At 63.4% G+C, this 112,218-nt stretch carries 102 protein-coding genes, 1 tRNA gene and 1 riboswitch (2 of these 104 only partly in view); of the genes, 47 read left to right on the forward strand and 56 right to left on the reverse strand.

Annotation, left to right across the window (positions count from 1 at the left end; genetic code table 11):
* The 11 genes from ACWGXF_RS05190 to ACWGXF_RS05240 all read right to left on the reverse strand — a co-directional run.
* Window positions 1–275 carry the 5' portion of a 4Fe-4S dicluster domain-containing protein gene (locus ACWGXF_RS05190; RefSeq protein WP_256629491.1) on the reverse strand. The gene continues 55 nt to the left of window position 1, outside the view, so the window shows 275 of its 330 coding nt (coding positions 1–275); the start codon lies at window positions 273–275; its stop codon lies beyond the left edge, outside the window.
* Window positions 272–1,903: an FAD-dependent oxidoreductase gene (locus ACWGXF_RS05195; protein WP_452101739.1), complete on the reverse strand. Its 1,632-nt coding sequence runs from the start codon at window positions 1,901–1,903 to the stop codon at window positions 272–274. The genes ACWGXF_RS05190 and ACWGXF_RS05195 overlap by 4 nt, the downstream gene beginning before the upstream one ends.
* Window positions 1,904–2,042: 139 nt before the next feature.
* Window positions 2,043–3,248: a DegT/DnrJ/EryC1/StrS family aminotransferase gene (locus tag ACWGXF_RS05200; protein WP_256629487.1), complete on the reverse strand. Its 1,206-nt coding sequence runs from the start codon at window positions 3,246–3,248 to the stop codon at window positions 2,043–2,045.
* Between the two features lies 1 nt (window position 3,249).
* Window positions 3,250–3,636 carry a DMT family transporter gene (locus ACWGXF_RS05205; protein ID WP_003069549.1) on the reverse strand — a complete coding sequence of 129 codons (387 nt, stop codon included), beginning with the start codon at window positions 3,634–3,636 and terminating at the stop codon, window positions 3,250–3,252.
* A 12-nt stretch (window positions 3,637–3,648) separates the two neighbouring features.
* Window positions 3,649–4,017 (reverse strand): DMT family transporter, encoded by a 369-nt coding sequence (locus ACWGXF_RS05210; protein ID WP_003069552.1) that lies wholly within the window; start codon window positions 4,015–4,017, stop codon window positions 3,649–3,651.
* Complete coding sequence (locus ACWGXF_RS05215) at window positions 4,010–4,918, reverse strand: alpha/beta hydrolase (protein ID WP_003069554.1); 909 nt, start codon at window positions 4,916–4,918, stop codon at window positions 4,010–4,012. The genes ACWGXF_RS05210 and ACWGXF_RS05215 overlap by 8 nt, the downstream gene beginning before the upstream one ends.
* Window positions 4,915–5,628 carry an MtnX-like HAD-IB family phosphatase gene (locus tag ACWGXF_RS05220; RefSeq protein ID WP_041743859.1) on the reverse strand — a complete coding sequence of 238 codons (714 nt, stop codon included), beginning with the start codon at window positions 5,626–5,628 and terminating at the stop codon, window positions 4,915–4,917. The genes ACWGXF_RS05215 and ACWGXF_RS05220 overlap by 4 nt, the downstream gene beginning before the upstream one ends.
* On the reverse strand, window positions 5,621–6,556 hold the full coding sequence (locus ACWGXF_RS05225; protein WP_003069556.1) for an HlyD family secretion protein: 936 nt from the start codon (window positions 6,554–6,556) through the stop codon (window positions 5,621–5,623). Before ACWGXF_RS05225 ends, ACWGXF_RS05220 begins: the two co-directional genes overlap by 8 nt.
* A gap of 2 nt (window positions 6,557–6,558) precedes the next feature.
* On the reverse strand, window positions 6,559–7,314 hold the full coding sequence (locus tag ACWGXF_RS05230; protein WP_012836637.1) for an ABC transporter ATP-binding protein: 756 nt from the start codon (window positions 7,312–7,314) through the stop codon (window positions 6,559–6,561).
* Between the two features lie 10 nt (window positions 7,315–7,324).
* Window positions 7,325–8,473, reverse strand: coding sequence for an ABC transporter permease (locus tag ACWGXF_RS05235; RefSeq protein ID WP_003069558.1), 1,149 nt, complete (start codon window positions 8,471–8,473; stop codon window positions 7,325–7,327).
* Window positions 8,470–9,858, reverse strand: a complete 1,389-nt coding sequence (locus ACWGXF_RS05240) for an efflux transporter outer membrane subunit (RefSeq protein WP_256629478.1) — start codon at window positions 9,856–9,858, stop codon at window positions 8,470–8,472. Before ACWGXF_RS05240 ends, ACWGXF_RS05235 begins: the two co-directional genes overlap by 4 nt.
* 235 nt (window positions 9,859–10,093) lie before the next feature.
* On the opposite strand from ACWGXF_RS05240, the gene ACWGXF_RS05245 reads away from it, so the two are divergent.
* Both ACWGXF_RS05245 and ACWGXF_RS05250 read left to right on the forward strand, forming a co-directional pair.
* The gene (locus ACWGXF_RS05245; RefSeq protein WP_003069560.1) at window positions 10,094–10,843 is read left to right on the forward strand and encodes a response regulator; all 750 of its coding nucleotides are present in this window, start codon (window positions 10,094–10,096) and stop codon (window positions 10,841–10,843) included.
* Complete coding sequence (locus ACWGXF_RS05250) at window positions 10,828–12,000, forward strand: sensor histidine kinase (protein WP_256629475.1); 1,173 nt, start codon at window positions 10,828–10,830, stop codon at window positions 11,998–12,000. The genes ACWGXF_RS05245 and ACWGXF_RS05250 overlap by 16 nt, the downstream gene beginning before the upstream one ends.
* Here ACWGXF_RS05250 and ACWGXF_RS05255 read toward each other — a convergent pair.
* Window positions 11,975–13,534 (reverse strand): DUF3482 domain-containing protein, encoded by a 1,560-nt coding sequence (locus ACWGXF_RS05255; protein ID WP_440588469.1) that lies wholly within the window; start codon window positions 13,532–13,534, stop codon window positions 11,975–11,977. The genes ACWGXF_RS05250 and ACWGXF_RS05255 overlap by 26 nt on opposite strands.
* On the reverse strand, window positions 13,531–14,982 hold the full coding sequence (locus ACWGXF_RS05260) for a DUF2868 domain-containing protein (RefSeq protein WP_256629472.1): 1,452 nt from the start codon (window positions 14,980–14,982) through the stop codon (window positions 13,531–13,533). Before ACWGXF_RS05260 ends, ACWGXF_RS05255 begins: the two co-directional genes overlap by 4 nt.
* A 187-nt stretch (window positions 14,983–15,169) precedes the next feature.
* On the opposite strand from ACWGXF_RS05260, the gene trpB reads away from it, so the two are divergent.
* Window positions 15,170–16,372 carry a tryptophan synthase subunit beta gene (gene trpB / locus ACWGXF_RS05265; RefSeq protein WP_452101740.1) on the forward strand — a complete coding sequence of 401 codons (1,203 nt, stop codon included), beginning with the start codon at window positions 15,170–15,172 and terminating at the stop codon, window positions 16,370–16,372.
* A 120-nt stretch (window positions 16,373–16,492) separates the two neighbouring features.
* A complete protein-coding gene (locus tag ACWGXF_RS05270; RefSeq protein ID WP_452101741.1) occupies window positions 16,493–17,869 on the forward strand; it encodes a glycerophosphodiester phosphodiesterase family protein in 1,377 nt (458 codons plus the stop codon).
* A 66-nt stretch (window positions 17,870–17,935) separates the two neighbouring features.
* On the opposite strand, the gene ACWGXF_RS05275 is transcribed toward ACWGXF_RS05270, so the two are convergent.
* Complete coding sequence (locus ACWGXF_RS05275; protein WP_057094265.1) at window positions 17,936–18,256, reverse strand: hypothetical protein; 321 nt, start codon at window positions 18,254–18,256, stop codon at window positions 17,936–17,938.
* Between the two features lie 26 nt (window positions 18,257–18,282).
* The gene (locus tag ACWGXF_RS05280; RefSeq protein WP_087864040.1) at window positions 18,283–19,515 is read right to left on the reverse strand and encodes an ammonium transporter; all 1,233 of its coding nucleotides are present in this window, start codon (window positions 19,513–19,515) and stop codon (window positions 18,283–18,285) included.
* A gap of 209 nt (window positions 19,516–19,724) precedes the next feature.
* On the opposite strand from ACWGXF_RS05280, the gene cls reads away from it, so the two are divergent.
* From cls to ACWGXF_RS05295, 3 genes are all read left to right on the forward strand, one after another.
* Window positions 19,725–21,179, forward strand: a complete 1,455-nt coding sequence (gene cls, locus ACWGXF_RS05285; protein ID WP_452101742.1) for a cardiolipin synthase — start codon at window positions 19,725–19,727, stop codon at window positions 21,177–21,179.
* 246 nt (window positions 21,180–21,425) lie between these two features.
* Window positions 21,426–22,766, forward strand: coding sequence for a C4-dicarboxylate transporter DctA (locus tag ACWGXF_RS05290; protein WP_003069580.1), 1,341 nt, complete (start codon window positions 21,426–21,428; stop codon window positions 22,764–22,766).
* A gap of 8 nt (window positions 22,767–22,774) precedes the next feature.
* Window positions 22,775–23,467 carry a GntR family transcriptional regulator gene (locus ACWGXF_RS05295; RefSeq protein ID WP_012836626.1) on the forward strand — a complete coding sequence of 231 codons (693 nt, stop codon included), beginning with the start codon at window positions 22,775–22,777 and terminating at the stop codon, window positions 23,465–23,467.
* A gap of 75 nt (window positions 23,468–23,542) precedes the next feature.
* On the opposite strand, the gene metH is transcribed toward ACWGXF_RS05295, so the two are convergent.
* Entirely contained in the window at window positions 23,543–26,302 is a 2,760-nt protein-coding gene (gene metH, locus ACWGXF_RS05300; protein ID WP_080692899.1) for a methionine synthase, read from the reverse strand.
* A gap of 36 nt (window positions 26,303–26,338) precedes the next feature.
* A riboswitch (S-adenosyl-L-homocysteine riboswitch) is annotated at window positions 26,339–26,448 on the reverse strand.
* A 417-nt stretch (window positions 26,449–26,865) separates the two neighbouring features.
* Between metH and gltS the strand changes: the two genes are divergently transcribed.
* Complete coding sequence (gltS, locus tag ACWGXF_RS05305; RefSeq protein WP_452101743.1) at window positions 26,866–28,104, forward strand: sodium/glutamate symporter; 1,239 nt, start codon at window positions 26,866–26,868, stop codon at window positions 28,102–28,104.
* Between the two features lie 112 nt (window positions 28,105–28,216).
* Here the strand turns inward: gltS and ACWGXF_RS05310 are convergent, their stop codons facing one another.
* Window positions 28,217–28,720: a PACE efflux transporter gene (locus ACWGXF_RS05310; RefSeq protein WP_003069587.1), complete on the reverse strand. Its 504-nt coding sequence runs from the start codon at window positions 28,718–28,720 to the stop codon at window positions 28,217–28,219.
* 93 nt (window positions 28,721–28,813) lie between these two features.
* Here ACWGXF_RS05310 and ACWGXF_RS05315 point away from each other — a divergent pair, with 93 nt between their 5' ends.
* Both ACWGXF_RS05315 and ACWGXF_RS05320 read left to right on the forward strand, forming a co-directional pair.
* Entirely contained in the window at window positions 28,814–29,725 is a 912-nt protein-coding gene (locus ACWGXF_RS05315; RefSeq protein WP_034351314.1) for a LysR family transcriptional regulator, read from the forward strand.
* 126 nt (window positions 29,726–29,851) lie between these two features.
* A complete protein-coding gene (locus ACWGXF_RS05320) occupies window positions 29,852–30,961 on the forward strand; it encodes a PPK2 family polyphosphate kinase (protein WP_256629461.1) in 1,110 nt (369 codons plus the stop codon).
* A 154-nt stretch (window positions 30,962–31,115) separates the two neighbouring features.
* Here ACWGXF_RS05320 and ACWGXF_RS05325 read toward each other — a convergent pair whose 3' ends face one another.
* Window positions 31,116–32,039, reverse strand: coding sequence for a fumarylacetoacetate hydrolase family protein (locus tag ACWGXF_RS05325; protein WP_256629459.1), 924 nt, complete (start codon window positions 32,037–32,039; stop codon window positions 31,116–31,118).
* Window positions 32,040–32,248: 209 nt separating this feature from the next.
* On the opposite strand from ACWGXF_RS05325, the gene ACWGXF_RS05330 reads away from it, so the two are divergent.
* A complete protein-coding gene (locus ACWGXF_RS05330; protein ID WP_256629457.1) occupies window positions 32,249–33,556 on the forward strand; it encodes a Glu/Leu/Phe/Val family dehydrogenase in 1,308 nt (435 codons plus the stop codon).
* Window positions 33,557–33,719: 163 nt separating this feature from the next.
* Here ACWGXF_RS05330 and ACWGXF_RS05335 read toward each other — a convergent pair.
* A tRNA-Met gene (locus ACWGXF_RS05335) sits at window positions 33,720–33,796 on the reverse strand.
* Window positions 33,797–33,978: 182 nt separating this feature from the next.
* Between ACWGXF_RS05335 and radA the strand changes: the two genes are divergently transcribed.
* From radA to ACWGXF_RS05360, 5 genes are all read left to right on the forward strand, one after another.
* Window positions 33,979–35,364 (forward strand): DNA repair protein RadA, encoded by a 1,386-nt coding sequence (gene radA, locus ACWGXF_RS05340; RefSeq protein WP_256629456.1) that lies wholly within the window; start codon window positions 33,979–33,981, stop codon window positions 35,362–35,364.
* Between the two features lie 180 nt (window positions 35,365–35,544).
* Window positions 35,545–35,997: a glycerate kinase gene (locus tag ACWGXF_RS05345; RefSeq protein WP_452101744.1), complete on the forward strand. Its 453-nt coding sequence runs from the start codon at window positions 35,545–35,547 to the stop codon at window positions 35,995–35,997.
* 81 nt (window positions 35,998–36,078) lie between these two features.
* Window positions 36,079–37,017, forward strand: coding sequence for a branched-chain amino acid transaminase (locus tag ACWGXF_RS05350; RefSeq protein ID WP_256629452.1), 939 nt, complete (start codon window positions 36,079–36,081; stop codon window positions 37,015–37,017).
* Between the two features lie 144 nt (window positions 37,018–37,161).
* The gene (locus ACWGXF_RS05355) at window positions 37,162–37,371 is read left to right on the forward strand and encodes a zinc-finger domain-containing protein (RefSeq protein ID WP_003059801.1); all 210 of its coding nucleotides are present in this window, start codon (window positions 37,162–37,164) and stop codon (window positions 37,369–37,371) included.
* Window positions 37,372–37,451: 80 nt separating this feature from the next.
* On the forward strand, window positions 37,452–38,531 hold the full coding sequence (locus ACWGXF_RS05360) for a glycosyltransferase (RefSeq protein ID WP_256629449.1): 1,080 nt from the start codon (window positions 37,452–37,454) through the stop codon (window positions 38,529–38,531).
* Here ACWGXF_RS05360 and ACWGXF_RS05365 read toward each other — a convergent pair.
* Window positions 38,521–39,285: a glycosyltransferase family 25 protein gene (locus tag ACWGXF_RS05365; protein WP_256629447.1), complete on the reverse strand. Its 765-nt coding sequence runs from the start codon at window positions 39,283–39,285 to the stop codon at window positions 38,521–38,523. The genes ACWGXF_RS05360 and ACWGXF_RS05365 overlap by 11 nt on opposite strands.
* Window positions 39,286–39,508: 223 nt before the next feature.
* On the opposite strand from ACWGXF_RS05365, the gene ACWGXF_RS05370 reads away from it, so the two are divergent.
* Window positions 39,509–40,660, forward strand: coding sequence for an O-antigen ligase family protein (locus ACWGXF_RS05370; protein WP_452101745.1), 1,152 nt, complete (start codon window positions 39,509–39,511; stop codon window positions 40,658–40,660).
* On the opposite strand, the gene ACWGXF_RS05375 is transcribed toward ACWGXF_RS05370, so the two are convergent.
* Together ACWGXF_RS05375 and ACWGXF_RS05380 are read right to left on the reverse strand one after the other, a co-directional pair.
* Window positions 40,651–41,550, reverse strand: a complete 900-nt coding sequence (locus tag ACWGXF_RS05375) for a lysylphosphatidylglycerol synthase transmembrane domain-containing protein (RefSeq protein ID WP_171832560.1) — start codon at window positions 41,548–41,550, stop codon at window positions 40,651–40,653. The genes ACWGXF_RS05370 and ACWGXF_RS05375 overlap by 10 nt on opposite strands.
* 32 nt (window positions 41,551–41,582) lie before the next feature.
* Window positions 41,583–42,599 carry a glycosyltransferase family 2 protein gene (locus ACWGXF_RS05380; RefSeq protein ID WP_039049354.1) on the reverse strand — a complete coding sequence of 339 codons (1,017 nt, stop codon included), beginning with the start codon at window positions 42,597–42,599 and terminating at the stop codon, window positions 41,583–41,585.
* Between the two features lie 265 nt (window positions 42,600–42,864).
* Here ACWGXF_RS05380 and ACWGXF_RS05385 point away from each other — a divergent pair, with 265 nt between their 5' ends.
* The 3 genes from ACWGXF_RS05385 to ACWGXF_RS05395 are packed head-to-tail and all read left to right on the forward strand — an operon-like array spanning window position 42,865 to window position 46,585.
* Window positions 42,865–44,244 carry an ArnT family glycosyltransferase gene (locus ACWGXF_RS05385; RefSeq protein WP_052263520.1) on the forward strand — a complete coding sequence of 460 codons (1,380 nt, stop codon included), beginning with the start codon at window positions 42,865–42,867 and terminating at the stop codon, window positions 44,242–44,244.
* The gene (locus tag ACWGXF_RS05390) at window positions 44,241–45,251 is read left to right on the forward strand and encodes an NAD-dependent epimerase (RefSeq protein WP_003069624.1); all 1,011 of its coding nucleotides are present in this window, start codon (window positions 44,241–44,243) and stop codon (window positions 45,249–45,251) included. The genes ACWGXF_RS05385 and ACWGXF_RS05390 overlap by 4 nt, the downstream gene beginning before the upstream one ends.
* Complete coding sequence (locus tag ACWGXF_RS05395) at window positions 45,248–46,585, forward strand: UDP-glucose dehydrogenase family protein (RefSeq protein WP_256629443.1); 1,338 nt, start codon at window positions 45,248–45,250, stop codon at window positions 46,583–46,585. Before ACWGXF_RS05390 ends, ACWGXF_RS05395 begins: the two co-directional genes overlap by 4 nt.
* A 52-nt stretch (window positions 46,586–46,637) precedes the next feature.
* On the opposite strand, the gene ACWGXF_RS05400 is transcribed toward ACWGXF_RS05395, so the two are convergent.
* From ACWGXF_RS05400 to ACWGXF_RS05410, 3 genes are all read right to left on the reverse strand, one after another.
* Window positions 46,638–47,858 (reverse strand): HAMP domain-containing sensor histidine kinase, encoded by a 1,221-nt coding sequence (locus ACWGXF_RS05400; RefSeq protein ID WP_012836609.1) that lies wholly within the window; start codon window positions 47,856–47,858, stop codon window positions 46,638–46,640.
* Window positions 47,858–48,607, reverse strand: coding sequence for a response regulator (locus ACWGXF_RS05405; RefSeq protein WP_034363143.1), 750 nt, complete (start codon window positions 48,605–48,607; stop codon window positions 47,858–47,860). Before ACWGXF_RS05405 ends, ACWGXF_RS05400 begins: the two co-directional genes overlap by 1 nt.
* A 124-nt stretch (window positions 48,608–48,731) precedes the next feature.
* Complete coding sequence (locus ACWGXF_RS05410; protein WP_034351291.1) at window positions 48,732–50,090, reverse strand: AmpG family muropeptide MFS transporter; 1,359 nt, start codon at window positions 50,088–50,090, stop codon at window positions 48,732–48,734.
* A gap of 103 nt (window positions 50,091–50,193) precedes the next feature.
* Here ACWGXF_RS05410 and ACWGXF_RS05415 point away from each other — a divergent pair, with 103 nt between their 5' ends.
* The 4 genes from ACWGXF_RS05415 (at window position 50,194) to ACWGXF_RS05430 (ending at window position 54,518) form a co-directional block, all read left to right on the forward strand.
* Window positions 50,194–50,889, forward strand: coding sequence for a helix-turn-helix domain-containing protein (locus tag ACWGXF_RS05415; protein WP_256629440.1), 696 nt, complete (start codon window positions 50,194–50,196; stop codon window positions 50,887–50,889).
* A gap of 113 nt (window positions 50,890–51,002) precedes the next feature.
* Complete coding sequence (locus ACWGXF_RS05420; RefSeq protein ID WP_256631294.1) at window positions 51,003–51,875, forward strand: DMT family transporter; 873 nt, start codon at window positions 51,003–51,005, stop codon at window positions 51,873–51,875.
* 37 nt (window positions 51,876–51,912) lie between these two features.
* On the forward strand, window positions 51,913–52,746 hold the full coding sequence (locus tag ACWGXF_RS05425) for a M48 family metallopeptidase (RefSeq protein ID WP_034351285.1): 834 nt from the start codon (window positions 51,913–51,915) through the stop codon (window positions 52,744–52,746).
* 95 nt (window positions 52,747–52,841) lie between these two features.
* Window positions 52,842–54,518 carry an acyl-CoA dehydrogenase family protein gene (locus tag ACWGXF_RS05430; RefSeq protein WP_256629437.1) on the forward strand — a complete coding sequence of 559 codons (1,677 nt, stop codon included), beginning with the start codon at window positions 52,842–52,844 and terminating at the stop codon, window positions 54,516–54,518.
* A 6-nt stretch (window positions 54,519–54,524) separates the two neighbouring features.
* On the opposite strand, the gene ACWGXF_RS05435 is transcribed toward ACWGXF_RS05430, so the two are convergent.
* Window positions 54,525–55,427, reverse strand: coding sequence for a helix-turn-helix transcriptional regulator (locus tag ACWGXF_RS05435; protein ID WP_012836603.1), 903 nt, complete (start codon window positions 55,425–55,427; stop codon window positions 54,525–54,527).
* A gap of 167 nt (window positions 55,428–55,594) precedes the next feature.
* Here ACWGXF_RS05435 and ACWGXF_RS05440 point away from each other — a divergent pair, with 167 nt between their 5' ends.
* The 7 genes from ACWGXF_RS05440 to ACWGXF_RS05470 all read left to right on the forward strand — a co-directional run bounded on the left by ACWGXF_RS05440 (window position 55,595) and on the right by ACWGXF_RS05470 (window position 63,962).
* Window positions 55,595–57,157, forward strand: a complete 1,563-nt coding sequence (locus ACWGXF_RS05440) for a 3,4-dehydroadipyl-CoA semialdehyde dehydrogenase (RefSeq protein ID WP_256629435.1) — start codon at window positions 55,595–55,597, stop codon at window positions 57,155–57,157.
* A 3-nt stretch (window positions 57,158–57,160) separates the two neighbouring features.
* Window positions 57,161–58,723: a benzoate-CoA ligase family protein gene (locus tag ACWGXF_RS05445; RefSeq protein ID WP_256629433.1), complete on the forward strand. Its 1,563-nt coding sequence runs from the start codon at window positions 57,161–57,163 to the stop codon at window positions 58,721–58,723.
* Window positions 58,724–58,913: 190 nt separating this feature from the next.
* Complete coding sequence (locus tag ACWGXF_RS05450; protein ID WP_003069648.1) at window positions 58,914–60,077, forward strand: ABC transporter substrate-binding protein; 1,164 nt, start codon at window positions 58,914–58,916, stop codon at window positions 60,075–60,077.
* Window positions 60,078–60,231: 154 nt separating this feature from the next.
* A complete protein-coding gene (locus ACWGXF_RS05455; protein WP_003069650.1) occupies window positions 60,232–61,101 on the forward strand; it encodes a branched-chain amino acid ABC transporter permease in 870 nt (289 codons plus the stop codon).
* Between the two features lie 159 nt (window positions 61,102–61,260).
* Window positions 61,261–62,355, forward strand: a complete 1,095-nt coding sequence (locus ACWGXF_RS05460; RefSeq protein ID WP_256629430.1) for a branched-chain amino acid ABC transporter permease — start codon at window positions 61,261–61,263, stop codon at window positions 62,353–62,355.
* Window positions 62,348–63,118 (forward strand): ABC transporter ATP-binding protein, encoded by a 771-nt coding sequence (locus ACWGXF_RS05465; protein ID WP_256629428.1) that lies wholly within the window; start codon window positions 62,348–62,350, stop codon window positions 63,116–63,118. Before ACWGXF_RS05460 ends, ACWGXF_RS05465 begins: the two co-directional genes overlap by 8 nt.
* 142 nt (window positions 63,119–63,260) lie before the next feature.
* The gene (locus ACWGXF_RS05470) at window positions 63,261–63,962 is read left to right on the forward strand and encodes an ABC transporter ATP-binding protein (protein WP_256629426.1); all 702 of its coding nucleotides are present in this window, start codon (window positions 63,261–63,263) and stop codon (window positions 63,960–63,962) included.
* Between the two features lie 163 nt (window positions 63,963–64,125).
* On the opposite strand, the gene ACWGXF_RS05475 is transcribed toward ACWGXF_RS05470, so the two are convergent.
* From ACWGXF_RS05475 to ACWGXF_RS05490, 4 genes are all read right to left on the reverse strand, one after another.
* Window positions 64,126–64,596: a PaaI family thioesterase gene (locus ACWGXF_RS05475; protein ID WP_034389898.1), complete on the reverse strand. Its 471-nt coding sequence runs from the start codon at window positions 64,594–64,596 to the stop codon at window positions 64,126–64,128.
* 215 nt (window positions 64,597–64,811) lie between these two features.
* Window positions 64,812–66,326, reverse strand: a complete 1,515-nt coding sequence (locus ACWGXF_RS05480; protein ID WP_039049343.1) for an acetyl-CoA hydrolase/transferase family protein — start codon at window positions 66,324–66,326, stop codon at window positions 64,812–64,814.
* Between the two features lie 237 nt (window positions 66,327–66,563).
* A complete protein-coding gene (locus tag ACWGXF_RS05485) occupies window positions 66,564–67,886 on the reverse strand; it encodes a solute carrier family 23 protein (protein WP_003069662.1) in 1,323 nt (440 codons plus the stop codon).
* A gap of 232 nt (window positions 67,887–68,118) precedes the next feature.
* Window positions 68,119–70,029, reverse strand: a complete 1,911-nt coding sequence (locus ACWGXF_RS05490; RefSeq protein ID WP_256629423.1) for a B12-binding domain-containing radical SAM protein — start codon at window positions 70,027–70,029, stop codon at window positions 68,119–68,121.
* Between the two features lie 173 nt (window positions 70,030–70,202).
* Here ACWGXF_RS05490 and ACWGXF_RS05495 point away from each other — a divergent pair, with 173 nt between their 5' ends.
* Window positions 70,203–72,290 carry an acetoacetate--CoA ligase gene (locus ACWGXF_RS05495; protein ID WP_256629421.1) on the forward strand — a complete coding sequence of 696 codons (2,088 nt, stop codon included), beginning with the start codon at window positions 70,203–70,205 and terminating at the stop codon, window positions 72,288–72,290.
* A gap of 72 nt (window positions 72,291–72,362) precedes the next feature.
* Here ACWGXF_RS05495 and ACWGXF_RS05500 read toward each other — a convergent pair whose 3' ends face one another.
* Window positions 72,363–73,112, reverse strand: a complete 750-nt coding sequence (locus ACWGXF_RS05500; protein ID WP_256629419.1) for an enoyl-CoA hydratase/isomerase family protein — start codon at window positions 73,110–73,112, stop codon at window positions 72,363–72,365.
* A gap of 149 nt (window positions 73,113–73,261) precedes the next feature.
* Between ACWGXF_RS05500 and minC the strand changes: the two genes are divergently transcribed.
* The 3 genes from minC to minE are packed head-to-tail and all read left to right on the forward strand — an operon-like array spanning window position 73,262 to window position 75,139.
* Window positions 73,262–73,996 (forward strand): septum site-determining protein MinC, encoded by a 735-nt coding sequence (minC, locus tag ACWGXF_RS05505; protein ID WP_034351247.1) that lies wholly within the window; start codon window positions 73,262–73,264, stop codon window positions 73,994–73,996.
* A 58-nt stretch (window positions 73,997–74,054) separates the two neighbouring features.
* Window positions 74,055–74,867, forward strand: coding sequence for a septum site-determining protein MinD (minD, locus tag ACWGXF_RS05510; protein WP_003069672.1), 813 nt, complete (start codon window positions 74,055–74,057; stop codon window positions 74,865–74,867).
* A 5-nt stretch (window positions 74,868–74,872) separates the two neighbouring features.
* Window positions 74,873–75,139 carry a cell division topological specificity factor MinE gene (minE, locus tag ACWGXF_RS05515; RefSeq protein WP_003071985.1) on the forward strand — a complete coding sequence of 89 codons (267 nt, stop codon included), beginning with the start codon at window positions 74,873–74,875 and terminating at the stop codon, window positions 75,137–75,139.
* A gap of 124 nt (window positions 75,140–75,263) precedes the next feature.
* Here the strand turns inward: minE and gorA are convergent, their stop codons facing one another.
* From gorA to ACWGXF_RS05545, 6 genes are all read right to left on the reverse strand, one after another.
* Entirely contained in the window at window positions 75,264–76,628 is a 1,365-nt protein-coding gene (gene gorA, locus ACWGXF_RS05520) for a glutathione-disulfide reductase (protein ID WP_256629415.1), read from the reverse strand.
* 129 nt (window positions 76,629–76,757) lie between these two features.
* The gene (locus ACWGXF_RS05525) at window positions 76,758–77,669 is read right to left on the reverse strand and encodes a TauD/TfdA dioxygenase family protein (RefSeq protein ID WP_256629414.1); all 912 of its coding nucleotides are present in this window, start codon (window positions 77,667–77,669) and stop codon (window positions 76,758–76,760) included.
* Between the two features lie 131 nt (window positions 77,670–77,800).
* Window positions 77,801–78,325 (reverse strand): flavin reductase family protein, encoded by a 525-nt coding sequence (locus tag ACWGXF_RS05530; RefSeq protein WP_452101746.1) that lies wholly within the window; start codon window positions 78,323–78,325, stop codon window positions 77,801–77,803.
* Window positions 78,326–78,522: 197 nt separating this feature from the next.
* Window positions 78,523–79,164 carry a 3'-5' exonuclease gene (locus ACWGXF_RS05535; RefSeq protein WP_256629412.1) on the reverse strand — a complete coding sequence of 214 codons (642 nt, stop codon included), beginning with the start codon at window positions 79,162–79,164 and terminating at the stop codon, window positions 78,523–78,525.
* Between the two features lie 26 nt (window positions 79,165–79,190).
* Window positions 79,191–79,682 carry a homoprotocatechuate degradation operon regulator HpaR gene (hpaR, locus tag ACWGXF_RS05540; protein ID WP_087866127.1) on the reverse strand — a complete coding sequence of 164 codons (492 nt, stop codon included), beginning with the start codon at window positions 79,680–79,682 and terminating at the stop codon, window positions 79,191–79,193.
* 113 nt (window positions 79,683–79,795) lie between these two features.
* Window positions 79,796–81,172 (reverse strand): D-amino acid dehydrogenase, encoded by a 1,377-nt coding sequence (locus ACWGXF_RS05545; protein ID WP_256629410.1) that lies wholly within the window; start codon window positions 81,170–81,172, stop codon window positions 79,796–79,798.
* 42 nt (window positions 81,173–81,214) lie between these two features.
* On the opposite strand from ACWGXF_RS05545, the gene ACWGXF_RS05550 reads away from it, so the two are divergent.
* Window positions 81,215–82,129, forward strand: a complete 915-nt coding sequence (locus ACWGXF_RS05550; RefSeq protein ID WP_202787999.1) for a LysR family transcriptional regulator ArgP — start codon at window positions 81,215–81,217, stop codon at window positions 82,127–82,129.
* A 161-nt stretch (window positions 82,130–82,290) separates the two neighbouring features.
* Here ACWGXF_RS05550 and ACWGXF_RS05555 read toward each other — a convergent pair whose 3' ends face one another.
* From ACWGXF_RS05555 to ACWGXF_RS05565, 3 genes are read right to left on the reverse strand one after another with little or no spacing between them, the layout of a single operon-like run.
* Window positions 82,291–82,713, reverse strand: coding sequence for a universal stress protein (locus ACWGXF_RS05555; RefSeq protein ID WP_003065214.1), 423 nt, complete (start codon window positions 82,711–82,713; stop codon window positions 82,291–82,293).
* 29 nt (window positions 82,714–82,742) lie between these two features.
* The gene (locus ACWGXF_RS05560; RefSeq protein WP_012836586.1) at window positions 82,743–83,621 is read right to left on the reverse strand and encodes a metallophosphoesterase; all 879 of its coding nucleotides are present in this window, start codon (window positions 83,619–83,621) and stop codon (window positions 82,743–82,745) included.
* A 13-nt stretch (window positions 83,622–83,634) separates the two neighbouring features.
* Window positions 83,635–84,615, reverse strand: a complete 981-nt coding sequence (locus tag ACWGXF_RS05565) for a LysR family transcriptional regulator (protein ID WP_034351561.1) — start codon at window positions 84,613–84,615, stop codon at window positions 83,635–83,637.
* Window positions 84,616–84,750: 135 nt separating this feature from the next.
* On the opposite strand from ACWGXF_RS05565, the gene ACWGXF_RS05570 reads away from it, so the two are divergent.
* Window positions 84,751–85,179, forward strand: coding sequence for a hypothetical protein (locus ACWGXF_RS05570; protein ID WP_003065220.1), 429 nt, complete (start codon window positions 84,751–84,753; stop codon window positions 85,177–85,179).
* Window positions 85,180–85,368: 189 nt separating this feature from the next.
* On the opposite strand, the gene ACWGXF_RS05575 is transcribed toward ACWGXF_RS05570, so the two are convergent.
* Window positions 85,369–87,225 (reverse strand): phosphoenolpyruvate carboxykinase (GTP), encoded by a 1,857-nt coding sequence (locus ACWGXF_RS05575; RefSeq protein ID WP_003065223.1) that lies wholly within the window; start codon window positions 87,223–87,225, stop codon window positions 85,369–85,371.
* 321 nt (window positions 87,226–87,546) lie between these two features.
* On the reverse strand, window positions 87,547–87,684 hold the full coding sequence (locus ACWGXF_RS05580; RefSeq protein ID WP_003059912.1) for a hypothetical protein: 138 nt from the start codon (window positions 87,682–87,684) through the stop codon (window positions 87,547–87,549).
* Between the two features lie 303 nt (window positions 87,685–87,987).
* On the opposite strand from ACWGXF_RS05580, the gene ACWGXF_RS05585 reads away from it, so the two are divergent.
* Window positions 87,988–88,758 carry a slipin family protein gene (locus ACWGXF_RS05585; RefSeq protein WP_452101747.1) on the forward strand — a complete coding sequence of 257 codons (771 nt, stop codon included), beginning with the start codon at window positions 87,988–87,990 and terminating at the stop codon, window positions 88,756–88,758.
* Between the two features lie 22 nt (window positions 88,759–88,780).
* Here the strand turns inward: ACWGXF_RS05585 and ACWGXF_RS05590 are convergent, their stop codons facing one another.
* On the reverse strand, window positions 88,781–89,980 hold the full coding sequence (locus ACWGXF_RS05590) for a threonine ammonia-lyase (protein WP_057094223.1): 1,200 nt from the start codon (window positions 89,978–89,980) through the stop codon (window positions 88,781–88,783).
* Between the two features lie 304 nt (window positions 89,981–90,284).
* On the opposite strand from ACWGXF_RS05590, the gene boxC reads away from it, so the two are divergent.
* The 4 genes from boxC to ACWGXF_RS05610 all read left to right on the forward strand — a co-directional run bounded on the left by boxC (window position 90,285) and on the right by ACWGXF_RS05610 (window position 95,561).
* A complete protein-coding gene (boxC, locus tag ACWGXF_RS05595; protein WP_452101748.1) occupies window positions 90,285–91,943 on the forward strand; it encodes a 2,3-epoxybenzoyl-CoA dihydrolase in 1,659 nt (552 codons plus the stop codon).
* A 42-nt stretch (window positions 91,944–91,985) separates the two neighbouring features.
* On the forward strand, window positions 91,986–93,410 hold the full coding sequence (gene boxB / locus ACWGXF_RS05600; RefSeq protein ID WP_046461743.1) for a benzoyl-CoA 2,3-epoxidase subunit BoxB: 1,425 nt from the start codon (window positions 91,986–91,988) through the stop codon (window positions 93,408–93,410).
* Window positions 93,411–93,518: 108 nt separating this feature from the next.
* Entirely contained in the window at window positions 93,519–94,820 is a 1,302-nt protein-coding gene (gene boxA, locus ACWGXF_RS05605) for a benzoyl-CoA 2,3-epoxidase subunit BoxA (protein ID WP_087865243.1), read from the forward strand.
* A gap of 138 nt (window positions 94,821–94,958) precedes the next feature.
* Window positions 94,959–95,561: an HD domain-containing protein gene (locus ACWGXF_RS05610; protein WP_039049332.1), complete on the forward strand. Its 603-nt coding sequence runs from the start codon at window positions 94,959–94,961 to the stop codon at window positions 95,559–95,561.
* A gap of 140 nt (window positions 95,562–95,701) precedes the next feature.
* Here ACWGXF_RS05610 and ACWGXF_RS05615 read toward each other — a convergent pair whose 3' ends face one another.
* Both ACWGXF_RS05615 and ACWGXF_RS05620 read right to left on the reverse strand, forming a co-directional pair.
* Window positions 95,702–96,430, reverse strand: coding sequence for an aspartate/glutamate racemase family protein (locus ACWGXF_RS05615; RefSeq protein WP_012836579.1), 729 nt, complete (start codon window positions 96,428–96,430; stop codon window positions 95,702–95,704).
* 1 nt (window position 96,431) lies between these two features.
* Window positions 96,432–97,313: an amino acid ABC transporter substrate-binding protein gene (locus ACWGXF_RS05620; protein WP_046461746.1), complete on the reverse strand. Its 882-nt coding sequence runs from the start codon at window positions 97,311–97,313 to the stop codon at window positions 96,432–96,434.
* 280 nt (window positions 97,314–97,593) lie between these two features.
* Between ACWGXF_RS05620 and ACWGXF_RS05625 the strand changes: the two genes are divergently transcribed.
* Window positions 97,594–98,817: a D-amino acid dehydrogenase gene (locus ACWGXF_RS05625; RefSeq protein ID WP_452101757.1), complete on the forward strand. Its 1,224-nt coding sequence runs from the start codon at window positions 97,594–97,596 to the stop codon at window positions 98,815–98,817.
* 12 nt (window positions 98,818–98,829) lie between these two features.
* On the opposite strand, the gene ACWGXF_RS05630 is transcribed toward ACWGXF_RS05625, so the two are convergent.
* A complete protein-coding gene (locus ACWGXF_RS05630; RefSeq protein WP_054073414.1) occupies window positions 98,830–99,738 on the reverse strand; it encodes a LysR substrate-binding domain-containing protein in 909 nt (302 codons plus the stop codon).
* A gap of 21 nt (window positions 99,739–99,759) precedes the next feature.
* Window positions 99,760–100,326, reverse strand: coding sequence for a cob(I)yrinic acid a,c-diamide adenosyltransferase (locus ACWGXF_RS05635; protein ID WP_012836574.1), 567 nt, complete (start codon window positions 100,324–100,326; stop codon window positions 99,760–99,762).
* A 184-nt stretch (window positions 100,327–100,510) separates the two neighbouring features.
* On the opposite strand from ACWGXF_RS05635, the gene ACWGXF_RS05640 reads away from it, so the two are divergent.
* Window positions 100,511–100,879 (forward strand): EF-hand domain-containing protein, encoded by a 369-nt coding sequence (locus tag ACWGXF_RS05640; protein WP_034382667.1) that lies wholly within the window; start codon window positions 100,511–100,513, stop codon window positions 100,877–100,879.
* Window positions 100,880–100,903: 24 nt separating this feature from the next.
* Here the strand turns inward: ACWGXF_RS05640 and ACWGXF_RS05645 are convergent, their stop codons facing one another.
* Window positions 100,904–101,875, reverse strand: a complete 972-nt coding sequence (locus ACWGXF_RS05645; RefSeq protein WP_452101749.1) for a BMP family lipoprotein — start codon at window positions 101,873–101,875, stop codon at window positions 100,904–100,906.
* A 15-nt stretch (window positions 101,876–101,890) separates the two neighbouring features.
* A complete protein-coding gene (locus ACWGXF_RS05650; RefSeq protein ID WP_012836571.1) occupies window positions 101,891–102,889 on the reverse strand; it encodes a Bug family tripartite tricarboxylate transporter substrate binding protein in 999 nt (332 codons plus the stop codon).
* A gap of 299 nt (window positions 102,890–103,188) precedes the next feature.
* Between ACWGXF_RS05650 and ACWGXF_RS05655 the strand changes: the two genes are divergently transcribed.
* Window positions 103,189–104,616 carry an FAD-binding oxidoreductase gene (locus ACWGXF_RS05655; RefSeq protein ID WP_034382664.1) on the forward strand — a complete coding sequence of 476 codons (1,428 nt, stop codon included), beginning with the start codon at window positions 103,189–103,191 and terminating at the stop codon, window positions 104,614–104,616.
* An 82-nt stretch (window positions 104,617–104,698) separates the two neighbouring features.
* Here ACWGXF_RS05655 and ACWGXF_RS05660 read toward each other — a convergent pair whose 3' ends face one another.
* A complete protein-coding gene (locus ACWGXF_RS05660; protein WP_003065256.1) occupies window positions 104,699–105,526 on the reverse strand; it encodes a hypothetical protein in 828 nt (275 codons plus the stop codon).
* A gap of 47 nt (window positions 105,527–105,573) precedes the next feature.
* Entirely contained in the window at window positions 105,574–106,176 is a 603-nt protein-coding gene (locus tag ACWGXF_RS05665) for a tetratricopeptide repeat protein (RefSeq protein ID WP_003065258.1), read from the reverse strand.
* Window positions 106,177–106,373: 197 nt separating this feature from the next.
* Here ACWGXF_RS05665 and ACWGXF_RS05670 point away from each other — a divergent pair, with 197 nt between their 5' ends.
* Complete coding sequence (locus ACWGXF_RS05670) at window positions 106,374–107,126, forward strand: class I SAM-dependent methyltransferase (RefSeq protein ID WP_452101750.1); 753 nt, start codon at window positions 106,374–106,376, stop codon at window positions 107,124–107,126.
* 6 nt (window positions 107,127–107,132) lie between these two features.
* Here the strand turns inward: ACWGXF_RS05670 and sorU are convergent, their stop codons facing one another.
* The 5 genes from sorU to ACWGXF_RS05695 all read right to left on the reverse strand — a co-directional run bounded on the left by sorU (window position 107,133) and on the right by ACWGXF_RS05695 (window position 110,962).
* Window positions 107,133–107,468 carry a SorU family sulfite dehydrogenase c-type cytochrome subunit gene (gene sorU / locus ACWGXF_RS05675; protein ID WP_034382662.1) on the reverse strand — a complete coding sequence of 112 codons (336 nt, stop codon included), beginning with the start codon at window positions 107,466–107,468 and terminating at the stop codon, window positions 107,133–107,135.
* 89 nt (window positions 107,469–107,557) lie between these two features.
* A complete protein-coding gene (gene sorT / locus ACWGXF_RS05680; protein ID WP_012836567.1) occupies window positions 107,558–108,769 on the reverse strand; it encodes a SorT family sulfite dehydrogenase catalytic subunit in 1,212 nt (403 codons plus the stop codon).
* A 48-nt stretch (window positions 108,770–108,817) separates the two neighbouring features.
* A complete protein-coding gene (locus ACWGXF_RS05685) occupies window positions 108,818–109,405 on the reverse strand; it encodes a hypothetical protein (RefSeq protein ID WP_012836566.1) in 588 nt (195 codons plus the stop codon).
* Entirely contained in the window at window positions 109,402–109,962 is a 561-nt protein-coding gene (locus tag ACWGXF_RS05690; protein WP_034382657.1) for an RNA polymerase sigma factor, read from the reverse strand. Before ACWGXF_RS05690 ends, ACWGXF_RS05685 begins: the two co-directional genes overlap by 4 nt.
* 118 nt (window positions 109,963–110,080) lie before the next feature.
* Window positions 110,081–110,962: an AraC family transcriptional regulator gene (locus ACWGXF_RS05695; RefSeq protein WP_034382656.1), complete on the reverse strand. Its 882-nt coding sequence runs from the start codon at window positions 110,960–110,962 to the stop codon at window positions 110,081–110,083.
* Window positions 110,963–111,039: 77 nt separating this feature from the next.
* Between ACWGXF_RS05695 and ACWGXF_RS05700 the strand changes: the two genes are divergently transcribed.
* Window positions 111,040–112,218, forward strand: the 5' portion of a protein-coding gene (locus tag ACWGXF_RS05700) for an MFS transporter (protein WP_054073418.1). The gene runs 99 nt beyond the window's last position; 1,179 of the gene's 1,278 nt are visible here — the first part of the coding sequence; its start codon is at window positions 111,040–111,042; its stop codon lies off the right edge, out of view.

Consider the following 112,218-nt stretch of genomic DNA (forward strand, 5'->3'; position numbering starts at 1 on the left):
CGACCTTTGCCCCAACCAACGGAGGCGCGATAGCTGCCCAGCAAAGCTTGCGTGGCAGGCGAAAGCTCGTCCACATGGGCAGCAGCATCTGCCACCGGGGCAACATACAAGGCGTCCTCAGGGCAATACAGCTCGCACATAAAGCAAGTCTGGCAATCGCTTTGCCGGACAATGCGCGGAGCCTGCCCTTTGACCATGTCGAACACATTGGTAGGACAGGCATGGACGCAGATATTGCAGCCGGTGCAACGCTCTGAGCTGATGATTTCGATCATGCGAGCACTCCTTCGGAAGACGGCAATTCTTTGACCCGCTGACGACGCACCCAGACTTCATCAAGGCCGCCAGAAATCAATCGATGTCTCTGGCCTGGGTCCAGTTCTTGATGATCGCGACGGCGATGCATGCCCCGGGTTTCGGTACGCTGCAAGGCACTCCGGTACATCCATCGCGAGGTAGCCAGCATGGCTGTTGCCTCCCTCAGGCGCAGGCGCTCTTCGATGGACTGGAACTGCACACCAGTACGCAGGCGCAGCCACAAGGCATCAAGGTTCTGCAGAGACTGCTGCAACTCATCGGATTGGCGATTCCAGTTGCGCTCGTACGGGAAGACTTCGGCCTGTACCGCTTGAATCAGCTGACTGCTGTCCAGCCGAGCTTGACCCTGCTCCTCAAGACCTGGACTGCCTGCGCGGTAAAGCTGCCGTTTTTTCATCGGGTTATGCAAGGCAAAGCGCGCAGCGCCGGCACCAGCCCAGAATCCCGAAGAGAGCGCCCAGGCTGCGTTATGACTGCCGCCCCCGGTAAAGCCACCACAGATCAGCTCGCGCGTTGCTGCATCGCCTGCAGCGTACAGCCCGGCCACGGAGGTTGCACAGTCGGCATCCACCACATTCAGACCGCCAGTGCCACGCACCGTTCCTTCCAGCCGCAAGCTGACCGGGAACATTTCATGAAAAGGGTTGATGCCTTTGCGGTCAAACGAGACAAAGAAGTTGGGCTGTGCCGTGCGCATCCATGCCTGAATGCTCGCATCGGCTTTATCCAAGCGCGCAAAAACAGGCTGTGTTTGCAACGTCTGCGCAATGATGCTGCGCCCGCGCGAAGACCCTGCACCATCGATCAGCGAGCCGTCTGCATAGTAAAAACTGGCCCAGTTGTAGAACAGTGACTTGGTGACCGAAGAGAACGCCGGCCCCAGCCCATAGGCATTGGAGAATTCCATGCCCGAGAGCTGTGCCCCCACCTCGGCGGCCATCAGGTATCCATCACCGGTCAGCACATTGCAGCCCAGCGCGCGGCTAAGGAAAGCGCAGCCACCGGTGGCAATGATGGTTGCACTTGCACGCACAACCCAGGTATCTTCGGCTTGCCTGCGCACACCTGTTGCGCCGCATACCGTGCCAGCGTCATCCACGAGCAATTCCAGCGCCGGGCTATGGTCAAGAATACGTACGCCGGCAGCCTTGACCTGCTTGCGCATCAAACGCATATATTCAGGGCCTTGCAGGGAGTTGCGCCGCAGCTTGCCCTCCACATCGACAGGAAACGGGTAGCCCCATTCAGTCAACAGCTCGATGTTGTTCCAGGTCTGCTCCAGCACCCGATCCATCCATGCCTGCTCGGCCAGCATGCCGCCCATGGTGTAACGACTGGCTTTGGCTTTCTCACGCAAATCCCCGGTATTGTCGACATGCCAAACGCCGCAGCCCGAAGGTGCAGTTGCGCCCGATGTTCCGCAATATCCCTTGTCGACCAGCAGCACGTTCGCCCCCTGGCTGGCTGCGCTGATGGCAGCCCATGCCCCTGCTGGCCCAGCGCCGATAACCAGAACATCCACATCGTGCTGGCAGGCCCCCGCCGCGCTTGACAGCGCTTGCCTTGAGCGTTTTCCTACTCCCATTTTCACCACTCCTTGTGCCTTGATCTGCGGGGCAACAGGCCATGCAGTCCGTTCAAGTTCAGTGTAGAAACGAGCCGGCGAAAACAGAACGAATGGATTTCTATATCGTTATTGCAGACAGATTGCAGGCGTAGGCGTATCAGCGTGCTGCCAGCGTGTCCAGCAAATCCGCAAAGCGCTCGTCATCCAGCCATGGGCTATTGCTGATGGCCAGCAAGCGCTGCGCCCAGTCGCGCGCCTGGCTGACCGCATCGTCACGTGCAGCACCCAGTACATGGTCGTAGCGGCCATAGTCGGGCAGCACATGGACAAAGGGCAGAGACAGACCACAGCCACCGCCCCAATGCGCGCGCAGCACGGCATCCCTGGCCTGCTGGCTCGGCATGCGCAGCAGGATCACCGGCCACACGCCCTGCGCCCGGGGCACGGCATCCTGCACCACGTCCAGCCCGCAAGCCTGCAACTGAGCGATGCGCAGGCGAGCCTGTCCGGATGCTTGCTGCTGAAACGCCTCCAGCCGCCGCAATGCCCTGGCCCCCACGCTCTGGCGCCAGCGCCCCAGACTGTGCTGGGGAATGAGATCGTCGAAGTCATCGCCTGCGGCCTCTACCCAGTCACCCCGCGACAATGATTTCTCCAGCGGCCTGCCATAGGCCATGCGCAGACCCGAGGGCCGGTAGAGCATGGCGTAGCCCAGCAGCTCGATGCTGCGGCGCAGCTCCCACCACAGGCTGAACCGGGTGGCGGCGCCGGCTGCGCTCAGCGCAGCACGCATGGAAGGCTCGCGCGCCATCAGCACGCCACCTTCAAAGGTGCTCAACCCCTTGCCGACGGCCAGGCTGAAAAAGCCGATATCGCCTTTGAGGCCCACCGAAGCTCCGCCGCTGCGCGCTCCCAGCGCCTGGGCGGCATCCTCGATCACATAGGCGCCCACGGCGCGCGCGCATTGCAGGGCGGCGTCCACATCGGCCACACGCCCGCACAGATGCGTGGGCAGCACGGCCAGCGTCCGGTCGCTGCACAGGCGCTGCAGGCAGACCGGGTCCATGTCCAGCGTATCGGCGCGCAAATCGCACAGGCGCAGTTGCAGCCCGCACTGCGCAATCGCCAGCGCCACCAGCGGACAGGTATAGGCCGGTGCAACGATCTCGCTGCGCCCAGGACTGAGGGCCTGCAGGCTGCGCAGCGCCACCATCAGGGCCGAGGTCCCCGAGCATTCGAGTTGCACGGCCTCCACGCCCAGCCAGGCAGCCAGCTGTCCTGCCAGGCTGCCCGCACCCGAAGGCCAGAGGTCGCCGAGCTGCAGTGGCAGGCCGGCCGTTGGCGGCACCGTGGGCTGGCGCATGTCAGGCGGCCTGCTCGGCCTCTGGCTTCTCGCTCACCGCCAGGCACATGATGCCGGCCACGATGAACAGACAGCCAATGATCTGCGGCCAGCCAATGGGCTCGTTGAACAGCCAGTACGAGATCGCCAGCACCGAGATGATCTCCAGATGCGAGGCCGCGAATGCCGGGCCGATGGGAGCGTGCTTGAGCAGGCTCATCCAGGTGAAAAAGGCACCGATGTAGCCAACGAATGCACCGTAGATCCAGGGCTGGCTGAACACGCGCAGCAGCCAGCCGGTGGAGAACTCCAGCGGCAGTGCGGAATCACCGGCCTGCTTGAAGCTGAGCTGCGCCAGCGTGTCAAAGGCCATGAGTACCAGAAAGCCGACAATGTAAAAACGCTTCATAGCCGACGGCCCTCAGTGCAATCCAACGATGGCCACGCCTACGGACACCAGCACGATGCCGGCTACGCGCATGGGCGCGAGCTTTTCGCGAAACAGCACCCGGCCCAGAATCATGATGGCGACGATGTTGATCGAGCCCAGCAGCACCCCGTCCGACAGCGGCACCAGCGACAGAAATGCCAGCCAGACCAGAAACTCCGCCACATAGCAGGCAATGCCCACCCACAGCCAGGGCCTGGCCAGCATGAAGCGCCAGCGCTCCGTGCCATTGCGATGCCCCGGCTCGCTGGCCGCGGCCTTGAAAGCCAGCTGTCCCCCGCTGTCCACCAGCACATTGAGTATCCACAGCGTCACCACCAGGGGCGAGAGATCACTACCCATTCGCACCCCTGGCAGGCGCTGCCGAGCTGGCGATGCGCGCGATGAACTCGTTGAGCTTGGCAATCACGGTGCGGCGCTCGCGGTCGATGGTGATCATGTGATAGCAATTGTCCAGCAGCACCAGGTCGACATGGGCGTTGACCGCGCCGCGCTGGATATCGTGGGCATTGCTGACCGAGGAAATATCGTCTTCCCGGGCGTGAATGACCAGACAGGGCGAGCGCAGCTGCGCCAGTCCGGCCTGCACATTCGCGGACAGGGCGCGCAGCTCGATGACGCTCCACCAGGGATTGCCGGGCAGGCCTGCGGCAGAGCTGTCGCCGCTGTTCATCTGCTCGACCACGCGCGCGCGCAAGGCCTCGTCCTTGATGCCGTAGGGTGGCGCCTCCATGAAGACGCTGTTGCGGCCAATGCCCAGCAGGCGGAATAGCGGCAGCAGGAACGCCAGCTTGGTATAGGCAGGGATGCTCCAGCCGTCATAACGGAAGGTGGTGGACAGCGCGCAGACGCCCGCAACCTTGTCGGGATGGCGCTCGGCCACGGCCAGCGACAGCAGCGCCCCCATGGAAAGACCGCCGACCACCACATGGTCCACATGCAGCGAAAAGCGCTGCAGGCCCGACTCCACACTTGCCAGCCAGTCCGTCCAGCGGGCAGCCACCAAGTCTTCCATGCTGCCGCAATGTCCTGCCAGCTGCACCCCGTAGACCGTGAAGCCCTGCTTGTTCAGACCTTTAGCGAGCAGGCGCATCTCGGCGGGCGTGCCGGTCAGGCCATGGATCAACAGCACGCCCGTGCGGGCATTGCGGCCTTCGCCGGGCATGACGAACTCATGCGGCGTCACGCACAGCTGCTGCAAATCCGGCTGCTGCAGCAGCCCCAATCCATCGGCCGCATTCATGCAATCTGCTCCATGCCGAGCAGGACCTGCTCCAGCAGTTGGGTGGCCTGCGCAAAATGCTCGAAGCGCGCGTGGGCAATCCCCTGGCTCTCGCAATAGTCGATGAGCTTGTACTTGGCCAGCACGAAATCCGCCTTGCCGGAAACGCAGAAGTCCGACGTACTGTCGCCGATATAGAGCACCCGCCCATGAACGGCCTGCTGCTCGGCCAGGCGCTCGCACTTGCAGTTGCCGCTGGCCCGTGTGCAGCGATTGCTGGCCCAGGGCGAATCCAGTCGCCAGCTACGCTCGCCCGTCTGCACCAGATGGTTGGCGATCACTTCCAGATCCCCGAGGCCATGGCGTGCGAGCACATGGCGAATCGCATAGTCAATGCCGTCGCTGACGACCTGCACCTTGATGCCATGCAGCCTGGCCTCGGCCACGAAGCCGGCAAAGTGCTCGTCGATCTCGATGCTGTCCAGATGGTTCTGCAGCTCGACCTCGCTCATGTCCAGCAGGGCCACCTGCCCCTTCATGCATTCGCGCGAGCCGATATCGCCGCGCTCCCAGGCGTCTTCCAGTTCCTCCCAGCCCGGCTTGCCAAAGCGATTGAGCAGGGTATCGGTCACGTCCAGCAGGCTGATGGTGCCGTCGAAATCGCTTTGCACCATCCAGCCGGCCGTAGCGGTACCTGCAGGCGACGGGAAAATCTGAATGCGCTTATTCATGGAAACTGACCCTCACGTTCTGACCGACCTTGACATTGGCGGGCGGCTGGTCAAATGCCAGCACGCATTCCACAACCCTTACCGGGCCGCGCTGCGCGTCGTCCTGCAGCTTGGCCGCTCCATAGACGGGACTGATGCGCAACACGGTCGCAGCAGGAAACTCCTGGCGGGCAGCGCTGCCGTCTGCGTCCACCGTCACCAGGGCCTTCATGCCCTCGCGAATCGCCGTCACAAAGCTTTCGTTGACTTCGGCACGCACGATAAAGGGGCGCTTGGGCAGCAGCACCGCCACCGGACTGCCGCTTTGCAGCATGCTGCCGCCCTGAGCCTGCAGACGCACCACGACTGCGGCCTCGGGCGCACGCAGCTCGTGGCGCTGCAGCAGGGCCCGCAACTGCTCGGCCTTGCGCTTGGCGACCGTGACTTCTGCAGCCGCAATATCCACTTCGGACTGCGCATCACGCAGGGCCTGCACGGCTTCGTCCACGCTCTGCAGGTCCGCTGCCCCCTGTTTGGCAGCGGACTGCCAGCGCGTCAGCGTGGCCTTGAGCGCGGGCAGGCGATTCTGGCGCGTCTTGAGTTTGGTCTGTGCCAGCTGCAGCTCGGACTCCGCCACCGCCAGATCGGCGCGCGCCGCATCGTCGGCTAGACGCAGCACTGGCTGGCCTTTCTGCACGCTCTGGCCTTCCTTGACCAGCAATTGCTGCACCACGCCCGATGCGGCAGACGAGAGATCGAGCAGACCGCCTTCTACATCGATCTTGCCCCGCGCAACGGCTACCTGGCTTTGAGGCTTGATCTGGGCTGCGGCCGGCGTGATCACGGAGGCTGCGTCCTGAGACGGAGAGCACCCGCCCAGCATCAGCACGGCAGCCGCCAGCAGCGGCGCGCCCGACACAATGCTGAGACGAAATGGGCTTGGGTTCATGTTTATTCCTTGATGGGGCTGTTCTGGCGCCAGTCGCTGCGAATGGCGCCGTCTTCCATGCCCAGCACACGATCGGCGTGGCGCACCAGGCGCGGATCATGGCTGACGCAGAGCACCGTGGTGCCGTGCGTGCGCGCTGCACGGTGCAGCAAATCAATGACACGCTGGCCGCTCTCGGCGTCCAGCGCACTGGTGGGCTCGTCGGCGAACAGCAGGCGAGGCTGCTTGGCCATGGCACGTGCGATGGCCACACGCTGCTTCTCGCCGCCCGACAGCTGGGCCGGGCGCATATGACTGCGGTGCGAGAGCCCCACTTCATCGAGAGCCTCCTTGGCACGGCGCAATGTCTCGGCGTTCTTGAGGCCCATATAGCCAAGCGGCAGCTGCACCTGCTCCAGTGCCGTCAAGGCCGGAAACAGATTGAAGCCCTGGAAGACAAAACCCGTATGACGCAGACGAAATTTCTCCAGCGCCGCCGTGCCGAGCTTGGCCAGGTCCTCGCCCAATGCGATCGCGTGACCGGCATCGGGCTTTTGCAGTCCCGACATCAGCGACAGCAGCGTGCTTTTTCCGCAGCCCGAAGGGCCAGAGATCAGGCTCAACTCCCCCGCATACAGGCTGACGGACAGTCCTTGCAGCACATGCACCTGGACGATGCCCGACACAAAGGATTTGTCGAGACGCACAGCCTCGAGGCTGGGCGCTGCATCCTTGACTGCAGCAGAATTTTTGATGCGTTCCATGGTCTCGGCTTGCATGTTTCAGGCCTTAACGCAACAGGGTTGCCGGGTCGGCACGCAGCAAGCTGCGCATGGCGCCCAAACCCGACAGCAGCGACAGCACGGCCACCAGAAAGCCGCACGCAAGTACCGCTGACAGATTGAGGGCAACAGGGACGCGGTAGCTGGATGCAATGCTGAGCAGCACCGCACTGGCCAGTGCCGCCAGCACAAAGCCCAGGCCGCCAATCCAGCAGGCCTGCTCGACCACCACACGGCCCAGTGCCGCTCGGCTCACGCCCAGAGCATTGAGCACCGCATACTCGCGGGCGGACCCTGCCACCACCGCCTTGAGCGACTGGCTGGTCACGATGGCGCCCACCAGGCAGACGATGACAGCCATGAAGAGCACGCCGGCACCGGCTCCGGTATCGAGCATCCAGTAACGCTGAGAGCGGCGCGCAAAGGCATCCGCCGTCCAGACCTCGTACGGGCCGAAGCTGCTGCTGGACTGGCTCAATCTCGCCTGTGCCTCGCCGGCCTTGGCTCCTTGCTTGAGGCGCGCCACGAAATAGGTGCTGCCATGCTCGGCACTGGTTTCTGCAATTTCGCGGGCCGTGCTGAGCGAGGCGATCACGTTGACACCGCCCAGGCCGCGCAAGCCGTCTACGGCAGCCACGATCTTGACCGCATGGTTGTTGATCCAGGCCGTGCTGCCTTCCTGCGCGCCCAGAGTCCCCAGGTCCGCCCTGTCCACAATCACGGCACCGGGCTCGCGCAGCAGCTGTCGCTGCCAGGAGGTGAGCACCTTGGTGAACATCATGGAGTTGTCCGCAGTGCTGACGCCCGAAAGATAGACCGAGACTCCGCCTCCGGTCGCGCCCTGGGCACCGGCGCGCGCGCGCCAGTCGCCATCGACCCAGACATAGGATTCCACGGCCGCCACATCGGGGTCCATGCGCAGACGCATCTCCACATCGCTACCGATATTGCGCCCGAAGTTCACGCTTTGCGTGCCCGGATAGCCCACCCAGAGATCGGCCGAAGAAGCCGTCACGTAGATCGCGGCAGAGCCGAAGATGCCCAGCACCAAGGCGGCCTGCATGGCCAGCAGAACGCCCGAAAAGCCCACGGCGAACACCGAAGGGACAAAGCGTCTCCACTCATGGATCAGCGTCTTGCGCGCCAGGGCAATCATGGCTGAGCCTCTGTGGTCCGGGTAACAAGCGCGGCATCGACAGGGGCAGCACCCACTGCCTTGTAGAGAGCCACATAGGCCAGCGCCTCGGCAGCCCTGGCGGTTGCCAGCTCGCTCTGGTTTTGCAGGCTGGCGCGGGCGCTATCGATGCCCGCAAGCTCGCTGGACAGGCCCAGTTGCTGGCGCACTGCCTGAGCCTTCTCGCGCCCGGCATGAATCTGCTGCTGGGACTGCAGCTGCTGCTGCCTTTGCTGCTGGGCGGCAACCGCTGCCAGGGCAGTTTCGGCCTCGGCAATGCCATTGAGCACGGCCTGGCGGTATGCCTTGATGCTGGCCTGCAGCGCCAGCTCCTTGCCGTCTGCCACGGCACGGCGGCGACCCCAGTCAAAGAGCGGAATGTCGATCTGCGGACCGACCATGGGAATGGAGTCCGAGGTCGTGCGGTGATTGCGCGTCAGGTTGTATGCATACAGCAAGGACCCCGTCAGGGTCAACCGCGGATAGAGCGCCGCGCGCGACACGCCGACCTCGGCCGCAGCCTGCTCCACCGCAGCCTCGGCACTTTGAATATCGGGGCGGTTGCGCAGCAGGTCTGCCGGCAGTACGGCAAGCGCCTGCATTGCGGGCAACGCGGCATCCGTCCTGGGCTGCAGCCACTGCGGCTCGGCGCGCTCACGTCCCAGCAGGGCAGCCAGCGCATGGGCAGCACGCGCCTGGGCTTCGTTCAGGGTGGACAGCTGAGACTCTGCGGTGCGCAGCTGCAGCTGTTGCTGCTCCAGAGACTGGGCATCTGTCAGTCTCTGCTCATGCCGAATCTGCAAGAGCTGCAGCTGTCGCTGCGCCTGCTGCAATTGCCTCTCGACCAGGCTGCGCTGCACCTGGGCCAGCCGGATATCGAGATAACGGTGCACCACATCGGCCACCAGCGCCACCCGCGCTGCATGCAGCTGGGCTTGCGCATCCAGCACGCCGGCCGCGCCTGCACGGCGCGCCGCGGCGGAGTCACCAAACAGACCAAGATCCCAGCTCACATCAATGCTGGCATGGAAGTAAGTATCAACTGCCGCAATATCCTGTAGAGTCCGCGCTCCGGTGCTGACTATGGGGCGAAAAGCCGCATCTGCCGTACCCGCCAGCAAGCGCTGCTGACGCAGACGCAGCACGGCCTGAGCCACATCAAGATTCTGGGCCAGCGCCTCGTCGACCAGCGCATTGAGAGCAGGGTCATTCCAGGCACGCCACCATTGAGCCAGCTCCGCGGGGTCCGACTTTTGAGCCGACTCCTGCTGCTGCCATTGGGGTGGCGTGGTTCGGTCCAGCTTGACTGCCTCGGGCGCAGCACAGCCTGCCAGCAACGACAAGACACACAGACACAGACTGCCCATGCGAAGACGCGAGACGTGAGAGGGAAATATCACAGCGCAGTTGGCTCAAGCTTTAGGTTGTACCCCGGGGAAGCTGCAGAAAGCAGAGACAGCTTTCCATCCTCGCCATTGAACGGCAGCAAGCTTTCGCCAGATTGCAGGGTTTATGTAGGAATTATGGAGAGCCTCCGCCATTCGGCTATTGCAGCGGCAACGCACATAATGTGCAGATAACAAGTTTCAGGGAGTCCAGCAGATGCATGACTTTGCTGCACACAAAACCATGACTACTTTTACGCAACCCGCTTCCACGCCCATGGTGCTTGTAGTCGAAGACGAACCCGGAATTGCCGGCGTTCTCAGCGCCTATCTGGAGCGCGACGGCCTGCGCATTCGCATGGCGCAAGACGGCGAGGAAGCCCTGCAGAGCTTTCGCCAGCTGCGCCCGGACCTGGTGCTGCTAGACATTCATCTGCCCAAGGTCGATGGAGTGGATGTGCTGCGCATGATCCGCAATGACAGCGATGTCCCCGTCATCATGGTGACGGCCCTGGCAGACGATGTGGACAAGCTGCTGGCACTGCGCCTTGGGGCGGACGACTATGTGGTCAAGCCTTTCAACCCTCCCGAGGTGGTGGCCCGGGTGCGTGCCGTGCTGCGCCGCACCCAGGCCAAGCCTGCGCCGGTGGCCGCGCCCATACGCGTCGGCCCCATAGAGATCGACGTGGAAGCCCATAGTGCAGCCGTCTATGACGATGCGGGCCAGGCCGTGCCTCTGGCGCTGACGCTCACGGAGTTCCGTCTGCTGGCCTGCCTGGCGGCCCAGCCACGCCGCTGCTTTTCACGTGCCTACCTGATTGAGAACTGCCTGCCGGAAAGCGATGCGCTGGAGCGGGTGATCGACTCCCACCTATCCAAACTGCGCCGCAAGCTGCAACTGGCCGGCCAGGACGGGCTGATCGAGACCGTGCGCGGTATTGGCTATCGTCTATGGCCCTGGGACTGAACCGCATCTGGGTCCGCTTTGGTCTGTGGATCACGGCGGCCGTGCTGCTGGCCATTGCCTCCCTGGCCATTGGCGTGCTGGCGTTTTCCGAGCTGCAGTACCGCGAGTTCTACCGCCACCTGCCAAGTCCCGTCAGAACCGAGCTGGAGGCGCTGAAGTCCCAGGATCTGGAGGACAGCCCCAGAGCCCTGCAGATCTACTCCGAGTACTGGGAAGGCGACCGCCTGTTTGGCGAGAAATGGTCGCTGGTCATCGGCCTGGCTGTCAGCCTGCCTTTCGGCATGGCCGTGGGCTTCTGGATTTCGCGACGCATCACCAGTCCGCTGGCCTCCATGGTGGAAGTGGCTGCGCGCGTGGAGCGTGGCGATCTGGCCTCCAGAGCCGTCAAGGGCAATGCCCATGGCGAGATGGCCGAGATGATCGATGCCTTCAACGGCATGGTTGATTCGCTGGAGACGCTGGAAGCAGAGCGTCTGGCCACGGCCGCCTCCATCTCCCACGAGCTGCGCACCCCATTGACGGTGCTGCAGGCAAGACTGCATGCGATCTGCGACGGCGTCATCGACTCCAGCCAGGCCGAGATGAAGACGCTGCTGGCCCAGGTCGAGCATCTGGGACGGCTGGTCGGCGATCTGCACACCCTGTCCATGGCCGACGCCGGACAGCTGTCTCTGCGCAAGGAACGCATAGACCTCGCCGCACTGGTCGGTGATGTCGTCGAGGACTTGCACCCACAGTTGCAAAAGCTGGACATGGCGCTGTCACTGGATCTGCCCATGCAGGACGGCGATGGCAGCACCGATATCAAAGCCGACGTCGATCGCTTGCGCCAGATCACCACCAACCTCATCAGCAACGTGCTGCGTCATGCCAGCAGCGGCCACTGGCTGAGCATCCGGGTGCATACAACCTCCGACCACCAGAACCAGTCATGGGTGACCCTGGAAGTGGGCGATGCGGGGCCCGGCCTTGCTGACGAAGTTCTAGCCCACCCCTTCCAGCGCTTTGCCCAGACTCCCGGCAAGCGTCGCAGAGAAGGCTCGGGTCTGGGCCTGTCCATCGTCAAGGCTCTGGTGACCTCGCAGGGCGGCACCGTCAGCACGGGCGTCTCCGAGCGTGGCGGCGCGCTTTTTACCGTGCGCTTTCCCCGTCTCTGACACCGCACTCTGCATTCAGCCCCGGATAGAGGTCGGCCATGATCTGCTGCAGGCTTTGCGAGAGCAGCTCCATCATGGCGACTCTCTGCGCATCGGTAGCCGCTCCTGCGGCATGTGCTTCGCGCAGCTGCGCCCAGAGTGCCGCCCATTGCGCGGCATGCGTCTGCACCGTGCCTTGGGCCAGCTCACTCCATTGACTGGGCGCCGCAGGGCTGGTGTAGCGACCGCGACCACGGCCGAAATGCGAGATCAGCAGGTACTTGAGCAATACCTGAGCAGCTGCTGCGTTCAGATAGTCGGTCGAGAGTTGAAAGCTCTGCTGCTCCTGGTCGAACATCTTGTTCGCGCCCCAAGCCGCGCCCCCAAAGGTGATGGCCCCCAGCAGCGCCCCCACCAGGGCACCGGCACCCAGCGTCAAACCTCCTGCCATCAGATCGGCCCCCAATCCTGTGGCTGCACCGGCAGTCAACGCCCCCCACAAGCTGGCTGCCTGCGCATCGACCGGCGTGGTGATCTGAAGCTGGCTGCGCAATTGCTCCTGTATCTGACTGGCCGCCTGACCGTCGAGTCCATGAATCTCGAGCAAGCGCTGGGTGGCCTGCACATCGGCCTGACGCAAAGCCTGCATCAGCCGCTGAACGGCTGCCTTGGCCTGGGCTCCGAGCCGCTCTTCACCCTCTGCCGATTTACCCAATTTGGCGGTGAGCTGGCTCAGGCTTTGCCAGGCTCGCGCCAGCAGTTTGCCTTGCTCGGGATCAAGCTTTTCATGCAGACCTGCCGCAGCTATCAGCTGATCTGCCATGACCCCCAGGCTCGCCTGCTCGCGCTGCTGCTGCAGCAAAGCGCGCTGTGCCAGCAGGCGCTGATAGGCAGACTGTTTGGACTGAGGCAGCAAAGGCGCAATGCTTTGCATCATCTTGCGCTCATGCCACCAGCTGCGCGTGAAGGCATCCAGCACCAGCACATCGCGCACCACGCTTTGAAAGCTCTGCGTCGCCTGCTGCCAGCGCCGCAAATCTTCCTGTGTCTGCTCTGCCGTGGTGTCGCTGCCAATCTGGTTGAGAAGCACGATGACCGGCTTGTTCATCCAGGCCAGAATGTTCATCTCGGCGCTCCAGTAGCCTGCATCGGCCGGGTCTTCAGCCGCGTTGACGAGGTAGAGCATCACATCCGCATGATCGCGCGCAGCGAGCAAGGCACGCTGACTCAGATAGAAAGGCCTGTCGCGCCAGCGATCCCAGACATTGCTGAGAAACCAGCCCAGCGGATTGCCCTGCTGCCGCAGGCGTTCATAAAGCCGCACCGAGTCGCCGAAGCCCGGTGTATCCCAAAGCCACAGCTCATCGCCCTGCTGCGTTTTCTGAAGCAGATAGCGCTGTGACTGAGTGGTCACATGTGCGGCATCGTCAATCTCGCCGACATCGTCGGCCATCAGCGTACGGGTCAGCGTGGTCTTGCCGATATTGGTGTGCGACAAAAGACACCACTGAATGCTGCTGTCAATCGAAACCAGCTCGTTGCTCTCACTCATCATCGCACTCCTGCGCCTGGCACCAGGGTCGCGTTCAGGCCCGCGCCGCGCACAAATTCCCGCCACAGCTGCTCGCGCTCCTGCACTCGCGCCGGGGCACCGCTGTTGCGCGCACGAAAGTCCGCCGCCCATAGCCACACATCGGTATGCGCGCCCCAGCGGTTCAATACCTGCGCCAGCAGCACGCCATGAATTTCCGCCTCGGGCGTGGCAGCCAGATTGAGCAACAGCACCTGCTGTGCGTCAACAGCCGAAGCGTCCGGCAAGGGCGATCCATAGGCCAGCACCGGCAGCAACGCAAGCTGCGCACCAGCGCCGTAGCTCTGCACCACATGGCTGCGCAGGGCGGCTTCGCGCTCGGGCGTGATGTCCAGGCTGTAGGGCTGCACCAGCAGCGCCGTTGCACGCCCCGCCCAGTCACGCTGCAGCTTCTGGAAATAGGGCTGCTGCAGCGGCAATGTCAGATGCTGGCTCAACCACCAGACCCTGGCACCCTGCCACAGCGCCAGCAGCAGACGCGGCGCCACCACCATCAATCCCAGCAACCAGCTGTAGAGCTGCACCCAGCGCGGCCCCGCATCTGCGGCATCGCCGGCCGACCAGCCCTGCAGTGCCTGGATCTGCGCCAGACTCCACGGTGCTTGGCCCAGCAGATGCTGCACCGGCGCAAACAGCATGTTCAGACAGGTCTGCACGGCAGAAGGCGAGAGGAAAGTGCTCTCCCACCCCACTTGATAAGCCTTGGTGAGGCCGGTGAGCCATAGTGATGCCAGCGCACCCAGTGCCAGCATTGCCGCACCCAGATGCAGACACACAAGCCATTGCGCATGGCGCGGTCTCTGGTTGACCTGCCACCAGTTGCGCTCGAAGTTCAGCGCCATCTTGCGCAGCCCGGTGCCGCGCGAAACACTCCACCTTTTCGTCTGCAGCTTTTGCAGCCAGCCACCGGGTGCAGCCACGGGCCGCTGTGCCGCAGCGCCCTGACCCGGCTCAGGCTCCAGCGGTGCAATCACTGTTTGCCTGCGCCGAACAAGACTGCGCAGCCAGGACAGCAGCAACAGCACATAGACCAGCAGATTCCACAGCACGATACCGATCAAGGAGGCGGAGAGCAGATCCACACGATGCGGGTCCGTGATCGCATGACCCGCAAAGCCCAGCGCAAATGCCGCTGTCATCACGGCCAGCACCAACCAGCGTGAAATACCGGCGCGCTGCCGGGCCACGGCGCGTATGTCGGCAGGCAGCTGCGCTGCAGCAATCACGCGTTGTGCCCGCTCCTGCAGAAAACTCTCGAACGCTGCACGGCCGCCGCCCTTGGCCTTGCCCTGGGCGTGCAGGCACTCTTGCGTGATGGCAGTGCAGCGCTCGGTCGTGGGCAGCGCCTCGTGCGGAGCTGCGGTTTCCAGGGCATGGGCAAAGACAATATCGCGGGCTGAGCTGGCTTTCATGTCGCTATTGTGTTTCAGAGCAGGAGCAGGTTGCCTGCCAATATCAAAACAATAGCTGTCAGCGCTTTCATATTGAGGGCTGCGTTCATTTCTGTGCTGATTCCATCCGGACTTGCCTGCAAGCGACTTGAGCCCGCCGTGTGCTATGAATGCAGCTTTGCTGCACCACACACCAAGGAGACAAGTCATGACCCAGAACCCCCAGGCCATGCCCGATGCGCAAGGCTTCTTCGGCCCCTACGGCGGCCAGCTCGTGCCGCCAGAGCTCAAGCGATGCATGGACGAGATTGCCGCGGCCTACGAGGAGATCGTCAAACGCCAGGACTTCCAGGACGAGCTGGCCGCGCTGTTTGCCGACTATGTGGGCCGGCCCAGCCCCATCTTTCACGCCAGGCGCCTGTCCGATCAACTGGGCGGCGCGCAGATCCATCTCAAGCGTGAGGATCTGAATCACACGGGGGCTCACAAGATCAACCACTGCCTGGGCGAGGCACTGCTGGCCAAATTCATGGGCAAGAAAAAAGTCATTGCCGAGACCGGTGCCGGCCAGCATGGCGTGGCCCTGGCCACGGCCTGTGCGCTGGTGGGCATTACCTGCGAGATTCACATGGGCCAGGTGGATATCGAGAAGGAGCACCCCAACGTCACCAAGATGCGCATCCTGGGCTGCAATCTGGTGCCAGTCACGCGTGGCGCGGCCACGCTGAAGGAGGCAGTGGACAGCGCCTTCGAGGTCTATCTGCAGGACCCCGTCAACACCATTTACGCGATTGGCTCGGTGGTCGGACCCCACCCCTTTCCCATGATGGTGCGGGACTTCCAGTCCATCGTCGGTCGTGAGGCACGCGAACAGTTCCAGACCCGGCACGGCAAGCTGCCCGACCATGTGGCCGCCTGCGTGGGCGGGGGCAGCAATGCCATGGGCATCTTCACGGCCTTCCTGGGTGACGAGTCCGTGCATCTGGTGGGCGTGGAACCTGCCGGCGAGGGCGTGGACAAGCCCGGTCGCCATGCCGCCACGCTGTCGGTTGGCAAGCCCGGCGAGATTCACGGCATGAAGTGCTATGTGCTGGAGAACGCCGACGGCACGCCGGCCGCCGTGCACAGCATTGCCTCGGGCCTGGACTACCCCGGCGTGGGCCCGCAGCACAGCTATCTCAAGGATATAGGCCGCGTGGACTACCAGTCCGTGGACGACAAGGAATGCCTGAATGCCTTCATGACGCTGTCGCGTGTGGAGGGCATCATCCCGGCGCTGGAAAGTGCGCACGCCGTGGCCTGGGCCATGCGCGAAGCGCCGGGGCTCGGCAAGGACCAGCATATTCTGGTCAACCTCTCGGGTCGCGGCGACAAAGATGCCGATTACGTCGCCAGGAAGCTGGGACTGTAACTGCCGCACCCCGCACAAGGCTGCCGCCCCGGCAGCCTTGTGCTTCGGAGCGTGACATGCTCCGAGGGCACGGTCACACAACCGTCATCAACAAGCGCAAGCATGAGGCGATCTCCATCCATGCCTGAACCCATGCCCCATACCCGCCACCCCGTCTTTGCTCTGACCTTGCTTGCAGCCTTTGCCCTGAGCGCCTGTGGCGGCGGAGACGGCCCGACACCAGCGCCTGCGCCGCAGTTTCTGACGCTGGACGGCAAGCAGCCCCAGGTCATCGCCCACCGCGGCTACTCGGGTCTGTACCCCGAGCAGACCCAGATGGCCTATGAAAAAGCCATTGATGCGGGCGCCGACATGATCGAGCTCGACATGCACATGACGCGCGACTGCCAGCTGGTGGCACGCCACAACGCCTGGCTGAGCGACAGCACCAACATCGCCGACGTTGCCAAGAGCAATTCCTATGTGGCCGCGCGCAAGCGCACCACGCCCGGGGTATGGGTCGATGTGAAATACCCCGCGACACCCGACAACGGGCCGGCCCGCTATCTGAGCGACCGTATCGATCCCAACAACCAGAAATCCGTGCTTCAGGCCCTGGTCGTCGATGGCGAGGACCACACCGGCGACTGGTCCATCTCGGACTTCACCCTGCATGAGCTGCGCACGCTGCTGGGCGGCACCATACTGGACAACCGTGCCGACCGCCCCACGGAATGGAATGGCAAGTTGCCGCTGATCAGCGCACAGGATGTGATCGATATCGCGCTCGCCAAGGGCAAGGCGGCAGGCCGCACGATTGCCGTCTACGCCGAGACCAAGAACCCTTACTGGAACAACCAGCAGGCCATCGCCAACAGCTGCGGCACGGGCGAGCATCCGTTCGAGGATGCCGTGATGGCGCTGCTCGAGAAGAACCAGCTCAACCGCAAGGACGCGCCCATCTACATCCAGAGCTTCGACCCCGACAGCCTGAAGTATCTGCGCAAGGCGGGCATGAAGGCCAAGGGCGTGCAGCTGATCGATGGCAATGACTACAACTTCAGGGATGGCTCGGTCGGCTACATCACCAGCGACGAATGGACCTTCATCAGCGGCCGCCCCTATAGCTGGACGCTGGCAGGCGATGCGCGCACCTTCGCGGTCATGCAGACACCGGCAGGCCTGGCCGAGATCAAGACCTATGCCGACGGCATCGGCCCCTGGAAACCCCAGGTGCTGGCCCATTCCGTCGTTCCCTACAAGGACGGAGCAGGCCTCAAGGATGTGAACACCTTGAAGGACACGGGCCTGATCGCCAATGCGCACAAGGCAGGACTGGTGGTGCACAGCTTTACCTTCCGCAGCGAGGCCAGCCGCCTGGCTGGCATCTTCAAGGGTGACCCTGCACAGGAATACCTCGCTTACTACCGCCTGGGCATTGACGGCGTGTTCACCGATTTCACTGCTGCTGGCATCAAGGCTCGCGAAGCCTATATCGCCGAGCTGAAAAAGCCATAGACCGGGCTCGTTGCCGGCATCGGCCTGAGCGCCGGTGCCGTCCCGGCCTCAGGTCCTGCTTGTGCCTCAGCGCAGCCCGCCGATATAGCGTGCCGAGGTGCGCAGTATCTCGGCGGCCTTGGTGGTGACCGAGCTGTCGCTCTGCGCAGTCTCGGCAGGCACTGCATGCCGGGGCTTGTCGCCGCTCCAGCTGTCCTGCAGACGCCGGGCCAGGCGCGCCAGCTCCTCGTCCTGTTGCTCTCGCGCATGCTCCAGCGCAAAAGCCACCATGGCCTGTGCATAGGCCTGGTTGCAGGCCATCCATTCGGTATCGGTCACCCGGCCCGTCCTGCGCCGCAGCACCACATGCAGATGTGCGGCCACCGCCACTCGATCGCTGTCCTCCATACACCGCTCCTGTCTTTGATGGATCACTAGTGCTGACGCTCCAGATGCAGACTGATATCCAGGCCCTCCATTTCCTGCACGGCATCCACACGCAAAGGCATCAGCAGACGGATCAGCACCAGTACCCCGGCCGTGGCTGCGCCGCTGTAGGCAGCCACGGCTGCCACGGCAATCAACTGGTTCATCACCGTCGCGCCTGTGCCCGCAATCAGGGGGTCGGCAAACACCGCCGTGAGAATGGAGCCCGCAATGCCGCCCACGCCATGCACGCCGAACACATCGAGCGAGTCGTCGGCCCCGAGACGGCGCTTGAGCCAGGTTGCGCCCCAGAAGCAGACTGCGCCCGCAATCAAGCCTATCCACACCGCACTGCCCACCTGCACAAAGCCGGCAGCCGGTGTGATGGCCACCAGTCCGCCCACCATGCCCGAGAGCAGGCCCAGCAAGGTCGGAGCGCCGCGAACCAGCCATTCCACCACCATCCATGCCAGACCGGCAGCCGCTGCCGCCACGAGAGTGACCACAAAGGCCAGCGCTGCACGCCCGTCGGCAGACAGGGCCGATCCCGCGTTGAAGCCGAACCAGCCGAACAGCAGCAGCGCCGTGCCCATGGCCGTCCAGCCCAGGCTGTGCGGCTCGAATGGCTCGGTTCCGTAGCCGCGCCTGCGCCCCATCATGAAGGCACAGACCAGTGCCGCCACGCCCGCATTCACATGCACCACGGCGCCGCCGGCAAAGTCCAGTGCACCGAGCTGGTTCAGCCAGCCCCCGCTCTCCCACACCCAGTGGGCCACCGGCGCATAGACCACCACGCTCCACAGCGCGGCAAACACCAGCAGGGCCGCAAAGCGCATGCGCTCTACCACGGCCCCCACGATCAGCGAGGTGGTGATGATGGCGAATGCGGCCTGGAACAGGGCATAGGCCGCCTCGGGCAGATGCGGTGCCAGATGGCTGACCGAGATCACGCTGCGCCGGCCATCGAAGTGCAGCGAGGCAAACCAGGCTCGTCCCAGATTGCCAAGCCAGGCAGACTCGGCGGTGAACGCAAGCGAGTAGCCCAGGCCGAACCAGGTCAGGGTGACCACGCAGGCCACCGCAAACACGGCCACCATGGTGTTGACCACATTCTTGCGCCGCACCAGCCCCGCATAGAACAGGGCAATGCCCGGCAAGGTCATCAGCAAGACCAGCGCCGACGCGACCATGACCCAACCGGTATCTGCCTTGTCGATGGCAGTCAATGGCACCATTTCCATGCACTCCCCCCTGCTTGTTTGCTTTGACAAAAAAAGGAAGCAGGTTCCATGCCAGTGCCATGCCGATCTGTCGATGCTTCATGATGGATAGCAGCATGCGTTGATCCATCAAGGTCTTTGCGCCTGTTTCATGAGAACCACGACGGGCAGCTTGTGCTCAGGCCTGAGCCCGTTATGCTCGACAAGGTCCATCGTTGCTGCACTGATTCATGACCTGGCTGCTGCTGACTCTTCATGTATTGCTGATTGCCGGCTTCGGCCTGCGCATTCTGCTGCGCAGAGACATGCGGCCCGATGTGCGGCTGGCCTGGCTCATGGTCATCGTGCTGCTGCCCTATGTGAGTTGCCTGCTGTACTACCTGTTTGGGGAAGTGGCCCTGGGCCGTGTACCAGGCCGCAGAAGGCTCAATGTGCGCGAGTTCTGTCAGACCCGGGGCAGCGCCCTTGCGTCCGCACCCGGCCCCATGTCGCAGGCACGACCCGCCATTCCCGATCAATGGCTGCCGGCCTTCCGCTATGCCTCGTCCATCAACGGCTTTGTACCGCTGCCCGGCCACAGGGCCGAGCTCATGCGCGATGGCGCGCATGCCCGTGCGCAGATGCTGGCCGACATGGATGCCGCGCGCCACGAGATCAATGTGCTGCACTACATCTGGCTGGACGACAGCACCGGCACCGATGTGGCCCATGCCCTGATGCGTGCCGCGCAGCGCGGCGTGACCTGCCGGGCCATGGTCGACGGTCTGGGCTCGCGCGCACTGACGCGCTCGCCACTGTGGCAGCAGATGCGGCAGGCCGGCGTGCACCTGGCGATTGCCCTGCCCATCAGCAATCTGCTCAAAGTCATGCTGACCAGCCGCATCGACCTGCGCAACCACCGCAAGATCACGCTCATAGACGGCAGGATCAACTATTGCGGTAGCCAGAACTGCGCCGACGAAGGCTTTCGCATCAAGGCTCGCTATGCCCCCTGGGTGGACATCATGCTGCGCCTGCAGGGTCCGGTGGTCATGCAGATGCAGCAGGCTTTTGCCAGCGACTGGGCGCAGTCCGATGCGTGCCTTGCACCACCGACAACCGAGGCCGAGACCGAGGCCGGCGCTACCGCTGACGACGGCTTCCATGCCGTTGCGATTGCCGAAGGGCCGACGGAAAGAGCACGCTCTACACCCCAGCTGGTTGCCAGCCTGCTGGCCTGTGCGCAGCGCGAGGTCGTGATCTCCACCCCCTACTTCGTGCCCGACAGCACGGTGCTAGATGCCTTGTGCGCCGTCGCGCTGCGCCAGGTGCAGGTCACACTGATCCTGCCCGCCCGCAATGACTCATGGATAGTCGGTGCCGTCAGCCGCAGCCATTACTGGCGGCTGCTGAGCGCCGGGGTCCATATCCACGAATTCCGCCCCGGCCTGCTGCATGCCAAGACCCTGTGTCTGGACGGATCGGTCAGCCTGATCGGCTCCACGAATCTCGATCTGCGCAGCTTTGACCTGAACTTTGAAAACAATGTATTGCTGCACGACGAAGCCATCACCGAGGCCATCCGGCATCGGCAACAGAGCTATCTGCACGAATCCGATGTGGTGACGCTGGCACAGGTGCATTCGGCTCCCTGGTGGAAGCGCATCTGGGACAACCTGCTGGGCGCCCTGAGCCCGCTGCTGTAAGCGCCATGCCCTGGCTTTGGGCATGCCCAAAGCCCGCGCACCACGCACGTGCACACTGGCGCCCCCCTCTCGCACCAAGGCGGAACGCCCTTTTATTTCATACGTGAAAGTCAGGGCTGATCCTCCCCTAATTTACACAAATCTGCAGGAATACCCTCTGCTGGCACGCCTTTCGCTTGCCTACATTCTTGTATGCAAGTTTCAGACAACTTGCATACAAGATTCCACAACTTGCGAAAGACGACTATGCGCCGCTTTGTCAGATCACTGTTCGGACAGGTGGTGATCGCACTCATACTGGGTGTGCTCGCCGGATTACTGGCCCCTGAATGGGCCGTGAAACTCAAACCCCTGGGCGATGGCTTCATCAAGCTCATCAAGATGATCATCCCCATACTGGTGTTCTGCGTGGTCGTGCACGGCATTGCCGGTGCAGGCGACCTCAAGCGCGTAGGCCGCGTGGGCGTCAAGGCCCTGATCTATTTCGAGGTTCTGACCACCATCGCCCTGGGTATGGGCCTGGTGCTGGCCTTTGTCTTCGAGCCCGGCGTGGGCATGAACGTGGACACCAGCAAGCTCGATGCCTCGGCCATGGCGGCCTATGCCAGCAATGCCGACAAGCTGACCAGCGGCGGCACGGTGGATTTCCTGATGAAGCTCATTCCCACCACCGTGGTGGAAGCCTTCGCCAAGGGCGACGTGCTGCAAGTACTGCTGTTCGCCGTGCTGTTCGGCTGCGCGCTGACCATGCTGGGAGAACGCGGCAAGCCCGTCTCCGCGCTGGTGGACGCCTTGTCCATGGCTCTGTTCAAGGTCATGGGCATCATCATCAAGCTGGCACCGCTGGGCGTGCTGGGCGCCATCGCCTTCACCGTGGGCCAATACGGCATAGGCTCGCTCAAGCAGCTGGGCATGCTGGTGGCGCTGTTCTACGTCTCGGTGCTGATCTTCGTGTTCGTGGTGCTGGGTCTGGTGATGCGCCTGTCGGGCTTCAGCCTGATCAAGCTGCTGCGCTATCTGCGCGAGGAGCTGACCATCGTCTTCGCGACCACCTCCTCCGACAGCGTGCTGCCCCAGATCATGGCCAAGCTGCGCAACATGGGTGTGCGCGACTCCACCGTAGGCCTGGTGATTCCCACCGGCTACTCGTTCAACCTGGACGCGTTTTCCATCTACATCACACTGGCTGCGGTCTTCATCGCCCAGGCCACCAACACGCCGATCAGCATGTCCGACCTGCTGACCATTCTGGCCATCGCGCTGGTGACCTCCAAGGGCGCACACGGCGTACCGGGCTCGGCCATCGTGGTGCTGGCAGCCACCCTGCATGCCATTCCCGCCATCCCTGCGATCGGCCTGGTGCTGGTGCTGTCGGTGGACTGGTTCATGGGCATTGCGCGCGCCCTGGGCAATCTGATCGGCAACTGCGTGGCCACCGTGGCGATTGCTGCCTGGGAGGGAGACATCGACCGCGAACGTGCCCATGCGGTACTTGACGGCAAGGCCGAGCCACTGACCGAAGAAGAAGACCATGCATCTGCTATCGTGCCGCCTGTCGTAGTCCCCATCCCTCACTCCAGCCACTGAACCAAGCAATGACTCCTGCCTCTCCACAGCACATCGCGGAACGCGTCGTCGAAGCCATCCTGGCCCAGAAACTGGCACCCGGGGAGCGGTTGGGGGAGCAGGAGCTTGCCAACAATTTCGACGTCAGCCGCACCGTGGTGCGCGAAGCGCTGATGCAGCTGCAGGCTCGCGGCTTTGTCCAGGTCCAGGCCCGCAGGGGCTGGTACGTGGTCCAGCCCTCGGCTGCCGAGGCCATGGATGCATTCTCTGCACGGCGGATCATCGAGACCGGCATATTGCAGGAAGCCGGCAAGCCGCTGCAGCGCGTCATCACCAGACTGCGCCGCCATATCGCCCAGGAGCAGAAAGCCATCGCCGGGGCGGACAGCGCCACGCGTGCCTTTCTGCTTGCGGATTTCCATGTCTGCCTGGCCGAACAGATGGGCCACAGGCTGCTGGCCGACACGCTGCGCGATCTGACGGCACGCACCACCCTGGCTGCCACGCTCTACCAATCCACGCACAGCGCCAGCCAGTCCTGCGCCGAGCACGAACGCATCGTGGCCGCCCTGGAACGCGGCGACACCGAGGGTGCCAAGGCGCTGCTGCTGGAACATATAGGCATGGTGGAACGCTCGCTGGAAATCCGTGCGACCGAGACCGAGGAGCCCGGCGACCGACTGCGTGCCACGCTCGCCCCCGTGCTCAAGCAACACCTCTGAGCAACGCTCTCCAAACCAAAAAGCCAGGGGCGTCCCTGGCTTTTTTCATTTGCGAAGTGCGATCTCGAAGCTGGTTCAGCCCAGATTCGGCGCCAGATAGCGGCGCAGCTCCTCGACATCCATGCCACGTCGCTGGGCCATGTCGGCGAGCTGGTCTTCGCCGATCTGGCCCACGTTGAAGTAGCTGGCCTCGGGGTTGCCTATGTAGAAGCCGCTCACGCTGGATGCCGGGTTCATGGCCAGGCTCTCGGTCAGCGTCATGCCGATCTCATCGGCCTGCAGCGCCTTGAACAGGTCGATCTTGGCCGTGTGATCGGGGCAGGCAGGGTAGCCGGGCGCGGGGCGAATGCCCTTGTAGGCTTCCTTGATGAGCTCCTCGTTGCTCAGGTCCTCGTCTTCGGCATAGCCCCAGAGATCCTTGCGCACGCGCTGGTGCAGGCACTCGGCAAAGGCTTCGGCCAGGCGGTCGGCCAGGGCCTTGAACATGATGCCGCTGTAGTCGTCCAGCGCGGCTTCGAATTCCTTGTCCTTCTTCTCGGCGCCGATGCCGGCGGTCACGGCAAACAGGCCGGCATAGTCGGCAATGCCCGACTCCTTGGCGGCCACAAAATCGGCCAGGCAGCGGCTGGGGCGCATCACGGGCCGGCCATCCGGGCCGTCCACGGCCTGCTTTTCGGTCTGCTGGCGCATGCCGTACCAGGTGGTCAGCACCTGGCTGCGCGATTCGTCGGTGTAGAACACGATGTCGTCGCCCACGCGATTGGCGGGGAACAGGCCCATCACGCCATTGGCCTGCAGCCAGCGGCCGTCGATGATCTTCTGCAGCATGAGCTTGGCATCGGCCAGCACCTTGCGCGCCTCCACGCCCACGACCTCATCGTCGAGGATGGCCGGGTAGGGACCGGCCAGATCCCAGGTCTGGAAGAACGGCCCCCAGTCGATGTACTGGGCAATTTCGGCCAGGTCGAAGTTCTTGAACACGCGGCGGCCCAGGGTGCGCGGCACCACAGGCGCATGTCCCACCACGGCGGCATTGGCTCTGGCCTGCTCCAGCGTCCACAGCGGCGTCTTCTTCTTGTTGGCATGCTGGGTGCGCACCTTGTCGTAGTCGGCGCTCAGCTCGTCCAGATAGGCCTGCTTGCCGTCGCCCAGCAGGCTCTGCGCCACGCTGACCGAGCGCGAGGCATCGGGCACATAGACCACAGGGCCGTCGTACTTGGGGGCAATCTTCACGGCCGTATGCACGCGCGAGCAGGTCGCACCGCCGATCAGCAGCGGAATCTTCTTGATGCGGAAGTAGTCGTCCTTGTCCATCTCGCCGGCCACATACTGCATCTCTTCGAGACTGGGAGTGATCAGTCCCGACAGGCCGATGATGTCCGCGCCCTCGGCCTTGGCACGCGCCAGGATCTCGTGGCAGGGCACCATCACGCCCATGTTGATGACCTCGAAGTTGTTGCACTGCAGGACCACGGTGACGATGTTCTTGCCGATGTCGTGCACATCGCCCTTGACGGTGGCGATGACGATCTTGCCCTTGCTGGTCACGTCCATGCCCGCCGCTTCCTGCTGGCGCTTCTCTTCCTCGATATAGGGCACCAGGTGGGCCACGGCCTGCTTCATCACGCGCGCGGACTTGACCACCTGGGGCAGGAACATCTTGCCGGCGCCGAACAGGTCGCCGACGATATTCATGCCGTCCATGAGCGGGCCTTCGATCACGTGCAGCGGGCGGCCGCCGCCCTGCACCACGATCTGCTGGTAGGCCTCTTCGGTGTCTTCGGTGATGAAGTCGGTGATGCCGTGCACCAAGGCGTGCGACAGACGCTCACCCACAGTCTTCGGCGCCTCGGGCGTGCCGCGCCACTCGAGCTTCTTGCTGTCGTCCTTGGCCGCGCCCTTGGCGCTGTCGGCGATCTCGAGCAGGCGCTCGGCCGCATCGGGGCGGCGGTTGAGCACCACGTCCTCCACGCGTTCGCGCAACTGGGGCTCCAGGTCATCGTACACACCGACCATGCCGGCATTGACGATGCCCATGTCCATGCCCGCCGCAATCGCGTGATAGAGGAACACCGTGTGGATGGCCTCGCGCACGGGGTCGTTGCCACGGAACGAGAACGAGACATTGGAGACGCCGCCCGAAACCTTGGCACCGGGCAGGTTCTGCTTGATCCAGCGCACGGCCTCGATGAAATCGACGCCGTAGTTGTTGTGCTCTTCGATGCCGGTGGCCACGGCAAAGATGTTGGGGTCGAAGATGATGTCCTCGGGCGGGAAGCCCACTTCGTCGACCAGAATGCGGTAGGCGCGTTCGCAGATCTCGATCTTGCGTGCAAAGGTGTCGGCCTGGCCTTTTTCGTCAAACGCCATCACCACGGCGGCAGCGCCATAGCGCTTGACCAGCTTGGCGTGCTTCTTGAACTCCTCGACGCCCTCCTTCATGGAGATCGAGTTGACGATGCCCTTGCCCTGCAGGCAGCGCAGGCCGGCCTCGATCACGTCCCACTTGGAGCTGTCCACCATCACAGGCACCTTGGCGATATCGGGCTCGGAGGCAATCAGGTTCAGAAAGCGCACCATGGCGGCCTTGCTGTCCAGCATGGCCTCGTCCATGTTCACATCGATGACCTGGGCGCCGTTTTCCACCTGCTGGCGCGCCACGGCCAGAGCCTCTTCGTACTGCTCGTTGAGGATCAGGCGCGCAAAGGCCTTGGAGCCGGTGACGTTGGTGCGCTCGCCCACGTTGACGAACAGCGTCTCATCGCCGATGAAGACGGGCTCCAGGCCCGACAGGCGCATGGGAGGAATGGCAGTGGAAGGGATAGCAGCGGACATCAGCTCACCTGTGTGAAAACCAGAAACAGAATCGAAAACAGGTGAGCGCCGTTGTGAGTGCCAGCAGATCGTCGACCGGATCTGCGACCCCGAGCCTGACGGGTCAAACATCTCTGGGATGACCGGCTGCAGCGCTCCTCGGGGTGAAGCCCGTCATTCTACGGCGAGGGCGGGCAATCGGGGCTTCAAGGCGCTTTGCCCCGCGGCTATGCAGGAGAGCTCTATGCGAACGGCTATAGCAGATTCGACTTTCCACACCCCAAAAACAGGAGCAGGGCAAAAGGTAATTTCGCAAAACACGAATGCGACCATCTCATTTCAAGCATATTCCCGACATGGTGCGCATCCGCAAGGAATGGCGCACACCGCTTTCCTGCTCTCAGGCAGCCCGGCACCGACGGGTCCGCCTGCCATGAGTGGACAAGCACCTACAGCCCCTATCTTTGAGTCTTTGGCACCATCGACAGCAAATGTCTGGTCCATGTGCTCAGCCGTGCACAGCCGATTGCCAGCCATGACCGGGCAGGCCATTCAGCCCTCGCATGGAACACCCAGGAGATCCTATGAACGTGACCTTCGGCGCGTACTACACCCTCATCATGGCCGTGCTTGTGCTCATGCTTGGCAAGCTCATGACAAGACATATCCGCTTTCTGCGCGACTTCAATATTCCCGAGCCTGTCTCCGGCGGCCTGGTCGTGGCGGCCATCATCTTCATGCTGCATCAGACCACGGGACTGGCGCTGAGCTTCGAGGGCAGTCTGCAGTCGGCGTTCATGCTGGTGTTCTTCTCGTCCATCGGCCTGAGTGCGAACTTCGCGAAGCTGCGTGAGGGCGGCTCTGCGCTGTTCCTCTTCCTGGGCGTGATTGCCGTCTTCATCATCATGCAGAACATCGTGGGCGTGAGTCTGGTTTCCGTGCTGGGACTGGACCCGCTGATCGGCCTGGTCGCGGGCTCCATCACGCTGGTGGGCGGTCACGGTACGGCCGGAGCCTGGGGCTCGGTGCTGGAAAACCAATACGGTCTCACGGGAGCCACCACCCTGGGCATTGCCTGCGCCACTTTCGGCCTGATCATCGGCGGCCTGCTGGGCGGCCCGCTGGCCAAGCGACTGATCACGCGCCATCAGCTGGCCCAGCCGCTGACCGAGTCCGAGCAGCTGCGCGCCGATGCGCCCACGGTCAGCGAAGGCAGCGAGGTCGCCAACTTCGAGTCGCCCAACAAGGCACCGCGCCTGATCACGGCCGATGCTGCAGTGGAAACACTGGCCCTCTTCGCTGGCTGCCTGGCCTTTGCCGAATTCATGACTGGCCTGACCATGGGAACGGTCATCCAGCTGCCTACCTTTGTCTGGGCGCTGGGGGGAGGCGTGATCATCCGCAACGTGCTGGACTATATGTTTGGCTTCAAGGTCTTTGACCGCGCCATCGACGTCTTCGGCAATGCCTCGTTGTCCATGTATCTGGCCATCGCGCTGCTGTCGCTCAAGCTGTGGGAGCTGACCGACCTGGCCGGCCCGCTGATGGTCATTCTGGCCGCGCAAGCCATCGTCATGACGCTGTATGCGGCCTTCGTGACCTTCCGCATCATGGGCAAGAACTATGACGCCGCCGTGCTGGCCGCCGGCCACTGCGGCTTCGGCATGGGGGCCACGCCCACGGCCGTGGCCAATATGCAGGCCATCACCAACCAGTACGGTCCTTCGCACAAGGCCTTTCTGATCGTGCCCCTGGTCGGAGCCTTCTTCATCGACATCATCAACGCCTTTGTGCTGCAGGCCATGCTCAGCATTCTTCGCTGACCGCTACATCAGCCCCCTCCAAAAAAAAGCGTGTTCCTGTTTGACAGGAACACGCTTTTTTCATAGCTATTCACGCTTCATGGAAAAGCGCCAGAGACATATCTGACTCAGGTCATGCAGCCACGGCCTGGGCCGAAGCCGGCAAGCCGAAGATGCGGTCAAAGGCCCAGTTGAAGGCAAAGGTGTAGACCATGAAGAACACCAGCAGACCGGCTTCCATCACTGCAGCTTCCCACAGCGAGATGCCGAACCACCAGGCCATCAGCGGGATCAGCATGGCGGCGATACCGCCTTCGAAACCGATGGCATGTACCACGCGGCGCATCAGGGAGCGGCCCTTGACACTCTGGCGCGATTCCCATTTCTCGAACAGGTGGTTGAAGCTCAGATTCCAGCAGATCGCGATCACCGAGGCAGCCACGGCCATGACGCCGGAATCGCTGGCCTTCTGGCCGATGGCCATGAAGATCAGGCTGGAGACGATGATGGCAATGATTTCGTACAGACCCACATAGAGGATGCGACGTTTGGGACCTTGAAGGCCCTTGGCCTTGGCGGGGGTGGCAAAAGCGGCGGTATTTTTGAGAGAAACGGCAGAGGAAGAAGCGGATGCCATCGCTGAGGCTTGTTGAGACATGGGCTGCAGTGTATGTTCTATAAATTGAAGATAAAAGTCAGTTCCTTTCAATTTTTCTGACAGATCGACACCATGCCCTTTAGCGCCGACCAGGTTCCGCTGTTTCTTGCCGTGCTCGATGCCGGCTCTTTCTCAGCAGCTGCACGCAAGCTGGGGCGTGTGCCCTCGGCCGTCAGCATGGCCATTGCCCAGTTGGAGGCAGAGCTGGACCTGCAGCTGTTTGACCGCAGCGGACGCGAACCCGTGCCCAGCGCCGCCGCCCGCGCACTCGAGCCGCAGGCGCGCCTGCTGGCCGAGCAGTTGCAGTTGCTGAACTGGCAGGCTCAGGCGCTGCATGCCGGGCTGGAGGAAAGGCTGACGCTGGCCATCGCCCCCGAACTGCTGGCCACGCACTGGAGCGAGCCGCTGAACCGGCTGGTGCGCGAGTTTCCTGCGCTGCCCATTGAGGTGCTGGCAGCTCCCCAGGCAGATGCGCTGGAGCTTTTGCATGCCGGCCGCGCCCATCTGGCCCTGGTGTTCGAGCGGCCCGCCATTGACGGGCGCGAGGGTTTCCAGGAAATGGGCCGCGAGACGCTGGTGGCCGTGATGTCGCCGCAGTTCGAGCTCTGGCAGCAGGCGCTGGCCGAGCATGAGCAGGGCCGCACCACACGGCCACAGCTCACGGTGGAGCAACTGGCTGCCACGCGTCAGGTACTGGTGGCCAGCCGCGACCCGCAGCAGACAGACCCGCGCTTTGTGTTTGCGCGCCAGCTCTGGCGCACGGACAGCCACCAGGCAGCGCTTTCGCTGATAAGTGCAGGTCTGGCCTGGGGCTGGCTGCCCAAGGGCCTGGTGGAGTCGCATATCGGCAGCGGTGCGCTGATGGAAATTCCCGTGCTCAACATCAGCAACGGCACGACCTTGTTCGTGGACTGGGTCTGGTCCAAGGAGCGGGCCCAGGGTCTGGCGGCCAGGCGCTTTGTGCAACTGCTGCGCGAGCGCTGAGCCTCCATGGGCTGGCCTCCAACATCTGGTCTTGAAGACAAAAAAGCTTAAGGAGCAGAATGTACAAGCGCCAGCCGCTAGTCATTCCATAGCGAATCAATTTGCACTGCACAGGAGTTTCAATACATGCCCCGTCAGCCCGCCAAAGCCGCCCCCGCTACCTCGTCTGCCGCGCAGGCCGAACCCGATCGCCAGCCAGCGCGCAAGCGCCTGCCGTTTCCGACCAGCGAATCGGTACAGGCCACCAAGGCAGCCAAGCCATCGCCCTCCCGGCCTGTGTCGCGCAAAAAGCCCGCCGCCAAAACCGTGAGCCGGACCGCTGCGCCTGCGGCAAAAGCGCCCGCCTTGTCCTTGGTCTATCCTTTCGAGACCAAGGACAAGGCACTGCGCAAGCTATGGCAGCCCTGGCAACCGGGTCAGCCACGAGACAGTCGTTTGACCACCGGACACCCTCGGCCCGCAGTGGAGTTGCAGAAGTTCGACCCGTCCGCCAAGCCCTTCTCCTCCGACAAGGGCAAGCAATATGACAAGGACAGCGTGAACCAGCTGGCCGAGGCTCTGGACGGGCTGCAGAATATTTTCTATGCCGACCGGCGTTTCAAGCTGCTGGTCATCCTGCAGGGCATGGATGCCGCGGGCAAGGACGGCACGCTGCGCGCGGTCTTCGGTCGCATGTCGCCGCTGGGCGTGCGCACCGTGGGCTGGAAGGCGCCCACCGAAACCGAGAAGGCGCATGACTATCTGTGGCGCATTCACCAGCAGTTGCCGGGTGCGGGCGAGATCGTGCTCTTCAACCGCAGCCAGTACGAGGATGTGCTGGTGCCCGTGGTCAACGGCTGGCTCACGCCCGAGCAGCAGAACCAGCGCTATGCGCAGATCAACGACTTCGAGCGCATGCTCAGCGAGACCGGCACGGTGATCGTCAAGTTCATGCTGCACATCAGCAAGGACGAACAGCGCGAGCGGCTGCAGCAGCGGCTGGACGACCCCTGCAAGCACTGGAAGTTCGACGAGAACGACCTCAAGGTACGCGCCCAGTGGGACGACTACCAGCAGGCCTACGGCCAGCTGCTGGGCGCCACGCACACGCCCTGGGCACCCTGGACCATCGTGCCCGCCGACTCCAAGACCCACCGCAATCTGATGGTGGCCACGGTGTTGCGCGAGGTGCTGGGCAATCTGGAGCTCAAATATCCGCCCGGGGCACCGGCGCTGGATCACATCAAGGTCCGGTGACGCACACAGCTCCCGCCGCCATCAGAGCTCGCATATAGCTCTCAAAAAGAGAGCTGTCAGCGTTTGTTCTCAATGATTTTCAGATTGGAAAATATCTGAAATCATTCATCAAAAGTCGCTAACAGCTCCTCTTTTTGAAAACTACCGGGACAGATCAGAACTGCCAGCCCAGTGCGCCCAGGCCGTCGAACTCCATCTCGAAGCGATCGCCGGCTTGAAGCGGCATGCAGCCGCACCAGGTTCCCGTCGTCACCACAGTGCCGGCAGGCACGCTGCCGTATTCGCGCGCCACATGCTGCAGCCAGTCCACCAGCAGCCAGGCCGGATCGCCCAGGCTGTGCGTTCCGGTAAAGCGCTGTGGCGGGCCGTCATTCACGGTCACCGTGCACCGCTGTCGGGCCCAGTCGCGGCCGGCAATGACGGAAGCACTCTGCCACTCGCCCAGCGCCAGTCCGCCATGGCATTGGCCGTCGGCCAGCAAGGCCAGGGCCGGGGCCTTGAGGCCGTCGCGCCAGCGCACATCCACCCATTCCACGGCCACGCAGGCGGCGTCCACCAGCGCCAGCGCGCTGTCGTAATCGAGGGCTGCGGCCTGATCGGCGCTCACATCCAGGCCTATGCGCAGGGCGATCTCAGCCTCGGCACAGCGCAGATTGAAGACGGTGTCGGGCGCGGGCACCGGATTCACGCCCTGGCGAATGCCGTCCTCGGGCAGCGGCACATGCAGCAGCGCGGCGTTGCGGCCCGGGCCGCCGGACTTCCAGTAGCGCGGCGCGCGATCGGCGGGCCACCAGTTCCAGGTGCGCGCCAGCGCGCTTTGCACGGCACGGGCATCGGCGGCATCGCGCATCAGCGCCGCCACGTCGGCGCCCTGGGCCTGAGCCGTGCCTAGTTTGCGCGACCACCACAGCGCATCGGTCGTGGCATAGCTGTCCTCGGGCAAATCGGGCCACAACGTCTTCCAGTCGGGCAGCACCTCGTCCTGCGTCTGCAACTCGGGAGCCAGACCTATGGGCGGGGTATTGGCAAACGGTGCCGGGCCGCACCAGCCGCTTTTGCAATCATTGTTTTCAGACATGACGGCAATGATTGCAAATTTCCGGTCTCCATGTCAGCAGCTCAGTGCTTGGCCCACATCCAGAGCGGCTTTCAGATGGTTATGCACAAAATGCATAGCATCGCAAACAAGAAGCCTTGGACAGGAAAATTCGGCGCGCGCACACTGTGAATCCCGGACAGCAAGGGCTTACAACGACCTTGCTCCACTCAGTCAACCAGGCCTACATCATGCAAGCCAAAGACTCTTCAGCGCTGTCCACAGCGCATGCTCTGCCTTCCTACCTCAACCCCGATCATCTCGGTCCCTGGGGCATTTATCTGCAACAGGTCGACCGTGTCACCCCCTACCTGGGCTCGCTGGCCCGCTGGGTGGAAACACTCAAGCGCCCCAAGCGCATCCTGGTCGTCGATGTCCCCATCGAGATGGACGACGGCCGTATCGCACACTTCGAGGGCTACCGCGTGCAGCACAACCTGAGCCGCGGTCCCGGCAAAGGCGGTGTGCGCTTCCACCAGGATGTGACGCTGTCTGAAGTGATGGCGCTGTCGGCCTGGATGAGCATCAAGAATGCAGCCGTGAACGTGCCCTACGGCGGCGCCAAGGGCGGCATCCGTGTCGACCCGCGAACGCTGTCCAAGGCCGAGCTGGAGCGCCTGACACGCCGCTATACCAGCGAAATCGGTCTGCTGATCGGCCCCACCAAGGACATTCCGGCACCTGACGTGAACACCAACGGCCAGGTCATGGCCTGGATGATGGACACCTACTCCATGAACACGGGCGCCACGGCCACCGGCGTGGTCACGGGCAAGCCCGTGGACCTGGGCGGATCGCTGGGCCGTGTCGAGGCCACGGGCCGCGGCGTGTTCACCGTGGGCGTGGAAGCCGCCAAGCTCACCGGCCTGAATGTGCATGGCGCACGCGTGGCCGTGCAGGGCTTCGGCAATGTGGGCGGCACTGCGGGCAAGCTGTTTGCCGATGCCGGAGCCAAGGTCGTGGCCGTGCAGGACCATACGGGCACCATTCAGAACGCCAATGGCCTGGATGTGACGGCATTGCTGGAGCATGTGGGCAACACCGGCGGTGTGGGTGGCTTTGCCGGTGGCGAAGCCATGGATGCAGCCGCCTTCTGGGGCGTGGATTGCGACATCCTGATCCCTGCGGCACTGGAAGGCCAGATCACCGAGGAAAACGCTGGCCAGATCAAGGCCAAGCTCGTGATCGAAGGTGCCAACGGCCCCACCACTCCCGAGGCCGACGACATCCTCAGCGAAAAAGGCGTGCTGGTTCTGCCCGACGTGATTGCGAATGCCGGCGGCGTGACCGTGAGCTACTTCGAGTGGGTGCAGGATTTCTCCAGCTTCTTCTGGACCGAAGACGAGATCAACGCCCGTCTGGTGCGCATCATGCAGGAAGCCTTTGCCGGCGTCTGGGCCGTGGCCCAGGAGCACAAGGTGACACTGCGCACCGCCACCTTCATCGTGGCCTGCAAGCGCATTCTCCATGCCCGCGAGGCACGCGGCCTGTATCCATGACCTGCCTCTGAGCGGCTTTGCCGCTTCCCCCTCTCTGGCATCAACCGGAAGGGGGATACCGGCTTCGCCATCGGTCTGGCCCTAGCTTGCCGTCTCTTGGAGAGGGCAAGCGGCTTTGAGGCCCAAACGAAAAAAGCCTTCTGTTTCCAGAAGGCTTTTTGTTTGGTTGCGCGAGAAGGATTTGAACCTCCGACCTTTGGGTTATGAGCCCAACGAGCTACCAGACTGCTCCATCGCGCGGTAATTTGTTTCTCAACAGCAGTCGCTGTGTCGATAGGCGCAATTGTAGCCTAAATCGGCCTGTCATGCGGAGCAGTTATATAAACACGCGCTTTTTATGGTTACTGGCTCTGAGATTTGTCGCCGGCTCCCCCATGGGCAGCAGCAATTGCCGCCCATGCCAGTCGGTATAGTTGCCGCCCATGGCCAAAGAGAAAACCACTTTCACCTGCAACGCCTGTGGCGGCACCAGCCCGCGCTGGCTGGGCAAATGCCCGGGCTGCGGCGCCTGGAACACACTGGTCGAGACCGTGGCCGACTCCGCCTCGGGCGGCAAGAACCGCCTGAGCCAGCCTCAAGGCTATGCAGGTCTGGCCAATGCCCAGCCCGTCACCCCGCTGTCGGCCATCGAGGCCCAGGATGTGGCGCGCACGCCCAGCGGCATCGAGGAGCTGGACCGCGTGCTGGGCGGCGGCGTGGTCGAAGGCGGCGTGGTGTTGATTGGCGGAGACCCAGGAATAGGTAAGTCCACACTTCTTTTGCAGGCCATGGATGCCTTGCATCGTATTGGCCTGCCCACGCTCTATGTGACGGGCGAGGAAAGCGGCGCCCAGGTGGCACTGCGCTCGCGCCGGCTGGGGCTGGACAACAGCCAGGTCAATGTGCTGGCCGAGATCCAGCTCGAGAAAATCCTGGCCACCGTGGAGGCCACTCAGCCCGCCGTGGTGGTGATTGACTCGATCCAGACGGTGTATTCGGACCAGCTCTCCTCGGCTCCAGGATCCGTGGCCCAAGTACGCGAATGCGCGGCCCATCTGACGCGCGCGGCCAAGACCACGGGCATCACCATCATTTTGGTGGGCCATGTGACCAAGGACGGCGCGCTGGCCGGCCCGCGCGTGCTCGAGCACATGGTGGACACGGTGCTCTACTTCGAAGGCGACACGCACAGCAACTTCCGCCTGGTGCGCGCGATCAAGAACCGCTTTGGCGCCGTCAACGAGATCGGCGTCTTCGCGATGACGGAAAAAGGCCTCAAGGGCGTGACCAACCCCAGCGCCATCTTTCTGAGTCAGCACAGCGAGCCCGTGCCCGGCAGTTGCGTGCTGGTGACGCTGGAGGGCACGCGCCCCATGCTGGTGGAAATCCAGGCCCTTGTGGACCAGGGCGGCCCGGCCGCGCGCCGCCTCTCGGTCGGCCTGGACCGCGACCGGCTGGCCATGCTGCTGGCGGTGCTCAACCGCCATGCGGGCGTGGCCTGCGCCGACCAGGATGTCTTCGTCAACGCCGTGGGCGGTGTGCGCATCAATGAGCCTGCGGCTGACCTGGCGGTGATGTTGGCAATCACTTCCAGCCTGCGCGGCAAGTCGCTGCCCAAGGGCTTTATTGCGTTTGGCGAGGTCGGTCTGGCCGGTGAGGTGCGCCCAGCACCTCGCGGCCAGGAGCGACTCAAGGAGGCGGCAAAGCTGGGATTCACCGTCGCAGTGGTCCCCAAGGCCAATGCCCCCAAGAAGCCCATCGCCGGCCTGACCATTCATGCCGTGGAGCGCGTGGATGAAGCCATCAACATCGTGCGCGGCATTGGTTGATGTATTTTGATAGCTGCTTGCGCCTTTCAGTCATCGATATCAGCTAGTAAATGATCTGAAATCGTTTATTGAAATACGCATGCAGCTACTGTTTTTGAAAACCCCTTGATCACATCAGCCTGTACGGGCATACGCACTGTCCGCACACTCAAACCCATACCCTCGTAAGACAATAAGCCCATGAATTTGCGCAATATTTTGGTTCCCCTGGGCTTGATCGTGCTGGTGATCGCGGCCTACAACTCTGCGGGCTGGCCCGGCGTGGCGGCCGTGGCAGGCGGCATCATCATGTGGGTGCTGCTGCACTTCACGCGCCTGATGTCCATCATGAAGAAGGCGTCGGACCGGCCTATCGGCTATGTGGGCAGCGCCGTGATGCTCAATGCCAAGCTCAAGCCCAAGGCCCCTCTTGTCCATGTGGTGGCCATGACCCGCTCTCTGGGCCAGCGCCTGTCCGAAGAGGGCCAGAGCCCCGAGATCTACCGCTGGACCGACGGCACACAATCCTATGTGACCTGCGAGTTTGTCGCGGGCCGTCTCATGAAGTGGGAGCTGCAGCGTCCCGAGCAAAAGGAAGACACGGCGACTGACTCACAAGCAACAGACCGGACATCGGCGCCGACCTCCCCCTAAAATGGCAGCTTCAGGAGACAAGCGCTGCCGCCGACCCGGCAGCAGCGCCCGCCGAACACACAACCCATAGAGGATGGTTTTATGAGCCCTGTTGTTCCCTCGATGTCCGACCGCGACGGAAAGATCTGGATGGATGGCCAGCTGGTGGAATGGCGCGACGCCAAGATCCACGTGCTGACCCACACGCTGCACTATGGCTGCGGCGCCTTTGAAGGCGTGCGCGCCTATGAAACCGAACAGGGCACGGCCATCTTCCGCCTCGAAGAGCACACCAAGCGCCTGTTCAACAGCGCCAAGATCCTGCGCATGCAGATCCCGTTCAGCCAGGAGCAGGTCAACCAGGCCCAGGTCGAGGTGGTCAAGGCCAACGGTCTCAAATCCTGCTATCTGCGCCCGCTGACCTGGATCGGCGACCGCAAGCTGGGCGTCTCGCCCAAGGGCAACACCATCCACCTGATGGTGGCTGCCTGGGCCTGGGGCGCCTATCTGGGCGAGGAAGGCATGCAGCGCGGCATCCGCACCAAGATTTCCAGCTTCACCCGCCACCATGTGAACATCACCATGAGCCAGGCGAAGGCGGTGAGCAACTACACCAACTCCATCCTGGCCAATACCGAGGCTCTGGACGACGGCTACGACGAGGCCATTTTGCTGGACGCATCGGGCTTTGTCTCCGAAGGATCGGGCGAGAACATCTTTGTGATCAAGGATGGCGTGATCTACACACCCGACCTGTCCGCCGGCGCACTCAACGGCATCACGCGCAACACCGTGCTGCACATCTGCAAGGACCTGGGCCTGGAAGTGGTGCAAAAGCGCATCACCCGTGATGAACTGTATATCTCGGACGAGCTGTTCTTCACCGGCACCGCCGCAGAAGTCACGCCCATCCGCGAAGTGGACCGCGTGCAGATCGGCGAAGGCCGCCGCGGCCCGATCACCGAGAAAATCCAGGCGGCCTACTTTGACATCGTCAACGGCCGCAATCCCAAGTACGCACACTGGCTGACCTTGGTATAAATCACCCCCCTGGGCGGCTTTGCCGCTTCCCCCTCGGGGGACAGCACCGTCGCTCAGGGACGGCCCTTGCTTGGTGCTTCTGACCTCAATTGCGCCAGTATTTCCGGCCATGCTTCATTATTGAAAACACGAAAGACACGAGAAATGACCACGAATGCCGTCGTCGAACTGGCCGCCAAAGACCTCAACGCACAAGGTGGCGTGTTCTGCCCCAGCCCCAAGGCCGACATGAAGCTGTGGAACAGCCACCCCAAGGTCTATCTGGACGTGGCCAAGACCGGCGACGCCAAATGCCCTTATTGCGGCACGACCTACCGCCTCAAGGCCGGTGAGGTGTTTGCCGGCGGACATTGATTCCTTCGATCCCCAAGGCATCTGGTCGCTCCAGCGGACGACCAGATGCTTTTTTCATTTGCGAGCCACGATAGCGAACCATGCGCATTCTTCACTTTGTTACCGGAGGCTTCTCCGGTGCCACCCAGGTCGCCGTGGACCTGAGCCTGGCCGCGCTGCGCACGCCCGGCCATGAGGTTCTGCTGGTGCTGCGCCACAAGCCCAGCACGGACGAGCGCAAGATCGAGGCCCTGCGCCAGCAAGGCCTGCAGGTCATCGTGGTCTCCAACTGGCTGCATGCACTGACTGTCTGGGAGCTGCGCAAGATCATTCGCGGCTTCAGGCCCGATGCGGTGTTCGCCCACGGCTTCAGCGACCATATCTGGGGCAGGCGCGCTGCTGCAGCCGAGGGTGTGGCGCATATCTTTCATGTGGAGCACAACTCGCGCGAGCGCTACACGCCGCGTCGTCTGCGCCAGGCCCTGGCACTGGAGCCCTTCACCCAGGCCCATATCGGCGTCTCCGAAGGCGTCAGGACCAGCCTGGTGGAGCGCGGTTTCCCGGCCGAAAAATGCATTGCCATCTGCAACGGCATCGACCTGACGCGCTTTCCCCAGGAGGCCATGCCCCCGCTATGGCTGGAGCGCGAACCCGCGATTTACATGGCCTCGCGCTTTGCCCGCCAGAAGGATCACGACACGCTGATCAGGGCTATGGCCACTCTCAGGCAACGCGGCCTGAGGCCCACACTCTATCTGGCCGGCGCGGGCAAGAGCTCGCTCAGGACCAAGGCCGAGCGACTGGTGGCCGAGCTCGGACTGGAGCAGCAGGTGTGCTTCCTCGGCAATGTCTCGGATCTGCCCCAGCGGCTGTCGAGAACGCAGATCTTTGTTCTGGCCACGCATTGGGAAGGCATGCCCCTGGCCCTGGTGGAAGGCATGGCCGCAGGCTGTGCCTGTGTGGTCTCCGATGTCATAGGCGCCCGAGAAGTCGTGAGCCCCGAGGTGAACGGCCTGCGTGTGCCGCAATCCGATCCCGGCGCCATGGCCGATGCATTGCAAAGACTGCTGCAGGATACGGCCCTGGCCCAGCGTCTGGGCTCGGCCGCGCGGGCGCATGCACTCGCCCACTACGGGCGCGAGCAGATGTGGAGCCAGTATCAGGGCCTGCTCAAGGCCTGAGAACCGCCGCGACCTGGGGTTTTGAGGCTCGCAGATTGCCCCAGTTCAATGCCAGCTTCATCTTGAACTTGCGCAATTTCTGCAGGCGACTCGCAGGCGCCGCCTGCTGGGCCCAGATGCTGCTGACCTCGCTGGTGTCGTCCAGGGCGATGACCGAGGGATAGACCCCGTAAACGCGCAAATCGTTTTCAAACCAGAAGCGGATATCCACATCCACCGGCCTGTCGAACGGCATGCGCGTTTCCAGCATCTTGCGCGCGCCGCTGCGGCTGATGACATAGCCGGCGGCAAAGCTGGGCACCCGCTGATAGGAGATCAGCTGCAGGGCACCCGCGACCAGCGGGCCTTGGTTGGCGATCTTTTCCGGCTCGCGCCCGTAGAGCTTGATCATGTCCCAGCTGCCATCTGCGGGGAGTGCCTCTATCGCAGCCAGCGCCTGCGGCAGCTGCGGCAGCAGCCGCACATCATCTTCGAAGACCACCATGGCTGGCGCATCGCTGCCCAGCAGCAGCTGCCATGACCTCAGATGACTGGCGTAACAGCCCTTCTCGCCGTTGCTCAGGGGCTTGAAATAGCGGCCATGGCTTTGCGGCGCGCAAAAGAAGGCCTTTTGCTCGGCCTCGGACAGATCCGCCCACCACACGGCAGGCAAGCGCGACGCCGTCAGCCCCATTTGCGCGAACTGGGCTGTCATGCGCTCGCGACGCTCCGCGTCCTTGGACAAATTGATAAAGACAATGGGTAATGACGACATACACTTCTGCACCGAATACAAGACCTGCAGTGTAGGTTGAAGCCAACCGCCACGCAGGAGAACCTGATTGACAACTATGAATGTGCCTACACAAGCCACACCTCGAACCGACAAGCGGACTGCTGCTCTTGCTCATGCCCTCGATGCCGCCTGCTTTGCATTCTTTGCGCTGAGTCTTTGCGTCCCCTCTGGCTACTCTTACGGATCCACGGCCCTGGCTCTTTTGACTCTCGCCGGTTGTATCGCGGCCCGCCCCCAAGGCCTTGCCAGGCGCGAGACTTTCGTGCTGGTGGGCCTGCTGCTGGTGCTGGGCCTGCTCTGGAGCCTGTCCTTCGACCACTGGTTCTCGGCGGCGGGCTGGGGTTATGGTGCGAAATACGCGCTGGCCGCTCTCTGCCTCTGGTATCTGAGCAAAACCGGTCTCCGGCTCACGGCCATTGTCTGGGGCCTGGCTCTGGGTAGTGTGGGTGCTCTGGCGATTGCCGCCTATCAGGCCGGCGTGCTCAAGATGCCGCGTGTTTCGGGCTTTACCAATGCCATCCAGTATGGTGGCATCGCCATGTATATGGGTTTTGCCACCTTGTCCCTGGCTTTGCTGGGCCGCTGGAGCAAGTCTCAAACAGCAGCCCTGGGGCTAATGGCTGCATGCGGTATTTATGCGTCCTTTCTTTCCGACTCCCGCGGCTCCTGGGTCGTGATCCCGCTGCTGATTGCGGCCATCTGGCTGATGGCATGGCTCAATGGCTACAAGCGTCTGGCCAGCATGACGGCGGGAGCCATGCTGCTGCTCGGGCTGATCGTGGCAGTGCCGGCCTACCCAAAGCTCGAGCAGCGCAGCGCCGAAGCCGCGCGTGAAGTCTCACAGTATCTGCAGGACCCCCAGAAATATGCGGTGACCTCGGTCGGCCAGCGCCTGGAGCAATGGCGGCTTGCGATTCATCTGATCGAGCAGCGTCCCTTCAGCGGCTGGGGACTGGCCGGCTACCCTGCGGCCAAGAAGCAAATGGTCGATCAAGGCCTGGCTCACCCTTCGGTCATGGAATATGGGCATGCGCACAATGAAATCCTGGACATGTGGGTCAAGCGCGGGCTGCCGGGTCTGATCCTGCTGCTGGCGTTCTATGCCGTGCCTGCAGCCATTTTCTGGCCCACGCAGCGCCGTCTGGCCCACGCCGATGCGGCGCAGCGCTCCAAGCTGCTGGCTCTGCGCGCGGCCGCCACGCTGCTGCCGCTGGCCTACTTCGGCTTTGGCTGGACCCAGGTGTTCTTCGCGCACAACAGCGGAAACATGTTCTATATTTTCAGCCTCGCCGTGCTCTGGGGCGGTATTTGCAGAATGGAAACCCAGTCTGCAGTCACCAAAACTCAGTCCTGAGACCTGCCCGGCAAACCCAGGGCCAGAGCTCCCAGAGCCCCCTGGCCCAGGGCAAAGACACCATACAAGAGCCCAACCCCAACCGCTAGTACCGCAGGTACTCCGAAGGGAGCCAGGGCTGCCACTGCAGCGGCTTCACGGGTGCCCCAGCCACCCACACTCACCGGCAATGCCGCCATCAGGAACACGGGGGCGATGACAAAGGCCCAGACGACCAGTGGCAAATGCAGGCCCAGAGCGATCGCGCCGCAGGCCAGCGCAGCAGCAGACAGCAGTTGCACGAGTGCCGAGGATGCCGCCTGCAGCCAGAGCTGCGAAAGAAAGTCAGGGCGGTTGGCCGCCGTACGCACAGGCTCCAGCCATGCACCAGGCAACTTGAACCAGTGGCTGCGCAGACCCTGCAGCAAGGCCCAGGGCAGCAGCAGCCAGATCACGGTGACGGCAAGCAGCAGCGTGATGAAGAGAGCGGTATTCAGGTGCACCCAGGGGGCCAGCGTGGAAGCGCAGGCCACTGCCCCCAGGCCGCCGATCGCGCACAGCATCCACAGACCGCTGACGCGATCCAGAATCACCGACAGATTGCTTGCCGCCTTGGTCTGCCCGGTCTTCTGCAGCGCAATCGCACGATAGACATCACCGCCCACAACAGCGCCAGGCAGCAACACATTCAGGCCAATCGCCTGAAAATACCAGCGCATGCCTGAGGCCAGCGACATCTCGGCCCCGAGCCACCGCGCCATGGCGCGCCAGCGCCATGCCGACACTGCGTTCGAGGCAATGGAAATCCCCAAGCCCCCCAGCAACCACCAGGGGCTGGCCTGTTGCAGCCGGCCCCACAGTTGCACAGGGTTGGCGAGATAGACAACGGCTGCCAGCAAAGCGATGCCCATCAGGGCCCGGACAAACGCCTTTCGCGCCTTGCTCACAGAACCGCGGTCTCGGTTTTCGCGGCCTTGTCTGCAGGCTTGTGTTCGACAGCGCCGTAATCCTTGGCGTAGTACTGCAGGCCGCTGCCCGACTCGTAATAGATGCGCGTCAGCAGCTCGCCGATCAGGCCCGCCGCGATGAACTGCATGCCCATCAACACCAGCATGACCCCCGCCATCAAGAGGGGCCGGCCGCCAATCGATTCACCCATGATCTTCTGTGCCAGCAGCCACAGCAGGATCAGCACGCCAGGCGTTGCCATCCACAGCCCCATGCCGCCGAAGGCATGCAGCGGACGCTGGCGAAAGCGCATGAAAAAGACAATGAAGATCAGATCCAGAATCACCCGGAAAGTGCGATCTATACCGTATTTGGAAACACCGCGCGTGCGTGCATGGTGACGCACCGGAATCTCAGTGATACGCGCGCCGGCATCACGCGCCAGTGAAGGAATGAAGCGGTGCATCTCGCCATAGAGGCGAATGCGGTCGATGATCTCGCGGCGGTAGGCCTTCAATGCACAGCCGTAATCATGCAGCTGCACATTGGTGAATTTGGAAATCAGGCGGTTGGCCAGCACCGAGGGCAGGCGGCGCGACAGCGCCTTGTCCTGGCGGTTCTTGCGCCAGCCCGAGATCATGTCCACATCGGGATCGTTTTCCAGACGCTCCAGCAACAGCGGAATATCGCCGGGTTCGTTTTGCAGGTCGGCATCCAGCGTGACCACATACCGGCCGCGCACCCGGTCAAAGCCGGCCTGCAGGGCACTGGACTGGCCGTAGTTGCGCACCAGACAGACGGCACGCACCCAGGGGTGCTGCTCGGCCAGCTCGCGCAGACGCCTGGCACTGCCATCCGTCGAGCCATCGTCCACCGCAATCAGTTCGTAGCTCAGCGGCTGGGTGCGCATGGCCTCGTCAATGCGGGCCACCAGGTCGGGCAGATTATCGAACTCGTTATAAACAGGAACAACGATGGAAACTTCGGGATTGGAATCGTGCACGGACGTCATGCTCAATGATTTTGGATAACAGTCACCTATACTAACTGAATACCCCAGGTGCCATTTGCGCCAGGCCCATTGTTTGGCCTGCAAAGCCAAGCGCAATCGTAAGTGCGCACTATCAAAACATGTGCACCCGCCAAATCCTATGGCATCAAACTCCTCGACTTCTATTCGCCCAGACTGGCAACAGACCCTTTATGCCAAGCCATGGATATGGCTGGCTCTTTTAGTTTTTGCCCATATCGTTTCCCGTATCAGCATTTCAGCAGGCATGAAATGGGATGAGTCCGAACAGATTCTCTGGGCCCAGCAATTGCAGCTGGGTTATGGCCCGCAGCCGCCTCTGTATACCTGGATGCAATGGGCGGTCTGTCAGCTTCTCGGCCCTTCGGTGCTGGCACTGGCATTGCTCAAACATCTGCTGATTGCCCTGGCCTATTGCCTGGCATGGTTGGCTGGCCGGCAGTTGCTGGGTCAGAAAGGTGCCTGGTGGGTTGCCGCAGGTCTGCTGCTGATGCCGCCCTTCGGCTGGGACTCGCTGCGCGACCAGACGCATACGGTGATGGTGACGGCCATGACCATGGGCTTGTGGTGGGCCGTGCTGCGCCAGGTTCAAAAGCCGCAGGCCGTCAATTTTGTTTTGATCGGCCTCTTCTGCGGTCTGGGCATGCTGTCCAAATACAGCTATGCCATGCTCATTGGCGCCTTGTTCCTGGCCTCCATGACGGTGGCACAGGTCCGCTCGGCCATCTTCGCCAGGGGCTGGTGGCTGGCTCCGCTGGTGGGCTTGCTGGTGTTTGCGCCCCATGGCTTCTGGCTGGCTTCGCACTGGGGCATGGCAACCACCGAGACCGTACAGAAGATGTCCATCTCCACCGAGGCCTCGCATCTGAAAGGTCTGGGCAATCTGCTCAAGGCCCTGCTTTCGACCTTGGGCCTGTGGCTGATTGCCGCTCTGATCAGCTACCGCTCCAGACTCTGGAGACCAGGCATCAATGCGTCTTTGCCGGCCCAGGTCTGGGCCAGGCCTTTGCTGCGCAACTACCTGCTCATCATTGCCGTCTGCCTGCTGGCCATGGTGCTGGCTGCCGATGTCACGGACTTCAAGCAGCGCTGGATGCTGCCTCTGACGGCTGTTGCCCCCTTGGCCCTCTATGTCTGGCGCCCGGCACTGCTGGAACAAGGCGTGGGCCGCCTGTTCACCGTCTTCGTCATCGTCTTTGCCCTGATCTTTCTGATCATGGCCACGCTGCGCCCTTGGCAGGGCGGCCGCAAGAACGATCCCGACGAACTCAACCACCCGGTCAAGACGCTGGCCCAGGAACTGCGCCAGGCCGGCTACAGCGGCAAGGGAGTCATCGTCGGCTCGGACCATATGCTGGCGGCCATGCTGCATTCGCAGTTCCCGCAAACATACGCCCTGGGCTGCTCTGATGGCGCACTGCTGAGGCAATGTCTATCTCAGGCCGGTGCCGATACCACAGGCGGCCTGCTGCTGATCACACGCGCCGACAAGCCCGTCGCGGGCTGGTGGGACGGCATCTTCACCACCCAGGCAAAAACCGCGCTGCAGACACTGAGCATGCCTTTCGAGAAAATGCCTGCCAGCGCAACACCTGCGCAATACCAATATCTCTGGATTGCCCCATGAATCCCGTCCTGATCACCGGCTGTGCCGGCTTTATCGGCATGCATTGCGCCAAGCGACTGCTTGAGCAAGGCGTGCCCGTGCTTGGTATCGACAACCTCAACAACTACTACGACGTGGCGCTCAAGCATGCCCGCCTCGCCGAGTTGCGCCCACACGCCCACTTCCGCTTTGTGGAACTCGATCTGGCGGACCGGCAAGGCATGGCCGACCTGTTTGCCGAGGCAGCCCCGAGCAAAGTTCTGCACCTGGCCGCACAAGCCGGTGTGCGCTACTCCATCGATCAGCCCGACGACTACACCGATTCGAATCTGCTGGGCTTTGGCAATATCTTGCAAGGCTGCCGCAAGCACCAGGTCGAGCATCTGGTCTATGCCAGCAGCTCCAGCGTCTATGGCGGCAACACCAGGATGCCGTTTGCCGAAAGCGATGCGGTGGACCACCCCATCAGCTACTATGCGGCCACCAAGAAGGCCAATGAGCTGATGGCCCATAGCTATGCGCACCTCTACGGCATTCCCACCACAGGCCTGCGCTTCTTCACGGTGTACGGCCCCTGGGGCCGCCCCGACATGGCCTTGTTCAAGTTCACCAAGGCCATGCTGGCAGGCGAGAGCATCGATGTCTATGGCGAAGGCAAGCTGGTGCGCGACTTCACCTATATCGACGATATCGTCGAAGGCATCATGCGCGTGCTGGACAAGCCCGCCACGCCCGACGCCGGCTATGACAGCCGGAACCCCAATCCCGGCACCAGCACCGCGCCCTATCGCATCTTCAATATCGGCAACAACTCGCCCACCGTGCTGATGGACTACATCGCAGCACTGGAGGGCGCCCTGAAAATTACCGCCCGCAAGCAAATGCTGCCCATACAGCCCGGCGACATGCACAGCACCTCGGCCGACACGCGTGCCCTGCAAGCCTGGGTCGGCTTCTCGCCGGCCATGCCCGTGGCCACCGGCGTGCAGCATTTTGTGGATTGGTATCGCTCTTTTTATCGCGTATGAAAGTTACTGTCTTTGGTACCGGCTATGTCGGTCTTGTGCAAGGTGCCGTGCTGGCCGATGTCGGCCACCAGGTGCTTTGCGTGGATGTGGATGAGAAGAAAGTCGCGGCACTCAAGGCCGGACAGATTCCCATCCATGAACCAGGCCTCGATGCACTCGTCATCAACAACCAGCAACTGGGCCGTTTGCAGTTCACCACCAATGCCGCCGAAGGCGTGGCGCACAGCGAGCTGATCTTTCTGGCCGTGGGCACGCCGCCCGACGAAGACGGCAGCGCCGACCTGCAATATGTGCTGGCCGTGGCCCGCACCATCGCCCAGCACATGGACGGACCGCGCATCGTCATCAACAAATCGACCGTGCCCGTGGGCACGGCGGACAAGGTCTCGGCCGTGATTGCCGAAGGCCTTGCACAGCGCAATCTGCAGCATGCGTTCGACGTGGTGTCCAACCCCGAGTTCCTCAAGGAGGGTGCGGCCGTGGGCGACTGCCAGCGCCCGGACCGCATCATCATCGGCACCGGCAACCCGGCTTCCGAAGCCAAGCTGCGCGAGCTCTACGCTCCCTTCAACCGCAATCGCGACAAGATCGTGATGATGGATGTCCGAAGCGCCGAGCTGACCAAATATGCGGCCAATGCCATGCTGGCGACCAAGATCAGCTTCATGAACGAGATTGCCAACCTGGCGGAAAAGCTGGGAGCCAACGTGGAGGCCGTGCGCCGCGGCATTGGCAGCGACCCGCGCATCGGCTACCACTTCATCTACCCGGGCGTGGGCTATGGCGGCAGTTGCTTTCCCAAGGACGTGAAGGCGCTGATCCACACCGCCAGGGAGGTCGAGTTTGAGCCTCTGTTGCTCAATGCCGTAGAGGACCGCAACCATGCCCAGCGCAATGTGCTGTTTGAGCGCATCAGCGCCTTCTACAGCGGCCAGCTTGAGGGCAAGATCATCGCCGTCTGGGGCCTGGCTTTCAAGCCCAATACCGACGATATGCGCGAAGCGCCCAGCCGCAATCTTCTGGAGTCTCTCTGGGCCGCCGGTGCCAAGGTGAAAGCCTACGATCCCGTTGCCATGAAGGAAGCCCGTCGCATCTACGGCGAGCGTGCCGACCTGGAGCTGGTGGATAGCCCCCTGGCTGCCGTGCAGGATGCAGACAGTCTGGCCATCGTGACCGAATGGCAGATCTTCCGTGCGCCGGACTTCGACCTGCTGGCCGCAACACTGAACGACAGAATGATTTTTGACGGCCGCAACCTCTACGAGCCTGCCCTGCCTGCCAGCCATGGCCTGGGCTATGTCTCCATAGGCCGCCCCGCCCAGCAGCCGCGCTGAAACAAAAAGCCCCGCAGGCAGAAACCTGCGGGGCTTTTTTCCGGGCAGCGGCTCAGGACAGCGGCAGGCAGATCACAAAGCTCGCACCGCTGCGGCCGTCCTGGCGCGCCTCGCAGTGCACGGTGCCGCCATGGCGCTCGGCGATCGAACGCACCAGCGACAGGCCCAGGCCCACGCCGCCGGAGCGCTCGCTGGCCCCGGGCAGGCGATAGAACTTCTCGAAGATACGCTCGCGCTGCGCCTTGGGAACCCCGGGGCCGTGATCCTCGACACGGATCAACGCCATGCCATCCTGTTTGGACAGGGACAGAGTGATCTCGCCCTCGCTGTAGCGGCGCGCATTCTCCAGCAGATTGCGCACGGCACGACGCAGCAGTTTCGCGATCCCCTGCACCTCAAGCGGACCATCGGTCTGCATCTCCAGATCGGCATCGATGCGCGCGCATTCCTCGGCCGCCAGACCGATCAGATCGACCGACTCCACCGTGCCCACATCGACCTCGCTGGAGTCCAGGCGGCTGGCCAGCAGGATCTCGTCGACCAGTTGGTCAAGCTCGCCAATATTGCGCTGGATCTCGGCCTTGGCGCGTGCGCTGGCCGGGTCGTCCCCCATGAACTCCAGGCCCATGCGAATGCGCGTCAACGGCGAGCGCAGTTCATGCGAGGCGTTGGCCAACAGAGATTTGTGAGAGGTCATCAAGGTCTCTATGCGCGCTGCAGCAGCGTTGAACTGGTGCGCCAGATCCGCCACCTCGTCATGCCCATGCTCGGGGACACGCACCGACAGATCACCCTCGCCAAAGCGCTTGACGCCGCGCTGCAGGTTTTCCAGACGCTTGAGCAGACGGCGAATGATGGGGAACACGCCCACAACCACTGCCACGCCGACCAGGCCCAGCATCCACAGAAAGCCGAACGGCGGCCGCAGCCAGAAGGCGACGGCACCGTCACGCGGGGGAGGGCGGCCCTCACGCCACTCACGTGGCGCCATCCATAGCTCATAGACCTGCCCGTCCCGGGCGGCAATTTCAAAACGCACGCCATCCACGGGCGAGCCGGAGATGCGGTTGCCGCGCCCCTCCACCAGAACCTCGCCCTCGGGGCCTTTGAGCACCATCTCGCGCGAGGGAGGCGTGGTGCTGTTCTGAGCGCGCTGCTCTTCGGCAATATTCCAGGCCCAGGCCACGCACAGCGTGAGCACGGCCACGCCGACTACCACCGCCAGCCAGATGCGCAAATACAGGCGCTGGGAGAAAGCGTGCAGCAGCTTCATCAGTCTTGTTGCTTGGCAAAAACGTAGCCCACACCGCGCACCGTGAGAATGCGCTTGGGAGCCTTGGGGTCGGCTTCAATAGCGGCGCGGATGCGACCCATATGCACGTCGATGGAGCGGTCGAAGGCCTCCAGCTCGCGGCCGCGCACGGCTTCCATGATCTGGTCGCGCGTCAGAACGCGGCCGGCGCGCTCGGCCAGTGCCACGAGCAGGTCGAACTGGTAGGAGGTGAGGTCGGCCTGCTGCTCGCCCACCGACACGGTGCGAGCATCGCGATCGATTTCCAGGCTGCCGAAGCGCATGACGGCATTGGCGGGGGTCGCCTGGCTCTCGCTGCCTTTACGGCGCAGGATGGCGCGAATGCGGGCCAGCAGCTCCCGCGGCTCGAAAGGCTTGGGCAGATAGTCGTCGGCGCCCAGTTCCAGACCGATGATGCGGTCCATGGGATCGCCCTTGGCGGTCAGCATCAGCACGGGGACCTGTGCCGGAGTACCAGGCATGGAACGTATGCGACGGCAGACTTCGAGACCGTCCATGTCGGGCAGCATCAGGTCAAGGATCACCAGGTCGGGCAGCTCGACCGAGCCACCATCGCTGGGCTGCAGCTGTTCGAGGCCGCTTTTGCCGTCAGCCATATGGGTCACTTCCAGGCCGTTATTGCCCAGGTAATCGCTCACCATTTGCGCCAGGCGAACGTCGTCCTCAATCATCAGAAGTTGGTGCGTGCTCATAGGGGGCAGTGTAGTCATGCTCGCGCCTCGGTATTTCTTCAAGACGTCATGCTGCAGCACGCAGGTGACCTGCTCTTGTCTGGTGCGTAAAGTTGGGTAAACGCCGAGTCGCTCAAAAACAATAGCTGTCAGTGCTTACCCATCAAGCGTCAGAGCCAATTTTTACTCTGGATGCCAGGAAAATCAGCAGCAGCACGGGGAAGCCCATCAGCGCCGTGGTGTGGAAAAACGCCTCGTAACCATAAGCATCGACAAACGCCCCCGAGAAGCCCGCCAGCCACTTGGGGGCCAGCAGCATCATCGAACTGAACAGCGCATATTGCGTGGCCGAGTACTGCACATTGGTCAGGCCCGAGAGATAGGCGATGAAGGCCGCCGAGGCGATTCCCCCGGCGAGATTGTCGGCGCTGACCACCCAGACCAGCGCCGAGACATCGTGGCCGCGCGTAGCCAGCCAGGCAAACAGAATATTGGTGCAGGCCGACAGCACGGCGCCCAGCATCAGCACGCGCATCACGCCCCAGCGCACTGCCATGGTGCCGCCCACAAAGCCCCCCAGCAGCGTCATGATGACGCCGAACACCTTGGTCACGGCAGCCACCTCTTCCTTGGTATAGCCCATGTCCACATAGAAGGGATTGGCCATGATGCCCATGACCACGTCGCTCACGCGATACAGGCCGATCAGCGCCAGCAGCAGCAACGCCTGCCAGCGGTAGCGGCCTATGAAGTCGGCAAACGGAGCGATCAGCGCACCCTTGATCCACTCGGCCGCATTACGTGCCGGTGCCATGGGACGAGCTTCAGGCTCGGGCGAGAGCAGCACTGTGATCATGCCCACCAGCATGCTCGCCGCCATGGCCGTGTAGGCCACATGCCAGGCCTGCACCATATAGCCCTGCACATCACCTTGAACCTGGGCCGCTACCCACAGCACGCCGGCGCCAGCCCAGATCATGGCCAGGCGATAGCCGGTCTGGTAGGTGGCCGCCAGAGCCGCCTGATCGTCGACCTTGGCAGACTCGATGCGATAGGCATCCAGCGCGATATCCTGCGTAGCCGAGCCGAAAGCCACCAGCACCGCGCACAGCACCAGCGGCTGCAGGGATTGCTTGGGGTCCATGAAGGACATGCCGAGCAGGCCCGCCACGATCAGCAGCTGCGAAAACAACAGCCAACTGCGGCGACGCCCCAGCATCCGCGTCAGTGCCGGCAAGGGCAAACGGTCCACCAGCGGAGACCACACCCATTTGAAGGCATAAGCCAGACCCACCCAGCTCAGGAAGCCGATCGTCGTGCGATCGATATCGGCCTCGCGCAGCCAGAAGCTCAAGGTACCCAGCACCAGCAACAGCGGCAGGCCTGCCGAAAAACCCAAAGCCAGCATGCGCAGGCTGGTGGGCTGGGCATAGACCTTGAAGGCCTGGCTCCAGCTGCGCTTGGGCTTGATGACGACATCTGCGGAGGAGGGGTTGCGACTTGTTTGGGACGACTCGGTCATGGTCTGGTTCTCTGAGGCAGAGGGCATTATCGGTTGCCCACGCCAGTCGCCGGGCGCTACCATTACCGCGACCGTCGTCTCTTTCTGTAAGCAGGATTGCCCCATGAGCCGTGACACCGTATCTCCGCGCCCTGTGCTGGACCAGGCACAGACCTCGGTGCGCAGCTACAGCGGCGAGCATCAGGCCCATGCCCATGACCATGCCCAGATTCTGTTTGCGCTGCAGGGCCGCATGGAGCTGGAGGTGGGTGGCAGACCCAGCTTTGTGGACAGCGCCTGCGGCATGGTCATACCCGCAGGTACCGGCCACGGCTATCTGGCAGCACCGCAAACCCAGGTGCTGGTGATCGACGCGCCCATGACCCAGGGGCTGGACAAGCTGCGCCGCTTTGCCGTGCCCCCGGCGTTGCGCTTTCCGCAATCAAGCCTGTCAGCCGCCGCGCAGATGGCGCTGGTGCTGCAGGCTCCCACCTTGCTGCAGCGTCGCGGCATGGATCTGCTGTGGCTGCAGCGCCAAGTACAGGCGGCTTTGCATGAAAGCTGGCCCACGGCCCGGCTGGCGGACCTGGTGCATCTGAGCGTGGCCCAGTTCCACGCCCGTTTCGTGGAACTGACGGATCGCACGCCACAGGACTGGCTTCGCGGCCTGCGTCTGGACGCTGCCGTGCTGCAGCTCAGAAAGGGGGCGGCACTCGAAGCGACCGCACTGCGCTGCGGCTACGCATCGGCCAGCGCCCTGGCCTATGCACTGCGGCGCGAGCGCGGCCTGACATCGCGCCAGCTGCGCGAGCGCCACTGAGCCGCCCCTCGCACTTCAAGCGTTTCTCGACAGATGAGCAGCCCTGGCCCGCGCATGATGGCTCACCCATGTCTGTCACTTCCGCTATCTCTTCTCCCTCGCCCCGCAGCGCCTTGGGCCCTGTCGGCCTGGTGCTGGCCGCCGCCATGCTCTGGGGCACCACGGGCACGGCACAGCATTTCGCGCCTGCACAGCTCTCGCCCTATTGGGTGGGCGGCCTGCGCATGGTCATGGCCGCGCTGTTCTTTGGCGCGCTGGCGCTGCTGCTGGACCGAGGCCATGCGCGCCAACCCATGCGCTGGGCGCGCATCGTGTTCTGCGGCCTCTGCATGGCCATCTACAACCTCAGCTTCTTTGCCGGCGTCAAGGCCAGCGGCGTGGCCCTGGGTACGGCGCTGGCCATAGGCAGCGGCCCCATCTGGGCCGGCCTGATGCAGGCCGTGGTGCAAAAGCGCATGCCCAGCCCTCAATGGTGGCTGGGCACCTGCACCGGCGTTGGCGGAGGCATTGTCATGGCGCTGGCCGCCACCGACAGACAGCATCTGCCATGGGCGGGCATGGCCCTGTGTCTGCTGGCCGGTTTGTCCTATGCCGCCTACGCGCTGGTCAACCAGGCACTGGTGCTGCAATCGCGTGTGGCCACGGTCAATGCCTGGGTGTTTGCCTGCGCGGCCCTGCTGTCACTGCCCGTTTCTGCCTGGCTGGGCGGGCCGCTGCAGATCAGCGCCGGCGGCTGGGCCGTGGTGATCTATCTGGGCATGGTCGCCACGGGCTTTGCCTATCTGCTGTTCTCCGTGGGCCTGCGCGGCATGTCTGCCGCGACCGGCGTGGCACTGAGCAAGGCCGAGCCGATCACCGCTTTTGCGCTGTCGCTGCTGGTGGTTGGCGAGCGCCCCGCCTGGTGGTCCGTGATCGGTCTGCTCGGCGTGATCGGTGGTCTGTGGCTGGTAGTACAGGCAGAGCGCAAGACTGCAGAAACCGTCTGACCCGAGGCAGGCTGCAGCTCGCATAGACTTGGCGCTTATGCACGCCCTCATCTCATCCCTGCGCCTGCCCGCCACCCGCAACTGCCTGCTGCCCGCACTGGTCTGTGCTGCGCTGATGCACGCGCCAGCGCAGGCGCAAGTGGAGGTCGGCAAGGCCTCGGTGATGCGCCAGCTGGTACCGGCCGAGACGCTGGAAAACTCTGCGACCCAGCAATACCAGGAGCTGCTGCAAAAGGCCAAGGCCCAGGGCGCGCTGGCAGACGCCGGCAACCCGCAGCTGCAGCGCCTGCGCAGCATTGCCCAGCGCCTCATCCCTTATGCCGCGCAATGGAACCCGCGCGCCAGCCAATGGCGCTGGGAAGTCAACCTCATAGGCAGCAAGCAGATCAACGCGTTCTGCATGCCCGGCGGCAAGATCGCCTTCTACACCGGCATCATCGACCAGCTCAAGCTCACGGACGACGAGATCGCCATGATCATGGGCCACGAGATGGCCCATGCCCTGCGCGAGCATTCGCGCGAGCAACTGGCCAAGAACCAGGCCACCAGCATAGGCATATCGCTGGGCGCGCAATTGCTGGGTCTGGGCGATATCGGCAATGCCGCTGCACGCCTGGGCGGGCAATTGCTCAGCCTCAAGTTCAGCCGTAATGACGAAAGCGATGCCGACCTGGTCGGACTGGAGCTGGCCGCACGCGCCGGCTACAACCCGCAGGCCGCCGTGAGTCTGTGGCGCAAGATGGGTCAGGCCACGGGCGAAGGCGGCATAGGCTTTCTCTCCACGCACCCTACAGGCCCCGATCGCATACGCCAGCTGGAGGGTAATGTGCCGCGCGTCATGGGCTTGTACGAGCAGGCACGCAGGCGCTGAACACCAGCGACAAGGCAGCTGAAAACCCGCTTTGCGTCGGCCATGCGGCGCTCTATATTGGACTGTGACGAGCGCACAGCCACAGGAGTGATCGCATGCAGGCCCTGGAAACCCATGACGTCTTCAACCAGTTCGATGAGCTGACCGGCATCAATCTGCTGCAAGCCGACGCTGCCTTGCAGGAAGTGTTGCAGCGCCAGCAGGCGCAGAGCTTTGTGCCGGCCCTGAACCGCTTTGCGCAACAGCTTGGCGAGAAGCAGAACTGGGAGCATGCCGAGCTCGCCAACCGCCATACCCCCGAGCTGCAGCGCTTCGACGCGCGCGGGCGTGTGCTAGATGCCGTGGAATTCCACCCCAGCTGGCATCGCCTCATGGAGCTGTATCGCAAACAGGGCCTGATCTCCTTGCCCTTCGAGAGCCCAAGCCGCGGCCGCTGGAGCGCCTGGGCCGCCGGCTTTTACCTGCACGGCCAGGTGGAGCAAGGCACGTTATGCCCGGCCACCATGACCACGGCGGCCATCCCCGTGCTGCAAAAAGAGCCCCAGCTATGGAGCCAGTTGCAGGCCCGGTTGTTCAGCCACGAGTACGACGCACGCGATCTGCCCTTGGACCAGAAAAAATCCATCTGGATAGGCATGGGCATGACGGAAAAACAGGGCGGCTCGGACGTGCGCGCCAACACCACGGTGGCTCGCCCCGTGCATGAGGGAGGTCGCGGCGGCGAGTATCTGCTGCGCGGCCACAAATGGTTTTTCTCGGCCCCCATGTGCGACGCCCATCTGGTGGTGGCTCGCATGGCCACGGCAAGCGGTGAGCTCGGCGGTCATGCCTGTTTTTTCGTGCCGCGCTGGCGTCCCGACGGAAGCAAGAACCCCGTACGCGTGCAGCGCCTCAAGGACAAGGTAGGCAACCGCAGCAACTCCAGCTCGGAAGTGGAGCTGCAGGACGCCTGGGGCATTCTCATGGGCGAGGAAGGCCGAGGCATTCCCACCATCATCGAAATGGCCAGCTACACGCGGCTGAACTGCGTGCTGGGCAGTGCGGCCATTTTGCGCAGCGCAACCGTGCAGTCGATTGCCTATGCGCGCCAGCGCTCGGCCTTTGGCAGACATCTCGCGGATCAGCCGCTGATGGCCACCGTGCTCGCGGACCTGGCACTCGAAAGCGAAGCCTCCATGCAGCTCGCCATGCATCTGGCTCAGGCCTATGAGTCGGAGGCCGAAGGCGATCTGCTGGCCCGCGCCTGGAAGCGCATCATGACTCCGGCCGCCAAGTTCTGGGTCTGCAAGCGCTCGGTGGAGATCACGGGCGAAGCCATGGAGGTCTTTGGCGGCAACGGCTATGTACAGGACAGCATCGTCGCGCGCCTGTTCCGTGAAGCGCCGGTCAACTCCATCTGGGAAGGCTCTGGCAATGTGATGTGTCTCGACGTTCTGCGCGCCATGGGCCGCGAGCCTGAAGCCACGCGCCTGCTGTTGCAGGATCTCGGCGATATGGCTGCCGACCAGCCCCTTCTGACGGCGATGGCGCAATCGCTGGCCAAACGCCTGTCCGGTTCCCCCGAGGCACTGGAGCCGCAGGCCCGTCGACTGGTGCAGGACTTGTGTCTGCTGGCCCAGGCCTGCCTGCTGCACAGGCATGCGCCCGAGCACATGGCCGATGGCTTCATCCACACCCGCCTGGGCGCACAGAACGGAGCCATGGTGGTAGGGGCATTTGACCCCGCAGGGCTTGACATCGCCGCCGTGCTGGAGCGTGCCCTGCCCCTGTGAATACCGTCAGGCTGCGACCAGCACTTTCAGCTGCTTGAGGCTTTGCGCCACGCTCTTTCCGCTGGTGTCCAGCACATGATCGGCCTTGGAATAAAAGGCCGATCGGCCGTCCAGAATCCGGCGCAAATCATCCATGGCCTCGGGGTTGGCCGCCATGGGCCGCGTGTCGCCCTGGGCCACGACACGGCTCATATGCTCATCGGGCTGGGCCTGCAACCAGACTGTGGTGCAATGGCTGAGCAACTCATTGAAGGTTGCGGGGTCTGACACGATGCCGCCCGGGGTGGCAATCACCACATCGCTGTAGATCTGCACGGCCTCTTCGAGTGCACGGCGCTCGTAACGACGATAGGCGCCCGCTCCATAGAGGTCATAGATCTCGCGCACGCTGCAACCCGCCACTCGCTCGATCTCCTGGTTCAGCTCGAGAAACGGCACATTCAACTGCTCTGCCAGCATACGCCCCAACGTGGACTTGCCCGCGCCGCGCAGGCCTATCAGGGCAATGCGCGAAGCCCGGTGCGGATCGCCCATGGGCGCCGTTCCCAGAATCTCTCCGGCCGCCAGTCGCACGCGCTTCAAGTCGGCCTCGCTGCGGCCTTCCAGCAATTCGCGCAGCAACAGCCATTCGGCACTGGCCGTCGTCACATCGCCCAGCAGCTCGGCCATGCTGCACTGAAGTGCATGTGCGATCTGCTGCAGCACCAGGATGGAGACATTGCCCGTGCCGTATTCGAGATTGGCCAGATGGCGCTCGGACACCACGGCCGCCGAAGCCAGCCCGCGGCGCGTGAGACCGCGGCGCGCACGCAGATTGCGCACCCTCTCGCCCAAGGCCTGCAGCAGCGGGCTTTTGCCCGCTTCATCCCCTTCCGCAACCGACGCGGATGCCATGTCTAACTGATCCATAAAGCTCCTCAGAGGCCGTGAATGATAAACAGTCGGGGTTAACGCGAATCATGCAATATATTGCTTGACACTGCATTGTCTCGTATTTATCTTTTGATTGCACGCACAATATTGCATGTTCCATCAAAGATTTGATGCTGATCAGAACAGCACTTCAGGAGACCCCCATGACCGAGTTACTGGCCAACCATGTGGCTGGCCGCTGGCAAACCGGCAGCGGCCCGGGCAGTTTGTTACGCGACCCGGTACTGGGAGCAGAGCTGGTGCGTGTCGATGCCACAGGGCTTGATCTGGGCGCCGCCTTTGCCTTCGCACGCGACACCGGAGGAAAGGCCTTGCGAGCCCTCAGCTACGCCCGGCGCGCCAGCCTGCTGGCCGATATTGCCGCCGTGCTGCAAAGCCGGCGCGATGCGTATTACGAGATATCCACCGCCAACAGCGGCACCGTCAGAAACGACACCGCCGTCGATGTGGACGGCGGCATCTACACCCTGAACCAATACGCCAGATGGGGTGCAGCGCTCGGCGATGCGAGGCATCTGAGCGACGGCGAAGCCGTGGCGCTGGCCAAGGATGGAGCCTTTCTGTCCCGGCATATCCAGGTCCCGACACGCGGCGTGGCGCTGTTCATCAACGCCTTCAACTTCCCTGCCTGGGGGCTGTGGGAAAAAGCGGCTGCTGCCCTGCTCTCGGGCGTGCCCGTCATCGTCAAGCCGGCCACGGCCACCGCCTGGCTGACCCAGCGCATGGTCAAGGATGTGATCGATGCCGGCATATTGCCGCCAGGCGCTTTGTCCATCGTCTGCGGCAGTGCCGCCGGCTTGCTGGATCAGCTGCAGCCCATGGATGTGGTCTCCTTCACGGGGTCTGCGGAGACGGCTTCGGCCATACGCTCTCACGCGGCCATAGCCCGCCACTCGGTGCGCAGCAATATCGAGGCCGACAGCGTGAACTGCGCGCTGCTGCTGCCCGGCCATGGCCCGGACAGCGAAGCTGCCGCCTTGCTGGCGCGTGAGGTAGTGCGCGAAATGACGGTCAAATCCGGCCAGAAATGCACGGCCATACGCCGCGTGCTGGTACCACAAGCTCTGTACGACGATGTGGCCCAGGCCGTCGGAGCGCAACTGGCAAAGATCGCCGTGGGCAACCCGCGCAACGACGCCGTACGCATGGGATCTCTGGTCAGCCGCGAGCAGTACGACAGCGTGCAGCAGGGCCTGGGCCGGTTGCTGGAGCACACCACGGCCCTGCATGACGGCCGACGTAATGCGCTGATCGATGCCGACCCGGCGATTGCCGCCTGCGCCCAGCCCGTGCTGCTGGGCACACAGGACCCCGATGGCAGTGCACTCGTGCATGACATGGAAGTCTTTGGCCCGGTGGCCACGCTCATGCCCTACCGTGACCTGGCACATGGCCTGGCACTGGCGCATCGCGGCCAGGGCTCGCTGGTCTGCTCGATTTACGGCGATGACGACCAGGCCCTGGCCGCAGCCGCCACCGATCTCGCAGCCAGCCACGGCCGCGTGCACGTGGTCACGCCCGCTGTCGCCAGACTGCATACGGGCCACGGCAATGTCATGCCCCAGTCCCTGCATGGCGGTCCGGGCCGCGCCGGCGGCGGCTCCGAACTCGGCGGCCTGCGGGCACTGGATTTCTATCATCGCAAAAGCGCCATACAAGCCGCACCACAGCTTCTGCAGGCACTGGCCGAAACGACGGGAGCATGAGCCATGACAGACTTCAGTCAGCCCTTCAACTTCGCCCAGCACCTGTTCGATCTCAACCAGGGGCGGGGTGACAAGAACGCCTACACCGATGACCAGGGAACGCTCAGCTATGCGCAGTTGCAGGAGCAGGCGCGCCGCCTGGCCCATGGCCTGCTCGCTGCCGGCATCCATCGCGAGGAGCGCGTGCTGCTGGTCATGCACGATATGCGCGAGTGGGTGATCTCCTTTCTGGGAGCCATGTACGCAGGCGTGGTGCCGGTGGCGGTGAATACCTTGCTCACTGCTGCCGACTACGCCTATATGCTCGAGCATTGCCGTGCTCAGGCGATCGTGACCAATGGCGCGCTGGTTGCCGTGGTGCAGCAGGCCCTGGAGCAGGCGCAGCATGAGGTCAACCATATCTGGGTCGCCAGGCCCGATGAAGCACCGCAAGGCCTGCCGCCGGCCTTCGAGCCGCTGCAGCCCTGGCTGCAGCAGCAAACGCCGCTCGCTCATGCCGCCAGAACCATGGGCGACGACCCTGGCTTCTGGCTGTATTCCTCGGGCTCCACCGGCAAACCCAAGGGGGCGGTGCATACCCACGCCAACCCCTACTGGACGGCCGAGCTGTATGGCAAACCGGTGCTGGGCCTGAACGAAAACGATATCTGCTTTTCCGCCGCCAAGCTCTACTTCGCCTACGGCCTTGGCAATGCCCTGACCTTCCCTCTGAGCGTGGGAGCCAGCGTGGTGCTGATGGCCGAGCGACCCACGCCGGAAGCCACTTTCAGGCGCTGGACCGAGCACCAGCCCACAGTGTTTTTCGGAGCGCCTACGGGCTTTGCGGGCATGCTGGCTCACCCCACCCTGCCGGCACGCGAACAGGTCAGCCTGCGCATGTGCTCGTCGGCGGGCGAAGCCCTGCCGGCCGAGATTGCCCAGCGCTTCAAGACCCACTTCGGCGCCGATATCGTGGACGGCATCGGCTCCACCGAAATGCTGCATATCTTCCTCTCCAACCGCCCGGACGATATACGCTACGGCAGCACCGGCAAACCTGTGCCCGGCTATGCGGTGGAGCTGCGCGGCGAGGACGGACAGCCCGTGGCCGATGGCGAGATCGGCGACCTCTACATCAAGGGCCCGAGCGCGGCCCTGATGTACTGGGCCAACCGCGACAAGACGCGCGACACCTTCCAGGGCGCCTGGCTCAAGAGCGGCGACAAATATGTGCGCGATGCTGACGGCTACTACACCTATGCAGGCCGCAGCGACGACATGCTCAAGGTCAGCGGCATCTATGTCTCGCCCTTCGAGGTCGAATCCACGCTGCAGCAGCACCCTGCCGTACTTGAGGCGGCCGTGATCGGCGTGACCGACGAACAGGGCCTGACCAAGACCAAATCCTATGTGGTGTGCAAGCCAGGACAGAGCCCCAGCGAGGCTGAACTCAAGGCCTTTGTGAAGAATCGGCTGGCCGCCTACAAATACCCGCGCTTCATTGAATTTGTCGATGAGCTGCCAAAGACCGCGACAGGAAAGATCCAGCGCTTTCGTTTGCGTGAGCTGGAATCCAAGCCGCGCTAATTGCTTATCGCAAGGTTGCAAGAAGCTATCAAAACAGTAGTCACAAACTAGGGCAATCGCTGGTATTGCTTTAAACCTAAAGTTGTTAGAGTGCGCTCGTGCATCAGTGCCAACCCCAGCACCACAGCCAGTCATAACCGTTGATCTGAGAGTAAGCCGGCATTCGTCCATCAACCAGCAGGAGACAAGCATGAGCAAGCAATGGGCAATATGGAGCGCAATCGCACTGGCTGCCGCCGCAAGCGGCAGCAGCGCCATCGCGCAGGAGAAGATCAAGGTCGGCTTCATGCTGCCTTTCAGCGGCACTTATGCAGCCCTGGGCGTGGCGATCGAGAACGGCTTTCGCATGCAGGTAGCCGAGCAAGGCGGCAAGCTGGGCGGGCGCGAGATCGAATACTTCAAGGTCGACGATGAGTCAGATCCCGCCAAGGCAACGGACAACGTCAACCGCCTCATCAAGCGCGACAAGGTCGATGTGATCATCGGCACCGTGCACTCCGGCGTGGCCATGGCCATGGCCAAGGCCGCCAAGGAAAGCGGCACCGTGCTCATCGTGCCCAATGCGGGAGCCGATGCAGTCACCGGCCCCATGTGCGCTCCCAATATCTTCCGAAGCTCCTTCTCCAACTGGCAGACGGCCTACCCCATGGGCGTGGTCGCAGCCAAGGAAGGCAAGAAAAATGCCATGACCCTGACCTGGAAGTACGCTGCCGGTGAAGAGGCCGTCAACGGCTTCAAGGAAGGCTTCGAGAAAAGCGGCGGCAAGGTCAGCAAGCAGCTGACGCTGCCGTTTCCCAACGTTGAATTCCAGGCTCTGCTGACCGAGATCGCAGCGGCCAAGCCCGATGCCGTGTTCTCCTTCTTCGCGGGCGCAGGTGCCGTGAAATTCGTCAAGGACTATCACGCCTCGGGCCTGTCCAAAACCATTCCGCTCTACGGACCGGGCTTTCTGACCGACGGCACGCTGGACGCTCAGGGCGAGGCCGCCCAGGGCATGCTGACCACGCTGCACTATGCCGACGAACTGGGTACGGCGCGCGATCAGGCCTTCCGCACCAATTACGCCAAGAACTACAAGCTGCAGCCCGATGTCTATGCCGTGCAAGGCTATGACGCCGCACAGATGCTGGCCGTGGGCCTGAAGGCCGCCGGCGGCGACATCGGCAAGAAGGATGTCTTCCGCACTGCCATCGAAAAAGCCACGATTGCCAGCCCGCGCGGCGACTTCACCTTGAGCAAGGCACACAATCCCGTGCAGGACATCTATCTGCGCAAGGTCGACGGCAAGGAGAACAAGAAGATCAGCGTGGCAGTGAAGGCGCTGGCGGACCCGGCCCGCGGCTGCCGCATGTAATAGACGCGAGCCATACCGCCCTCGATACCTGCTTGCTCTGTCCTGCCGCACCTTCGGTGCCGCCTGCGACAGAGCACCTCGTCTCCAGCGCGAATCGACGATTCGCCGGGCTGTATGCCCCGCTTTGCAGCCTCCTGCTTCAACAAGGATTGCCGTGGATCTCGCCACTTTTCTGGTGCAGTGTCTGAACTCTGTTCAGTACGGACTGCTTCTGTTTCTGCTGGCCTCCGGCCTGACGCTGATCTTCGGCATCATGGGGGTGATCAACCTCGCCCATGGCAGCTTCTACATGATCGGTGCCTATGTGGCGTTCTCGCTCGCACCGTACCTGGGCCAGCATTTCATCATCATGCTGCTGGTCGGCGTGGTACTGGCCGTGGTGCTGGGCTATTTTCTCGAATGGGCATTCTTCAGCTTTCTCTACGAACGCGATCACCTGCAGCAGGTGCTGATGACCTATGGCCTGATTCTGGTGTTTGAAGGCCTGCGCGCCATCCTCGTGGGCAACGATGTGCATGGCGTGGAAAAGCCTGCCTGGCTGGCCGGCAGCTTCCCTTTGATGGGCATGATGCAGTACCCCTGGTACAACGTGTTTGCAGCCGCTGCCTGCCTGCTGGTGGCGCTGCTGATGTACTACACCGTCAACCGCACGCGTCTGGGCATGATGATTCGTGCCGGTGCCAGCAACCGCGACATGGTGCGCGGCCTGGGCATCAACATCAAGCGCCTCTACCGCATCGTCTTTGCCGTGGGCGTGGCCCTGGCGGCCCTGGCCGGAATGATCGCGGCGCCCATGAGTTCGGTCTATCCGAACATGGGCTCCAGCGTGCTCATCATCTGCTTTGTGGTGGTGGTCATCGGCGGCATAGGCTCTATCACCGGCGCGCTGATTGCCTCGCTGCTGGTGGGCTTTGTGGATACCTTCGGCAAGGTGTTCTTCCAGGAACTCAGCGGCATGAGCATCTATCTGCTGATGGCCGTGATCCTTGTATGGCGCCCGGAAGGCCTGATGGGCAAGAGATGATGAAGCTCCTCCTGAGTCGCTTCGCGCCTTCCCCCCTTGCTCGCCACGCGAGACGGGGACAACACCTTCGCTGCGGGGCAGCGCGGCCGGTCAGGCCCTTGCCCCATGTCCCCTGCTTGGCTCACGCCAATTCTGCAAGCAGTGTCAAGGATCACTGATATGAGCGACACCTCCTATACGCCGCTGCCGCAATCCAATCAGGCCTATGCAGAAGCACCGGCCGTCACCAACCAGAGCCGCCCCATTCGCGCCAAAAGCGTGTGGGTAGCTGTGGTGCTGCCGCTGGCTGTTGCAGCGCTGCTGGCTGCCGCACAGCCCTTCTGGTCGGCCTATCTCTCCGATCTGGTCGTCAAGATCATGATCCTGTCCATCTTTGCGCTGAGTCTGCATATCCTGGTGGGCGGCGCAGGGCTGGTCAGCCTGGGCCATGCGGCCTACTTCGGGCTCGGTGCCTATGCGGCTGTGAAGGCAGCCGGCCAGGACGGCAGCAACTTTCTCGTCATGCTCGGCGCCGCCGTCGGTGTCTCGGGCCTGTATGCGCTGTTGGTGGGCGCCCTGAGTCTGCGCACCAAGGGCGTGTACTTCATCATGGTCACGCTGGCATTCGCGCAACTGGCTTTCTTCGTCGTGCACGACGTGGGCTACTTTGGCGGCAGCGACGGCATCTACCTGATTCAGCGCCCGGCCATAGGCGCACTGGACATGGAAAGCAGCAGCACGCAGTACTTCGTGGTACTGGCCGCGCTGGTGCTGGTCTATGCCTTCATCGCCATGCTGCGCCACTCTCGCTTCGGCCATGCGCTGGCCGGCATTCGCGTCAACGAGCAGCGCATGCGCGCTGCCGGCTTTGCCACCTACGGCTACAAGCTCGCCGGCTTTGTGATTGCCGGTGCGCTGGCGGGTCTGGCGGGCTTTCTGCTGGCCGCACGCGATGCCGTGGTCAACCCCGAGCTGCTGGCCTGGCACCACTCCGGCGAGGTATTGCTGATGCTGATTCTGGGTGGCGTGGGCTCGCTGCGCGGTGCCGTACTGGGCACCATCACCTTTGTGCTGCTCAAGGAGCTGCTGAGCACGCATGCCATCGTTGGCAATGCCGCAGATCACTGGCAGCTGACGCTGGGCATCGCCATCATCGCGCTGGTCGCGCTGCTGCCCAAGGGGCTGGTAGGCATCAACGACAAATGGCAGAAGAAGGCAGCAGCGCAGAAGTCTCAGTCGACAAGCGCCGGCCAGCAAGGAGCAGATCATGGCTAATGCGGACAATGCTCCCCAGATGTCGGTGCGCGGCCTGACGCGGCGCTTTGGCGGGCTGGTGGCCGTGAACAATGTGGACCTGGATCTGCACCAGGGCGAGGTCCATGCCGTCATCGGCACCAACGGCGCAGGCAAGTCCACGCTGATCAACATGCTCTCGGGCGAGATAGCGGCCAGCAGCGGCAGCATTGCGCTTGAAGGCCGGGACGTCACGCAGATGCCGCAGCCGCAGCGCGCCAAGGCCGGCATCGGGCGCAGCTATCAGCGCACCACCATCTTTCCCGAGTTCACGGTGCTGGAGAACTGTCGCCTCACGGCCCAGGCCCAGGCGCTGCCCAGACCCTGGCGCATCTGGGAATCGGCCCAGCATTGCGCAGCCAGCATGCAGCGGGCGCAATCTGCACTGCAGCGCGCAGGTCTTGACCAGCATGCCGAGCGCATCGCCGGCAGCCTCAGCCACGGCGCCAAGCGCCAGCTGGAGGTCGCCATGTGTCTGGCCACAGCACCCCGCGTGCTGCTGCTGGACGAACCTCTGGCAGGCATGGGCGCCGAAGAGACAGAACGCATGCTGGAGCTGCTGCAGGAGCTCAAATCCGCGCATGCCGTGCTGCTGGTGGAGCACGATATGGATGCCGTTTTCCGCATCGCCGATCGCATCACCGTCATGGTCAACGGCAGCGTGGTAGCCACGGGCACGCCCGATCAGATTCGCAACGACCCGGTCGTGCGCACCGCCTATCTGGGAGAAGAAGAACATGCTTGAAACAAGGCACCCCCTGAGCGGCTCTGTCGCTTCCCCCTCTCTCGCTGCGCGGGAGGGGGACGGCACCATCGCTGCGGGGCGGCCCTTGCCCGGTGCCTCTGGCACAGGCACGCGCCCACTTTCCGGGGCTTCGAACCATGCCATGTTCAGCCTGCAAGAGATGCACAGCTTTTACGGCGACAGCCATATCCTGCACGGCGTCTCGCTGGATCTGCCTCAGGGCCAGGCCGTGGGCCTGCTGGGCCGCAACGGCATGGGCAAGACCACGCTGATCCGCACGCTGATGGGCTATGTGGCGGCGCGCTCGGGCAGGGTGTTTGCCGATGGCAAGGAAGTCACAAATTCCGCCCCCGAAAGAATGGCGCGTCTCGGCATTGGCTATGTCCCCGAAGGGCGCGGCGTATTTCCCAATCTCTCCGTCAAGGAAAACCTCTTGATGAGCGCCAGAGCCGGCCTGGACGGCCGCAGGAGCTGGACCTACGAGCGCGTGCTGGAAACCTTTCCACGCCTCAAGGAGCGCCTGTCCAACGGCGGCGACCAGCTCTCGGGCGGCGAGCAGCAGATGGTCTCCATCGGCCGCGCACTGATGACCAATCCGCGCCTCATGATTCTGGACGAGGCCACCGAAGGACTGGCTCCGCTGGTGGTGGCCGAAATCTGGCGCGTGATTGCCCAGATTCGTGAAACCGGCATCTCCACGTTGATCGTGGACCGAGACTACAAGAAGGTGCTGGCCCATACCGACAAGGCCGTGGTGATGGAAAAAGGCCGACTGGCCTTGCAGGCTCAGTCCACGGATCTGCTGCAGCAGCCGCAGAAGCTGTCGGCGTTGCTGGGAGTTTGACTGTCGTCTTGTTTTGATAGCTCTTCACGCCTGATAGATAAGCGTTTGAGACCTCCTTTGTTTGATGTTTGGATTGCACCGTATGCCTGATTTATGGACAGAGGCCGGGACTCGCCCCGGCCTATATCCTCAAAACAAAGCGGTCTCGCAAACCAAAAACCTACTACACCCCACCCAACGACGCCGCATCCAGTCGCACATTCTTCGCCGCCTCTGGCGGCAGGATCGCCATCGTCAGACTGCAATTGCAGGTCAGCTTGCCCTCTTCATCGCGCAGCTCCACCGCCCAGACATGCGTGGTGCGCCCCAGGTGCGTGGGCCGCGCCGTGGCGGTGATCCAGCTGCCCTTGCGGCCTGCTCGCACATGATTGGCAGTCACGCCCAGGCCCACGCAGCGGTAGCCTTCGGGAATGCTGCAGGCCGCGGCCATGGAGCCCAGCGTCTCGGCCAGCACCACGCTGACACCGCCGTGCAAAATGCCATAGGGCTGGCAGGTGCGTTCATCCACATGGATGCGGGCGCGTACATAGTCGTCGCCGTATTCGGTGAACTCAATGCCCAGGTGGGAAATTGCAGTGTTTGCGCTGCCTGCGTTCAGCGCTTTCAGATCGAGCTCTCGGGTCCAGATCGCCATACCAGTCCTTGTGGTGCATGAAAAAAGGACGCTCTTTGCAGAGCGTCCTTCGATGCTAAGGACTTGGAGCAGCAGACGCCAGCACCAAGCGGACTAGTACACGGCGACCAGTTCACCAGCTACCAGATCAGAGACACCAAGCAAGGGCCTAGGCGGCCCCGCAGCAATGGTGTCGTCCCCCTTGGGGGAAGCCGCAAAGCGGCTCAGGGGGTAACTCAGCCCCGCATATCGCCCTTGTCCATGAAGCGCTGATGCCAGGACAGTGCCTCGGTCAGGATATGCGGCGTGTGCTGTGCACCCTGCTGGCGCGAGCGGTCGAAATAATCCTGCAGCTGGGCGCGGTAGTCCGGATGGGCACACTTGTCGATGATGACTTGCGCACGCTGCTTGGGCGACAGACCACGCAGATCGGCCAGACCCTGCTCGGTGACGATGATCTGGGTGTCATGCTCGGTGTGGTCCACATGCGAGCACATGGGCACGATGCAGCTGATCTTGCCGTCCTTGGCCACCGAAGGCGTGACGAAGAAGGACAGATAGCCGTTACGTGCAAAGTCGCCCGATCCGCCGATGCCGTTCATCATGCCCGTGCCCATGACATGGGTGGAGTTGATGTTGCCGTAAATGTCGGCTTCGATCATCGAGTTCATGGCGATGATGCCCAGGCGGCGCACCAGCTCGGGGTGGTTGGAGATTTCCTGCGGGCGCAGGATGATGCGCTCGCGGTAGAAGTCGATGTTGTCCTCGAAGTCCTTGTAGGCCGCAGCAGACAGCGAGATGGAGGTGGCCGAGGCCTTGCTCATCTTGCCCGCGCGCAGCAGATCCAGCATGCCGTCCTGCAGCACTTCGGTAAAGCCCAGCAGGTTCTCGAACGGGCCGGTCAGCAAGCCTGCCAGCACGGCATTGGCCACATTGCCCACACCCGACTGGATGGGCAGCATTTCCTTGGGCAGGCGGCCCATCTTCATCTCGTGGGCCAGGAAGTCGATGATGTAGCCGGCTATTTTCTGGGAGTTTTCGTCCGGTGTGGCAAACACATTGTCGCGGTCGCCCTTGTGGGTCTCGACCACGGCCACGACCTTGGCGGGGTCCACCTTCAGGTAGGCATCGCCGATGCGGTCATCGGCATGCGTCATGTTGATGGGCATGCGGCGCGGCGGGATGGCCGTGCCGTAGTAGATGTCGTGCATGCCCTCCATCCGGGCGGGCGGCTTGGTGTTGACTTCCAGAATCACCTTGTCGGCGATCTCCAGCCAGGTCTTGTTGTTGCCCACGGCCGTCGACGGGATCAGCAGACCATCGGCGGTCACGCCCAGCACCTCGATCACGGCGATGTTCATATGGCCCAGAAAGCCGAACCAGGCATGCTGCGCCACATGGGACAGGTGCATGTCGATGAAGTCGATCTCACCCGAGTTCACGGCCTTGCGCGCGATGGGATCGGTGTTAAAGGGCAGGCGCTGACCCAGTGCGTGGGCTTCGGCCATCACGCCGTCGCATTCGGCGGCGGTGGACGCGCCGGTCCAGACATTGATCTTGTAGGGCTTGCCCTGGGCATGCTCTGCCTTGGCACGGGCCGCTATGGCCTGTGGCAATGCCTTGGGATAACCGGCTCCGGTAAAGCCGCTCATGCCGACATTGACACCGTGGGGAATCAGGGCGGCGGCCTCTTCGGCCGTCATGACGCGCGAGAGGAATTCTGGGTAACGTACGCGATCTGCGATGGACATTGCATGCTCCAAACTCAGAGGCCCCGGCCCGGCACGCGAGCCTGACCGGCGCCAACGCGCTGGCATTCTTGCGGCTCATGCTCGGCGCTCAGGCTGGCACCTCCAAAAAAAACCGCCCGGGTAGGGCGGCATATCTCCAGAGAGAAATGTTACCAGCGCGGAACATTAACATCGGAATTCTCGGCAAAGGCCCCGCGCTGCTGTCAGGGGAATGTTCCCCCGATTACATGTTGGCACTCACTTGGCCTGTACCTTGGTTTCCGATTTGCGCTCGCCCATGGTCAGCAGCGCATACAGGATGATGGCGCCAAAGGTGGCGCAGCCGATGCCGCCCAGCGCGAATTCGCCGAACCTCAGCGTGAATTCTCCGGTGCCCAGGATCAGGGTGATGGCAGCCACGATCAGATTCTTGGTGTCGGAGAAGTCCACCTTGTTGTCCACCCAGATCTTGGCGCCGGCAATGGCGATCAGGCCGAACACCACGATGGAGACACCGCCCATCACGGGCAGGGGAATGGCCTGGATCAGCGCACCGAACTTGGGCGAGAAGCCCAGCAGCACGGCCAGCAGGGCCGCCACAAAGAACACGGCCGTGGAGTAGATGCGGGTCGCCGCCATCACGCCGATGTTTTCGGCATAGGTGGTCACGCCTGTGCCGCCGGCTGCACCGGAGACCATGGTGGCCACGCCGTCACCGATGAAGGCACGACCCATGTACTGGTCCAGGTTCTTGCCCGTCATGGCGGTCACCGCCTTGATATGGCCCAGGTTCTCGGCCACCAGGATGATGACCACGGGCACGATCAGCAGCATGGCATTGCTGGTGAACACCGGCGCATGGAAGCTGGGAATGCCGAACCAGGCGGCATTGAGCACGCCGCTCAGATCCACGGGCTTGCCCCAGCCCAGGCCGTTGGTGAAGACGGCGTAGAGCACGCTGGCAATGATCAGGCCGATCAGAATCAGCAGGCGCTGCAGCATGCCGCGCGTGAACACCGCCACCAGCGCCACGGAGACAAAGGTCAGCGCCTGCATCCAGGACTCGAAGTTGTTGGACGCCATGTTCTTGATGGGAATCGAGGCCAGGTTCAGGCCGATGATGGCCACCACGGCGCCCGTCACCACGGGCGGCATGAAGCGTTCGATCCAGGCCGTGCCCACCATCTGCACCAGCAGGCCGACCAGCATGTAGACAAAGCCGCAGGCAATGATGCCGCCCAGCGCCACGCCGATATTGGCGTTGGCAGGTCCCTGGCTGGCCACGTAGCCGGTGGCGATGTTGACCACGCCGATGAAGGCAAAGGAAGAGCCCAGATAGCTGGGCACCTTGCCGCCGGTGATGAGAAAGAAGATCAGCGTGCCGATGCCGCTCATCAACACCGCCAGATTGGGATCGAACCCCATGAGGATGGGAGCCAGCACCGTGGAGCCGAACATGGCGATCACGTGCTGGATACCCATCAAACCGGTCTGCGTCCAGGGCAGTCGCTCATCGGGGCCGATGACGCCACCGCCCTGCAAGACATCGGACGATCGCTCCGTCCATTGAAACATTCCCATCCCATCGCTCCTTGGAGATATCAAAAACGGAGCAGATTATGGCAAGCAGTGCTTGCCCGCTGGGGTCGTGCAAGCACTGGTAAACCAGGGACTGTGGTCTCTTGCACACGCGGGAAAACGGCGGCAGAACGTCAGACTATCAAATACATAGCTTCCAGCGCCAACCCATCAATGATTTCATTAATAAATAGATATGAAGTGATTGATCAGCAAGCGCAAGAAGCTATCAAATTCATTGCTTCTGCTGCAGCGCGCGCGCAATGCGATCGCGCTTGACCGTAGGCTTGGGCACCTTGAACGGGAACCACATGCGCACATCCTCCTCCAGCGCGATGCCGTGCATGAAGTTGTAGATGGCCTTCTTGAGCGCCGCACCCAGTGCGTCGTGATCGACGCCGGTGGGGTCGATGAAGGGACGGTCGTTCTTGGCAAAGTTGCCCTCGGGCAGCGGCGGCAGCTCGATGCCGTATTCCTCGGGGTTGAGGCCCACGGGCGAGTGCACGGTGCAGCTGAAGCGGTGAAAGAAGCCGCTTTGGATACAGCCGTTGAGGAACAGCTGGCGCACATACTCGAGCGCGTCCACCGTGTCCTGCACGGTCTGCGTCGGAAAGCCGTACATCAGATAGGCATGGACCAGGATGCCGGCCTCCGAGAACGCCTTGGTCACGCGTGCCACCTGGTCCACGGTCACGCCTTTTTTCATCAGCGCCAGCAGCCGGTCGGATGCCACTTCCAGGCCGCCCGAGATGGCGATGCAGCCGCTGTCGGCCATCAGCTCGGCCAGCTCGGGCGTGAAGGTCTTCTCAAAGCGCACATTGCCCCACCAGGAGATGCCGGCGTTGCGCGCAATCAGCTCCTGCGACAGCGCCTTGAGCGCCTTGGGCGGCGCGGCTTCATCGACAAAGTGAAAGCCGGTCTGGCCGGTCTCGGCGACGATGGCCTCGATGCGGTCGGCCAGCACGGCGGAGCTGGCGCCTTCGTAGCGGCCGATATAGTCCAGGCTGACATCGCAGAAGCTGCACTTCTTCCAGTAGCAGCCATGGGCCACGGTGAGCTTGTTCCAGCGCCCATCACTCCACAGACGGTGCATGGGGTTGAGCATGTCCAGCAGCGACAGGTATCGGTCCAGCGGCAGGCCGTCCCAGGTGGGCGTTCCGACCTCGGCAAACGCGATGTCGGACTCCATCATGTTCACGTACTGCACCTTGCCATCGTCGCCGCGCACAAAGCTGCGCACCAGGCGCGATCTGCCGCGCTCGCCGCGCAGATGCTCGAGCAGCGCCAGCAGCGGGCGTTCGCCCGCATCCAGTGTCACGAAGTCGAAGTAGTCGAACACGCGCGGCTCGGCCAGTTCGCGCAGCTCGGTGTTGACAAAGCCGCCGCCCAGCACGGTGGCGATCTGCGGGAAGCGCCGCTTGATGGTCTGGGCAATGCGAAACGCCGCATAGGCCGAGCCCGGAAAGGGCACGGACAGCAGCACCACCGTGGGCTGGTGGCGCTCCACGGCCTCCAGCGTCAGGCGCTCCAGCACTTCGTCCACCAGATTCGGCTCTGCCGCCAGTGCGCTGGCCAGCGGATCGAAGCTGGGCTGGCTGCCGGCCAGCGATTCGGCATAGCGCACGAACTCGAAGCGCTCGTCCACGGCATCGCGCAGCACATCGGCCAGATCGTTGAGGTATAGCGTGGCCAGATGCTTGGCCTTGTCTTGCAGGCCTAAAGCGCCGAAAGCCCATCCCAGCGGATCGCCGCCCTCTTCGTCCTCATACACATCGAGCGTGGCAAAGCGTGGGCCTTCGGGCAGAAAGTGGCGCCCCACGATGCGATGGGCCAGCGTGGAGTCTCGCCCCTGCAAAAACGCAATCGTGGGCGCGATCGTGGCCAGATAGCGCTCCTGCTGCGCGACAAAGGACTGGACGGCAGGCGTGTGCTGCCTGGCAGGCAGACTCTGGATGCGCTCGGCCACGGCGCGCAGGCCATCGGGCGAGAGCAGTTGCAGCACCAGGGCCAGTGCCAGGTCTTCCTGCATGGCGGTGATGCCGCGCGAGCGCAGAAAGCCGGTCAGATAGGCCGTGGAGGGGTAGGGAGTGTTGAGCTGCGTCATCGGCGGAATGACGGCCAGCACGCGGGTGGGCAAAGCGGACATGGGGTGCGGGTCGCCGGCATGCGCCGTTGACGGTGTAAACAGGCCCCGATTATCGGTTTGACCGCTCAGCTGTGCTCGTGTGCGCCCATACAGCCGACCGCGCTGCTGCACAGGTGACATCTGGCGGGGCCACCACCAATGACTTGCAAGGGCTGCAGCGCTAGGCTGGACCCATGTCTTCCGCACCGCAACACCCCGCTCCCTATATCCCTCAGATCCGGCTGTACCAGAACTGGCTGCATGAAACGCGCGGCCTGAGCTTTGCCGACTATGACGCGCTGTGGCGCTGGTCGACCAGCGATCTCGACACCTTCTGGCAAAGCATCTGGGATTACTTCGATCTGCAGTCGCCCACGCCGCACAGCGCGGTGCTGGCCAGAAACACCATGCCCGGCGCGCAGTGGTTCCCGGGCGCGCAGGTGAACTATGTGCAGCAGGTGCTGCGCCATGTCCAGCCGGCCCATGCCGCCGGCATGCCGGCCGTCATCAGCCGCAACGAGCAGGGTCTGCAGCGCGAGCTGAGCTGGCCCGAGCTGCAGCGCCAGGTGGCGGCCCTGGCCCTGCATCTGCGTGCCCAGGGCGTTGCCAAGGGCGACCGCGTCGCGGCCTATCTGCCCAATATTCCCGAGGCCATCGTCGCCTTTCTGGCCTGCGCCAGTCTGGGCGCCATCTGGAGCATCTGCGCGCCCGACATGGGCACCCATGCCGTGCTCGACCGCTTCAAGCAGATAGCGCCCAAGGCGCTGATCGCCGTGGACGGGGTGCACTATGCAGGCAAGGACATAGACCGCCGCGAGGTCCTGCAGGAGCTGCGCCAGGGCCTGCCCAGCGTGCAGCACGTGGTGCTGGTGCCCAATCTGGATACCTCGATAAAGATAGTCGACACCGCAGACTACACAAGCGTTACAGCGAGAAATGATGCTGATACCGCTGCCTTTGAGCCCGAGTGGCTGGCGTTCGACCATCCGTTGTGGATCGTCTACTCCAGCGGCACCACGGGCCTGCCCAAGCCCATAGTCCACGGCCATGGCGGCATGGTGCTGGTGGCCTTGCAGCTCAAGGCCTTGCACAACGACATCGGCTGCAGCTACGAGCCCAATAGCTGGGGCGAGCGCTACCACTGGTACAGCTCCACGGGCTGGGTGATGTGGAATGCCCAGGTCTCGGGCCTGCTGGGCGGCACTAGCTGCGTGATCTTCGACGGCAGCCCTGGCGGCAGCAAGGACAAGCCCGACTGGGGCACGCTGTGGCGCTTCGCGGCCGAGACCGGCGTGACCAGCTTTGGCTCGGGCGCAGCCTTCTATGCCAACTGCATGAAAGCCGGTCTTGAGCTGTCCAGCTGCGGCGACCTGTCGCGCATACGCGGGCTGGGCAGCACGGGCTCGCCGCTGTCTGCTGAAGTTCAGCAATGGGGTACAGACCAATTCGAGAAACTGGGCCGCGCCAATATTTGGTGGAATAACTTATCCGGCGGCACCGACTTCGCGGGCGCCTTTATCGGCGGCAACCGCGATCTGCCGCTGGTGCCCGGCGTCATGCAATGCCGCCAGCTGGGCGCCGCCGTCGAGGCCTGGAACGAGCAGGGCCAGCCCGTGATGGACGAGGTCGGCGAGCTGGTCTGCACCCAGCCCATTCCCTCCATGCCGCTGTTTCTCTGGGGCGATGCGGACGGCAAGCGCTATTTGTCGAGTTACTTCGATATGTACCCGGCCGGCCATGGCCGCCAACCGGGCGGCGGCGATGGTGACGCCGAAATGGGGCCTGTTTGGCGTCATGGCGACTGGATCAAGCTGCTCGGCGAGGGCGGCTGCATCATCTACGGCCGCAGCGATGCGACCATCAACCGCCATGGCCTGCGCATGGGCACCAGCGAGATCTACAGCGCCGTCGAGGCCCTGCCCGAGGTGCTGGACAGCATGGTGGTGGATCTCGAATATCTGGGCAAGGACAGCTATATGCCGCTGTTTGTGGCCCTGCGTCCGGGCGTGGAGCTCGATGCGGCGCTGCGCGAGCGCATCAACAAGGCCATCCGTTCGGCGCTGTCGCCCCGCTTTGTGCCCGACGATATCTTTGCCGTGGCCGAGATACCGCGCACGCTCAGCGGCAAAAAGCAGGAGCTGCCCATCAAGAAGCTGCTGCTGGGCCAGCCGCTGGCCAAGGTGGTCAACAAGGACGCCATGGCCAACCCAGGCTGCCTGGACTGGTACGAAGGCTTTGCCAGGGAATATCTGGCCAGGACAGAAGCAGGCACAGTGTCCTGACGCGGCAGGCGCGGTGCGAGGGCCTGGGTGGCCCCCGCCGCCTTGCAAAGGATTACCGTCCCTTCTTGGGGATCAGTGCCCCTGAAAGCGGGCAGCTCTCTTTTCGCGCCAGGCCGCACCGCCTTCCTTCAGATCGGCCGACTCGATGGTGGCCTGCACGGCGGCATCGATACCGGCCCTGTCATGCACGCCACGGGCAATGGCGTTGAGGTGTTTCTTCATGCCCAGCAAGGCCAGCGGCGCCATGCCTGACAGCGTGGTCTGCAGCTGCGCCACGCGCTCGCCGATATCGGTGCCGTCCACCAGATCGGTCAGAAAGCCGCAGTCCTTCATGGCCTGGGCCTGCAGCTTCTCGCAGCTCAGAAACAGGCGTTTGGCCGTGTCCAGGCCCAGGCGGGTCACATAGCGCTCCAGGCCCGAGAGGTAGAAATGCAGGCCCAGCCGCGCGGCAGGCATGAACATCTGGCTGTTGGCACCGCCAACGCGGAAGTCGCAGGCCAGTGCCATATCGGTGGCGCCGCCGAACACCCCGCCCTGAATCGCGGCAATGGTGACGGGACGGCAGTTCTCGATGGCATCCACCATCTCGCCGAAGGAGCTGCCCTCGTTCTGGCTGTTGGCGATCTCGCCAATGTCATAACCGCTGCAGAAATGCCTGCCCACCGCCTGCAGCGTCAGCACCAGCACCGCGGGGCTGGCGTTGACCTCGTCGATCTGACGACGCAGCACGATCAGGTCTTCGGGCAGCAGTTTGTTGGCAACTTCGGGACGGCGCAAGGTGATGCTGGCACAGGCGCCCTGGATCAAAAGCTCTGGAGACATGACTGTATTTTCATCCAGACCTGCACAGACACAGGCCTCTGAGGTGCATCAAGTGTTGCAGTGCAAACACTCGGTGACCATATCTTTTGCCGGTAGGCAGGTACACTTTGTCGTCCTCATAGAGCACCTGATGTGCGCTGATCCCATCCATGTCTGTTGAATCGACCGGCGCCGAGCGCCCCAGCTTTGACCTCAAGAGCGCACAACTGCCGGTGCTTTCCGTGGTACTTCGCAGCACCGACATGCAGGCGCTGGCCCAGGATCTGGCCCGCCGTCTTGCCGACGACCCGGACTTCTTCGACAACGACCCTGTGCTGATCGACCTCAGCCAGGTGCGCGAAGCAGAGGAAGAAATCGACTTCCCGGCCCTGATCGAGGCCCTGCGCAACCACCGCACAGTGCCCGTTGCCGTGCGCAGCGGCAGCGAGGCCCAGATGGAAGCAGCCAAGGCCCTTGGTCTGAGCGCAGCCCCCGATGCCATGCCGACGCGCCGCACCGAGCCGGAAATCCACGAAATCATTCGCGAAGTGGAGGTCGAGGTGCCTGCTCCTCTGGCCGATGCCGTCATCGTGGACCGGCCGCTGCGCTCGGGCCAGCGCGTCTATGCCAAAGGCACCGACATTGTGGTTCTGGACATGGTCAGCTATGGTGCCGAGGTGATTGCCGACGGCAACGTCCATGTCTATGCGCCGCTGCGCGGCCGCGCCGTGGCCGGGGCCAGCGGCAACACCAGCGCAAGAATTTTTAGCACTTGCATGGAGGCGCAACTGCTTTCCATCGCAGGTATCTACCGCACAATTGAAACCGATCTCCCCAAGGACGTCGCCGGCAAAGCTGCCAAGGTGCGCCTGGAGGGAGAAAGAATCGTTATCGAACCGGTATGAGAGACACACCGGACACCCTATCAACCTGCCCCATTTGTCTTAAAGGAATCGTGCAAACATGGCCAAAATCGTCGTCGTGACCTCTGGCAAAGGCGGTGTCGGCAAGACCACCACCAGCGCCAGCTTCGCATCCGGCCTCGCACTGCGCGGCCACAAGACCGCAGTGATTGACTTCGATGTGGGTCTGCGCAATCTCGATCTGATCATGGGCTGCGAGCGCCGCGTGGTCTATGACCTCATCAATGTCATCCAGGGCGAAGCCAATCTGAACCAGGCCCTGATCAAGGACAAGCAGTGCGAAAACCTGTTCGTGCTGGCCGCTTCGCAGACCCGAGACAAGGAAGCCCTCACGCAGGAAGGCGTGAAGAAGGTGCTGGACGACCTGTCCGCCATGGACTTCGAGTTCATCATCTGCGACTCGCCCGCCGGCATTGAAAGCGGCGCACTGATGGCCATGCACTATGCCGAAGAGGCCCTGGTGGTGACCAACCCCGAAGTCTCGTCGGTGCGTGACTCGGACCGTATCTTGGGCATGCTCAGCTCCAAGACGGAGCGTGCGGTCAAGGGCGAGCGCATCAAGGAGCATCTGCTGATCACGCGCTACAACCCCAATCGCGTGGAAGACGGCCAGATGCTGTCGCTGGAGGATATCCAGGACATTCTGCGCATCGAGCTGATCGGCGTGATCCCCGAATCCGAAACCGTGCTCCAGGCCTCCAACCAGGGCATTCCCGCCGTGCACATGCAAGGCACGGATGTGGCAGAGGCCTATCAGGACGTGGTGGCCCGATTCCTGGGCGAAGAAAAACCCATGCGCTTTACCGAAGCCGTCAAACCCGGTTTCTTCAAGCGCATGTTTGGCGGGAGGTAAGCCTGATGTCCATGTTGTCGTTTCTGCTCGGAGAGAAGAAGAAGTCCGCCTCGGTCGCCAAGGAGCGACTGCAGATCATTCTCGCGCGCGAGCGCGTGGGCGGCGAAAGTGGCAAGCCCGACTATCTGCCTGCCCTGCAAAAAGAGCTGATGGCCGTGATTTCCAAGTATGTGGACATCAACCCCAATGACATCAAGGTACAGCTGGAGCGCCAGGAAAACCTTGAGGTTCTGGAAGTCAAGATCGAGCTGCCGGACGCCGCGCGCGGCTGATACCAACTCATCTATCCATAGCGCTAGCGCTTGATGGACAAGGAAATGGGCCTGAAAAGGCCCATTTTTCATTGCGATGCCGCCGCGCGGCCCTGCACCCTGCGAACGCGCGGGGTGTCATTCCTCATTCGCGCACCGGCTCGCGCATGGTCACCAGCTCCTCGGCCACGGTCGGGTGTATGCCTATGGTCGCATCGAACTGCTGCTTGGTCGCGCCGCATTGCAGCGCCACGGCAAAGCCCTGCATCAGTTCGCCCGCACCCTCTCCGACCATATGCACGCCGCGCACGCGCTGGTCGGCCTTGGAGACGATGAGCTTGAGGAAGACGTTCTCGGGCTCGGCCCCCATGCGATTGGTCAGCGGCCTGAAGCCGGACTGGAAAACCTGCACTGCGCCGAAGCGCTCGCGCGCCACCTCCTCCGACAGGCCCACGGTGCCCACCTGCGGATGGGAAAACACCGCCGTCGGCACCAGCTCGTAGTCGGGAGCGCTCTTGCCGCCCTGGCCGAACAGATGATGGGCGAGCACCGTCCCCTCAGCCAGCGCCACGGGTGTCAGAGCCATGCGATCGACCACATCGCCCACGGCATGGATGGAGGGCACGTTGCTGCAGAAATGCTGATCCACCTCGATGGCGCCCTTGTCGTTGACCTTGACACCCGCAGCCTCCAGCCCCAGGCCTTCGATCAGGGGCACGCGACCCGTGGCGTACATCACGCAGTCCACCGCCAGCTGCTCGCCGCTCTTGAGCTGCAGGTGCAGGCCGTCCGCCTGCTTGCTGATGGCCTGGATTTCTTCGCCCCAGCGAAAGCTCACACCCAGCTGAGCCATTTCCTGGCCCAGATGCAGACCCAGGTCTGCATCAAAGCCGCGCAGCAACTGCTGGCGGCGATGCAGCAGAGTCGTCTCGGCGCCCAGGCCGTTGAAGATGGAGGCAAACTCCACGGCGATATAGCCTCCGCCCACGACCACCACCCGCCTGGGCAGATGCGGCAGATGGAAGGCCTCGTCAGAGCTGATGGCATGCTCCACGCCAGGAATATCGGGCAGGCTGGGCGTTCCGCCCGTTGCAATCAGGATATGGCGGGCATGGATGGTCTGGCCATTCACCAGCACGCTATGCGGCCCCGAGAGCGCCGCACGGCCATGGATAAGGGTAATGCCTGCGCCGGCCAGCATGCGGCCGTAGACACCGTTCAGGCGCTCGATTTCGCGGTCCTTGTTGGCAATCAGCGTGGGCCAGTCGAAGCGCGGCTGCTCCAGCTGCCAGCCAAAGCCCCGGGCCTCCTCGGCCAGCTGGCTGAAGTGCGCGGCATAGCTGAGCAGCTTCTTGGGGATGCAGCCCACGTTGACGCAGGTACCGCCCAATTGGGCAGCCTCCACCACAGCCACACGGGCCCCCAGGCCGGCAGCCACACGGCTGGCGCGCACGCCGCCCGAGCCACCGCCTATGACCAGAAAATCGTAATCAAAGTCTTGTTGCTGCATGTCCTGTCTCGCTGTTTGGGAGGTTCAAAGCAGATGCTTGCTGCTTTGAACTCTACAAGACAAGACTGCCGCAGGTGGTTTAACGCAGCGTTAAACCACCTGCACGACCCAGTTTGATTGGCGGGAGGCTCAGAACGGTTTGTCGCCCACGACCGTGGCGCGATGCATGCGGCGCACGGCCGGGAAATAGTCCTGAATCGCGTAATGCTGGGTAGAGCGGTTGTCCCACATGGCAATGGTGTTGGGCTCCCAGTGCAGGCGCATCTGGTATTCCAGAATCGCAGGCTGGCGCAGCAGATAGTTCATCAGATCCTGTTGCTGGGCATGAATTTCGTTGGCCGAGCGGAAGCTGTCGAAGTTCGAGCTGAAGTTGGCGAAATGCGTGACGAAGGTCTCGTTGACGTAGAGAATCTTTTGGCCGCTTTCGGGGTGGGTGCGCACCACCGGGTGCACCACGGGCGGGTATTTGCCACGCACCTGGGCCTGCTCTGCGGGCGTCATGCGCGCACCGAACGAGGGCAGGATGTCATGCACGGCATACAGGCCGGCGATCTGCTGCTTGCGCGTCTCGGGCAGCTGCTCGTAGGCCTGCTCCATATTGATCCAGACCGTGTCGCCGCCGACCTCGGGGCATTCCACGCAGCGCAGCACCGAAGCCATGGAAGGCGTCTCGCGCCAGGAGACATCGGTGTGATAGACGTTCTCGGTGCCCGGGATCTTGCTGTTGCCGCCCAGCAGCACCAGTTCGGCATGGTCGGGGTGATGGGGAAATACCGGATGCAGCTCCAGCTCGCCGAAGCGGCGCGCAAACGCCACATGCTGGGCAGGCGTGATGTTCTGCTCGCGAAACACCAGCACCTTGTGCGCCACCAGCGCCTGGCGCAACTCGCGCGTCTGCTCCTCGCTCATGGGCTGGCGCAGGTCTATGCCCGAAACCTCCACGCCGATGGCGGGTGAGATGCGCCTGAGCTCGATCCCCGTCCTGCTTGCCGCGGCCACCTTGAGCTGGGTATGGGCCGGCCTGTCTTCGCAATCGATCATGATGTGTCTCCAAAGCGTTGCAACCACTGTCCTCGGGCCTGACGCGGCAGGCCTGGGGGCAATCTAGGGCGGGCCTTGGAGATCGGTATCGTTCAAGCCGACTAGGTAGGGTTCCCAGTCGGCAGCCGGCCTTACCTGACGAAGCCGTGGGCGTGCATATGGCCCGAGTGGTAGAGCAGCGGCGCGCGGTCGGCATGGTGCTCGCAGCGTTCCACATCGCCGATGAAGAGCAGATGGTCGCCTTCCTCATGCTGGCGCAGATTGCGGCACTCGAAGACCGCGCTGCAGCCCTCGAGCAGCGGCACGCCATGCTCGGAGTCATGGTGCTGCGTATGGCTGAAACGGTCCGCGCCCTTGCGTGCAAACAGCTCGGCCAGCGGCTTTTGCGAAGCCGCCAGCACATGAATCGCGTAATGCGTGCTGTGGCGGAACACGGGCAGTGAGTTGGCCTTCAGACCCAGGCTCCAGAGCACCAGCGAGGGCGCCAGCGACAGTGCGTTGAAGGAGCTGACCGTGGAGCCCACCGCATGGCCCTCTGCACTGCGCGCCGTGATGATGGTCACGCCGGTGGCAAATTGCCCCAGCGCATCGCGAAATTCGCGCTGCGAGAAAGGCAAGGCCGAACGCAAGACGGAGGTAGGCAAGGCGGAGTTCACGAAATTCAGAGCTCAGGTCAGCGACCACAACGGTGCGCCACGGTTCAAGATCAGCAGATCCAAAGAGCATCTGCAGGACTTGATCAATTATCAACTTGAACCTTGCCGGTCACAATCCGTAAGGGCTTAAGGTCAGAATCATCAATTTTGATAGCTTATCGCGCAGTAATGCAAAGGCCTGCAGGCCTAAACCTTCATCAATCCTGGGTCTGAGCTGCCAGCAGCCCTTGACCGGCCTGCTGCGCCAGCCAGCTGCCGGCCTTGGCTTTGCTGCAGCGTTGCAGCTGCATCAGCAGCTCGTGCTCGGGCCAGGGCAAGGCATGGCGCTCGCACAAATCCTGCTGCATGCGGGCCAGCAGGGCTGCCGCCATCTCGGCATCGGCCAGCGCCCGGTGGGCGCGGCCCGTGGAAGGCAGGTGCAGGTAGCGCGCCAGATTGCCCAGGCTGTGACTGGGCGCCTGCGGGTAGATGCGGCGCGACAGCAGCACGGTGCAGGCAAACAGCTGGGGGGCGGCTTCGCCCGCCAGCGCCAGCTCGGCCTGCCAGAACTTGCTGTCGAACGATGCGTTGTGGGCCACCATGGGCGCAGCGCCCACAAAGCGGGCCGCATCGCGCATCACCTCGGCGGCGGGCGGCGCCGTGCGCAGCATGGCATTGGTGATGCCGGTGAGTTCGGTGATGAAGGGCGAGACCCAGGCCCCGGTCTGCATCAGGCTCTGGAAACGGTCCACCACACGGCCCTGCTCCAGCAGCACGATGGCCACCTCGGTGGCCCTGGCACCCTGGGCGGGCGTCATGCCCGTGGTTTCGAAGTCGATGACGGCAATCGCAGCACTCATCACTGCATTGTGCCGTGGCCGGCGCCTCAGTCCTGGCCCAGCTCGTCTTCGCCGGGCAGACCCAGGCTCTGCACCACATGCTCGAGTATGCGGAACAACTGCTCGCTCTCGGCGCTGCCCAGTTGCTCCTCGATCTCGGAGTAGATGGTCTCGAAGTGCGGCACGATCTGGGCCACCATCTCCTGGCCTGCTGGCGTGAGGGCGAACTCGGAGCCCCGCAGATCGGCTACATGGCGACCGCGCTTGATGAGCAGGCGTCCTTCCAGCGTCTTGAGCAGGCGCGAGAGGCTGGGCATGCTGATGAAGGTCAGCTGCGACAGCTCCATGGGACGCAGGCGCTTGTCGGCCACCCACATGATGCGCAGCACGCGCCATTGCTGCTCGGTCAGGCCGTGTGCACGCAGCGAGGGACGAAAGCGCACCATGACCGCCTCGCGGGCCTTGAGCAAAGCCATGGGCAATGAGCGCGCGAAGGAACGTGAGGTTTCAAGGGCAGGAGTGATGTCGTGCTGGATCATGGCATGGACGAGTTGCTGGCGTGATTGTATGTAAGAGCCCCACGCAGCGATACCGTCAATCCGGGCAAAAGAGTCAGCCAGCCCGTACTCGTCCTGCAGTCCTATGCCCTGTCTCAGGCCGACGCAATCCGCGCGCCGCGTGCGACCTCGGGTGCCGGCTCATCCCAGAACCGGAAATCCAGCGCCGGGCGCTCGCCGCTCATCAGGGCCGCCATGGCCTTGCCCGAGCCTGCTCCATGCGTCCAGCCCAGGGTGCCATGCCCGGCATTGACCCAGATGCCTCTTGCCTGCGTGGCCCCGATGCAGGGAATATTGCTGGGCGTGGCGGGCCGCAGACCGCACCAGAACTGCGGATCGCCACCCTGTTCGGGCAGGCGCGTGTCGCAGACGCCGGGCATCAGCTCCTCCACGCGCCTGACCAGCATCTCGCAGCGCGCCCTGGCCGTGGGCGTGTCCAGACTCAGATCGAAGCCTCCCAGCTCTATGGTGCCGGCTACCCGCAGTCGGTTGCCCAAACGGCTCATGGCGACCTTGCGGCTGTCGTCGATGGTGGAGACCATGGGGGCTTTTTCAGGCCGCAGCAGCGGCAAGGTGGCGCTATAGCCCTTGCCCGGATAGATGGGAACCTTCACGCCCAGAGGCTTGAGCAGCAGCGGCGTGTAGGAGCCGCAGGCGACCACCACGGCATCCGCGCTCAGCATGCGCGGGGCGCCATCGCTGCCGTCGCGAATCTGCACCTGGGCAGGCTTGCCCCGACGCGCCGACTGCAGACTCAGGATGTCGTGGCCGTAGAGGAATTGCACACCGGCCTGGGCACAGAGACCGGCCAGCTTTTCGGTGAACAGACGCGCATCACCGGACTCATCGGTGGCGGTGAAGGTGCCGCCCGCAATCTGCGCCGCATAGGGCGTGAATGCTGGCTCGATGGCCAGCAGCTCGTCGCGGCTGACCAGACGGCGCTGCACGCCATATTGCCGCATCAGCTCCACGCCTTCGGCGGCCTCGGCAAACGCCTGCGGGCTGCTGTAGAAATGGGCAATGCCGCGCTCCAGCCGCTCGAACTCGATACCGGTCTTCTGGACCATGTCCTTGAGCGCCACATGACTGTAGGCGCCCAGCGCCACGATCTGCTGCACATTGCGCGCAAAGGCACGGTCGTTGCACTGGGCCAGGAACTGCAGGCACCAGCGCCATTGCGCGCTGTCGGCCTGGGGCCGCAGCAGCAGAGGAGCCTCTTTGTCGAACATCCATTTGAGCGCCTTCCAGGGCGCCTGGCGATTCGCCCAGGGCTCGCAGTAACTGACCGATATCTGGCCGCCATTGGCATAGCTGGTCTCCAGGGCCGGACCGCTCTGGCGGTCCACCACGGTGACTTGGTGACCGCGCTCGCGCAGATGCCAGGCGGTGCTGATGCCGATGATGCCGGCGCCCAGGACGATGATGTTCATGCGGCCAGTGTCTGCACTCTTGCGGCCAAACAAAAGCAGCATTAAATTTTCAGCAGTTTCATCAGAAATGCTAATGAAGTTGCCATGAGCTCCTGGGACCCTGTTGCACTGGAATGCCTGGCCGCCATCGTGGAAGAAGGCGGCTTCGAGCGCGCGGCGCAAAAGCTGCACATCACCCAGTCGGCGGTGTCCCAGCGCCTGCGTGCACTGGAGGCACAGGTGGGCTCGGTACTGGTGGAGCGCACGCGTCCCGTCAAGCCCACCAGCGCCGGGCGGCTGCTGCTCAAGCATGCCAAGCAGTTGCGCCTGCTGCGCGCCGATCTCGCTCATGAGTTGCAGGAGCTGGCACCGCAAACCGGGCAGAGTCTGGCCGGAGAAATCGTCTCCATCGCCATCAATGCCGACAGCATTGCCACCTGGGCCATGACGGCTCTGGACGAGCTGGTGAAGAGCGGCCTGCCGCTGGAGGTGGTGGTCGACGATCAGGACTTCACGCAGGAGCTGCTGCGCTCGGGCCAGGTCATGGGCTGCGTCACCACGCTGAGTCAGGCCCTGCGCGGCTGCACGGTGCAGCCTCTGGGCGCCATGCGCTACGTGGCCGTGGCCTCGCGCGAGTTTGCGCAGCAAAGACTGCCCCAGGGGCTGACGCGCAAGAACTTCAACCAGCTGCCCTATCTGTCCTTCAACCGCAAGGACGATATGCAGGCCGAATTTGTGGCGCGTTGCCTGGGTCTGCGCAATGTGTCGCTGCAGCATCAGATTCTGCTGCCCAGCTGCGAAGCTCAGGTGCGCGCCGTGCGTGCCGGATGGGGCGTGGGCGTGCTGCCGCAACTGCTGGTGCAGCCCGCGCTGGATGCCGGTGAGCTGATCGACGTGGCAACAGGCCATGCGCTGTCCATCGCGCTGTTCTGGCATTGCTGGAATCTGGAGTCACGCGTGCTGGCCCGTGTCAGCCAGGCCTTGCTGGGCAAGGCCCGCCAAGTGCTGCAAGCAGTTTGATGCAGACAAGAAAAAAGGCCGTGCTTTGCAGCGCGGCCTTGAGAGCTTGATGTCAAACGGAGGTACTTTGGTTTTTGTAGCTGTGGACGCTCATCTATACTTGATTTGACGCTGTTTTATGCCTGATGTGTATGCAGATCAAGCGCAAGCAGCTATGAAAATCAGCGAATCAGCAGCACGGGGATGGTGCAGCCCGCCAGCACCTGAGAGCTGACCGAGCCCATGACCAGACGGCCCAGCGCGCCATGGCCGTGCGTGCCCATGGCGATCAGGTCGAACTTGCCGTCCTGGGCGGCATGGATGATGGTGTCGGCAATGGGGCCGACCTTGGCGATGCTTTGCGCCTCGACGCCACGCCCCTTCAGGAACTCCAGCACGGGCTGCAGGATCTTGGCGGATTCTTCGTCGTAGTACTGCTCCACCACTTCCTTGCCCAGCGCAGCGCGTGCACGAGGCGGCAGCAGCGGCTGCACGGTGATGATGGTGTACTCATGGCCCGTGCCCAGCATCTCCTGATGCGAGGTCAGATAGGCCAGCATTTTCTGGGTATAGGCACTGCCGTCCACGGCGAGCAAGATCTTCATACCAATTTCTCCTTGTTGATGTCTCAAGCCTAAGGGCTGGGGACAGTCAGCATCTTGACTTGGCTCAAGTCAATTGTCGATGCCGGCAGAAAGTCATCCTGCTCTCCCTTGCGGGCATAGCCCAGGGGATTGGCCACCACACGGCATTGCCATTCGCTGCCGTCCTCGCGCTGGCCGCACGCGATGTAGTCGCTGGCGCAATGCAGATGGCCGTGCAGCCAGAGCTGGGCATGGGGCAGAAAGTCGTCCATCACATTGCAGAAACCGGCCGTACCAGGTACCAGGCCGTAGCGCGGATCGGCACTGCGCAGGCTGGGCGCAAAGTGGGTCACGGCCACCGTGGGTCCGTCAAAGGGCTGCTGCAGCGCGGCGCGCAGCCAGTCCTGGCAGAGCAGGCTTTCCTCGCGCATGGGCGCGGCCAGAAACGGCTCGCCCTGGCGACTGCCGCCTGTCTTTTGCAGATAGAAATTGGCGGCGCGAAAGGCCTTCTCGCGCAGCTTGTGCAAGCGCGTGGCATCGCTCACGCCTTCATGCATGGCCATGGCGTCGAAGTCGCTCCACAGCGTGGTGCCGATGAAGCGCACCCCGTCCATGACCACGGTTTCACGATCGAGCCAGATCAGGCCCAGCCTGTCGCACACACGCTGCAGGCGCAGCCTTGCCTCGTCGAAGTCCTGCATGTCGTATTCGTGATTGCCGGGCACGAACAGCACGGGTGTGGGCCAGTTGGCGTATTGCGGCAGCGGCGAGAAACGCTCCAGCCCGAAGTTCTCGCCGTCGACCTGGGTGCTGCTCTGGTAGGAGCCGATGTCGCCGGCCAGCACCAGCACATCGGCGCCCGCGGCTGGCTGGGCCACGAATTGGGGGTGGACTTCGAGGTGCAGGTCGGACAGCAGCTGGATCTTCATGTGGCTAGTTTAGTCAACCATGGTGAGTGACCTGGGCCGAACCGTTGGCAAAGGTGATCTCGGCCGAGCGCGTCAGCGTTTTCAGCAGCCAGTCATAGGCCTGCGGGTGCGGGCCGCGCCGACGCCACAGTGCATCCACATGCACGGGCGTGACATCGAAGGGCAGATCGCGCAGCTCCAGCTGGTCGCTCATGCCGGTCACGGGCACAAAATGGCGCGGCAAGATGGTCAGCAGATCGGAGTTGAGCACCACGCGCGCCGCAGTGAAGAACTGGTTGACGGTGAGCACCACTTCACGCGAACGCCCCAGCGAGGCCAGGGCCTCGTCGATGAAGCCGAAGGAGCGGCCCGAAAAGCTGACCAGCATATGGCGTGCCGCGCAATAGTTGTCCAGCGTCAGCGGAACATGCGCCAGCGGATGGCCTTTGCGCATCACGCACAGGTACTCGCCCTCATACAGACGGCGGCTGTCAAACGCCACCAGACCGCCAGCCTGGGCACGCGCCGTCAGATCGGCCAGTACGGCGGGGAAATAGCCCACGGCCATATCGGCCTCGCCATCATCAAGCAAGGGCCTTGGATCGCGCGTGGTCAGCGGCAGCAGGCGTATGCCCAGGCCCGGTGCCTCGCGCGCCAGAATCGGGTACAGCGGCGGAATCAGCGTGGCGGCCGTGGCATCGGCCATGGCGATCACGAACGTGGTGGCGGCCGTCTCGGGATCGAACTCATCGGGTGCGAGTGCACCCTCCAGATGCTGCAAGGCCTCGCGTATCACCGGCCACAGGGCCTGGGCACGCGGCGTGGGCTCCACGCCCTGTCCCTGGCGCACCAGCAGCTCGTCGCCCAGGACCTCGCGCAGCCGGCGCATGGCATTGCTGACCGCCGGCTGGGTGATGCTGAGCTTGTGCGCCGCACGCGTGAGACTGCGCTCGGACATGACCTCGTCGAAGACGCGCAGCAGATTGAGATCCAGAGAACGAAAGTTCAAAGACATGGCATCACCCAATACATCACTGCTGTGAATGCTACAGATTCAAAATATAAATTTGAACACACCTAGGGTAATCCCTATAGTTACACCTATTCCCCGGGCAATTCGCCAAAAGCGTGGGTCAAAGGGTTAACTGCCATGAGCAACTTTATTTACAACTCCTACTGTGTCGAGCACCCTGGTGTGGTGCGTATCTATCAAGCCAGCGATGAACGCATGGCCGCCATTGCCGCCGAGCACGAGGCGCAATCCCAGTCCAGGTCGTACTGGATGGTGCTGGCTGTAGTGCTGGCCGCCCTGGCCGCCGGCGTCTTCCAGGCCACCGAAACCTGGAGCGACGGTCATATGATGGCTGCCTGGATGGTTCTGTGGGCCATGGCTTTTGCCAGCATTGCCCTCTTCTCCACTCCCGCACGCCGTGCCATCAATCTGGTGCGCACCGGCTACCGCGCCTGGGTCAAGAGCCGCCAGCAAGCTGCTGCCGATGAACGCGTCTGGAACGCCGCGCTGCAAGATGCCCGCCTGATGGCCGATCTGGCCCGTGCCATGGATCGCCAGAGCCGCTGAGCGCTCAGACCGCTTCTCGAAAAAAGCCGCTGCCCACAAGGCCGCGGCTTTTTTCATGCCCTCTCGGCGCATCATGAAATAAGCGTCTACCCTTTGTCCGGCAAGCGCCAACAGCTATCAACACAAAGGTTCAAAAAGAAAAAGCCCTGCGGCCAACGGCCTGCAGGGCTTTTTTATTCCGTCAAGGGCTTAGGCGGACAGGCGCTCTTCGAGCTTGGCTTTGGTATCCAGCATGGCCTTGGGCAGGTTGTAGGCCAGCTTGTCGAAGTGCTCGCCGTGCAGCTTCATTTCCTCGGCCCAGGCCGCCTTGTCGATATTGGTCACGCTGTCGAACTGGGCGGCATCGAAGTCCAGACCGCTCCAGTTGATTTCAGCGTACTGGGGAGCAATACCGAAGGCGGTTTCCTGGCCTTGGACCTGGCCTTCCAGACGGTCGATCATCCACTTCAGAACACGCATGTTTTCACCGTAGCCGGGCCAGACGAACTTGCCTTCGGCATTCTTGCGGAACCAGTTGGTGGTGAAGATCTTGGGCAGGGTTGCGCCCTGGCCTTCGATCTTGGCGCCTAGATCCAGCCAGTGCTGGAAATAGTCGCTCATGTTGTAGCCGGCAAAAGGCAGCATGGCGAAGGGGTCGCGGCGCACCACGCCTTGTGCACCAAAGGCGGCGGCGGTGGTCTCGGAACCCATGGTCGCTGCCATGTACACGCCCTCGGTCCAGTCACGGGCTTCGGTCACCAGAGGCACGGTGGTCGAGCGGCGGCCGCCGAAGATCATGGCATCGATCTTCACGCCGGCGGGATCGTCCCAGGCTTCGTCCAGCGCAGGGTTGTTGGTTGCAGCCACGGTGAAGCGGGCATTGGGGTGGGCGGCCTTGGCGCCGGTTTCCTTGGCGATCTGGGGCGTCCAGTCCTTGCCTTGCCAGTCGATCAGGTGATCGGGCAGCTTGCCCTGGTCCTTTTCCATGCCTTCCCACCACACGTCGCCGTCATCGGTCAGGGCCACATTGGTGAAGATCACGTTCTTGTCCAGGCTCAACATGCAGTTCGGGTTGGTCAGCATATTGGTGCCGGGAGCCACACCGAAGTAACCGGCTTCGGGGTTGATGGCGCGCAGCGAGCCGTCGGCCTGGGGCTTGATCCAGGCGATGTCGTCACCGATGGTCGTGACTTTCCAGCCGTCGAAGGCCTTGGGCGGCACCAGCATGGAGAAATTGGTCTTGCCGCAGGCCGAGGGGAAGGCCGCAGCCACGTGGTACTTCTTGCCTTCGGGGTTGGTAACGCCCAGGATCAGCATGTGCTCGGCCAGCCAGCCCTGGTCACGGCCCATGGTGGAGGCGATACGCAGCGCAAAGCACTTCTTGCCCAGCAGCGCATTGCCGCCGTAGCCCGAGCCGTAAGACCAGATCTCGCGGGTTTCGGGATAGTGAACAATGTACTTGGTCTTGCTGCAAGGCCAGGTGGTCTCGTCCTTCTGGCCTGCGGCCAGAGGTGCGCCGATGGTGTGCACGCAGGGCACGAACTCGCCGCTGGTGCCAATCACGTCATACACGGCCTTGCCCATGCGGGTCATGATCTTCATGTTGACGGCCACATAGGGGCTGTCGGACAGCTCGATACCCACGTGGGCGATGGGCGAACCCAGCGGGCCCATGGAGAAAGGCACCACGTACATGGTGCGGCCAGCCATGCAGCCGTCGAACAGCGGGTTCAGCGTGGCGCGCATTTCCGCAGGTTCCATCCAGTTGTTGGTGGGGCCTGCGTCTTCCTTCTTGGCGGAGCAGATATAGGTGCGGTCTTCCACGCGAGCCACGTCCGAAGGATCGGTCCAGGCCAGGAAGGAGCCGGGGCGCTTGGCCAGGGGCTTGAAGGTGCCGGCATCCACCAGTTGCTGGCACAGCGCGTCATATTCGGCTTGCGAGCCGTCGCACCAATGGATCTGGGCGGGCTTGCACAGCGCGGCCATTTCGGCGACCCAGGCAATGAGCTTGGGGTTCTTGACGTAGTCGGGAGCCTGGATGTTCAGGCTTTGCACAGCGGCGTTCATGGGGGAAGTCCTTCAATTAAAAAACCAGTTTTTCAAAGAAGCATCCTCGGCTGCGTCTTTGAAAAAAGGCTTTTGAAGGTGTCTCGCCTGCTTTCCCTAGCGCTTGTTGGCGCCTGAAATCCGTCTGAAATAGTCAAAACAACCTTGTTTTGAATAGCAGCGGGAGATCGATTTTAGGTAGGGGCCTTGAATTTGTCAGCAAATCACCGGCAATATCTATGCATTTTGCGCATCAATATATGCATGCCGCATTCATTCATAACCTGCACAGACGTAAAAAAACCCCGCGTCGCGGGGTTGGGCTCGAGAAGGTTGGAATGCCTAGGCCATGTTCACGGCAATAAAGGCCAGCAGGAACATCATCACGGCGCCAGCGGCGGGAATGATGATGGGAATATAGGGCACAACGGCTTCGGCCGCGTCCTGTGCCTCGTGGTTCACTGCGGAATCATCTGACATGTGATCAATGCTCCTCCTGAAAGCAGGCGGTGAAACAAGCAAGCTCTGCGGCCATTCTAGGCACAGCCCTGGCGACATGGCTCAGGGAAAGCCATAGCCACCTTTTGCGCTCAGACCCGCGTCCCATGTCCGCCAATGGCGAACAGCACTTCTTCGATGTCGACCATGCGCAGGCAAGTTCACACTCGGAGTGCAACAGCATATGCTGGGCTTGCGGACGACCCGGCGCCGATTGCGAAATCGATGTGCACCGTCCAACGTCAGATCGCAGCGCCGAAGTCCCTCGCTGAAAGGATGGCTTCTATGGTTAGCGCTTCTTTCCTGTTCTGGCTGATCCTGCTGATGCTGGTGATTGGCCTGGGGACGGCGTCGATCCGGATTTTTCGCGAGTATGAGCGCGGTGTGGTCTTCACGCTGGGGCGCTTCTGGAAGGTCAAGGGGCCGGGACTGATCTTCATCATTCCCGCCATCCAGCAGGTGGTACGGGTCGATCTGCGCACCGTGGTCCTGGAGGTCCTCGCGCAGGATGTGATCTCGCGCGACAACGTCTCGGTCAAGGTCAATGCCGTGATCTATCTGCGCGTGGTGGATGCGGAAAAGGCGGTGATCCAGGTGGTCAATTATCTGGAGGCCACCAGTCAGCTCGCGCAAACCATGCTGCGCTCCGTATTGGGCAAGCATCAGCTCGACGAAATGCTGGCAGAGCGCGAATCGCTGAACCTGGACATCCAGCAGGCGCTGGATGCGCAAACCGACACCTGGGGCATCAAGGTCTCGAACGTGGAGATCAAGCAGGTCGATCTGACCGAATCCATGATCCGGGCGATCGCACGTCAGGCCGAGGCCGAACGCGAACGCCGCGCCAAGGTGATTCACGCCGAAGGCGAATTGCAGGCTTCGGAAAAACTGTCTCAGGCAGCGAAAGTTCTGGCTCAGGAGCCTCAGGCCATCTTGCTGCGCTACCTGGAGACGCTGACCGTGATCGGCGCGGACAGGAACACCACGGTGGTGTTCCCCTTGCCCATGGACCTGGTGACCCCGCTGATCAAGAAAATCACGCCCCTGCAGGCCTGAGCAAGGCCTGCAGGCTCAAGCCTCACACCAGGGCCGCCTCCATGCCTGCGCGGCGCAATTGCTCCAGCACCTCGCTCACATGGGCGTGGCCGCGTGTCTGCAGCACGAACTCGATCTCCACATTCTGCGCGGCCAGCATGGTGAAGGCACGCTGGTGATGGACTTCCTCGATATTCGCGCCGGCTCCGGCCACCGTGGCCGTGATCTGGGCCAGCACGCCGGGTACGTCGCGCGCGCTGACACGCACACGCGCCAGACGACCGGAGCGCACCATGCCGCGCTCGATGATGGCAGCCAGCAGCATGGGGTCGATATTGCCACCCGACAGCACCAGACCTATTTTCCGGCCCTTGAAGCGAGCGGGATAGCGCAGCAAGGCCGCCAGGCCCGCCGCCCCTGCGCCTTCAACCAAGGTCTTCTCGATCTCCAGCAGCATGAGCACGGCCTGCTCTATATCTCCTTCGTCCACCAGCAACAAATCGTCCACGCAGCGCTGCACCACCTCCTGGGTGATGATGCCTGGCTGGGTCACCGCAATGCCCTCGGCGATCGTCGAAGTCCCCATGGGAAGATCTGTGTGCCGCAGCGCATTGACCATGGAGGGAAAGCGCTGCGTCTGCACACCCACGACCTCCATCTCGGGCTTGATGGCCTTGGCTGCCGTGGCAATGCCCGCAATCAGACCGCCGCCGCCAATGGCAATGATCAGCGCATCCAGATCGGGCTGTGCCTGCAGGATTTCCAGCGCCAGCGTGCCCTGGCCCGCAGCAATCGCTTCGTCGTCATAGGGATGGACAAAGGTCAGTTGCTGCTCCTGCGCCAGCTGATAGGCATGGGCTCGCGCCTCGGCCAATGTGTCGCCATGCAGCACCACCTCGGCACCGAAGCCGCGCGTGCGCTCCACCTTCACACCCGGGGTGAAACGCGGCATGACGATGACGGCACGCAAGCCCAGACGTTGTGCGTGATAGGCCACGCCCTGGGCGTGGTTGCCCGCACTCATGGCGACCACGCCGCGTGCGCGCTCGGCATCGCTGAGCATGAGCAGCTTGTTCAGCGCGCCACGCTCCTTGAAGGATGCAGTGAACTGCAGGTTCTCGAACTTGAGATAGACCTGCGCCCCCGTGATCTGCGAGAGCGTGCGTGATTCCACAAAAGGGGTTTGAAGGACGGCGCCATTCAGGCGCGCAGCGGCGGCTTGGATATCTGCAAAGGTCAGCATGGTGGATCCATTTTGCAAGCAGCTCATCACCCCGCGCCAGTGCTGGGTTTGCGAATCAAAGCCATCCAGCTCGGTTGCTCAGTAATTGCTAGCTAATTGCCCTTTCCTAGCAAGGGAATAGCCGCCAAAACACTTCAAATCCGGCGCCGTTCTGCGAACTGTGAGCACCTAAGGATTTCCCTTGGTTTCAGCAAAACATGCAACATAGTGCCTAAATCGGCGTGCTTTTTTTCGATGAATCTGCATAATTGTGCCAACACCGAGTCAGTAACTGCACTATCTTTCATCTCAGCAGGAGCCGAGCATGCAGCAGCAAACCAACGTCGATTACCGCACAGAGCCCAGCCAGTACCGGCACTGGTCGTTTGAAGTGAATGGCAATATCGCCCGGCTCAAGCTGGACATCGCCGAGGACGCAGGCATACGCCCCGGCTACAAGCTCAAGCTCAACAGCTATGACCTGGGCGTGGATGTGGAGCTGCACGACGCCCTCAACCGCATCCGTTTTGAGCACCCGCAGGTGCGCTCCGTGATCGTGACCAGCGGCAAGGAACGCATCTTCTGCTCAGGTGCGAATATCTTCATGCTCGGCGTCTCGTCCCACGCCTGGAAGGTGAACTTCTGCAAGTTCACCAACGAGACGCGCAACGGCATGGAGGACAGCTCCAGGCACGACGGACTCAAGTTCGTCGCCGCCGTCAACGGCGCCTGCGCGGGCGGCGGCTACGAGCTGGCTCTGGCCTGCGACGACATCGTGCTGATCGACGACCGCTCTTCTTCCGTGTCACTGCCCGAGGTTCCGCTGCTGGGCGTGCTGCCTGGCACGGGCGGGCTGACGCGCGTGACCGACAAGCGCCATGTGCGTCACGACCTGGCCGACATCTTCTGCACCAGCGTGGAAGGCGTGCGCGGCCAGCGCGCCGTGGACTGGCGGCTGGTGGACGCGATCGCCAAGCCCGCACAGTTTGCCGAAGTGGTGCAGCAACGTGCCACGGCCCTGGGCGAGAGCAGCCCGCGCCCGGCTTCCGCCCAGGGCATACAGCTTGCCAGGCTGCAGCGCGAGCAAAGCCCGGACGGCCTGCACTATCGCCACGTCAGCGTGCAGATCGATCGCAGCAAGCGCAGTGCAACCATCACGGTCAAGGCCCCCCGTGGCGAACAGCCCGCCAGCCTTGAAGCCATAGAAGGCGCAGGCGCCGCCTGGTGGCCGCTGGCCATGGGCCGCGAGCTCGACGACGCCATCCTGCATCTGCGCACCAACGAGCTCGATGTGGGCACCTGGATTCTCAAGACCGAGGGCGATGCACGCGCCGTGCTGGCGGCGGGCCAGACCCTGGTGACGCACCGCGATCACTGGCTGGTGCAGCAAACCACAGGCCTGCTGCGCCGTACCTTTGCACGCCTCGATGTGTCGTCGCGCTCGCTGTTCGCCCTGATCGAGCCCGGCTCCTGCTTTGTCGGCATGCTGGCCGAGCTGGTCTTCTGCGCCGATCGCGCCTACATGCTGGTGCTGCCCGACGAGCCCGAGCGCGAGCCCGTCATCGAACTCGATGCCTTCAACTTCGGTCTGCTGCCGCTGGTCAACGATCAAAGCCGTCTGCAGCGTCGCTTCTATGAGGAGTCCGGGCCCCTGGAAGCCGCTCGCGCAGCGGTGGGCAAGCCGCTCAACGGCGACGCGGCCCAGCAACTCGGACTGGTCACCGCCGCGCTTGACGATATCGACTGGGAAGACGAGATCCGCATCGCCATGGAAGAGCGCGCCGCCATGTCGCCCGATGCGCTCACGGGTCTGGAAGCGAACCTGCGTTTCGCCAGCCAGGAAAACATGGTCACGCGCATCTTCGGGCGTCTGTCGGCCTGGCAGAACTGGATCTTCAACCGCCCCAACGCGGTGGGCGAAAAAGGGGCGCTGAAGCTCTACGGCACCGGACAGAAAGCCGGCTTCGATTTCAACAGGGTATGAGCCAACGGCCCTGAATCGGCAAAACATCACAGGAGACACCCCATGAGCAGCATCGACTACAGCCAGAAGATTCCCAACAACGTGGACCTCAGCGGCGACCGCACGTTGCAGCGTGCACTGGAGAGCTGGCAGCCCAATTTCATCCGCTGGTGGGACGATGTGGGCCCCGAAGGATCGACCAACCACGAGGTCTATCTGCGCACCGCGGTGAGCGTGGATCCGCAGGGCTGGGCGCAGTTCGGCTACGTCAAGATGCGCGACTATCGCTGGGGCATCTTCCTGAACCCGGCGGATCAGGAACGCAGCATTCACTTTGGCGATCACAAGGGCGAGAAAGCCTGGCAGGACGTGCCCGGCGAGCACCGCGCCAACCTGCGTCGCATCATCGTCACGCAAGGCGATACCGAACCCGCATCGGTGGAGCAGCAGCGCCACCTGGGCCTGACCGCACCGTCCATGTACGACCTGCGCAATCTGTTCCAGGTCAATGTGGAAGAAGGTCGCCACCTCTGGGCCATGGTCTACCTGTTGCACAAGCATTTCGGACGTGACGGACGCGAGGAAGCCGAGGCACTGCTGGAGCGCCAGAGCGGCGATGAAAACAACCCTCGCATTCTGGGCGCCTTCAACGAAAAAACGCCGGACTGGCTGGCGTTCTTCATGTTCACCTACTTCACCGACAGAGACGGAAAATTCCAGCTCGCAGCGCTGGCCGAATCCGCGTTCGACCCGCTGGCGCGCACCACCAAATTCATGCTGACCGAAGAGGCGCACCACATGTTTGTCGGCGAGTCCGGCGTCTCGCGCGTGCTGGCCCGAACCTGCCAGGTCATGAACGAACTCAAGACCGACGATGTGAACAAGCTGCGCAGCGCGGGCGTCATCGACCTGCCCACGATTCAGCGCTATCTGAACTTTCACTACAGCGTGACCATCGACCTGTTTGGTGCCGACCAGTCGAGCAATGCCGCCACCTTCTACAGCTCGGGCCTCAAGGGCCGTTACGAAGAGGGCAAGCGCGAGGACGACCACAGACTGCACGACCAGAACTACAAGGTGCTGGAGGTCGTGGACGGCAAGTTGCAGGAGAAGGAAGTGCCCATGCTCAACGCCTTGAACGAGGTGCTGCGCGACGACTACATCAAGGACAGCAATGCCGGTGTGGGCCGCTGGAACAAGGTGATGGAAAAGGCCGGAATCGACTTCCGCCTGACGGTGCCGCACAAGGCCTTCAACCGGCAGATCGGCGCGCTGGCAGGCGTGCGCATCAGCCCCGACGGCCGCCCCGTGAGCGAGCAGGAATGGTTGGCCAGGAAGAACGAGTGGCTGGCCAGCGACGACGACCGCAGCTTTGTCGCATCGCTGATGAAGCCATGCCTGGAGCCCGGCAAGTTCGCCGGCTGGATTGCCCCGCCGGTCATGGGTATCAATCGCCAGCCCGTGGACTTCGAGTATGTGAAATTTTGATCCCCCCTGAGCGGCTGAGCCGCTTCCCCCAAGGGGGACGACATCCTCGCGGCGGGGCGGCCCTTGCTCGATGTCACTGAGTTGGGTTGCCACGGTTTGGAGAAAGAAATGAGCACCATCACGCTGATTGAAAACGGCATCCTGAAGCAGCATCTGATCGACCCGGAAATCTGCATTCGCTGCAATACCTGCGAGGCGACCTGCCCCGTGGACGCCATCACGCATGACGACAACAACTATGTGGTCATGGCGGACAAGTGCAACGGCTGCATGGACTGCATCTCGCCCTGCCCGACCGGCTCCATCGACAACTGGCGACTGGTATCGGCAAGCAAGCCCTACAGCGTGGCCGAGCAGCTGGGCTGGGAGAGCCTGCCCGAAGAGCTTTCTGCCGATGCACTGGCCGCCGCGCAGACGGCCGAGAATGCCGGCGATGTGCAGGATCTGAGCCAGGCCCAGGCCGTGATCGCAGCCGCTGCCGGTCTGGCCGAAAGCGGCGCTGCGCAAGTCTTTCACGCAGCCAGTTATGGCGCCACCACGCCGCCCTGGTCTGCCGCCCATGCCTACACCAATCTGCATGGTCCCAAGGCTGCGGTGACGGCCACGGTGGTGGGCAATCTGAACTGCACGGAAGCCGGCTTCGACAACGAGACCCACCACATCGTGCTGGACTTCGGTGCCATGCCTTTCCCGGTGCTCGAAGGTCAGTCGCTGGGCATTGTCCCGCCCGGTGTGGATGCCGGCGGCAAGCCCCATGTGGCGCGCCAGTACTCGATTGCCAGTGCCCGCAATGGCGAGCGCCCCGGCTACAACAATCTGGCATTGACCGTGAAACGCGTGGTCGAGGATCACCAGGGCCAGCCCGTGCGCGGCGTGGCCAGCAACTATCTCTGCGATCTGCAGGTGGGTGACAAGGTACAGGTCATAGGCCCGTTCGGCAGCAGTTTTCTCATGCCCAATCACCCGCGCTCGCACATCGTGATGATCTGCACCGGCACAGGCAGCGCGCCCATGCGCGCCATGACGGAATGGCGCCGCCGCCTGCGCAAGAGCGGCAAGTTCGACAGCGGGAAACTGCTGCTGTTCTTCGGTGCGCGCACGCCTCAGGAGCTGCCCTATTTCGGCCCCCTGCAAAACCTGCCCAAGGATTTCATCGACATCAACTTCGCCTTCTCTCGCGTGGCCGGCCAGCCCAGGCGCTATGTGCAGGACGCCATGCGCGAGCGCTCGGCCGATCTCATGGAATTGCTGCGCGACGACAACACGCACATCTATGTCTGCGGTCTCAAAAGCATGGAGGACGGCGTCGTTCTGGCCCTGCGTGACGTGGCCCAGCAAGCAGGCCTGGGCTGGGAGGAACTGGGCGCAAGACTCAAGCGCGAAGGACGTCTGCACCTGGAAACCTATTGAGGCCTCAAGCCCTCGCGAATCCTGTGGACGGCAAGCAGGATTCGCGCATCAACGCTGCGGATGCATGTCATGCCCTTGACAGCGCAGCCCCTGCCAGCGCCCTACAGTGCAACGACCATAACCCACGAAAGACATGGCATGAATGCACGGGCGAACTTTCTGCGCATGCAAGACAGCACGCGTGAAGACTGGCAGTTGATCGGCGGCGAATTTGCACAGTTCAGCCAGGGCCTGCCCGAGCGGGTGATGGCCCATCTGAAGCTGCTGGAAGGCGACTATGGCGGCTTTCCGGTGGACCGCTACACCCACTCCCTGCAAACCGCTACGCGCGCGCTGCGCGACGGCCGTGACGAGGAGTATGTGGTGTGCGCGCTGCTGCACGACATTGGCGATACCCTCGGGTCCTTCAACCACCCCGACATTGCCGCAGCGATCCTCCAGCCCTTTGTGAGCGAGGCCAATCACTGGATGGTCCAGCATCACGGCATCTTCCAGGGCCATTACTTCTTCCATCACATCGGCCTGGACAGGGACATGCGCGAGCAGTTCCGGGAACATCCGCACTACCAGCGCACGGCCGAGTTCTGCGAACTCTATGACAACCCGGCCTTCGATCCCCGGGCCGAGACCTTGCCTCTGAGTGAATTCGAGCCCATGCTGCGCCGCCTGATGCAGCGACCCCGGCAAAGCATCTACAAGGCCGCCATGGACTCGGAGATGCGGGACGCCCGGAGGTCCTAGCACGTGCCGGCAAACCACCATTAAAAGATGAGCTGACACCGTACACCCATCAACAGATATGGCCGTGATTCGATACCTATCTGTTGTGCAGAAAGCGATTGCAGCTCATCTTTTTACGGGGCTTTGGCCCTCCCTCGCCGCTAATGCGCGTAGGCGTCCTGCGCCAGCGCGCAGGCCAGTATCCAGGCCGGGTCCACCAGCTCGGCGCCGCGGGCCTGCGGCGCCTGCGGCAGGGCCAGCGGAATCTCGGTGCAGCCCATGATCACGGGCACGGCGCCGTGGCGCTGCAGCAGCGGTGCCAGCGCCTCGCCGAAGCATTGCACGGCCAGCGGCATGTCGCCTTGTTTCACGCCCTCGTATATGCCTTGCATGAGCCGGGCTCGCCCCGCCTGTCCGGGGCGCAGCGCGGCAATGCCGCAATCGGCCAGCGCTGCGTCGTAGAGCCCGCTGTCATAGGTGCCGTCCGTGGCCAGCACCAGGGCCTGGCGCGCGCCGCCTGCCTTCAGATACAGCGCCGTCTGCTGCGCGATGTGCAGCACGCGCAGCTGCGGGAAAAGCGCCTGTATCTGCCCATGCCAGGCATGGGCCGTGTTGCAGGCCAGGGCCACGCTGCGCACGCCCAGGGCCGCGAGCCGGCCCGCGCCCTGCAGCAGATGCGCAGCCGGGCCCTCAGGTGACTGCGGATCGCGGCGCAGCGCCTGTGTGCGATCGGGCATGGGCAGTTGCACCAGCCAGTGCTCGGGATAGGCCTGGTCATGCACGGGCAGGCCCTGGTCCTGCAGGTGCCGGGTGCAGGCCTGCACGAACAGGCGCACGAAATCCGCGCCCGCTGCAGGCCCCATGCCGCCGAGAATGCCGACCGCCTGCATCTCAGAACGCCGGCTTGTCGCCGCGCTCCTGCAGGTTGCGCTGCAGCTGCTCGCTCATGGGCAGACCCAGTGCCGCGTTCTTGGGCGGAATGGGCTGCATGAACCATTTGTCGTAGAGCCTGGCGAAGGCGCCAGACTTCATCATGTCGCCGATCACGCCATCCACCAGCTGCTTGAACTGCGGGTCGTCCTTGCGCAGCATGCAGGCATAGGGCTCGACCTGCAGCGCATCGGCCACGACGTGGAAATCCCTGGGATTCTTGGCGTTGGCGATCAGGCCGTAGAGCAGGATGTCGTCCATGCCGAAGGCCGCGGCGCGGTCGTTCTCGACCAGCAGAAAGCCGTCGGCATGGTCCTTGGCCATGACGATGTTCATGCCCCAACCCTGCTCGGCATTGGCCTTGCGCAGCACCTGCAGATTGGTGGTGCCGGTGGTAATGGCCGCCGTCTTGCCCTTGAGATCGGCATAGCTCTGGATGCCCGAGCTCTTCTTCACCAGCAGCCGCGTGCCGGTGTAGAAGTGGTTGATGGCAAAGCCCACCTCCTTGGCCCGCACCGTGTTGTTGGTGGTCGATCCGCACTCCAGGTCTATGGTGCCGTTGGCCAGCAGCGGCATGCGGTTTTGCGAGGTCACGGCCTGCCAGCGCACCTCCAGCGCGGGCAGGTTCAACTGCTTCTTCACGGCTTCGGCCACCGTCTGCGAAAGCTCCACGGTCATGCCTATGGGCTTGCCGTTGTCCAGGTAGCTGAAGGGCACGGAGGACTCGCGGTAGGCCAGCGTGATGCGCCCGCTGTCGCGCACCTTGGCCAGGGTATCGGCATGGACAGCGCCCAGAAAACCCAGGCCCAGTGCCGCACAAAGCACGGTGGAGTGAAGTTGCATGCGGTGTCTCCTCTTCGGTGGTGGATGTGCCGCCAGTGTAGAAAGCGCGCCAGGCTCCGGAGGATGACAATATCGGGCTGATCCATGCCCCTGGTTTATGGGTGGCTGCGCAGGCACCGCCATGCTCCGGGTAAACACCGCAACCGAGGGCCGCCCGGCCGCACGCATACATCGACATCGCGCGGGCAGACCATAACCTGGGTGCATACCCTGCATGCCAAATGCCATGGCTGCGCAGCCCCGTACGGGCCTACAGTGCGGCAGCATGGAGAAACGATCAATGCATGTCTGCATCGTGGGCGCCGGCATCGTCGGCCTGGCCACTGCCTATGCGCTGCAGCGCGCGGGCTGCCGCGTCACGGTCCTGGAGCGCGGGCCCGGCCCTGCAGCGGGCGCCAGCGGCGGCAACGGCGCGCAGCTCAGCTATTCCTACGTGCAGCCGCTGGCCGATCCCGGCATCTGGAAGATGCTGCCGCTGCTGCTGCTGGAAAAGGACTCGCCGCTGGCCCTGCGCCTGCGCGCCGACCCCGCCCAATGGGCCTGGGGACTGCGCTTTCTGGGCGCCTGCAATGCACGCGCCTCCATGGCCGGCACGCAGGCGCTGCTGAGGCTGGCCGCCGAAAGCCGGCAGGCTTTCGAGCGTCTGCAAGCGCAGGAGTCCCTGAGCTGCGCACTGCACACGCCGGGCAAGCTGGTGCTGTACCACACGCAGCAGGGCCTGGATGCCGCGGCCCGGCAGGTGGCCCTGCAATCGCGCCTTGGCGGCGCCAGCCAGCAGGTGGTGGATGCCACCGCCGCCGTGCGCCTGGAGCCCGCGCTGGCCGGCTACGCGGGCCGCATGGCGGGCGCCGTTCACACCCCCAGTGAAAGCGCTGCCGACTGCCGTCAGCTGTGCGAGCAGTTGGCGGCGCTGCTGGCCGCGCGCGGCGCCGAGCTGCGCTACGACACCGAGGTGCTGGGCTTCGAGCGCCAGGGCGACGCCGTCACCGGCCTGCGCACCGCCGCAGGCCCGCTTCAGGCCGAGCACTACGTGCTGGCCAGCGGCTGGGAAAGCCCGGCCCACGCGCGCCAGCTGGGCCTGCGCATTCCCGTCTATCCGCTCAAGGGCTACAGCATCACTGTGGACATAGCATCCGACCACAACCAGGCCGCGCCGCGCGTGAGCGTGACCGACACCGCGCGCAAGGTGGTGTTCGCACGCCTGGGCGAGCGCCTGCGCGTGGCCGGCATGGTGGAGATCATCGGCCGCGACACACGCATCGATCCGGCCCGCATCGACAGCCTGCGCCGCTCCACGCAGCAGGTCTTTGCCCAGCTGCCGCTGCAGGGCTCGCTGCATCCCTGGAGCGGCATGCGCCCGGCCACGCCCACAGGCCTGCCCATCACCGGCCGCCAGCGCGGCGGCCCGCGCAATCTGTGGCTGCAGACCGGTCATGGCGCGCTGGGCCTGACGCTGGCTTTCGGCTCGGCGCAGCGGCTGGTCGCGCAGATGCACGCGGCCTGAGCGCGGGCCTGCTCAGGACTCTCTCAGAAGCTCCTGCAGGGCCTTGCGCATTTCCTGGGTCATGGCGCGCGCCAGCACCGAGCCCGGGCGTTGAGGCAGGCTCAGCGCGTTCACTCCCACGGTGATGCGCGGCAGCAGCGGCACCACATGCACTCGGCGCCGGTCGGCCGCCAGGGCCGTGCAGCCGTCCATGATGGCCGCGCCCAGCCCGTATTCGGCCATGGACAGCGCCGCATGATAGGTCTGCACCGTCACCACGGGCGACAGCCCAACGCCATGCTCGCGGCAGGCCTGGCCCAGGCGCATGCCCAGCGGGTCGCGCGCATCGAGCGCGACCACAGGCAGATCGGCCAGGTCCTTGAGTTCCATGCCTTCGGCGCGCACGCGCGAAGGCGGCAGCAGTCCCTTGGGCAAGACGCAGAACATGTCCACTTCGGCCAGCAGCTCGTGCTCCAGCGCGGGCTGACCCACGGAGCTGATCACAAAGCCCACATCGGCCTCCTGCAGCAGCAGGGCCGACACCACCTGCGGCGTGTGCAGCGCCTGCACGTGCACCTGGACCTGCGGATGGCGACACCTGAAGCCCGCCACGGCACGCGGCAGCACCTCGCGGCTGAGCGCGAATACCGTCAACACATTGAGCCGGTCGGCCGACTGGCCATGACGCAGATTGGCGGCCAGGCGCTGCACCTCGTCGAGCTGCTCGAACAGCTTCTCGATATGCGGAAACAGGGCCAGCGCTTCATTGGTCGGCGTCAGCCGCCCCCGCGCGCGCTGGAACAGCGCAAAGCCCATCTGCAACTCGGCATGCTGCAGCGTGCGGCTGACTGCGGGCTGGGTGACGTTGATGAGGCGCGCGGCCGCGCTGACGCTGCCGGTCTGCATCACGGCATTGAAGACTTCGATATGTCGCAGACGCATGCCCGGCCTCCTGCCACCGCCTCACTCGGACTGCGCGCGCGCCAGGCGTTCGCTCTTCCAGTACACATCGTCGCCGCCGTCGAGGCGGTTGAGCACGCGGGCCAGCACGAACAGCAGATCGGACAGGCGGTTCAGATACTGGCGCGGCGCGGCTCGCATGGCCTCGGCCTGCTCCAGTGCAACCACCTGGCGCTCGGCACGGCGCGCCACGGTGCGGCATACATGGGCCTGTGCGGCAGCGCGCGTGCCGGCCGGCAGGATGAACTCCTGAAGACGCGGCAGCTGCGCGTTGTAGTGGGCCAGCGCGTTGTCGAGCTGCAGCAGCGCATCGTCCTTGAGCAGCTCATAGCCCGGCATGGACAGCTCGCCGCCCAGGTTGAACAGCTGGTGCTGGATGTCGATCAGCAGGTCGCGCACCTCCTGGGGCATTGGCTCGCACAGCAGCAGGCCGATATGCGAGTTCAGTTCATCCACATCGCCCATGGCATGCGGGCGACCGCTGTTCTTGGAAACGCGGGTGTTGTCTCCGAGGCCGGTGGTTCCGTCATCTCCGGTGCGGGTGGCGATTTGCGTGAGGCGGTTGCCCATGAGTCATCCCTTGTCAAAGCTGCGAGTTTTCAGGGCCGGAGCGGCCCTCAGATACTGCCGCCATTGTGCGTTACAGCCCGCAGGCAAATGTAGTCTGAGGCAACAGCAGGCAAAAGTGCTGGCCCTTTGCCGCCTCACAGGGTGCAATGCACTCCTGTTATCGCATAGAGAAGGAATGCCATTCATGAACAAGAAGAATCTGCTCAATTGCAAGGTCTCGTCATTCGAAGTCGTCAGCGTGGTGCTGTTTTCTGCGCTCACCCTGGGCGGGGGCATGGCTTTGGCGCAAACCGGCGGCGGCAACGCCGGCAACAACAAGGAGCCTGCGCGCATCGTGCAGTCGGGTTCCGCCACCGGCGTGCAGCAGGCACCGACTGCAAAAAGCAGCGTGCAAGCGGCCTTCGAGCGTGCCGACGCCAATCGCGACGGTCAGCTCAGTGCGCAGGAAGCACGCCAGCTACCTGTCATCTCCCAGCGCTTCGAAGAGATCGACAGCGACCGCAACGGCCAGCTGTCACGCGCCGAATTCGACAAGGGTGCTCAGCAGTACTGAGGCCTTGCCGCGGCGCTTTCCTGATCACGCCGCAGCGCCGAGTTCCTCCTGCGGCAAGGCAAACTCGGCCCCTGCATAGTCCAGGTGAATCTCGAACTCGCGGCGCAGCAGGCGCTGCGCCCAGTCTTCGACCAGGCTGCGCTGCGCAGCACTCACCCGCCCTCCCATTTCCAGCCGCACCAGGCTCGGCTCCTCGAGGCCAAAGGCACGATAGCCCCCCAGCGGCAGCAGACCCCGGGCATGGTCCTCGACGGCGCGAAACAAGGCCTCGCCGGAATCGCAGATCGCCGAGGCCACAAACACCTCGGGGTCACGTTCCACCCAGTTCAGCACATTGCCGATCTGCGCCACGCCATGCGCCCGGCAGGCCTGCGTGACGCCGGGGCGGCCGCCATCCAGCATGGCAAACACAATGTCCAGGCCCGTCTGCTCGACCATCGCCGAGACACAGGTCCGGGCCCAGCCCGGGCGATGCTGGTGACCGCAGAACTGGGTGACCAGCTGCCCTTCAAAACCGGCGCGCCTGAGACCGTCCGCATAGGCCGCGCGGCCACGCAGACCCGGCGGCACCTTCTCGCCTGAGAAATGCCCCACCTTGCCCGTCTTGCTCCACTGGCTGGCCAGCACGCCGGCGAGGAATGCCGATTGCTCCTGCAGCACCTCGTAACGCGCCACATTGGGTGCCGCCCAGCTGCCTTGCGTGACCGCAAAAGCCTGCTCGGGCCAGCGCTCGGCCAGGATCTGCACCGGACCGTCACCCTGACCGCCATGCGCAAGAATCAGTGCGTAGCGACCACCGCACAATGCGGACATTTCGGCGGCACGCTGCTGCGCCGACTGGCCGGCCACCCAGAGCACATCGACCTCATGGCCGGCATCTCTTGCCCTGTGGGCTCCGCGCAGTCCCGACTCGTTGAAACTGCCCTGCCCTTCGGGGCCAAACAGCACCACGGCATAGCGTGGCTTACGGGGTGAATACAGTTTCTCGCTGCTCATCGTTGTCTCTTCTGCTTAAAGTTTTGCACCTGTCTTTTTCGCGATATCTCCCCAGGCCAGATGCTGGTCCGCAATCAGCTGGGTGAAGGCCTTGGATTCCATATCCCGGGTCACGAATCCCTGGGCTTCCAGCGTCTGTGCAAACTCGGGACGCGCGCTGATCTGTCGCACCGCGCTGGCGATTCTTTCGGCCAGCGCCCTGGGCAAGCCGGCGGGAGCCGAAATGCCGACGAAGTTTTCGGAGACCAGCTGCGCCAGCCCCAGTTCGGCCACGCTGGGCACCGCCGGTGCCTGGGCTACGCGGCGTGGCGATGTCAGTGCCAGCAGCTTGAGCCGGCCCTGCTTGTGCAGCGCGATGTTCTGCGGCAGCGCATCGATGGCCAGCTTGATATGGCCGCTGAGCAGATCCGCACGCATGGGGCCGGCGCCGCGGTAAGGCACATGCTCCATGGACAGCTTGAGCGTCTGCGCAAACTGCTCGCCCACCAGATGCCCCACCGAGGCAGCGCCGCCGCTGCCAAAGGCCACGGGGGCAGGCTGCTCCTTGATCCAGCTCACCAGCTCGCTCAGGCTGTTGGCGGGCACCGAGGGATGCACGGCAAACACCGTCGGCACGGCGCCGATATAGGCCAGGTGTTCGAAGCTGCGCAAGGGGTCGTAGCCAGGGCTTTGCAGCAGCGATGGCGCTATCGACAGCGCCGCCGAATTCGATACCAGCAGCGTGTAGCCGTCGTTGGCGCTGTGCGCCACGATCTGCGCGCCAATCGACGAGCCCGCGCCGGGCTTGTTGTCTATGACCACGCTCTGGCCCAGCTTCTCGGCCAGCGCGGGAGCCAGCACCCGCGCCACGATATCGCTGGAGCCGCCGGGCGGAAAGGTCACGACCAGTTTGATGGGCCGCGCCGGCCAGGCCTGGGTCTGCGCCGCACGCACATGCCATGCCGCGCCCAGCATGCCTGCCGCCGACACCCCGGCCAGCCCCTGAATGAATGATCTGCGACCCGTATCGCGCATAGCTCCGCCCTCCGAACTGCTTTTGGTTTGAAGCGAGCTCTGCAGCGCACGCCATGAGGCTTGCCAATATAGGCACACCCGGCACAAACCCTAAACACTGATTTCTCATTAGCTAGGGCGGAACTTATCTATATGCCCGCGCCAGACGGCTGCGCCACGACGAAACCGCGATCTCTGCCAGCTCCAATGGGCATGCGCCATGCGTAGCGATCGCGACCTTGAGCGGCATGGCCTAGTACCCAATACGTACACGCCCGGACCGGGCCAGGTGGTATTCTTTTTCTCCTCTGGAGACCCCGATGAACGCACCTGTTGCCCATACCTCGCTGCAGCCCGATTTCGTGCAGCGCCCCATCCCCGAAGAATTTCTGCAGGCTCTGCAAACACGTTTCGGCGGCCAGTGCTCCACGGCCTTGGCCGTGCGCGAGCAGCATGGCCGCGATGAAGGCGCGATTTCCGCGCCCCCTCCGGCAGCCGTGGTGTTTGCCGAATCCACCCAGGACGTGCAGGATGCCGTCAAGCTCTGCGACCAGTACGGCGTGCCCGTGATTGCCTATGGCGCCGGATCGTCGCTGGAAGGTCATCTTCTGGCCGTGCAAGGCGGCATCACCATCGACGTCAGCCGCATGAGTCGCGTGCTCTCGGTCAACACCGAAGACCTGACCATCACCGTGCAACCCGGCATCACGCGCAAGGCGTTGAACGAGGCCATCAAGGACACCGGCTTCTTCTTTCCCATCGACCCCGGTGCCGACGCTTCGATTGGCGGCATGACCTCGACCCGCGCCAGCGGCACCAATGCCGTGCGCTACGGCACCATGCGCGAGAACGTGCTGGCCCTGGAGGTAGTGACAGCCAGCGGCGAAGTGGTGCGCACAGGCAACCGCGCCAAGAAGAGCGCCGCCGGCTACGACCTGACCCGCCTGCTGGTGGGCAGCGAAGGCACGCTGGGCATCTTCACCGAGATCACGCTGCGCATCTACCCGCTGCCCGAAGCGGTGAGCGCCGCCATCTGCTCTTTCTCCAGCATCGAGAACGCCGTGCACACGGTGATCCAGACCATCCAGATGGGCATTCCCATCGCCCGCGTGGAACTGGTCGATGTGAACTCCGTGCGCATGGTCAATGCCTACAGCAAGCTGTCCCTGCGTGAAGAGCCCATGCTGCTGATGGAGTTCCACGGCTCCCCCACCGGCGTGAAGGAGCAGGCCGAGATGGTCCAGGACATTGCCCATGAATTCGGCGGCAATGCCTTTGAATGGGCCGAACGCCCCGAAGACCGTACGCGTCTGTTCACCGCGCGCCACAACGCCTATTTCGCAGCCGTTTCCAGCGTGCCCGGATGCCGCTGCATCACCACCGATGCCTGCGTTCCCATCAGCCGCCTGGCCGATGCGCTGCTGGAGTGCGTGACCGAGGCCGATGCCAGCGGCATCCCCTACTTCCTGGTCGGCCACGTGGGCGATGGCAACTTCCACTTCGGCTATCTGATCGATCCCGACAACGACGCCCAGCGCCAGCAGGCCGAGCAACTCAACCACACGCTGGTGGCTCGCGCGATTGCGCTGGGCGGTACCTGCACGGGCGAGCACGGCATCGGCATCCACAAGCAGGGCTTTTTGCTCGAAGAGGCGGGAGCCGGTGCGGTGCAGATGATGCGTGCCATCAAGCAGGCTCTGGACCCCAAGAACATCCTGAACCCAGGCAAGATCTTTCAGCTGCAGTGAGCCTCGCTCGCTTGCTGAAGACGCGCAAACCATGAAAAAGGGCCTGCAGTTGCAGGCCCTTTTCTGTTCTCGGATCGGCGCTTTACTTGCCGACCTTGAGCTGACCGCCGCGACCCAGGCCGCCCTTGACTTCCTGTGCCTTGTAGTTGCGCAGCGAGATCACCATGTTGTTGTAGGCATCCATGAAGGCGGCAACCGTGGCCTTGCCTTCGGGTGAGCGCGAGAAGCCGCCCAGACCTCCGCCCACGCCACCGCCGAACGCGCCCATGGCTGCGCCGAAGTTGGTGGCTGTGGAGTTGCCTTCGGAGATGGAGATCTGCACGCCAGAACGGATGTCGAACATGCTCAGCGTCACCACCGAAGCCTTGCTCTGCATGGCACCGCCGATCAGCGTACCCACATTGCCGAACAGACCGCCCACGCCCGCTGCCAGCTGACCGGTTGCATCGTTGTCGATGATGATGGAAGGCTCCATGTAGTAGTCGGCAGCCACGCGCTGGCCCTTTTGCTGCTTGGAGCCGGCGCGGAATTCACCCGAGTTGCGCTGCTTGTCGGTGATCGCCGACATCTTGCTTTCGGTGCGGTTGTTGCCGATGGAGGTGATCACAAAGCAGTTGGACTGCTGCACGGCCAGACGGATCAGGGGCTCGATGGTCGTGATCTTGGTGGCAGCGCCAAAGCTGGCATACCACTCCTTGCCGCGACCGTCATCCACGGCCAGGGTACCCAGAGGGGCATCGCAACGCTCGAGCGTAGAGTTCGCATTCACGCTGGTTGCGCCGCCCGCTGCGCCGGTGGCAGCTGTGGGAGCCGTACCCGTGGAGATGGTGCCGCCGCCGGGGGTCACGCAACCGCCCAGTGCCAGGGCCGATGCGATAGCTGCCAGACGCAGCGTTGTCTTCTTGGACATAGTGATGCTTTCAAAAAAATAGAAAATGCTGCAGCGCTCACAGCGCCTCAGCGGTAATACCAACCCGACGAGCCCCATACCATGTAGTAGGGCGCGCCCACATACCAGCCATTCCAGGACTTGCGCTCATCCTCGATGGCCTGATAGCGTGCATGAGCATTCTGTTTGGCGGCTTGCGCCTGGGGCAGCAGGCGCTTGGCTTCCTTGAAGCCCTTGGCGGCAGCACGCGACAGCCAGGCCTCGGCTTCGGCGGGGTCCGGGCCCATTTCTTCAAAGCCCAGCAGATACAGACGGCCCAATGCAAACTGGGCCTGACCGTTACCGGCATCGCCGGCCTTGCGCATCCATTCGATGGCCTGATAGCTGTTGCGCTCCACGCCATCGCCGCGCAGATAGCGCAGTCCCAGGTCATAGGCTGCGCGAGGATCGGCCTCGGCTTTTTGCACCAGTGCCGCCAGGCGGCGCTCTGCCTCGGGATTGACGGGCTCGCCACGGAAAGTCGCGACATTGCGCGGCAGCTCGGAACAGTTATTGCCTTCGCACAGGCGCACGGTGGGCGAAGCAGGTGCCAACTGCTCCTGCGGTGTCTGTACCGCGCATGCTGTCAATGCAAGAGCCGCCAATGAAAAGGTGGGGGCGAGCAGGCGCATGGATGTCTCCTCTGAATTCTCAGCCGCTGAAAGCCGAAAAGTATACATAAGCAAAAATCAGTAATTTTTACGACGAGTTGACAACACGCATACCCCACCAAAGAGGGGTATCCCGCACAAAATGCAAAATCCCGACAAGGCCTTGCCTGCACTTCGGTGTCGTGGAGCCTGTGTATGACGGATACATTTCAAAACTCATGACAAAAAAATGGCTTGCCTCGACCTGGCCTCTGCCTGCACTGCTCGTCTGGCTTCTGGCCTGGGTGATTTTTGCGGGTCTGGCGCGCCTGCTGCCCTGGTGGCTGGCCCTGCTGGTCGGCGGCGGCTTCAGCACGGCGGCCAGTCTCTACGGGCCTAACTGGTGGCGCAGGCTCATCATTGCGGCCGGGTTTCCGCTGTCGTTTCTGGTGCTCAGCGCCAGCCAGTTGCCCGCCTGGGGCTGGCTGCTGCCTCTGGCCTTGCTGCTGCTGATCTACCCGCTCAATGCCTGGCGTGATGCCCCCGTCTTTCCAACGCCGTTAAATGCGCTCAAAGGACTGGCAGAGGTCGTGCAGTTGCCGAGGCAGGCGCTGGTGCTGGATGCCGGCTGCGGCATGGGCGATGGCTTGCGCGCACTGCGCAGTGCGCTGCCGCAGGCCCGCCTCAATGGTCTGGAATGGAGCTGGCCACTGGCGATTGCCAGCGCCCTGCGCTGCCCCTGGGCACGCGTGCGGCGTGGCGATATCTGGCTGGCCGACTGGAGCGGCTATCAACTGGTCTATCTGTTCCAGCGGCCCGAAAGCATGGGCCGCGCCGCTGTCAAGGCTGCCACCGAGATGCAGCCCGGCAGCTGGCTGGTGAGCCTGGATTTCCAGCTGCCCGGCGTGGAAGCGACGGCATGCCTGCAAGGCAATAGCCGCCACAAGGTATGGATCTACGCCATTCCGCTGGATGGCGCAGAACGCAGCTGAGACGCTTTATTTGGCTCCGCCGCTGGCCTTGCTCACGTAGAGAGCAACGGCAGCGATATCGGCTTCGCTCATTGTGGCCTTGAAGGAGGGCATGGAGCCGATGCCGTCCTTCAGAGCACGCGCCACGCGAGCCGCATCGGGCTGCAACTCGTCCAGCACCGGGCCTATGGCACCTTCCGCACCAGCGTCCTTGAGGGTATGGCACACCGCGCAGGCAGGGACTGCAGCAGTGGTGAACAGCTCTTTGCCGCGCGCCATCTGGGCAGCCTGATCGGCGTGGGCTGCAGTGCCCGCAAAGGCGGTCAAGAGCAGGGCGGCGAGGGTGTGGTTTGTCTTCATCATTGTTCTTGGAGAAATGCGATGCATCGGGGTTGGATCCCATGCCCTGCGTCCCTTCTTCCGGCACGGGGCATGGGCAGTGATTGCGACACTCAGGCCACAGTGACAGTCACGGCGTGGTCGGCCCAGCTGGTGTTGTTGTAGCCGCTCTGGTTTTCACCACGCGTTTCGGGCTGCACATTGCCCTTGACGTCGGTAGCGCGGCTGGCCAGGGTGTGGGTACCCTTGGGCAGCTGTACCTGCAGCACGAACTGGCGCCAGGCGTACTTGCCCATATCGGGGCCAATCAGGCGAGCCTGCTTCCAGGTCTTGCCGCCGTCGATGGAGACTTCCACCCCCTTGACGGCGTTCATGCCGCCGAAGGCCACGCCCTGAATCTGCACCAGGCCTGAGGCCTGGTTGCCGTCTTCGGGGATGGGGCTGTTGATCCAGGACTTGACGCTCATTTCCTGCACCGAAGGCTGGCTGGGGTCGCCCTTGCTGCCGGGGGGCGAGATGCGGTAGCCGTGGGACATGATGTGCGCTTCGCTTTCCTTGACGGTAAAGGCCAGCTGCTTGATGTACTTGATGTTGTTCACGCCGGTGTAGCCGGGCACGATCAGGCGCAGCGGGCCGCCATGGGCCAGAGGCACGGGCTCGCCGTTCATCTCCCAGGCCAGCAGCGCGTCCTCCATGGCCGACAGAGGCACGGAACGCTCCACCAGCACGCTCTTGGGGTCCAGTCCTGCGGGCAGCACCTCTCCGCCCGTTCCCGTCATGTAGACCATGCCGTCGGCCACGCCGCCCAGGGCCTTGACCACCTCGCGCACTGGCACGCCGCTCCAGACCACGCAGCCTGCAGCGCCTACGGTCCATTGCGTACCGCTGGGCTTGGTGGGGAAGAAGGCGCGGCCATTGCCCGAGCATTGCAGCACCATGGTCACCGTTTCCAGGCCCAGCTTCTTGAGCTCGCCAACGGTCAGCTTGGCGGGCTTCTTCACGCCATCAATCTGCACCGCCCATGCATCGCGATCGGCCACGATGGACTCGGAAGGCGTGGGCAGGTTGTTGCGCACATAGAGCTGGTTGGTGGGCGTGACCACGCTGGAGCCAAACGCGCTGCGCTTGGTCTCGATGGTGGTAGAGCTGTGCACGATCACGGCATCGGCATTCTTGAAGCCGGCATAGCCAGGTAGAGGCTTGGCTGCGGGTGCAGCGGCCTGTGCCATGGCCTGGCTCTGGAAGCTTGCCAGACCGGCTGCAGCCAGCGCACTGGCGCTACCGGCGAGCAGGCGGCGACGTGGCAGAGAGGTGGGTTGTTGCATGGGGTCTCCTCGGTAATTTTGGTGAATGATCAGAGCGAAAAATCCGGTTCAGCCATCGACTTTCTCAGGGGCCCCCAGAGCGCGCGATGCCACGGCCAGAGCCTGTTTCTTCTGTGCGATCAGCACCAGCGGGCGGCCTTCTCTCGAACGCACCACCTTCCAGTAGCTGTTGGCCCACCAGCCCTGGCCGTCGGCCATCCGCTGGGGCTGCTCGAAGGCCAGCACGGTAACGATGCCGCCTTTTTCAAAGAAAGTGGTCAGGTGATAGGCACGACTGCCGTCGATGTCGCAGGGCCGCATGAGCTGGGTATAACCAGGCAGCTTCTGGTCGACAGGCCAGTCCATATGCCTGGCAATCTCGGCCTCCGGGATGAACTGACCACGCAGCGTGCGCTCGTAATACTCATGCTCGATGGCCGAGCGCACCATCTGCGGCGGGCGCAGGCTCAGCACGCTGCCCGCAGCGACGCTGCCGACGATCACTGCGGCACACAGCGCCTGCAGGCCACGACGGGCATGCCATGGCGTGTGGCGCAGCAAATAGGCCGGCGGCTCGCCGGGCTCGAAAGCCAGCGCCAGCTCGGCACGGGCACGCAGGTCGAAATCGGTGTCTTCGGGGCGGTCTTGGTGTTTCATGGTGCGCGCTTTCTCAGCGGTATCACGCTGGCAGCTGCGGAAGATTCAGTGGCGGCCCCGGCGGGATGGCGCGCCGGTGCCTGCAGTGCCGTCTTGAGCGCTTCACGTGCCCGCGCCAGGCGAGAGAGCACGGTGCCTGGTGCAATATCGAGCGCCTCGGCCATCTGGGCCGTGGGCATGTCGTCAAAGTAGTAAAGCACCAGCACTTCACGATGGATGGGGGCAATGCGGCTCAGCGCCTTGACCACGTCCAGCTGCGCATCGAGTGCATCGTGATGATTCACGCCTTGCTCGCAGGCTTCATCCAGAGACTCGGTCTGCGATTGCACAGGATCGAAATGCCTGAAGGCATGGCGGCGCATGATCTGGAACAGCCAGGCCCTGGCCATGCTCTGGTCGCGCAGTTGGTGGCGAAAGCGCCAGGCGCTGGTGAAGCAATCCTGCACCACATCCTCGGCCGTGGCGCGAGAGCCCGTCAGCGCCCAGGCGCTGCGCAGCAAAAAGCGGTAGTGCTCGCGCACCCACTGGTTGTAGCGCGACTCGGCGGAGAAGATCATGGTGCTAAAGAGCGCAGGTTTGCAGCTTTCATTCCATGCCGCTGCAAATATTGTTTGAGGCTCCGCCCCTCAAAATAACAAAAACAGCCTAAAGCCCTTTTACACAAAGCGCTAGCAGCTATACATTTTGCGCATGCATGCCGAAAAATTGTGCCGGAGGCATACCCACCGTGCGGCGCACCATGGCGCTGAAGGCGCTGGGACTGTAGTCCAGCTCGGCCGCAATGCGCTGAATCGGCCAGTTGCGCGCTGCCAGGCTGACGGCATGGGCCAGCACCACCTGCTGGCGCCACTGGGTAAAACTGCATTCCAGTTGCTGGCGAAACAGTCGCGCCACCGTGCGCGGACTGGCCCCGGTATCGCGCGCCCAGTCCTCCAGCGTCTCGTAGCGCGTGGGATCGGCCAGCACGGCCTCGCAGAGCTGGCGCAAGCGCTTGTCCTGGGGCAGGTTCACGCCCAGCTGCACGGCACTGGCACGGCGCAGCTCGTCGAGCAGCAGCTGGCTCAGATGGTGCTCGCGTGCCCTGTCCTGCTCGCACAGTTGCTGGCTGTCATCGGGCAGCGTGGGCAGCTCGCGCACCACGGCGCGCAGCAGATCCGAGGCATTGAGCACCCGGCACTGGCGCCAGGCCGCCTCTTCGCCGGGGGCCACATCAGGGCCGCAACGCCCCTGGGTCTGGAAAAAGTACAAGGTGCGCAGATCGGCGCTTTCCACCATGGTCACGGCATGCTCCATGCCCGGCGGCACCCACAGCACGCGCGAGGGCGGCACAATATAGGTGCCCTGCGCTACCGTCAGGCGTATGGTGCCCGTGGTGGAGATGGCCAGCTGCCCCCAGGGATGACGGTGCGGCTTGACCTGGGTGTCGGCCTCCAGCCAGCGACATTTGGCCCGCACTGGACGCTGTGCCGTGGGTATGTAGAGATGGGGTGTCAGCGTCTCCACATAGGCGCTGGCCTTGCCTGCGCGCAGGGGCTCGGGGTCGTGGAGGCTGGACATGATGGTTGGCTGGCTTGCGATAGCAATTGGCAGACTATCGCATACAAGACGCGAGCAGTCTGCCTAAGATGCGACATATGAACCGCCCTGCCTCCACAACACCTCAAAACCAGGCGCCAGAGACACTGCGCAGTGACGCGCGCACCATCAGCCTCATCGGTCTGGCCCATGGCTCGTCGCATTTCTTCCATCTGCTGCTGCCGCCGTTGTTTCCCTGGCTGATCAAGGACTTCGGCTACAGCTATGCCGAGCTCAGCGTCATGGTCTCGCTGTTCTTCATTGTTTCCGGCACCGGCCAGGCACTGGCCGGCTTTGCGGTGGACCGCTTTGGCGCACGCCCGATTCTGTTTGCCGCCCTCGGCAGCTTTGTGGTGGCAGGCCTGATTGCCAGCACGGCCCAAGGCTACAGCATGCTGCTGGCTGCCTCCTTTTTTGCGGGCCTGGGCAATGCGCCCTTCCACCCCGTGGACTTCACCATCCTCAACAAGCGCGTGTCGCAGCAGCGCATAGGCCATGCGTTCTCGGTTCATGGCCTGTCCGGCAATCTAGGCTGGGCGCTGGCGCCGCTGTTCATGGCGGGCATCACCACGGCCACGGGCTCCTGGCGCCTGGCCTGCCTGGGCGGAGCCCTCTGCGCAGCCGTGGTGCTGGCCATCATGGTCTTCAACCGCGACGCGCTCGATGATCGCGCCGAATCCGCCGGAGCTGCCGCCAAGCCGGCCGCCGGAGCCATTGCCGCACCTCAGGAACACCCCATGGCCTTCATGAAGCTGCCATCGGTGTGGCTGTGCTTTTCCTTCTTTTTCTGGAGCACCTGCGCACTCAGTGCCATCCAGAGCTTTGCCAGCCCGGCCCTGCAATCCATGTACGGCCTGCCGCTTTCCGTGACGGCGCTGATCGTCACCGGCTATATGCTGTGCGGCGCTGCCGGCATGGTCGTGGGCGGCTTTCTGGTCGGCCGCGTGCAGCGGCTGGAGAAGGTGATCTCCATCTGCATGCTGGGCTCGGGCCTGTTGCTGTTTGTCGTCGGAACGGGCTGGCTGCCCGGCATGGCGGCGGTGGTCGTGGCCTCAGTCGCCGGTCTGGGCACGGGCTTGGCCGGCCCCTCGCGCGACATGCTGATCAAGCGCGCAGCGCCCCCCGGCGCCACGGGCCGCGTCTACGGCACGGTGTATTCGGGCCTGGATCTGGGCTTCTGCCTGGCGGCGCCGGTCTTCGGATACATGCTGGACCACCAGATGACCAACGCCGTGTTC

The organism is Comamonas sp. HJ-2 (assembly GCF_053615495.1).

Excerpts from the sequence above, each read along its gene's own strand:
- ACWGXF_RS05345 (WP_452101744.1), top strand. The coding sequence starts at position 35,545 with ATGAATTTGCGCAATATTTTGGTTCCCCTGGGCTTGATCGTGCTGGTG.
- sorU (WP_034382662.1), bottom strand. The coding sequence starts at position 107,468 with ATGATGAAGACAAACCACACCCTCGCCGCCCTGCTCTTGACCGCCTTT.
- cls (WP_452101742.1), top strand. The coding sequence starts at position 19,725 with ATGACCTGGCTGCTGCTGACTCTTCATGTATTGCTGATTGCCGGCTTC.
- ACWGXF_RS05350 (WP_256629452.1), top strand. The coding sequence starts at position 36,079 with ATGAGCCCTGTTGTTCCCTCGATGTCCGACCGCGACGGAAAGATCTGG.
- ACWGXF_RS05435 (WP_012836603.1), bottom strand. The coding sequence starts at position 55,427 with ATGGATCAGTTAGACATGGCATCCGCGTCGGTTGCGGAAGGGGATGAA.
- ACWGXF_RS05250 (WP_256629475.1), top strand. The coding sequence starts at position 10,828 with ATGGCCCTGGGACTGAACCGCATCTGGGTCCGCTTTGGTCTGTGGATC.
- ACWGXF_RS05390 (WP_003069624.1), top strand. The coding sequence starts at position 44,241 with ATGAATCCCGTCCTGATCACCGGCTGTGCCGGCTTTATCGGCATGCAT.
- ACWGXF_RS05570 (WP_003065220.1), top strand. The coding sequence starts at position 84,751 with ATGAGCAACTTTATTTACAACTCCTACTGTGTCGAGCACCCTGGTGTG.
- ACWGXF_RS05635 (WP_012836574.1), bottom strand. The coding sequence starts at position 100,326 with ATGGGCAACCGCCTCACGCAAATCGCCACCCGCACCGGAGATGACGGA.
- ACWGXF_RS05295 (WP_012836626.1), top strand. The coding sequence starts at position 22,775 with ATGACTCCTGCCTCTCCACAGCACATCGCGGAACGCGTCGTCGAAGCC.
- boxB (WP_046461743.1), top strand. The coding sequence starts at position 91,986 with ATGAGCAGCATCGACTACAGCCAGAAGATTCCCAACAACGTGGACCTC.
- ACWGXF_RS05445 (WP_256629433.1), top strand. The coding sequence starts at position 57,161 with ATGACAGACTTCAGTCAGCCCTTCAACTTCGCCCAGCACCTGTTCGAT.
- minE (WP_003071985.1), top strand. The coding sequence starts at position 74,873 with ATGTCCATGTTGTCGTTTCTGCTCGGAGAGAAGAAGAAGTCCGCCTCG.
- ACWGXF_RS05200 (WP_256629487.1), bottom strand. The coding sequence starts at position 3,248 with ATGCGCCAGCCCACGGTGCCGCCAACGGCCGGCCTGCCACTGCAGCTC.
- ACWGXF_RS05315 (WP_034351314.1), top strand. The coding sequence starts at position 28,814 with ATGCCCTTTAGCGCCGACCAGGTTCCGCTGTTTCTTGCCGTGCTCGAT.
- ACWGXF_RS05235 (WP_003069558.1), bottom strand. The coding sequence starts at position 8,473 with ATGATTGCCCTGGCGCGCAAGACGCTGATCCATGAGTGGAGACGCTTT.
- ACWGXF_RS05405 (WP_034363143.1), bottom strand. The coding sequence starts at position 48,607 with ATGACTACACTGCCCCCTATGAGCACGCACCAACTTCTGATGATTGAG.
- ACWGXF_RS05415 (WP_256629440.1), top strand. The coding sequence starts at position 50,194 with ATGAGCCGTGACACCGTATCTCCGCGCCCTGTGCTGGACCAGGCACAG.
- ACWGXF_RS05665 (WP_003065258.1), bottom strand. The coding sequence starts at position 106,176 with ATGCGCCTGCTCGCCCCCACCTTTTCATTGGCGGCTCTTGCATTGACA.
- ACWGXF_RS05590 (WP_057094223.1), bottom strand. The coding sequence starts at position 89,980 with ATGCTGACCTTTGCAGATATCCAAGCCGCCGCTGCGCGCCTGAATGGC.
- ACWGXF_RS05655 (WP_034382664.1), top strand. The coding sequence starts at position 103,189 with ATGAACGCACCTGTTGCCCATACCTCGCTGCAGCCCGATTTCGTGCAG.
- ACWGXF_RS05550 (WP_202787999.1), top strand. The coding sequence starts at position 81,215 with ATGAGCTCCTGGGACCCTGTTGCACTGGAATGCCTGGCCGCCATCGTG.
- ACWGXF_RS05280 (WP_087864040.1), bottom strand. The coding sequence starts at position 19,515 with ATGGAAATGGTGCCATTGACTGCCATCGACAAGGCAGATACCGGTTGG.
- radA (WP_256629456.1), top strand. The coding sequence starts at position 33,979 with ATGGCCAAAGAGAAAACCACTTTCACCTGCAACGCCTGTGGCGGCACC.
- ACWGXF_RS05290 (WP_003069580.1), top strand. The coding sequence starts at position 21,426 with ATGCGCCGCTTTGTCAGATCACTGTTCGGACAGGTGGTGATCGCACTC.
- ACWGXF_RS05625 (WP_452101757.1), top strand. The coding sequence starts at position 97,594 with ATGCATGTCTGCATCGTGGGCGCCGGCATCGTCGGCCTGGCCACTGCC.
- minC (WP_034351247.1), top strand. The coding sequence starts at position 73,262 with ATGTCTGTTGAATCGACCGGCGCCGAGCGCCCCAGCTTTGACCTCAAG.
- ACWGXF_RS05330 (WP_256629457.1), top strand. The coding sequence starts at position 32,249 with ATGCAAGCCAAAGACTCTTCAGCGCTGTCCACAGCGCATGCTCTGCCT.
- ACWGXF_RS05480 (WP_039049343.1), bottom strand. The coding sequence starts at position 66,326 with ATGTCCATCGCAGATCGCGTACGTTACCCAGAATTCCTCTCGCGCGTC.
- sorT (WP_012836567.1), bottom strand. The coding sequence starts at position 108,769 with ATGCAACAACCCACCTCTCTGCCACGTCGCCGCCTGCTCGCCGGTAGC.
- ACWGXF_RS05560 (WP_012836586.1), bottom strand. The coding sequence starts at position 83,621 with ATGAAGATCCAGCTGCTGTCCGACCTGCACCTCGAAGTCCACCCCCAA.
- ACWGXF_RS05615 (WP_012836579.1), bottom strand. The coding sequence starts at position 96,430 with ATGCAGGCGGTCGGCATTCTCGGCGGCATGGGGCCTGCAGCGGGCGCG.
- ACWGXF_RS05400 (WP_012836609.1), bottom strand. The coding sequence starts at position 47,858 with ATGAAGCTGCTGCACGCTTTCTCCCAGCGCCTGTATTTGCGCATCTGG.
- ACWGXF_RS05470 (WP_256629426.1), top strand. The coding sequence starts at position 63,261 with ATGTTCAGCCTGCAAGAGATGCACAGCTTTTACGGCGACAGCCATATC.
- ACWGXF_RS05240 (WP_256629478.1), bottom strand. The coding sequence starts at position 9,858 with ATGGGCAGTCTGTGTCTGTGTGTCTTGTCGTTGCTGGCAGGCTGTGCT.
- ACWGXF_RS05310 (WP_003069587.1), bottom strand. The coding sequence starts at position 28,720 with ATGGCATCCGCTTCTTCCTCTGCCGTTTCTCTCAAAAATACCGCCGCT.
- ACWGXF_RS05585 (WP_452101747.1), top strand. The coding sequence starts at position 87,988 with ATGGTTAGCGCTTCTTTCCTGTTCTGGCTGATCCTGCTGATGCTGGTG.
- ACWGXF_RS05360 (WP_256629449.1), top strand. The coding sequence starts at position 37,452 with ATGCGCATTCTTCACTTTGTTACCGGAGGCTTCTCCGGTGCCACCCAG.
- hpaR (WP_087866127.1), bottom strand. The coding sequence starts at position 79,682 with ATGATCCAGCACGACATCACTCCTGCCCTTGAAACCTCACGTTCCTTC.
- ACWGXF_RS05195 (WP_452101739.1), bottom strand. The coding sequence starts at position 1,903 with ATGGGAGTAGGAAAACGCTCAAGGCAAGCGCTGTCAAGCGCGGCGGGG.
- ACWGXF_RS05460 (WP_256629430.1), top strand. The coding sequence starts at position 61,261 with ATGAGCGACACCTCCTATACGCCGCTGCCGCAATCCAATCAGGCCTAT.
- ACWGXF_RS05385 (WP_052263520.1), top strand. The coding sequence starts at position 42,865 with ATGAAATGGGATGAGTCCGAACAGATTCTCTGGGCCCAGCAATTGCAG.
- ACWGXF_RS05475 (WP_034389898.1), bottom strand. The coding sequence starts at position 64,596 with ATGGCGATCTGGACCCGAGAGCTCGATCTGAAAGCGCTGAACGCAGGC.
- ACWGXF_RS05380 (WP_039049354.1), bottom strand. The coding sequence starts at position 42,599 with ATGACGTCCGTGCACGATTCCAATCCCGAAGTTTCCATCGTTGTTCCT.
- ACWGXF_RS05215 (WP_003069554.1), bottom strand. The coding sequence starts at position 4,918 with ATGAATGCGGCCGATGGATTGGGGCTGCTGCAGCAGCCGGATTTGCAG.
- gorA (WP_256629415.1), bottom strand. The coding sequence starts at position 76,628 with ATGCAGCAACAAGACTTTGATTACGATTTTCTGGTCATAGGCGGTGGC.
- ACWGXF_RS05320 (WP_256629461.1), top strand. The coding sequence starts at position 29,852 with ATGCCCCGTCAGCCCGCCAAAGCCGCCCCCGCTACCTCGTCTGCCGCG.
- ACWGXF_RS05220 (WP_041743859.1), bottom strand. The coding sequence starts at position 5,628 with ATGAATAAGCGCATTCAGATTTTCCCGTCGCCTGCAGGTACCGCTACG.
- ACWGXF_RS05440 (WP_256629435.1), top strand. The coding sequence starts at position 55,595 with ATGACCGAGTTACTGGCCAACCATGTGGCTGGCCGCTGGCAAACCGGC.
- ACWGXF_RS05450 (WP_003069648.1), top strand. The coding sequence starts at position 58,914 with ATGAGCAAGCAATGGGCAATATGGAGCGCAATCGCACTGGCTGCCGCC.
- ACWGXF_RS05525 (WP_256629414.1), bottom strand. The coding sequence starts at position 77,669 with ATGATCGATTGCGAAGACAGGCCGGCCCATACCCAGCTCAAGGTGGCC.
- ACWGXF_RS05430 (WP_256629437.1), top strand. The coding sequence starts at position 52,842 with ATGCAGGCCCTGGAAACCCATGACGTCTTCAACCAGTTCGATGAGCTG.
- boxC (WP_452101748.1), top strand. The coding sequence starts at position 90,285 with ATGCAGCAGCAAACCAACGTCGATTACCGCACAGAGCCCAGCCAGTAC.
- ACWGXF_RS05660 (WP_003065256.1), bottom strand. The coding sequence starts at position 105,526 with ATGTCCAAGAAGACAACGCTGCGTCTGGCAGCTATCGCATCGGCCCTG.
- ACWGXF_RS05425 (WP_034351285.1), top strand. The coding sequence starts at position 51,913 with ATGCACGCCCTCATCTCATCCCTGCGCCTGCCCGCCACCCGCAACTGC.
- ACWGXF_RS05245 (WP_003069560.1), top strand. The coding sequence starts at position 10,094 with ATGCATGACTTTGCTGCACACAAAACCATGACTACTTTTACGCAACCC.
- ACWGXF_RS05270 (WP_452101741.1), top strand. The coding sequence starts at position 16,493 with ATGCCTGAACCCATGCCCCATACCCGCCACCCCGTCTTTGCTCTGACC.
- ACWGXF_RS05695 (WP_034382656.1), bottom strand. The coding sequence starts at position 110,962 with ATGTCCAGCCTCCACGACCCCGAGCCCCTGCGCGCAGGCAAGGCCAGC.
- ACWGXF_RS05465 (WP_256629428.1), top strand. The coding sequence starts at position 62,348 with ATGGCTAATGCGGACAATGCTCCCCAGATGTCGGTGCGCGGCCTGACG.
- metH (WP_080692899.1), bottom strand. The coding sequence starts at position 26,302 with ATGTCCGCTGCTATCCCTTCCACTGCCATTCCTCCCATGCGCCTGTCG.
- ACWGXF_RS05225 (WP_003069556.1), bottom strand. The coding sequence starts at position 6,556 with ATGAACCCAAGCCCATTTCGTCTCAGCATTGTGTCGGGCGCGCCGCTG.
- ACWGXF_RS05260 (WP_256629472.1), bottom strand. The coding sequence starts at position 14,982 with ATGAAAGCCAGCTCAGCCCGCGATATTGTCTTTGCCCATGCCCTGGAA.
- ACWGXF_RS05620 (WP_046461746.1), bottom strand. The coding sequence starts at position 97,313 with ATGCAACTTCACTCCACCGTGCTTTGTGCGGCACTGGGCCTGGGTTTT.
- trpB (WP_452101740.1), top strand. The coding sequence starts at position 15,170 with ATGACCCAGAACCCCCAGGCCATGCCCGATGCGCAAGGCTTCTTCGGC.
- ACWGXF_RS05395 (WP_256629443.1), top strand. The coding sequence starts at position 45,248 with ATGAAAGTTACTGTCTTTGGTACCGGCTATGTCGGTCTTGTGCAAGGT.
- ACWGXF_RS05535 (WP_256629412.1), bottom strand. The coding sequence starts at position 79,164 with ATGAGTGCTGCGATTGCCGTCATCGACTTCGAAACCACGGGCATGACG.
- ACWGXF_RS05230 (WP_012836637.1), bottom strand. The coding sequence starts at position 7,314 with ATGCAAGCCGAGACCATGGAACGCATCAAAAATTCTGCTGCAGTCAAG.
- ACWGXF_RS05205 (WP_003069549.1), bottom strand. The coding sequence starts at position 3,636 with ATGAAGCGTTTTTACATTGTCGGCTTTCTGGTACTCATGGCCTTTGAC.
- ACWGXF_RS05275 (WP_057094265.1), bottom strand. The coding sequence starts at position 18,256 with ATGGAGGACAGCGATCGAGTGGCGGTGGCCGCACATCTGCATGTGGTG.
- ACWGXF_RS05485 (WP_003069662.1), bottom strand. The coding sequence starts at position 67,886 with ATGGGAATGTTTCAATGGACGGAGCGATCGTCCGATGTCTTGCAGGGC.
- ACWGXF_RS05410 (WP_034351291.1), bottom strand. The coding sequence starts at position 50,090 with ATGACCGAGTCGTCCCAAACAAGTCGCAACCCCTCCTCCGCAGATGTC.
- ACWGXF_RS05630 (WP_054073414.1), bottom strand. The coding sequence starts at position 99,738 with ATGCGTCTGCGACATATCGAAGTCTTCAATGCCGTGATGCAGACCGGC.
- ACWGXF_RS05365 (WP_256629447.1), bottom strand. The coding sequence starts at position 39,285 with ATGTCGTCATTACCCATTGTCTTTATCAATTTGTCCAAGGACGCGGAG.
- ACWGXF_RS05670 (WP_452101750.1), top strand. The coding sequence starts at position 106,374 with ATGACAAAAAAATGGCTTGCCTCGACCTGGCCTCTGCCTGCACTGCTC.
- ACWGXF_RS05575 (WP_003065223.1), bottom strand. The coding sequence starts at position 87,225 with ATGAACGCCGCTGTGCAAAGCCTGAACATCCAGGCTCCCGACTACGTC.
- ACWGXF_RS05640 (WP_034382667.1), top strand. The coding sequence starts at position 100,511 with ATGAACAAGAAGAATCTGCTCAATTGCAAGGTCTCGTCATTCGAAGTC.
- ACWGXF_RS05210 (WP_003069552.1), bottom strand. The coding sequence starts at position 4,017 with ATGGGTAGTGATCTCTCGCCCCTGGTGGTGACGCTGTGGATACTCAAT.
- ACWGXF_RS05565 (WP_034351561.1), bottom strand. The coding sequence starts at position 84,615 with ATGTCTTTGAACTTTCGTTCTCTGGATCTCAATCTGCTGCGCGTCTTC.
- ACWGXF_RS05690 (WP_034382657.1), bottom strand. The coding sequence starts at position 109,962 with ATGATCTTCTCCGCCGAGTCGCGCTACAACCAGTGGGTGCGCGAGCAC.
- ACWGXF_RS05685 (WP_012836566.1), bottom strand. The coding sequence starts at position 109,405 with ATGAAACACCAAGACCGCCCCGAAGACACCGATTTCGACCTGCGTGCC.
- ACWGXF_RS05645 (WP_452101749.1), bottom strand. The coding sequence starts at position 101,875 with ATGAGCAGCGAGAAACTGTATTCACCCCGTAAGCCACGCTATGCCGTG.
- ACWGXF_RS05490 (WP_256629423.1), bottom strand. The coding sequence starts at position 70,029 with ATGTCCGCTTTGCCCACCCGCGTGCTGGCCGTCATTCCGCCGATGACG.
- ACWGXF_RS05545 (WP_256629410.1), bottom strand. The coding sequence starts at position 81,172 with ATGCTGCTTTTGTTTGGCCGCAAGAGTGCAGACACTGGCCGCATGAAC.
- ACWGXF_RS05355 (WP_003059801.1), top strand. The coding sequence starts at position 37,162 with ATGACCACGAATGCCGTCGTCGAACTGGCCGCCAAAGACCTCAACGCA.
- ACWGXF_RS05610 (WP_039049332.1), top strand. The coding sequence starts at position 94,959 with ATGAATGCACGGGCGAACTTTCTGCGCATGCAAGACAGCACGCGTGAA.
- ACWGXF_RS05555 (WP_003065214.1), bottom strand. The coding sequence starts at position 82,713 with ATGAAGATCTTGCTCGCCGTGGACGGCAGTGCCTATACCCAGAAAATG.
- ACWGXF_RS05495 (WP_256629421.1), top strand. The coding sequence starts at position 70,203 with ATGTCTTCCGCACCGCAACACCCCGCTCCCTATATCCCTCAGATCCGG.
- boxA (WP_087865243.1), top strand. The coding sequence starts at position 93,519 with ATGAGCACCATCACGCTGATTGAAAACGGCATCCTGAAGCAGCATCTG.
- ACWGXF_RS05650 (WP_012836571.1), bottom strand. The coding sequence starts at position 102,889 with ATGCGCGATACGGGTCGCAGATCATTCATTCAGGGGCTGGCCGGGGTG.
- ACWGXF_RS05500 (WP_256629419.1), bottom strand. The coding sequence starts at position 73,112 with ATGTCTCCAGAGCTTTTGATCCAGGGCGCCTGTGCCAGCATCACCTTG.
- ACWGXF_RS05580 (WP_003059912.1), bottom strand. The coding sequence starts at position 87,684 with ATGTCAGATGATTCCGCAGTGAACCACGAGGCACAGGACGCGGCCGAA.
- ACWGXF_RS05325 (WP_256629459.1), bottom strand. The coding sequence starts at position 32,039 with ATGTCTGAAAACAATGATTGCAAAAGCGGCTGGTGCGGCCCGGCACCG.
- minD (WP_003069672.1), top strand. The coding sequence starts at position 74,055 with ATGGCCAAAATCGTCGTCGTGACCTCTGGCAAAGGCGGTGTCGGCAAG.
- gltS (WP_452101743.1), top strand. The coding sequence starts at position 26,866 with ATGAACGTGACCTTCGGCGCGTACTACACCCTCATCATGGCCGTGCTT.
- ACWGXF_RS05375 (WP_171832560.1), bottom strand. The coding sequence starts at position 41,550 with ATGGGCATCGCTTTGCTGGCAGCCGTTGTCTATCTCGCCAACCCTGTG.
- ACWGXF_RS05255 (WP_440588469.1), bottom strand. The coding sequence starts at position 13,534 with ATGATGAGTGAGAGCAACGAGCTGGTTTCGATTGACAGCAGCATTCAG.